Origin of the sequence: Rummeliibacillus sp. POC4 (genome assembly GCF_003576525.1) — a bacterium.
GTDB lineage: Bacteria > Bacillota > Bacilli > Bacillales_A > Planococcaceae > Rummeliibacillus.
The window spans coordinates 1-115,343 of the sequence record NZ_QWUA01000005.1 but is presented as its reverse complement, the minus strand read 5'-3'; the positions used below and the strand labels follow the sequence as shown (position 1 = coordinate 115,343).

Sequence of the window (115,343 nt, the reverse complement as noted above, 5' to 3'; positions counted from 1 at the left end):
AGGTGTGCCAGCAATCCATTCACGAATAACCTCTACAATTTGCATACATAATTCTTGAGATGGCGCTATGATTAAAGCTTGAGTTGCTTTTTTTGTTCCATCTACTTTTTGAAGTAACGGTAATAAGTAAGCTAATGTTTTACCTGTACCTGTTGGAGATTCAGCTACAACATCCTTACCTTCTATAAGTGCTGGAATCATTTGATCTTGTATTGGCATAGTGGATGGGAAGCTCCACTTTTTTTGTAAGTCTTCATTTAATAAATTTAGGAATGTCATTGTTTCCCACACCTTCTCTCAGTGTAATTTTATGATGATTTGTTTCATATATAATGAAATTGATTTATTTAAAAAGTATTTAAGTAAAAACCTGCCCTCCGAAAAGGACAGGTGTTTCAATTTAGTCTAATAGTTCATATCCACAACTAGTAATTGCAGTGTCTGCTAATACAATTAGTGCATCGATATATAAATTACTATCTAGAGATAAATCACGATTCACAACAGATAGTTCTGTGCATCCTAATATAATATAGTCACAACCTGCTTTTATCATAGCCGTCTCAATGGGTTGCCATTGTTCTTTTGAGATTTTCTTTCCTGCTTTTACATAGTCATAGATCACTGACATAAGGTCTTTTTGCATTTCTTTGTCTGGTACAATTGGTTCTATTCCTTCATCGAGTAAAGCCTCTTGATATAAGTTAGAAGTCAAAGTACCGATTGTTGCAAGAATCCCCACACGTTTTGCATTCAATAGGTGTGCTTTCTTTGCAGTTTCTCGAATCATATGCAGAACGGGAACAGGTGAACCTTCTTGTAAACCTTCATAAAATCTATGCGCTGTATTACAAGGAATACATATCATATCTGCTCCTGCGTTTGCAAGCTTATGAGCATCTTCTACCATCACTGGTAGTGGATTTGGTTTAGAGTGATCTAAGATGTAATCTGTTCTATCAGGAATACGTGTATCATTATCAATGATAAAGTGCATATGTTCTTGATCTCTAAACGCAAAAGTTCTTCGGACAATTGTTTCGCCTAGGAGCATTGTTGCTAAAGGTCCAACTCCGCCAATAATGCCAAGTACTTTCTTTTTCATAACTTAAGACAGACCTTTATTGTTAAAATATTTTTTGTATTTACGGTAATAATTTAAGCTATTTAATGTTAGCTTGTACCAACGTTTGAAATTCATATCTTCTTTATAGAATAATGAGTTTGTTGCTTTTCCTTCTTTAATAAGCTTACGTGCTTTTGCTTTTAACTCTTTATTTTGTGCATATTTAAATAATACGCCATTTGGAATGATACTCCACAAATGTTCGTTATTCGCATAGGTACATTCTTGTTGAATGTGCAACATACGGTCATCAGCAACATATTGCATTAAGTTATAGCCTGCAGCCGTTACATAATAGCTACTACGTCCATTACGTAGATTAATCTCGAATAATTTATACTTACCGTCACGGTAGTCATATTTCATATCGAAGTTTGCAATACCTGTAAAACCTATGTCTTCTAGGAAGAAACGAACTTGGTCCATCAAGTCTTTATCATAAGTAGTAATGATTGCAGCATAACTACCTATACCTTCTGGAGAGTGTTCTTCAAGAATTGGGTTACCTAGGCACATTAGCTTCACTTTACCATCTGTTGCAACATATGCATTCAATACACGCATATATGAGTCATCTCCAGGGATAAACTCTTGAATGATTAAGTGATCTTTATAAGAAGAACTATAGATTGCTTTTAATATAGCATCTTTTTCAGCTTCATCATGAGCAACGAATACTTTCTTCTTACCAGGGAATTTACATGCCCAATAAGCAACGGAGTTAGATGCCTTAATAATGATTGGGTAGTCAAATTTCACTTGGAAGTTTTCATATGTCTCAAACGTACAAGTGTCTGTTTTAGGATAACTGAAGTTATATTTTTCGCACATTTTATAGAAATTTTCTTTTAGTAAAATGCGATCCATCAAAGATTCATCAATGTATGGAACTGTGAAATATTGTTCTAGGGCTGGTTTGTTCTTAATAATGAGTTTGACATAATCATCGCCACAACCCATTAATAGTAAATCTTTATTTTCGTATTCTTTTGCTAATTTTTTCATTTCTTCTACAAAGTTTTCTTTTAAGTTTGGAACTTGTTTGAAGTGTAGAATACGACTATTTTGTGTTGCTGTTAAATGTGCTCGTCCAACTACGATTGCTTTAATGCCATAAGCTTCATAAAAAGCTCGTGCCATACCATATGCATTCATATCTGATCCGATTAATATTGGTAAAAATGGTTGTTCTGCCATTTCTGATCATCTCACTTATTTGTACTTATTTTAATGCCATTAGTTTATCATATTTTGCGTTTATAAACGAACAATGTCTTAAATTGTTATAGTTTATTTTTCTATCGAAATTGCTTGTGAACCCATTTCTTTGTAGCTTTTGAAAAATTTTGTCGTATCATGAGAAACGTAGCCATGAAGTGGATCCATAACGATAACTTTATCATCCTCATACCCAGTTAGCACTACTACATGTAAATTTCTATACATTTTAGGTTTACGGTCGGTCCCTTTAATATACCAGCCTTCTTTTTTCTTTGGCTTTGATAAATCCAATGTTACCCACATCATCACCGGTATACCTTGTTGAACAGTTTCTATTATTTTCTTTTTGCTAGCACCAGTAAGATTCGTCACTTGAAGATTTGATTTATAATCTCTTGCTACTTTTTTTGCAGTTTTTGTGATCGCTGGAGCAAAAATATATGTACCTGTTAACTTGTCTGCAGGATTTCCTGCGTATGCTTTGTTTGGATCTGGACCTATTCGTTTTCCATTTTTATCAACAATCTCTTCTGTCGGCAAATATTTCTTAGCCATCTTCATCTTAGAAAGATTTAAACCGTAATAGTTAAATGCAGCTGTCATTGCTGTTATTTCACAACCGTGTGGAAGTTGGGGATTTTGCAGTACAACAGGAACTTCAATACGCTGATTTTCCTTTTGATAGTAGGTTTCAAGAACGACATAGGAAGTATCTTTTTTTACTTTTACTATCTTTGCTACACTATTAGTTTTTTTTACAAGCCCTAAGTCATCATTAGAAGATGGTACAAATAAATAACGTCTACCGGCTTTTAAATGAGGGAGTTTCACTTGCCCCTCAGAATCACTAGTAGCAGTAGTAACTAATTCATCTGTCTCTATATCTCTTACGCTAACTTTCATATTAGGAATAGGTTCTCTGCTTCCAAATGCGACAATTAGTACTTTAATGCCTTCATCTATTTTCTCTTCTTTTGCTGGTAAAATACTTGAACATCCACTTGTCATAATTGCAAAAAGCATTATAAAGCAAAAGAGGAGCAAATGCCGAGGCATTATACTTCTCTTCACCATGGTCGACAATCTCCTTTTAAGCTAAAGGAATTATTAGCCGAAGTATTTTTTATACCATACTAAGAACATGTAAATTGTCCACACTTTACGTTGGTTTTTCGCTTTACCTTCGTAGTGATCTGTTAATAATTTAACAATTGCTCGTTGATCGAAGAATTGAGCAGCTTCAGGTGATTCAAATGTAGCTTTAATTTGGTTAAAGTATTTATCTTCTTTTAACCAAAGTCTGATAGGTACAGGGAAACCAATTTTTTTACGATGTGCCCATTCATCTGGTAGCGCTCTTTGTGACGCTTGACGGAATGCATATTTTGTATCTTTTTCGTTCACTCGATAATGTGATGGAACTTTAGAAGCTACTTTCATAATTTCGCGGTCAAGGAATGGAACACGTAACTCAATTGAATGAGCCATACTCATTTTATCTGCTTTTAATAGAATGTCATCTACTAACCAAAGATTTAAATCTAGAATTTGTTTTTTAGTTAAGTCATCTTCACCAGCTGCCTTTTTGTAAATTGGCATTACAATATCTGCAACAGATGGCGCATGATTGTACTTATCTGTTAAAATGTCAGTCGCTTCATGTTCTTCGAAAATATGAGCTTGTCCAATAAATGTTTGTTCTACAGGAAGACCACCGCGCATTAGGAAGTGTTTTCCGCGCATTTCTGGAAGAGCTTTAGCTACTTCTGCGATTGGACGACGGATAAATTGTGGGATTTTTTTGTATTTACGCATTGTAGGAAGTTCATCGTATTCTGCGTAACCTCCAAATAATTCATCTGCACCTTCACCTGAAAGTACAACTTTAACATGTTTGCGAGCAAGTTCTGCTAAGAAATATAAAGGAACAATAGATGGATTTGAGTGTGGTTCATCCATCATATATTGAATCTCATCTAATTTGTTGAAGCATACCTCTGGGTCTAGTACTTCATTTACATTTTCAATACCTAATTCTTTTGATAATTCTTTTGCATTATCAATTTCTGAGAATTTTTCTGCTGCGAAACCAACAGAGAATGTTTTGTCTGGTTTTAATACTGAAGCTACATAACTTGAGTCAACACCAGATGATAAGAATGAACCTACAAGAACGTCAGGATCTGAGAACTCATGAGCTTTAATAGATTCACGAACTGTTGAGTCAATTTCTTCTACGATTTCATCAAGAGGACGTTCTTCTGGGTTGAATTTAGGTTCCCAATATCGAGTGATTTCCAATTTACCATCTTCATATGTTAAGTAATGAGCTGCTGGTAATTTAAATACACCTTTAAAGAATGTTTCTTTTAAAACTGGGAATTGGAATGTTAAATAAGGTTTTAATGCTTTTTCATTTAAAACTTTTTCAAAATGTGGGTGTGGTAAGAAACTTTTAATTTCTGAACCAAATAGTAATGTTCCGTTCATTTTAGCATAATAGAATGGTTTAATACCGAACATATCACGAGCTGCAAATAAACGTTTTTTATTACGATCCCAAATAACGAATGCGAACATACCACGCAATTTTTGTACTAATTTAGTGCCATATTCTTCATATCCATGAAGTAAAACTTCACTGTCTGTATCTGTTTTAAAAATATGACCTGCTGCAAGTAGATCTTTTCTAATTTCCTTGAAATTATAAATTTCACCGTTGAAGATTAATACTAATGATTGATCTTCGTTATAGAGTGGTTGACTCCCATTTGCTAAGTCAATAATACTTAAACGACGGAAACCAAGTGCTGCTTGACCATCTGTAAATTTCCCTGCTGAGTCTGGTCCACGGTGAATGATTTGGTTCATCATATTCTCTAACACTACGTCAGAGTTTGAAACCTCACCAACAAATCCTGTAAATCCACACATATTTTTTATCTCCTATCTTATTTTCATCTATTTAATTGATACATAATATACATTTTACTGTATTTTTCCTTGATTCGACATCATTTCATTATACTCTTTTTTTCACTTGACATATACCGAAAAAGATTGCCACAATGTAGCAATCTGTTAATTTATATGCTTTTTGTATTCTTTCATCAATTCTTCCAAAGATACTTGATATAATTGCTTATCATTTACTTTAAATACACCAAGATTCATTAGATGATCGATGATATGATTTTTTTTTCGCTCTTCAGCTGTTATTTTCTTGTTGTTCAAAAAATCCCCTTCTTGCCTTACCGTTAGTGACTATTTTCTGATACTCCTCTAAACAAATACTTTAAATCTATTTCTTAAATTAGGTATTTGTTTTACTAAGTACTTATAGATGGCAAAACCGATTATGGCGCCTAATGTGTTCAACCATAAATCATCCACGTCTGTACTTCTATACTGAGGTAGTTGCATTATTTCTATAAACAATGACAATCCTAGTCCAGTAACTAATACAATGAAGAATCTCTCCATTTTACGCCAAAGTAAAGGAAGTAAAAAACCAATTGGCATAAAAATTGCTATGTTACCAAGAAAGTTAATGAAAAACGGTTGCCATAAGTCTAAATAATGAATGGCATTGTACACATCCGTAAAAACACGAAACAAATGAAAGTTTATTCCTAGTGAATCTAGATTTTGAAGTCTCATTTCTGCATATTGAAAACTAACGCCATTTTTCGGAACAATCGTTTCATAAAATAAACCGATTAAGTACACCCATAAAGTCATTATTCCAAATTCATGCCATCGATTGATTAGGACTTTGCTCTTTTTTTCTCTTGATTTAAAGCGTATATACACAACAAATGGAATTGCAATAATCATGACAATCATCATATCAAGTGTATATTGAAGTATATAAGACAACTTCGTCACTCATTTCTTCTTTCTATAATAACAGGACAAATTATATAACAATAAGTTGCAAAAAAACATTAAATTTCTTTTACAACTTCATTTTATCCTCTATAAACATATAAAAGCTTCTATTAAGTAAAGTTTAACTTAATATACTGTCCTATTTATTTTCTACGATACCACATTATTTGTAGCTTCGTACAAAGACTATTTTCCCTTTTCCTATAATTTTTATCGGGATACCTACACAGTATTCAAATAGGTCAGAATCATGTTGAATATCTTCTATATAAAAAGAACCATTACACGTTAGCGAATACTCACATGTAAGGGTCTTATAAATTCACTTTAAAGTTCTACTGTAGATAAGGCTCTTTAGACGAAATAATGATTTCTTTTAATCTTGTTAACTTTTCAATGACAATTTTAGAATACATTTCTACTTCAACTAAATACTTTTCAGCTAATTCTATATTTCCGTCGTTATATGCTTGTACCGCTTGTCTTGCTACTTCATGAACAAGTTGATGGGGTTCCTCGATTTCTTTAAAAACAGGTTCATCACCATATAACTTTTTTCCTTGGGTATAATACCATTTTCCAAGATGAGAATCTCTATAGGATGTAATATCAGCGACTGTCATCTTTTCAAAACCTAGTAAAAGATTATAAATACGCCATCTCCATAAAAGATGATCTGTAATAGTCAAAGATACGATATCTTCCTGACTTATAATAAAGTTCTTTGAAATAGTGTTAATACGGTAATTATTAATCATTTTACTTAGAGTGTATATTGCTTCACCTGTATCATTTGAAATTTTTCTACTTCTTTTTGCATTTTCGGCAATATTTTGGTTCCTTGTCGTGATATCATTTGCAGCAGCAGCCTGTTGCTGTGATGCGGCTGCAATTTGTTCAATACTTTCTCCTTGATGCTGTAAAGTCTCATTTACTAACGATAAGGTAGTCGTTACTTCCGCTGTTTTCTTAACACTTTTATGTAAGTCTTCTGAAGTTTCATTTGTAAGCGAACTAATATTTTTTGTAATGACCAGAAGACGTTGAATATCTTCGTGAATGGATTGTGCAGATGATTTTGCATTATCAGCTAATTTTCTTACTTCCTCTGCTACAACAGCAAAACCTTTTCCTGCTTCTCCAGCACGAGCAGCTTCAATTGAAGCATTTAATGCTAATAAGTTGGTTTGTTCTGCTATTTCTTTGATAAATTCGACTAATTGTTCAACGTTGTTTACTCTATTTACTAATTCATTAACATTTAACTTTACATTTTCGTGGCCTTGATTTGTTTCTTTTAAGATATCATTGATCGCTTGAAGGGATAATGTTCCATCGCTTAATTCCTCCAATGAATTTTGAGTATTCTTTGATAAATCTATTATTGAAGCTGAAACCTCTTCAATACTTGTTTCAAGCTGTTCCATTGAAACACCAGCCGATATAACATCAAGCTTTTGCTGCTCTTCAAACTGTATTAAATTTTTTATCTGATCTAGTTGTGTGTTATAGGCAATAATTTCTCCCAGTCCGTTTATAATTGAACCTGCTTGGATTTCAATATACGTTTCTACAATAATTTGTTGATCGATACTTACAAGAGTTTCATAAGCGAGAAGGACATCCAACATTTTCGAACGATCATGTTTATACTTTTCTGCGATTAACGGTATAAACACCTGATTTATAATTGTATAGGCTGAAATCATCCAGTCTGGCAATACTCCGATCTTTGCATGTGTATAAGCAATTTTCCGCCGATCAAATATATACTGTAAATCTAATTTACTATCAAATAAGCTCTTTAAATGTTGATCAAAGGTTATCTTCAATCGGTCTACATTAGAATATTGATTGATCACGCTACTAAATTTAGTAAATGCCATCAAACGATTGTAGAAGGTATCTAATATTTCTTTATTGTGTGTTTCATATAATTTTTTTAAATTCTGCACAGCTGCTCTTCTAATAGAAGATAACCCAAGAAAGTCTAATTTCAGTTGAAAACGTTCATTTGCGTCAATATCCGATTCTAACTTCTCTGAATAATATTGATAGTGTTTTTTTGCCTTTGTAAACATCTCTACTTCCTCCTATAACCTTCTCTATAGTTCACACATATCCGACTATATATATTATCCAACAATTGTAAAATTCAATACGATTTATTTATTATAATACACACAAAAACACTTTTATGCACCTTTTAATTTAATTCATTTTAACTATGTATATAGTACTTTATTCATATTATTACCAAAAAAAATCATTTAAATAATAAATGTTTTTGACTTAAAAATAAAAAAGAGCTTCATTAGGAGCGGTCAGATAGGGATTTATAATTCCTGAAAAATTTGGCATAGTCGTTGAAATTCGGCTATGCCGTTTTTCGTTTATTTTGGTAAGTCGATAGCGCCAATGCAGTTATAGAAAATTTGAATCCGCTGGGTTCTGCGGCCATCTACCTTTTCAGCCTTGAATACTATAATTTTGTCAATGAACTCTCGTATAATCTCTGCATCCAATTCTGTAATTTCTGTGTACTTTTTAACTAGTGCCAAAAAGCGGTCGGTATTGATGGACTGTTCATTTGCTGTATCAATGGTATGTTTTAATTCAGTTATCTTTTCTTCCAGGGCCTTCTGCTCGGCTTCATATTCAGCTGACATCTTGTAAAAACGCTCTTCGGGAATTTTGCCCATCACATTATCCTCATATAGCTTTCGAATGATTTTGTCTATGTCAGCAATGCGAGTCTGTGCTTGTTCATACTCCTTTTGACTTTGGCGGAGTTCTTTGGCAAGTTCCTTTTCTGAATTATTCATAACTATACGGATGAATTCCTGTTCATGGTCTTTGGCAAAGGAGGTTACACGTCTTAAGTCTTCTAGCAAAAGCTGTTCCACTACAACATTACGTATCTGATGTGAACTGCACATACCCTTTTTCTTGCGGTAAGTAGCACAAACGAAATATTCCTTATCGTGTGTCCATCCCTTGCCTCTAACCTGATACAGCTTTGCCCCACAGTCGGCACAAAACATCATGCCAGAAAGCATTCCCATTTCACCTAATCGTGATGGTCTTCGCTTGCCATCTCTGATTTTCTGCACTGTTTCCCAAGTGCCCTCATCGATAATTGCTTCATGGGTATTTTTGAAAACCAGCCATTCTTCTGGATTGTTCATTATCTTGACTTTGCTCTTGTAGGACTTTTTAGAAGTCTTGAAATTCACTGTGTGACCTAGATATTCCATTTTAGCCAGAATATCTGCTACGGTACGAGCCGACCAAGCATATGGGTTTTCAGGCGGTCTTGCTGGAGTGTTAATACCCATTTTGCGAAGATGAACCGTAGGTGTATCAATGCATCGCTTTTCAAGTTGCTTTGCTATCTGCGTAGGTCCAAAGCCAGCCATGCACAGTCGGAAAATATCTCTGACCACCTCGGCGGCTTTCTCATCTATAATCCAGTGCAACTTATCCTCAGGGTCTTTAATATAACCGTAAGGCGGATTGGTGCAGAGCGGCTTACCGGACTGTCCCTTGGATTTGAACACAGCACGGATTTTCTTGCTAGTATCCTTAGCATACCATTCATTAATAATGTTAAGAAACGGTGTAAAGTCACTGTCTGCTTGGTTTGCACTATCAATACCGTTGTTAATAGCAATGAATCGTACATCTGCTTCAGGAAACATAATCTCTGTGTAATAGCCTACTTTGAGGTAATCCCTGCCGAAGCGGGACATATCCTTGATAATAATCGTTCCGATTCTACCGGACTCTACATCTGCAATCATGCGGTTAAAGTCTGGTCTATCAAAAGTTGTACCGCTGACCCCATCATCCACATAAAATTCGATGTTGCGAAAACCGTTGTCCTCAGCATACTTTTTTAGAATTGCCTTCTGGTTTACTATACTATTACTGTCTCCTGCAAGCTCATCATCACGGGAAAGCCTGCAGTAAAGAGCAGTAATTTTCGCTTCTTCAAATGCTAATGTTGATTTACGTATAGTGCTAAATGTTGACTGTCTATTCATTTTTATCCTCCATTTCCGACAGTCTTCAAGCGGTTTAGCACTATGTATATTACCGTACTACCTTGAAGAGGTCGAGTTGATTTCCGTGGGTTTATATGAACTATCTGATAACTTTGAAAGGTTTTTTGCGTTGACCGTAATCAGCCGTTTCAACTTGGAATATGCACTTTCCTTTGCTGAATCACTTACTCGTGATTCCACCACATAGACCGTACCTCCGATATCGGATTTGGTTGTGCGGCTGTTACTTTGGTTTTCCATATCGTGACCTCCTGTCCGAAAGTTTTGAAGGAATGGCACTGAGCTGAATTGATGACTCAGTGCCTAATCCATCATTTAAGCTTTTATTTGTAATATTTTCAGAGCATCCGGTTGAATTAGCTTGCCATCCAATCTCTCGTAAGCAGAAAATCCAATTTGCCCCTGCAATGCATATAACTCATTTAATTTTTTTATTGTTATTGGCTGACGCTCAATCAGCCAGTAATAAGATAAATCTCCAATTACAATGCTTTTTGCTCCTGCTGATACTGTAGGCATATATGGAGAGGTAACTACAGGCTTTCCGAAGATGGTGTTATCTGAAGGATTCCACAGATAACTGCCGCTTGTATCCTTAAGGGTTCTAAGAAGCATAGCTGTATTATCGTGCATGATAAACACAGCGTTATTTCGGTATTCAGCTTTTAATGAAAAATACAGAGAGATAATCTCATCAAAAGAGATGGTAGCACTATCTGCTGTAGTTACATCTCCATCTGCTGTAAGGATACCTGTTGGCTGTGTTGTGCCATTTCCATTAAGTAATGCATTTTCCTCAGCCTTGCCAAAACGCTTCGCAAAATCACCCATCAGATATTTTTCAAGATTAAAGTTCATATCGGTGACGAATGAGCGGTTTAGCTTGACAAGAGATGCCAGCTTGTATGATTTCACCAGAAACTGTGTAAATGTATCGGCACTTTCGGGGATTGGATCTCCGTCTTCAACCCAATCTGCTGTCCCCGTTGAGGATACCGCTTGAATTTTACCTTCTGCAGAAGATAGATTGATAACAGTAGCAAATCTGCGGAATATATTCTCCTTTGCCAAAGCAGTGTTAAAGCCTTCTCGGAACTCGTCTGGTACGACATAGGCTCCTGCATTATCAAAGCCCTCGCTTAGATTTTGATTATTTTCTTCTTTTCCTTTCATAACATTCCAAAACGCTCTATTATAAGTTGTTGATGTTGCCATAAGCCTTTACCTCCTAAATTAAAATTGATTGTGGGGTATATATCCCGTTTGAAACCGCGTTTTTTTACGCGTTGCCCCACGCCCGTTGTCCAAATGAAAAGGTGTGGAGATTTGACCTCCCCTTAGGGGTTGTTATCAACACATTAAGTTGTATCCAGTGTTTTCAGTGGTATTAAGCTTTGTAGCAAGATGTAGCAGGTAAAAACTAAACTCTCTATACGAGAGCGATTTTTTATATAACCTGTTTTTCTTGCTACAAGCTGCTACACTGTGTTTAAATAAGAAAAAATTCTTCTTCTGTCAGCTTATATCCGATAAGCATTGTGGTCATTCCACCACCAGAACGTGGTCGTTTCCGTTCTACACGGGCGATAGCTGTTAAGGCTTGTTTGAAGTTTCTTGCATTCTCCGAATAACATCCATTGGCACTGCACCAACGCTGATACCGGGCATACACTTCGGATGTGCGCACCTCACTGTTGGGACTTTCCTCCAAGGCATCCTCGAAAAATAATGCTATTTTGTCGCTGTCACGTTTATAAGCCTCCGTTGCTGTCTTAACGGAATCAGGTAAAGTCAAGCCTTCCTTCTTTAACAACTGATAGCCTTCAATTAGCCAGTTGAGGATAGCACTCTGATTTTTCGCTTTGGCGAATTCACGTTTTAAGTTTTTATCCTGCTCGCTTTCATCGAAGTGTCGTTCAAAAGGGATAATTACCACTCTGCCACTGGAAAACAACGTCATATCCGTAATAACGGGCAGATAATTGGTGTTGATATACAGCTTAAACTTTGGTGAAAAGTCAAAAGAATTCTCATGTAGAAACCTTGCGTTGATGGTGTCACCACCCGTCATGCTTTTTACCTGTGCAGCATTTAGGACAAGTCCTCTGCTAGGTTCGGAGATATTCACAAAGCGTACTCCTGCAAGCCGGGCAATATCTTCACTTGGACTTGAACTGTTATTGTTCTTTTTCAGACTGATAGTCTCCGGCCTTGCGGTACAGCCATAACTGCCTAATACCTTAAGAACGCTCTCACATAGCGTACCTTTACCGTTTCGAGTTGTAGCACCATAGAGAACAAACAGGCATTCATACCGAGTGTCTCCGCTGATACTGTAGCCAAAGGCTTTTTGGAGGAATTTTGCCTTTTCCTCATCTCCGCTCATAATCTCATGAATAAATCTATCCCATCGCTCACTTTTTGCTTCCGGGTCATATTTAACACCAGATATCTTTGTGAGTCTGTCCTCGCTGTTGTGGGGACGAAAATCCATAGACATTAAAAACAATGTCCCATTGGCACAGTTGAGCATAAGCGGGTCTTGGTCAAATTCAGCCATTGATATGGGATATACGCTCTGTGCATCCTTAAGCACCGTTTCTCGGTATCTTCTTGACTGCCACTTTCGGCAATAGTCAATGTATGCCTTTCTTTGATGTTCATCCTGAATAGTCAAAGCATAGGTTAGCAGTTGATTAGCCAATGATTTACACATTTCCATTACTTTTAGATTACCGACATCAGGAATCCAAATGCCATTCGCATAGCAAAACCACATTTTCCTTTCAGGAACATAGCGGGCAAAAAATTTATAATAATCAGCAAACAGCCTGCTTGCCCCAATATCCGTCCAAGGGTAGCGATCGTTACTCTCAGGCTTAAAGTCAGTAAGAGAACATTCACTAAAATCTTCTGTAGCTGATGAATGCTTGCCACCTGGTTTGTATATTTCGGTAACATTTGCGATTGCTTTTTCTATGGTTATCATTCCATAAGTACTACCGGACTGTGGTCTATTCCATTTATCCCGCATTAGGCCGCTTTTTCGGAAAAGTCTGTCCATCTGCCCAATATCCCTGCCACACCAAAATGCCAGCATACCGCAAAGTGCCAAATCAGCTTCACTGGCAGAAGCATAACCAGATGTATCTCCCTGCCATAATGCTTTGAACCTTTCTCTGTTTGCCGATTTTAAAGCCTTCTCAATAACAGACTTGTCAGACAAATAGGATTGACTTTCTGCATCCAGAATTTGCTTCACAGGGGTAGGACGCAACATATACTTGTCTAGTATCATCTGTAATTCATACGATTTCTCCGCTATATCACCATCTGCAAACATATTTCCCGTTACGGTAACAAATCGGTTTGTTGCCCCTGATACATAGATCTCAACTCCTAGCTTTCTGTTGTTGACATAGTATTTTGCTTTGTCGAAGTCATAGCCTGTGGCCTTAAAGAAAATATGAAGCCCTTTTTCAGATGGACTGTGTTCCATATAGCAACCACTAAAAGCCTCTACAACATTTTGGGTAACAGGCTTAAGCTTACCACCACTATCAAAGCAATCATCTAAGTCGATAACACATATGTCATTACCCACCAAAAATCCGATACCATCATAATCACTTATAGCAGCTACCGCCGAACTAAAATCTTTAAATGTACCATGTTGATTTGGTTTTGCCCTTTTTCCTGTTACCGGGTTATAGGGAACTTTGGTTTTTCTACCACTTCGCTCTTCATATTTCCAACAGCAAAACTGTGGCTTACTTTTGAGTATCTGTGGCAAGTTATCATATTGTGGTTTCAGTTATTTCACCTCCTTGCCTGTTATAAATAACCCAAAACGCTACTGTTCCAGAAGATTTGCCTTGTTTGACACAACCTCGTTATCTTTCAAGGAATACGCTCGGAATTATCGTCATGGCATATTCTGCTTGAAGTATCTCTTGCGTTTCGGGGTATTCAGTTGTCAAGGAGCAGTGAGAGAAAAACTATGCTTTCGTTGGGGGATTATTTTTCCTCTCACCTTATAGCCACGGTAGGGCACATTAGTTGAGGATTTTCCAAAAATAATTTTCTTCCTCATCCATAAGCGAAGAATTCTATTGATTCGAACCCCTTAAAATAAAAAAACAGCCTGTCTTTTTTCTAAGGTAAAGACGGCTGTAATGCTTATGCTTTTGCTCAAATTTGAGCGGAAGTGATATTTAGTTTAAGAAGGATTAATGTTATAACTTTGCCTTTGGTTTTACAAATAGACTTACAGACTTTTTTGTCTAAAAGTATTTATTCGAATAAAAGCGAAAAAGAAAGGCATACACAACGGTCATTATTTTTGTTAATATTGTAAAATTCCTTCACAAACGCAGAATTATCATGTTATGTTTGAAGAAAATGTGCTATAATGGAAAAAAGATATAAAGAGGTGACCAAGATGACCGTTAGCTATAAAAAGCTTTGGAAATTATTGATTGACCGCGATATGAAGAAGAAAGATTTACAAGCTGTTGCGGGAATAAGTCCATCGTCAATTTCAAAGCTTTCTAAAAACGAATATGTCAGTATGGACGTTCTTGTAAAGGTTTGTACGGCGCTTGGCGTTGATTTTAAAGATATCATGGAATTAGTGCCTAATATGGTTGAAGAAAGGAAGTAGAGTTATGGAGAATAACAGAAAAGAACAGGAACGGGCGGAATTACACCGCACGATATGGAATATGGCAAATGATCTAAGAGGCAGTGTAGATGGATGGGACTTTAAGCAATATGTTCTAGGTATGCTGTTTTACCGCTACATATCTGAAAATATTACTGCCTATATTAACGCCGGAGAATGGGAAGCTGGCAATACGGAATTTGATTATGCCAAGCTATCCGACGAAGAAGCAGAACAGGCACGAGAGGATTTAGTTAAGACAAAAGGCTTCTTTATCTTACCCAGCGAGCTTTTTGAAAATGTCCGAGCTCGTGCAAAGGACGATGAAAACTTAAATGAAACACTAGAGCAGATTTTCAGTAATATAGAAGCATCTGCCCAAGGAACAGAGAGTGAAGACAATTTCAAAGGTCTGTTTGATGATATTGATGTTAACAGCAATAAGCTAGGTAACACTGTAGTAAAGCGTAATGAAAAGCTGGTTAAGCTAATGAATTCTGTTGGAGAAATGAAGCTGGGAGATTACAAAGACAATACCATAGATGCATTCGGTGATGCTTATGAATTTTTAATGGGTATGTATGCATCCAATGCAGGAAAAAGTGGTGGTGAATACTATACTCCGCAGGAGATTTCTGAACTCCTTACCCACTTAACATTAGTAGGAAAAACTGAAGTCAACAAGGTATATGACCCCGCTTGCGGTTCTGGCTCTCTACTGCTAAAGTTTGCAAAAATCTTAGGAAAAGAAAATGTACGTCAAGGTTTCTTCGGTCAAGAAATCAACATTACAACCTACAACCTGTGCAGAATTAATATGTTCCTGCACGATATTGATTATGACAAATTTGATATTGCCCTTGGTGACACGCTAACAGATCCGCAACATTGGGATGATGAGCCTTTTGAAGCCATTGTATCAAATCCACCTTACTCCATTAAATGGAAGGGCGACAATGATCCTATTTTGATTAACGATCCCCGTTTTTCTCCAGCGGGAGTATTGGCTCCTAAATCCAAGGCAGACCTTGCTTTTATTATGCATAGTCTCTCATGGCTTGCAACAAACGGAACAGCGGCTATTGTATGTTTCCCCGGTGTAATGTACCGCGGAGGCGCTGAAAAGAAAATCAGACAATACCTAATTGACAATAACTATATCGACTGTATCATTCAGTTACCAGATAACTTGTTCTATGGTACCAGCATTGCTACCTGCATTATGGTGCTGAAGAAGTCCAAATCAGAAAATAGTACATTATTTATCGATGCATCAAAGGAATTTGTCAAGGTTACGAATAACAACAAACTAACACAGGAAAATATTGAGACCATTCTTAACGCATTCAAAGATAGAAAAGATATTGAGCATTTTGCTAGGCTTGTGCCAAACAGCGAAATTGCTGAAGAGGATTATAACCTGTCTGTTTCAACATATGTGGAACAAGAGGATACGAGAGAAAAGATTGATATTGTTGCCCTCAATGCTGAGATAGAAAAGATTGTGGCGAGAGAGCAGATTTTGAGGGAAGAAATAGATAAGATTATTGCGGAAATTGAGGTGGGCAAATGAGTAGGTTAGATGAATTGATTGCTGAACTTTGTCCAGATGGAGTGGAGTTTGTAACAGTGGAAGAAATTTGTGACATTACACGTGGGAGAGTAATGTCCAAAAACTATCTAAGAGAAAATACTGGTGCTTATCCCGTTTATTCATCACAAACAGCAAATAACGGCATTTTTGGCTACATAAATACTTTTGACTATGACTGCGAATCGGTAACATGGACAACAGATGGAGCAAACGCTGGTTCTGTTTTTTATCATATTAACGAAAAATTTAGTATAACAAATATTTGTGGATTATTAAGGGTTAAAAATAATGAACTGGTAAGTACTAAGTTTCTATTTTATGTTTTGCAAGTATATGCAAAAAAATATGTTAATGATGGTATGGGTAACCCAAAATTGATGAGCAACGTCATGGCAAGGATTTCTGTTCCCCTTCCCCCTCTGCCTGTGCAGCAGGAAATTGTCCGTATTCTGGACAATTTCACAGAGCTTACAACAGAGCTTACAACAGAGCTTACAGCAAGAAGAAAACAGTATGAGTATTATAGGGATTTGCTGCTTACGTTTGGCGATGATGTGCCAAGACTTGCTATAAGTGATCTTTTAATACGTACAAAGGGAACAAATATAACAGCACAAAAAATGAGACAATTACATAAAGAGAATGGTGAAGTACGAATATTTGCTGGTGGTAAAACTTATGCGGATGTTGATTTTAAAGATATCCCAAAAAAAGATATTAATTTTAACCCTTCTATAATTGTTAAGTCACGTGGAATTATTGAATTTGAGTATTATGATAAGCCATTTAGCCATAAAAATGAATTCTGGTCATATTATAGTGAAAATAAAAATGTCAATATTAAATTTGTATACTATTATCTTTCAAGAAATGTGAACTATTTTCAACGTATAGCTAATAATATGCAAATGCCACAAATATCAATTCCTGTAACAGATAAATATAAAGTTCCCCTCCCTCCTATAAAAGAGCAGGAACGCATCGTTAGCATCCTTGATCGCTTTGACGCTCTCTGCAACGACTTAACCAGAGGCATTCCGGCCGAAATCGAAGCACGTCAAAAGCAATATGAATATTACAGGGATAAACTGTTATCTTTCAGGGAGGTGAAGGCATGAGTATATACAATATCGTTGCAAGTACTGACGAAGCAACGGTTGTTGCTGAATATGCAGCTGAATATAATGTCAGACCTGAAAAGTATCAGAGCGAGGCAGAACTTGAGCGGGAGTTTATCAGCCAGCTGACTTCCCAAGGATATGAATATATTTCAGTGCACAATGAAGCTTCATTGATAGAAAATCTCCGAAAACAACTTGAACTGCTTAATGACTTCACTTTTACTGATAGCGAATGGGATAGATTTTTCACAGAATGTATTGCCAATACAAATGAGGGTATTGTTGAAAAAACTAGAAAGATTCAAGATGACCATATACAGGTTCTAAAACGTGAAGATGGAACAACAAAGAACGTGTATCTTTTGGATAAAAAGAATATCCATAACAATCGCCTGCAGGTTATTAATCAATACGAAGAAGCAGGCGGCAAGCATGAAACTCGATATGATGTAACAATCCTTGTAAATGGACTTCCACTAGTTCATGTGGAGTTAAAGCGTCGTGGTGTTGCTATCCGTGAAGCCTTCAACCAGATAAAACGATACCAACGTGACAGTTTTTGGGCGGCTTCTGGTTTATTTGAGTATGTGCAAATATTTGTAATCTCCAATGGCACACATACAAAGTATTATAGTAACACCACAAGAAATGCTCATATCAAGGAGCAAAGCAGCAGTGAACGTCGAAGAAGCAAAAAAACAAGCAACAGCTTTGAGTTTACCAGCTTTTGGGCAGATGCAAATAACAAAATTATTCCTGACCTTGTGGACTTTACTAAAACATTTTTTGCCAAGCATACCCTCTTAAATATACTAACAAAATATTGTATTTTTACATCTGAAGACCTGCTTCTTGTAATGCGACCATATCAAATTGCTGCTGCAGAACGTATATTATCACGTATTGTAGTATCAACCAACTACAAGAAGATGGGCACAACTGCAGCTGGAGGATATATTTGGCATACAACAGGCTCTGGTAAGACATTGACCAGTTTTAAGACAGCCCAATTAGCTTCTGCCCTGCCTTACATAGATAAGGTACTGTTCGTTGTTGACCGTAAAGATCTGGATTATCAGACCATGAAAGAATATGACCGTTTTGAAAAGGGAGCTGCTAATGGTAATACGTCCACAAGAGTTCTTCAAAGACAATTGGAAGACAGGGATGAAAAAGGAAATCCTCATGAATACAAAATCATTGTAACCACTATTCAGAAGTTGGATATATTTATCCGTAAAAACAAACAGCATGATATTTATAAGAAACACGTGGTGCTGATTTTTGATGAGTGCCACCGTTCCCAATTTGGTGAAATGCATCAAGCTATTACGAAGAGCTTTAAGAACTACCATATCTTCGGCTTTACGGGAACTCCGATTTTTGCTGCTAATGCTAGTTCAGGAGGCAACCCACTGCTTCGTACAACCGAGCAGGCCTTTGGAGAAAAGCTACATACCTATACCATTGTGGATGCCATCAATGATGGGAATGTTCTGCCTTTTAGAATAGATTTTATTAATACCATCAAAATGCCTGATTACGTTAATGATAAAAAAGTCTATAGCATAGATAGAGAAAAAGCCTTAGCAGATCCACAGCGAATCAGTGAAATTGTTTCTTACGTTCTTGAACACTTTGATCAGAAGACGAAGCGCAATAGTTATTACACATTCTCTGCGAAATGGGAAGAAGCAGATAAGCACAACCCTAAAAAGATGATAGAAAAGCGTGAACCAAGGCGAGTTGCCGGTTTCAACTCCATATTTGCTGCTGCATCCATCCCGATGGCAATCAGATACTATAATGAGTTTAAGAAGCAGATAGCGGAAAAGAACCGTAACCTTACCATTGCAACTATTTTCAGTTTTAGTGCAAATGAGGAGGAGCCAGATGGATTGCTTCCTGAAGAGGATTTTAATATGGAAAACCTTGACCAGAGCTCTAGAGATTTTCTTGAGGCGGCTATCCGAGATTACAATTCCACATTTAGCACAAATTACGATACTTCCTCGGATAAGTTCCAGAATTATTATAAAGACCTCTCTCTTCGCGTAAAGAATCGGGAGATTGATATATTGATTGTTGTCAATATGTTCCTGACAGGCTTTGATGCAACAACCCTGAATACACTATGGGTAGACAAAAATCTGCGGCAGCATGGACTGATTCAGGCTTTTTCAAGAACTAACCGCATCTTAAACAGCGTTAAGACCTATGGTAATATCGTTTGCTTTAGAGATTTGAAAGAAGAAACAGACAAAGCTATTGCACTATTCGGCAATAAGGATGCTGGCGGTATTGTACTGTTAAAAACATACGAAGAATACTATAACGGCTATGATGATAAAGGTGAGTATAAGCCGGGCTATGCTGAACTGATTGCAACTCTTACAACACAGTATCCCCTTGGCCAACCTATTCTTGGAGAAGAAGCAGAAAAAGACTTTATCCGGTTATATGGAGCAATACTCAGGCTCAGAAATATTCTAACTTCCTTCGATGACTTTGAAGGAAACGAGATTTTATCTGAAAGGGATTTTCAGGACTATCAGAGCATTTATATTGACCTGTATCAGGAATATAGAAAAGGAGCTGATGGTGATAAGGAGACTATTAATGATGACATAGTTTTCGAGATTGAACTGGTCAAACAGATAGAGGTAAATATTGACTACATCCTTATGCTTGTAGCCAAATATCAACAATCCAACTGTAAGGATAAAACCATTCTTACGACCATTGATAAGGCTATCAATTCGAGTATTGAACTTCGAAGTAAGAAAGAACTTATCGAGCGTTTTATTGAGCAAGTCAATGTATCGACCAAAGTGGATGAGGATTGGCGTAAATTCCTCCATGAGCGTAAGGAAGCGGATATTACAGCAATTATAGAAGAAGAAAGATTAAAGCCTGAAGAAACCCGCCGATTCATCGACAATGCTTTCCGAGACGGAATGCTTAAAACAACCGGTACAGCTATAGATAAAATCATGCCACCTGTATCTCGCTTTGGCGGAGGCAGGGCTGCGAAAAAGCAAGGAATTATCGAAAAACTAATGATATTCTTTGAGAAGTATTTAGGGTTGGTGTAGTCTATACCGTATGATAAAGGAGCATTTTGAATGGGAAAGATTATTGAACATGATTTACTTCCGAAACAAAAACCAAGAAAAAGCAACTTAAAAGTAAAAGTTGATTTATACAATTATGCAACTGAGCTATATAATGAATTATCAAAAATTGGTATTATTCAGCGCCTAAAAGATACCCCTCAGCTTGGTGTTATTAGAGTTCCCAAAAATCTAAGGAAATCTCGATTTGACTATACTGTATTACAATTATATTTTCATCAGCTAATAAAGAAAAATTTACAGACCAAGCTCGAGCTAACATATAATAACCCTGTGAAGGGTAAGGAATTTGGGGATAATATGCAATATATATCAGAAAAAGAAAATCCAACTGTGGGGGATATGTTGCAAATCCTTACAATTGCTTATAATCTAGGACATTTTTATAATACCTTTACTGCTTCGCGAGCAGTTGTAATGCTTGCAGAGGAAAATGTGGATTTTAGAAATAAACTATTGAATAGTTCTAATAGCCATCGATTTAGAGTAGCTGCAGAGTCTTTATTGAGTGAGCAAAATTATCATAGGCTACATTTATTGAATTCATTACTTGTCCTTGAACGTTGTGATCAGAGCAAACAATCTGTCATATTGGCACAGGAACTTATATATGCATATCTTAATGAAAACTCAATTAGTGATAGTAGTAAACTGCATTTTATATTTAAAGTTTTTCGCTCTGTTCGCAATGTTTCCTATATCGCTTATGACTTACAAATTGCAAATATGCCCATTACAATTGACTTGTGCAATAAAGAAGCGGTTCTTATCCTATTTCATGAGTTATTATCAATTTATAATGATCAATTACCTGCAAATCGATTAATTACTTCTATTGGGAAAATGCTTGATGACACAGTTTATAATGAGAATTCAAACGCTATTTGCTACTATAGAATATCACGAAAAATCGTCAATACTTTATCTAAAGATGAGAGTATTAAGTATAAAGAATACTATTCTGATTTTTGGTTATGTTCAAAAAGCATTTTTAATAAACAACATCGCCAAACACGTGATTATTCACCAGATGCTATTCTGAAATTAACATTTACTGCTGAGGACAAAAAATTATCACAAGGATTGTTGTTGGAATTGGAACGTATAAATAACTCAAGAGTAGGATACTACGATCGAAATTCTGGAGAACGAACAATACTTGTTTCAATAAAAAAGAATTGCCAGAATAAAGCTCTTACATCGTTTAGAGTATTAAAATCTACAATTAAATATTTGCGCCGAGTTGCGCACCCATCAAATGCAGACATACGATATTTACTCGCCAGTAAATTTTTTCTCTATTATTTATTTGGCGAAAATCCAGTCGTAATTAAAGCAACAGTTGACCCTGAAATTTGTGTGTTATGCACACGAGGTAAGAGGCAACGCACTGCTGAAATTAAATCCCTTTTAGCAAAAGGGAATGGAAATACCGATGAACGTCATGAAGTGGAATTTATGCTTGACTGTCTAATACAAGATGACATTAATGATACGAGTATTACAATACCTTCAAGCATATTAATTTATCAAAAAGATTTGCCTGGAAAGAAATTAAGTGAATTTGATGGGATGGTTATTCATCCAATGAGAAAGTCAGAACAAATTATGTTACTAGAAGCAAAAAACACTGATAGCAATCCTTCGTATGCTAAAAAATGCTTATCAGATAAACTTGATAAACTGAATTTTGACTACAACAAAAATGCTATTAAAATTCATAACTATGATGCCTTGCTCAAGGTATCCATTTAGAAATGATAATCGATCAAAAAGACCAGCCGCTTCAAGCATTCATGCCTGATTGTGGCTGGTCTTTTACTTTTGCCCCGCTTGAAGCTGTTCACTTTAGTTTTTTCTTCAATCCCTAAGTGAACGCTTCTTTAAGAAGCCCTTTTTCATCTTAAAATATATAATTATTATTTCACTATAAAAATTACTGTAGGAACAAAAGATAAAGCGAAGAATAATGCATACCAGCATGAAACTCTTTTTAATGAGAAGGAGCGTCTTTTTTTCTCAGCATAAAAGGCATCAAAGAAAATAGCGCATACCATTGGAATGCTCATACATGCAATGGCTACTAAAAGTATATCAGTATAATTCATTTGGCATCCCCCTTTACATCTGCTTTTAAATGTGACAATTTTATGTCATTATCATACAGCACTTGGACACAAAATGTCAACATTTTATTCACATTTTGGACAAATTTGTTCAAATCATTCCCAATAGTGTAAAGGTTAAGCCATTATTTATAGCTAAGATGTAAAATCAATCAATTCCTTATTGAATTTCTTACGTTCCTCCCAAAAGAGTCCATGACCACTATACTCAAATGGGATAAGCTTTGACCCCTTAATCTTGTCATTTAAAATTTCCGCTTGTGAAAAGGGAATTACTTTATCATGGACTCCATGAACGATTAATGTAGGAACTGTTATCATAGAGAGTTCGGTATCAAATTTCTCATCTCTTAACGTTTTAATAATTGCAGCTGTAGACCAACTCGCCGCATCTAGACCCATTTGGAAAAACCAATCCGAAAAAGGCTTCGTGATATATTGGAAGAAGAATGTGTCTGTGATCTCTCTCATCATATTTGGTCGATCATTATAAGTTTCCGTTAGAAACTTTCTAGCTGTTTCTGATGTAAAACCAGTTGGAGCAGCCGCATCTATAAGAACAAGTTTTGACACTCCATATTCCTTATATCTTGTCATGTAACGAAGAGCTATTGCTCCACCAGTAGAATGCCCCACTAAAATAATATGATCTAGCTGAAGTGTAGATATAACCATAGCAATATCATCTGCTAATCTATTAAAATCATATCCTTCCAACGGCTTATCCGATTGACCAAAACCTCTCCAATCGATTCCTATACAACGAAATCCCATTGAAGGAAGAACATTAAATTGATACTCGAATTGTTTATAATTTAACGGCCATCCGTGCAAAAATACAATTGTCTTATCACCTGTTGGATTAATATCTTCTATATATAGTTTGATATCCGTTTCAACAGTTACAAAATACCCCAACCTATTCCACCGTCCTTCTTTTGTTTCTTCCATACTTTATTCATAAATGATGAACATGGTGAATAAGCATTTAACGCTTCAATCTTTTCAATAAAAAAAGCTATCCAGACGTTTCTGGATAACTTTTTTATAGTTAATTGGTTACTCTTTATAAAATTTATAAATTAGTTTCAACTAAACCTGTGAAATCTGGTTTTTCCTTTAGGAATTTTAAGTCATAAGAAGATTGACCAAATTTTTGAATTACATCTTCATCAACATCAGAAGTAAAAGTAATATTACTCATAGCCTTTTTAACAATCTCTTGATCCATATCTTGTTTTGTAAGATCCTTGATTGACTTAATGGCTATTTTTTGTGCTTCATCTGGATTATTGTTGATAAAATCTACTGCTTCTTTTTCAGCTTTAGCAATTCCTTGAGCAATTTCTTTATTATCTTTGATCAATTTATCACTTGTTACTAATACTGTATTAGGTAGTGTTTTACCATAAGCAATTTTATCTGTACTAATAATAACTTTTGCCCCGTTTTTAACAAGAATTGAGGCCCATGGTTCTGGAACCGCAGCTAAGTCTACTTTGCCTGTTTCAAACATTCCTTGATAATTTGCAGGATTTCCTGTGACATGTTTTAATGTTCCACCGATACGAGATGAAGTTAACTTTTTAATAGCTTGATCTTCTAAAGATGTTTCGAATTGTACATCATGCGTACAACCAATTCCTGGTGTGATAAATGTTTTACCAGCTACATCTGATAAATTATCTATGCCGCTTTTTTTACTTGCTACAACAACCGTTCCCCCTACAGATGCACCCCCGATAATTTTTACGTCAGCTCCGCTGAAATAATTATTAATAACAGGACCAGGTCCAACCAGACCCGCGTCAATATCTCCAGATTTTAAAGCAGTCATAAAAGTACCGCCATCAGGGAATGTACGATATTCAACATCCACTTTATCTCCAAGTGCTTTTTCGTAAAAACCTTTTTCACGCGCTACCATGGCTGGTGCATGATCGATATTTGGAAAATAGCCGATAACAACTTTTTCTTTTGTACTTTTCCCATCATTACTTGCCTTTTCATCAGAATTACTTCCACAAGCAGCAAGAACTCCAATCACCAATAGTAAAGTTAGAGACAATATCCATTTTTTCATTTCTTTCATTCCTTTCTTTTATGCTTGTTGCTCGAGTCCCCATTTATCCATGACCCGTTGCTCTATTTTTTGGAATATCAATACATCTACAATTACACCAATCACACCAATGACAACCATAATTGCTATAACCATATCCATTCTTCCAAAATCAGAAGCGTATTTTAATGTGTAACCAAGTCCGGGACCGGCACTTAACAATTCACCTGCCATCAATGCTCGCCATGCAAAAGCCCAAGCAAGTCGAGCGCCAGTTACAGCATAAGGAATAGATGCGGGTAAAATTACTCTAATAAATAAGCTCACCCCTCCTACTCCCATAGTCTGAGCAGCTTTTATATAGAGCGGTGTGACATTTTTAATACCTGTTCTCATATTCACTGTCATCACAATGGCTGCTCCAAGTACAATAATGAAAATAACTGATTTTTCATTTAATCCAAACCACATGATTGCTAAAGGAAGCCACACAATACTCGGAATACTTTGTAAAGCAATGATTAATGATCCTAAAGTTTCGTCAGCTGTTTTGACTTTTGCAAGAAATATCCCTAGTAAAACGCCTATAAGTAGAGCAACAATAAGGCCAATTACTAGTCTAGTAAAACTTGCACCTAAATCTTTTAAAAGAGATCCATCATTAATACTTTCTTTTAAACTCGATAATACATCCATTGGCGAAGGTAAAATAACTGCAGGAATCTCAAATAATTTAATCGCCAATTCCCAAATTACGAAAATCAATAGATAAAAAATAATTCTTTTAATGGCTAGCTTCATATTGTAATTCCTCTTCTACGACTTTATCAATCTCAGCTTTCAATAATTCCATAATCATTTGTTCATATTGAACCATCTCTTCCAGATGCCTATCTCGTGGTCTTTCAATATCAACATGAATATCTTTTAAAATAGTTCCAGGATGTGTCCCCATTACAATAATTCGATCAGACAACTTTACAGCCTCTTGAATGCTATGTGTCACAAATAAGACTGTTTTTTTCGTTTCTAACCAAATATTTTCTAACACATCATGTAATCGAGTTCTAGTTTGTTCATCAAGTGCCCCAAATGGTTCATCCATCAGTAATACTCTGGGGTTCATAGCAAGTGCCCTTGCAATAGAAACCCTTTGCTGCATACCACCAGAGAGTTCATGTGGAGAATGTTTTGCATATGGACTTAACTGAACGAGCTTTAAATACTTTTGTGCAACTACCTTTGCTTCTTTTTTGCTCATTTCCTTGCGAAAAGGAAACATAACATTCTCTTCGACTGACAACCACGGAAACAATGCTGCTTGCTGAAACACCATACCGCGATCCTTCCCAGGCTTCGTTATTCTTTTGCTATCTAGGAAGACATCTCCTGAGCTTGGGGAAAGTAATCCTGCAACAATATTAAGCAAAGTAGATTTTCCACATCCAGAAGGGCCTAAAAGTGAGATAAACTCCCCTTCCTCAACTTTCAAGTTAATATCTTGTAATACTTGTTCCTTGTTTCCACGGTTTTCAAAGCTCTTTTGAACATCTTGTATATTAAGAAACATGAGTATCTACACCTTCTCCTCATCATCCTTATAATTCATAGTTATATAATAGGAATTATAAATTTAATTATATATTCAGCTTTTAAAATGTCAATCAATTTTTCAGAATTATTTTATTATAAAATTTTTCCTGTTTGATTTATTCTTAGGGTCAGCTATAATAAAATCATTACAAACCAACTATTCTTATATAAATCATAGATTATATATGAATAATGCTCGTAGGCAGGAATATATCTTTGAAAAATAATTACCTATTGAAATGGATTTAAAAAATGGAAGGTGACAATAATGAAATACTACAATTCAATCATTGATCTAATCGGTAAAACACCGATTGTAAAATTAAACAAAATACCAGATTCAAACGGTGCGAATGTCTTTATAAAATTAGAATCTTTTAACCCTGGAGGAAGTGTAAAAGACCGTGCAGCTTTGAACATGATTGAACAAGCTGAAAAAGAGGGAAAACTAATTCCAGGTAAAAGTACGATTATCGAGCCAACGTCTGGAAATACAGGGATTGGCCTAGCTATGGTATGCGCAACTAGAGGATATCGTTGCATTATTACAATGCCAGATAATGCTACTAAAGAACGTATCAAAATTATGAAAGCATATGGAGCTGAAGTTCATCTAACACCATCTGCATTACGTATGCAAGGTTCAATCGATGAAGCAAAACGAATTGCAAAAGATATACCAAACCATTTTATCCCGATGCAATTTGAAAACCCTGCTAATGCTGATGCTCACCGCGGAACAACAGCGGTAGAAATTTTAGACACTTTTGATGGGCAATTAGATGCATTCGTATTAACTGCCGGTACTGGCGGTACTGTAACAGGTACTGGTGAAGAGTTAAAAAAACATATCCCAAATTTAAAAATCTATGTAGTTGAGCCAGCAGGATCTCCTGTACTATCTGGCGGTGAACCAGGACCACATAAAATTCCAGGTACAGGTCCTGGATTTATCCCTTCAATCTTAAATAGAAATATTTATGATGAGATTCTTCATATTGAAGATGATGATGCACAAGTAATGGCACGTCGACTTGCTGCTGAGGAAGGGATCTTTGTCGGAGCATCTGGTGCTGCTTCTGCACATATGGCAATCCAAGTAGCAAAGAACCTTCCTTCAACTGCAAATGTTTTATGTTTAGCTCCAGATACAGGTGAGCGTTACCTTTCATCTGATTTATTTGCAGAATAACAACAAAACTTACACTAAAAAGCCTAGTCCAACATAGACTAGGCTTTTTAATATTATTTAGCTATATAAAACATCTGATGGAGATAGAGTTCCCCCTTTCTTTTTACAATCATTTAGCCTTTCAGAGGCTCAAAACTTCCCTCCTTTTAGAGTTATACACTTCTTGACTCTACCAATTTGGTTAAGTAATATTGTTCCTCCCTTGCCATATGATCTGCCATCGACGCAGTGAACGTCCCTAACACTTCAGCACTTAACTCCAATTCTTCTAATTCGAGCAAGAAACTCTTAAACAACTTCATCTCTACATCGACATCATCATTAAATCTGTTTAATGCAGGAAATGTTTGAAGATTCGTACGCAAGTAACCAGTAAGTTCTAATGCTTTAAGGTAAAATTGATCAAAATGTTGTGTAAACGTATGACTCTTTTCTTTTAGCCTTTTTTCCACCCCATCCAAATTATCATTAATTGTACCCGCATGACCTGAGGCATCATTCAACCACAATAAATGGTGATGCAATTCATGAAAAATTGGTGGTACTTCGCCTTTTCTTAAATAATTTAATACATTCTGATACTCTTCCAATTCATTTACCATGTGATTGATAAATGTAGGAGGTAGATGAATACCTATTTTTCCTACAAGTTGCCTTCTAATAATGGATAATTTAAATTGCTTAAGTTCTTCTACCGTTTCAGTAACTTTTTCAGCAAAGGATATAGCGTTCGTTTCGTCCAATAAACTTACTTCTTTATGAAGTTTGTTAAAACTATCTGCAAACGACTGCGCCTTTTCAATATCCTCCTTTTCTGAAATTGGGTACAATGAATCTCGAATAAATTGGCCATGATTCATCAAGATTTCAAGCCAAAAAAGATGTTCAAATTTTGCACTTTTTAAGTAATCTTCTTGCAAACAGCTTACATCTCCTTTTTCGAGTCATCACTAAAATGTATTCAACTATGGATTGTCCTATTAGAAACTTTTAAAAAATAAAAATGTGCAGGACAATGTACAAAAATCGCGTACAAGTCTGTATATTATTTAAGATCAAAAAAAATCCAACGAAAAATGAGTTTCGTTGGATCTCTTTGTTATAAAAATGTCACTATAGAACTTCAGCCAATCTTCTGATACCCTCTTCAATTGTTTCTGGCTCTGAGTTTGTATAATTAAGTCGTAGTGTACTTGCACCTTTCACATTCGTATAGAATGGATCCCCTGGTACAAACGCAACTTTATTTTTAACAGCACGATTAAAGACTTCTACGGATGAAACACCTTCTCCAAGATCAACCCAAAGGAACATGCCACCCTCTGGTTTTGTAAAAGTAACATGAGCAGGTAAATATTTTTCCATAGCGGAGATCATTGCATTACATTGTTTCTTATAAAGCTCTGTAATTTGGCTAATATGTTTTTCGTAATCATTATTCGCTAAATAGTCATAAATCGCATATTGTGAAATGACATTTGTATGCAAATCTGAAGCTTGTTTTGCTGCGATTAAATGTCCCATTAGTTCTTTATTGGTTGTACATAGATACCCAACTCGCATACCAGGTGATAATGTTTTAGAGAAAGAGCCAAATAATACACTATTATCAGATTTACCACCAGCAATATATGGTAAGGATTCCCCTTCAAAACGAAGTTCGCCGTAAGGATCATCTTCGATTAAAATCGTATTTGTTCTTTTGATGATTTCATAGATTGCTTCTCGTTTCTCTTTTGAATATGTTAAGCCTGTAGGGTTTTGGAAATTAGGAACCATATATAATAATTTTACATCATCATTTTTTAACGTTTCCTCTAATTCTTCTAAATTTAAACCATCATCTTCAAGACTAATTGGCAAGAATTGTGGTTCGAAAAGCGAAAATGTTTGAATAGCAGCAAGATAACATGGACTTTCTACAGCCACTTTATCACCTTGGTTGATCAATACTTTCCCCATTAAATCTAAACCTTGTTGTGAACCTGTTGTGATTAAAATATCATCAGCCGTTACATCCATATCGAATCTTTTTTTATAACGGTCTGCAATCCATTGACGTAAAGGCAAATATCCTTGAGTACCAGAGTATTGGAATACTTTTTCACCAGATGTTTGCAGTACACGATTCATAGATTCCTGAAATTCTGCTATCGGGAAAGAAATTGGATTAGGTAACCCTCCTGCGAAAGATATAATATCTTTTGCTTCAGTTAATCTCATAACTTCTGCAATAAATGAGCTATCTGTTTTTAACATTCTATCAGAAAAAATTTGTACCATAATCCATTCTCCTTCTTTGCTACATTCATATATTTTATAATATATCAAATCACAAATTATTAGGAATTGTCAATATTATTAAGAAAATTTAGGTAAATTAAAATCTTATACGTAAATGAAAACGCTGAGAATTAGCATAGATCTCTCTATTTAAAATCATTTCTTATAAGTTTCTACTATATTATAGATAGAATTGCTATTTTGGTTTATTCGAATATCTTTCGCCTCATTTTCACATTATTTAACAAGATCAATATATCAAAAAAGCTATTGTATTTTACTATCAAATGATGTTATAGTTTTATTAACCTAGTAGTTTGCTAACACACTAGTGAACTAAAGCGGAAAATTTACAATAATATAAGGTGGTTTTATATATGAAACGTTTTGCGATCATAACTATGTTCGTAGTGTCTATATTAGGCATTTTAGCTGGATGCTCCTCTAACAACTCTGCATCAAAAGACGACAAAACTTTAGTTATTGGTGTTGATGATTCTTTTGCTCCAATGGGATTCCGCGATAAGGATAATAATATCGTTGGCTTTGACATTGACTATGCAAAAGCAGCAGCTAAAGAAATGGGTTACAAAGTAAAGATTCAACCTATTGAATGGAAAACAAAAGAATCCGAATTAAGTAGTGGTCGAATTGATTTAATTTGGAACGGATATACTATAACAGATGACCGTAAGAAAAAAGTTAACTTTACTAAACCTTACTTAAAAAATGCTCAAGTAGTTGTAACACTTGCAGATTCAAAACTTTCAAAGTTAAATGATTTAAATGGTAAAGTAGTTGGTTTACAAGCTCAATCTTCAGCAGCTGATGCACTAAACGCAAATGCTATTAAATCTAAATTAAAGAATATCAGTGAGTATTCTGATAATGTTATGGCACTAAATGATTTAAAAAATGGACGTACAGATGCTGTAGTAATTGATGAAGTTGTCATTGATTATTACATGTCAAAAGAAAAAGGCACTTTCAAAATTCTTGATGAATCTTTAGCACCTGAAGAATATGGCGTTGGTGTTAAAAAAGGTAATGAAGAATTACTAAACAAATTGCAAAAAGCACTTGATAAGATGAATGAAGACGGCAAAGCAGCTGAAATTTCTAAAAAATGGTTTGGCGAAAATAAAGTATTAAAGTAAAATAAGTAACAGACAAAATCGGGTTTCCTTTTTTGGAAACCTGTTTTGTTTTTAATATGTAGGATTGAAATTCCATTTTCTTTTAAATTATCGTGATTGATAAGTAAATGGTGAATTTCATTAGGAGGAACGCTTGTATGAGCTTTGACTATTTCATTTCGATTCTTAAGCCGATGCTCCAAGGATCTCAAATGACTATACTATTATTTATAATTGCCATTGTATTGTCTATACCTTTTGGTTTTTTATTGACATTGGCAGTAAAGAGTAGTTTTAAACCACTGTCCTGGTTAGCACAAGCCTATATTTATGTAATGCGTGGGACACCACTTTTACTACAATTATTGATCATCTGTTTTGGACTACCTATGATTCCTGGAATTGGTCAGTATCTAGTATTAGATCGTTTTACTGCAGCATGCATTGGATTCATCCTTAACTATGCTGCTTACTTTGCGGAAATTTTCCGTGGTGGTCTACTAGCGATTGATAAAGGACAATATGAAGCAGCACAAGTGCTTGGACTAAACAAATTCCAAACAACTACTCGTGTTATTCTTCCACAAATGTTCCGAATCGCTATTCCATCTTTGGCAAACGAATCAGTAACATTAGTAAAAGATACAGCATTATTATATGCCGTGGCTGTTCCTGAACTACTACACTATGCAGAAACTGCAGTAAACCGCGACTTCACGATTTTCCCATTCTTTGTTGCAGGTGCTATCTATTTAATCATGACACTTGTTCTTACACTAATCTTTAAATGGATTGAACGTCGTTTTACATTTGAATAGAGAGGAGTGATCGATTTGGCTATTATTGAAGTATCCAAACTAAAAAAATCATTTGGTAAACTAGATGTATTAAAACAAATTACTTTTGATGTAAACAAAAATGATGTTGTAGCAGTTATCGGTCCCTCTGGATCTGGTAAAAGTACGATGCTTAGAAGTCTTGTTCATCTTGAAGATATTAATGGCGGAAGTATTGCGGTTGCGGGCGACTATCTTGTGAAGGACGGTATTTATGGGAAACCACAAGAGATTAAACAAGTGACATCTAAAATGGGAATGGTTTTTCAACATTTTAATCTATTCCCCCATCTCACTGTCAAAGATAATCTCGAAATGGCTCCTCGTCTTTTAAAAAAGGAATCGTCCAAAGAAATTAGTAATCGTAGTATGGAACTATTAGAAAAAGTTGGACTTGCTAACAAAGCTTCAGCATACCCTGCTAATCTTTCAGGTGGTCAAAAACAACGTGTTGCGATAGCACGAGCACTTATGATGGATCCTGAAATTATGTTATTCGATGAACCAACTTCGGCACTTGACCCTGAGTTAACAGGAGAAGTACTACAAGTTATGAAGGATTTAGCAGAAGAACATATGACAATGATTGTTGTCACACATGAAATGGGATTTGCTAGAGAGGTTGCCAACCGTGTTCTATTTATGGACAATGGTGAAATTCTTGAATCTGGAACGCCTCAAGAATTGTTCGACAACCCTAAATTTGAACGTACAAAAGCTTTCTTAAATCGTAGCTTGAAATAATCTATTTTCAAGGACATGTCAAAAAGGGATAGCCCATAAGTTTTCGACTTATGCGGCTATCCCTTTTCCTATTTATCAAAAGAATTGAAGAAAAAATCTTATTTCTATGGTCTTACTACTAGAACATCACATTTTGCTGAACGAACAATCCCTGTAGTAACACTACCGATTAAAAATCTTTCCACTGCATTAAGACCAGTAGCACCACAAATTATTAAATCAGCTTCTACTTGTTTCGCAATATCTTTTGTTATTGCTGATTTTGGAGAACCATATTCTACGACAATATTGATATTTTCTAAACCTTCAGCTTTCGCATTCTTATAACTTTCTAATAAGTTTGTAGCAAATTCTTCGGCACGTTTCTTTTCTTCTGTAAAATTATATGCTTCAAGCGCTGAATATACACGGGAATCAATGACATTTACTAAATGTAGTGTTGCATTGTTTCGCTTTGCAATTTCAACCCCTCTTTTGAAAGCTGCTTCAGCTTCTTTAGAACCATCAATACCAACAATAATATTTTTATAATTTAATGTCATAACTTTATACCTCCCTTTAATAAGTAAATTATATCATTCCAACATTTACAGAAGTTGGTCCTAATTTGTGAACATTAGGTTTACAATTATTACAATTTAAATATATTTTTTCAATAATGTTAAGAATATTTCAATTTATATCTATCTTTTGAATCAGAAATAAACTATAATGGTATTTATTAACATAAAGAAACTCTAATAATATAGTAGTTTCTAATAGGAGGAATTTTGTGAAATCGATATCAAAAAAATTCGTAGCTGCTAGTTTGACCTGTGCACTAGCCATTACACCGATCAGTAGTATATCAGCTTCCGCTAAAACAGGTTCTGCTTCAACAATACTTCAAAAGCTTGGAGAGCAAGATCAAAGTTCAAACAAAAGAACAGCCAATTATAGTGAAGACACTCTTATTATCAAATATTCAAGCCCCTTGACTCAAACAGAACACCAAAAAGCTGGAGGTACTGTTTTAAAACAAATTTCCGGTTTAAAATATGTAGCTATTAAGGTTAAAAACAAGAAAAAACTTCAAAAAACTATCCAAAACTATCAAAAGAATAAGAAAGTTGTTTCTGTTGGTCTAAGTCCAAAATACAAACTAACCGGTACAGTAGATCCAAAAGTAAGTGAGCAATATATGCATAGCATACTAAAAACTTCAAATGCTCAAAAACTTGCTGGTAAACATCAAGTAAAAGTAGCTGTAATTGATACTGGACTTGATAAAAAACATCCTGAGATTAAAAGTTCTATTATTAAAAGTACAAATATTATCGATCCGATGAATCCTACTACCCCAGATACTCATGGAACTCATGTTGCTGGCATTATTGCAGGTAAAAAAGATAACGGCATTGGTGGTTACGGAGTAGATCCGGCAGCGAAAATTCTTTCATTAGACGTATTTGGCGGTGATGCTTGGACTTTTGATTATACAATTGCGAATGCTATCTTAGAAGCGGTCAATCAAGGTGCGGATGTCATTAACATGAGCTTAGGTGGATCATTCCCTTCAGAGGTTTTAAAAGAAGCTGTCGATAAAGCTATTAGCAAAGGTGTTATTATCGTGGCAGCAGCTGGTAATGACGCATCTGATATGGATTTCTACCCAGCTAAATATGAGGGAGTAATAAGTGTAGGTTCTATTAATAAGGATAAAAAACTAAGTTATTATTCAAATTATGGTCCTGCAACCGATGTAGTTGCACCTGGTGAAGATGTATATTCTTCTTATTACGATACGAAAAAAGGATCTACTTTTACAAAGTTAAGTGGAACATCTATGGCATCTCCTGTTGTGGCTGGTACTGTCGCTTTACTATTATCAAAGCATCCAAATTTAAAACCTGCAGAGGTCGAATATATTCTTGAAAAGACGGCAACTGATTTAGGTGAAAAGGGTTTTGATAATAAGTATGGTAATGGTTTAGTAAATCCTGTTGCCGCACTAAAATTTGATGTCAAAAAGATTCCTTCTTTAGTAACTTCAACTTGGGGTGAAAAAGAAATATTAAATAATGCAGAAACAGTTGGATCCCCTGCAGAAGTCACACATAACTTCACTAAACCATCGGAGCAAAAATGGGTGAAACTTCCTGTTGAAAAAGGCCAATATATTCAAGCTTCTTTATCTGGGTCTTCAAAATATGACTACAAAATGAGCATTCAGTTCTTTGGTGACAGTCAACAACAAAAAACAGATGTCAATGATGTTACTGAAGGAAAAACGGAAGGAAAACTAATTCAAGCTCCATTTAGTGGAACCGTTGCAATTGGCATAAAAGATGTCAATGGTAGCTATGATGATTCAAGTGCAAAACAGTCCCATGCTACGCTAAAAGTTCAAAAGCTCGATCAATTACCTGATGATGAATCGACAATTAGCGAACCTATCGCTATCGAAAGTTTACCTTTTAGTAAAGATGGTCTCTATTTGACTGATGAAAAAGGTGATGAAGATTACTTCCACTTTACATCAAAAGATGCACAATTTATGAAGTTTAGCACAACAGGCATCCCAGGAGTTGATATTGGACTAGCTGTTTATGAAAAAGAACAATTATTCCCTCCAGTTACTGATGATAACGGGAATCCGCTCCCTTCTGGCGAAACTGAAGAAGTAAATCCAGAAGATGTGTCACCACTAAGTTCAAGCAATACAGGTGGATATGGGGCAAGCGAGACGGTAACATTCCAAACAGAGCCTAACAAAGAATATTATTTAAAAGTTACTAGCAAATCTTCTTTCGCAGATATGGATATTTTCCAATTATTCAGCGGATTTTATGGAAGTGAACCAAGACAATCAGCACTACCATATGGCGTAAACTTAGTTGGCAAAACAATTCCAGAAGATGAAGATAATTTTAGTGGTTACGAATCATCAGATGATGATTTAGTATCCGTTATCAATACGAATACAGGTTCAAAGATATCAATAATTTCAGCTTTAGAAAGTTTGGATGATTCTGATCTAATTAGCCAATTAGAAACAGTTGCATTACCGTATCAATTGGGTGGTTCAGCACAAGGATATCTACAAAATACAGAGGACCAAGACTGGTTCAAAGTAAATCTAACTACAAATGGTGTCTACAAGTTTAATATACCAACGCCTACTAGTAACATTCCATATGTTACATTATTTGAAGTAGTCAAGGATAAAGACGAAAATGGTAAAGAATATCAATTTCTTTCAACAGTAGCAACTAATGAGGATTGGTATTCATGGGATGAGTGGATTACAAACAATTTTATGGCTAGCCTAGAAAAAGATAAAACTTATTACATGTCCATTAGCCCTAACCCAGAAACAGGGCAAATCCCATACGATGGCTATCAAATTACGTCAAAACTTTTAGCTGAAAATCCTGGAGATAAATATGAAAATAATAATGGTCCAGAAAACGCGAAAGACTTCCCGAAAAATGGTGTAACAGCAAACTTTGGAACAACAAATGATGTAGACAGCTATTATTTCACTGCACCGCAAAGCGCTGTATACGGAGTAAAATTCTCTAGAACTACATTAACTTCAGCACTAAAAGCGAAGTATCCAAAAGAACTTTTAGCTCCATTCTATGGATATATTGAAATTTCAGAGGATGTTAACAATAACCGTAAACTAGATGAACAAGATATGGATCGTACTTCGTACATTTTGAATATGACAGAAGATGGTACAACTACAGGTTCCTTTGAAGCTAAAAAAGGAAAATCATATTTCGTTACGACTTATGCTTCTATTGATTCAATGGCAGGATTAACACTATGGCCATATCAATTAAAAATCAATGCAGTCAACAAAGTAGATGAAGACGCTAAATCTAAAATCACTAAAAACAAACCATCTAAGCCATTAAAACTAAAGAAAAATAGTAGTAAGTCTTACTCAGCTACTGGTTATTTCAATGCAGGTTATGAAAATGGTGATTCAGACTGGTACGTTTATAAATCTACAAAAACTAATCAAGTAACACTTTCGCTTGATGCAGGAAAAGAAATAGATGGTGTCATTGAAGTTTATCGTAATGGTAAAAGAGTGGCAAAATCTGATATCTACGAACAAGGAGATAAAGAAATCCTTAACTTAAAGATGAAAAAAGGAACTTACTATGTGAAAGTTCGAGACTCAAAAGGAAGAGCTTCTATTGATTCTTACAAATTATCTTTAAAACTTAAATAATCATTTAGAGAAGCCCCAAAAGCTCTATACGCTTTTGGGGCTTTTTTTGTTCTCCTATTTGAAATTGCTTCAATTTTAATCCCCCTTCTAAATCGATCTTACTTCTTAGTGATTTAGACAATCGAATTACAATGTAGTTTTCGTATAGGAAAAAGAATAGCTAGCTATACTAAAAATGACAGACTATACGACAAAACTTTACTGATTTTCACATGGAATTACTGCTGAAAATACAATCGGATTGGTAGGAGGAATTACTATTGGATAAGACAAAAGATTTATTATCTATTTATGCCTTAGGCGGTATCAACGAAATTGGTAAAAATATGTACGCAATTCAATATGCTGATGATATTTTACTTGTTGACTGTGGTGGGAAATTTCCGGATGAGAGTCTATTAGGGATTGATCTAATCATACCTGATATCACTTACTTGCTCGAAAACAAAGAAAAAGTTCGTGCACTAATTGTTACTCATGGACATGAAGACCATATTGGAGGTATTCCTTATTTTCTAAAAAAATTAAATATCCCTATTTATGCGACTCGTTTCACATTAGGGTTGATTGAAATAAAATTAAAAGAGCATAAAATTCTAAGAGAGACGAACCTTATAAAAATCCATGCTGAATCTAAATTACATTTTGGCCCAATTTCAATCACATTTTTTAGAACAAGTCATAGTATTCCTGATTGTCTTGGTATTGTTTTTCATACGCCAGAAGGAGTCGTTGTACATACAGGCGATTTCAAATTTGACCTAACGCCTGTTAATGATCAGGTTTCTGATATTCATAAAATGGCTAAAATCGGGTCAGATGGTGTGTTAGCACTAATATCTGAAAGTACAAACGCAGAACGACCGGGCTCAACACCATCGGAAAAAGAAGTTAAAAAACATATAGAAGATGCCTTTTTAAGTGCTCATCGAAAAATCATCATTTCTACTTTTGCTTCTAATGTAAATCGTATTCAACAAATTGTTGAAGCAACAAAAGTAACTAATCGTAAGCTTGCGCTACTTGGAAGAAGTATGGTGAATGTTGTTTCTGTCGCAATCGAAAGAGGGTATTTGAACATTCCTCCTGATATGCTAATTGATGCACGTAAAGTCATGCAACTCCCTCCAGAGGAAGTGGTTGTTCTTTGTACAGGTAGCCAAGGTGAACCTCTTGCAGCACTTTCCCGCATGTCCAATTCTGATAATCGAGATGTTCAAATTCTGCCTGATGATACTGTTATTTTATCTGCTTCCCCTATTCCTGGAAATGAAAATGATGTATCTCGCGTTGTGGACAACTTATTCCAACTCGGAGCTAAGGTTATCTATGGCTCGTCAAGTGTGACCGGTATGCATGTTTCTGGTCATGGATACCAAGAAGATTTAAAATTGATGATTACGTTGATGAAACCAAAATACTTTATCCCCATTCATGGCGAATTTAGAATGCTATACCTGCATCGTGAATTAGCTGAATCTGTAGGTGTAGAAAGGGATCATACTTTCATTATCAAAAATGGCGATGTAGTTGATATTGAAAATGGTGAAGCTAGGCAAACTCGTAAAATCCCTGCTGGAGACACATATGTGGATAGTGTAGATATCGGAGAAGTTGGAGAAATTGTGTTACGTGACAGAAAGCAACTCTCAGAAGATGGTATGCTTGTCATTGTTCTAACCATTAGTAAAACAGATGGAACAATCATTTCTCAACCTGATACCATTTCTCGTGGATTTGTCTATGCCAAGGATTTTGAAAATTTACTGAGAAACGTAAATCGTCTAGTTGTAGCAACAGTACAAGACATTCAAGAGGAAGAAGCAAAACAGTGGAATGTTGTCAAAAGGAAAGTAAAAAAAGCTGTTGGACAATATCTATTTACACAAACAAGAAGAAAACCAATGATTTTACCTATTATTATTGAAATTTAAATTTTTGCCAATATAAAAGCAGCCGATAAAAGCATTTTTTGCTTTTTATCGACTGCTTTTCCTATGCAAAATCTAATTTTGAATCTTGAGCTTAATAAATCGAAGTTAACTAGTTAATACTTACTTACAATTATTTCTTCACAGTTACTTTTTTTGCTTTACTTGTATTACCAGCTTTATCTTTCGCTGTTACATATAATACCGTACCTGCTTTTTGTTTTTTGATTTTCACTGAAAAGCTGCCCTTACTATTGACTTTTGCTTTTCCGATTGTTTTACTTTTTACTTTTACTGTTACTGTAGAACCTTTTTCAGCTTTCCCTTTAACAGTTGTTGATTTACTTGTTACTGTATTGACCTTCGGTGTAGATGGCGCAATTTTATCTTTTACAGTAACTTTTACAATTTTACTTGAGCGCTTTGCAGAATCGACTGCAGTAATATATAGCTTAGCACCTGCTTTTTGTTTTTTAATCTTTATTTTAAATTGGCCTTTGCTATTTACTTTGTCTTGACCAATTACTTTTTTGGATGCATTTTTGACCACTACCGTTAACTTAGCCTTAGCTGTTCCAGTTACATATGTTGTCTTGTTACTGATTGAATTTACTTTTGGTGCTTTTGGAGATTTGTCTTTTTCAACATAAATGTTTAGTACTGATTTGATCGTACCTGTTGAGTCTTTTATCGTTACTTGAAGTTTTTGATCTTTTTTCTGTGCTGGGATTTTAATAGTAAATGTTCCTTTAGAAGAAGCCGTTGCTTTTCCAATCACACTTTTACCCTTTTTCACTTCAACTTTTGCACCTTTTACAGCTGAACCAGATAGAGTTGTCTTCTTTTCAATTACTGGATTGATCTTTACTTTTAAATCAACTGTGCTATATGCATTGTAAGCATTTAAACGACCGTAACCTGAAACAAGATCCTTACCTACAGGTAGATCAAAATCATCAAACTCACTCATAGCACTTCCGATGATATCCATAAGGCTTTCACTTGCATCTTCATTATCTTTTTCTTTAAATGTAACATTGTCAGCACTTTGGTGTAAAAGTGTTCGGATGTCAGATACCTTCAATTTTGAATTTCCGGATAATAGTAGTCCTGCTATAGCTGTTACGTGAGGAGTTGCCATTGACGTACCACTCATATAAGTAACATTTCCATTTGGTACAAGACTAGGAATATTCGTCCCTGGTGCAACTATATCTAGTTTTTCTCCATAATTAGAGTAATCTGAGACAATATCAAAGTTATTAGTAGCTCCTACTGAAATAACATATTGAGAACTTGCAGGATAAGATAAACCAAATTGTCCATCATTTCCACTTGCAGCAATTATCACAACATTTTTAGATGCTGCGTATTTTAATGCGTACTCTATTGTTCGGCTATATTCTCCACCAAGACTTAAGTTGATCACTTTTGCCCCATGGTTAGCAGCATATACAATACCATTGGCGATTTGTTCACTATCTCCTGAACCATCAGCATCTAAAACTTTTACTGGCATAATTTTAGTATGTTGATTGATACCTTCCATCGAATAGCCATTGTTAGATTCTGCTGCAATAATACCAGTAACATGTGTACCATGGCCATTATCATCTAACGGAAGTGAATCTTGACTTACATAGTTTTTCCCGATATCCATACGAACATGATGTTTCAAATCTGCAAGCGAGTTATCAACACCTGTATCAACGACCGCAATTGTTGTATCTTTTATAGTTCTTTTCCCTAGTAGCTGTTGCAGTTTTTCATTTCGAATATCAGCACCTTTTACACCTACATCTCCTCCAAGGTTTTTTAATGACCATTGGTAAGAAGTTTGAACATCATTTGATGTAGCACGATATGTTTTGACAGGTTCAACAAATTCAACTTCTGGGAGTTTTTCAACTTGTTCAACTGTTGCTTTAAGGTTTTTAGCTTGAGCTTTAGCACTCATACTAGAGTTCTTGTCACTATCTAAATTAACTACATATATGTTATCTACTATTTCATCGTTTGAATCTATAGATGATAATGTTGATAATGTATTGTTACCACTAATTTTGTCTTGTACTGATTTTAATGATTTGCCGTCTTTTAATTTAAGAATATATTTATTAGTATTATTTGTGTTAGGAAGTGTATTGACTACTCTTTTTGTAACATCTACTAGTCGTTCACCAGCAAGATTAGATGACATTCCTGCTTTCTTCGATAGAGTGTTCATTTGAGTTTGTAATTTAGTTGGTACTGCATTATTAACAATATTAAATAGTTCGTTGATTGCATTTGCTTCTGTTTTACTAATCACTCTTGAACTACTTCCACCGTTTTTGTTCAGTTCAGTTATAAGCGGTTGTATTACAACTAAATTTTCATATAGATCTTGCTTGATGTTTTTGTTAAAAGCCATTTTTGCTAAGATAAACGGTGTTGCTTTGTAATATAAAGATGATAATGCTTGTCCCTCTTTTGTCTTTGAAAGTATACCATCGCGGAAAAGGCGAATATCTTTTAGCATTTCTTTTGCACTTTTCTTACCTTCAACACTAGCCTCAATTGCACAATTAGAACCTGTTGCATCTAGTGTAGTTGGCGGTAATTTTACTGATTCTGACTTAAGAGTATAGCTTGCAGAACCTAAGTCTGAGTTTTCTACTGATTCTGTATTAAGACTCACATCTGGCATTGAGTAATCAGTCAAATCATCCACCATACCGTTGTATTCTACTTTTATGTAGTAGGGACCATCCCAGGCATATGGAAACTGAATAGTAGTAGCTTCTCCAGGTATTGTTCCGGTCGTATATTGTTCAAATGTATCATCTGCTAGTGCTTTTTCTTTACTAGAATAAACAGATAAATTGATCACTTGATCGCTATTTAACGTTAATTTTATATGTGAATATTTTGAAATTTGTTCTTTAGTTGGTGTGATTTTATACCAATGGATTCCAGGTGATTCAAAAACCCCATCAATCTGGTTACTATCTGTTACGGATGTTGCATCTTCAATTGAAGTTGTTGGAAGTGTATCTGCATAATATTTTTGTGGTAATGTAAAGCCAAATACTAATGCAAATATAAGCATCCAAATTGCTATTTTACTTGTATTTTTCATCTTCACTTAAATACCTCCTTTTCTTTTTTAAGGAAATTGCTTTCTACTCTATCATAACGAGAATTCTCTAATACTTCAAAGTAATATTATAGTTATAAAATAATCTGTACTATATTCTCAGAAAATATCATTATAATTTACTAAAAATTAACTGATTAGTTCTTTTCCTTATATAACATACTCCCTACGATAAAGTGAAATCCCTATCAATAGAGATATTACTACGTACGAATTTCCCATTTATGATAGATTTGATTCTTTAATAGATTTATGCTTGACTAGTCGGATATTATGCATTATTTTTCTCTTTATTTCACTTTTGCTCGTTATCTATAAAAATCTGAACTGATATGAAAATAATTTTTGCAAAATTAATTTTACAGCACACTAAAGCCCATGAAGCTAATTATTCATGGGCTTTTCATCATAAATACTTCTTAGTATTCTTTTTTCCATCATAAGAATAGAGTACAAATTTGTCCTCTACAACTGTTCTTATATGAACAGGACGTCCCCATAATTGATAAATGTATGGTAAGACATGATCTAAATAATGTGGATCAAGTTCCATACCTTCATATCCATGCACTAAATATAATTCACCGTTACGTAAATAATCGCCATTTTCGACAAAGATATATGGAAAACCACCATTTACTCGCATTGACACTAATTGATCTCTAATTTCCTCGTAGTCCTTAGTTGTAATTCGATAATCTGATCCTTGTTTACTAAACAAGTAGAGATCCTCTTGTTTAACTAAATCCTTTGTTAAATAGTTTCGTATAAATGACATATCTGACTCTACTTCTCGCACTTCAAAGATTTTTTCTCTACCTGAGTTTGGTTTGATACCTGCTCTTTTCATTTCCTCTGTTGGATTGTCGTATCGTTGTTCAATATCTTCGAATATTTTGATGCCTAAATAATATGGGTTAATAGATGTTTTAGAAGGCTGAACAACACCTGCATTTAATTTGGCATATTCTATTGTTTCTTCTGTTTTTAAATTAAGTTCTCTCATAATACGTTGATGCCAGTACGAAGCCCAGCCCTCATTCATGATTTTAGTTTCTAATTGTGGCCAGAAATAGAGCATCTCTTCTCTCATCATCGTTAATATATCTCTCTGCCAATCCTCTAATTCCGTGCTGTACATTTCGATAAAAAGTAGTAAATCCTTTTCTGGTTTTGGAGGGAACTTTTTCTTTTTATATCTGATTTTACTTTCCTTCTTAGGTTGATCTAAACTCCATAGTCCATCATATGGGGTCTTTGCAGTTGTTAGTTCATCATCTTCCTCTTCTTCATATTCGTTGTACATTAATTTTGGACGTAAAATTGAGGGGTCGATATGCTCTTGTATAGATAAGACTGCATCTAAAAATTGCTCTACTTCGTCTTTTCCATAAAGCATTTCATAATGAGCAATTCGCTCTGCAGTTGCTGTCATACTTTCAACCATATCTCTTCTTGTATTAGAGAAACGCACATTATTTTTGAAAAAGTCACAATGTGCTAAAACGTGGGCAATGATTAACTTATTTTGCGTAAGTGTGTTTGTATCAAGCAAAAATGCATAACACGGGTTTGAATTAATAACAAGTTCATAGATTTGGCTTAAACCTAAATCATATTGTAGCTTCATCTTATGAAATTGTTTTCCAAAGCTCCAATGTGAAAAACGAGTAGGCATACCATATGCCCCGAATGTATAGATAATATCGGCCGGGCATATTTCATAGCGCATTGGGTAGAAGTCTAATCCAAACCCCAACGCAACTTCTGTAATTTCATCTATTGCTTTATGAAGTTCCTTTTCCATTTATGGAATCCCTCCGCACCATTTTTTAAAATAGGCTCCGTTGAACAATACTGTTGAGTTTTGAAAGGCTAGTAATATCCTAGACTTTTCGTTAAAAAACGAAGATAGATTATTTTGCAGTAGCTTCAGGTTGTTCTTTTTGGAAAAAGCATTTTAATGCTTCATACACGTCGCTTTTACTTTTCAAAACATAATGTCTAAATTTCTTATTTTCAATTTTTTTATAGTTATACATAAGGGTTGAAAAACGATTATGTGGGTTTACTTCACCATAGCCAAACATACTTGAAACCTTCATCAATTCTTGAACTAAACGAACACAAATCTCATTGTCTGTTGACATATTTTCACCATCTGAAAAATGAACGGGATAAATATTATATCTTGCTGGATTATATTTTTCCTGTATCAATTCCAATGCTTTTGAATAAGCAGATGAACAAATCGTCCCTCCACTTTCTCCTTTTGTAAAAAACTCTTCTTCCGTTACCACTTTGGCCATTGTATGATGCGCTATAAATTCAATTTCAACCGTTTCATACTTCGAACGTAAAAATCTTGTCATCCAAAAGAAGAAACTTCTTGCACAATATTTTTCAAAACTTCCCATCGATCCACTTGTATCCATCATAGCCAATACTACTGCTCTAGATTCAGGCTTTACTACCTCATCCCATGTCTTGAAACGTAAATCATCATTATGAATAGGAGCAATGGACGCATTTCCTTTCATCGCATTACGTTTAATGGCGTTTAAAATTGTTCGCTTTTTATCGATATTTCCCATAAGCCCTTTTTTGCGAATATCATTGAATTCTATTTTTTCAGTTGTAATATCCGCTTTTTCTTTCTCTTGTAAGTTCGGTAACTCTAATTCTTTAAATAGCACATTTTGGACTTCTTCAATGCTCACTTCTGCTTCATAATAATCTTCGCCGGCAGCATCGCCTGCTTTTTTTCCTCTTCCTGGTCCTTGTTGTTTCTCTCCGCTGCCATCACGGGCTACAACATCACCAATCTTGCTATCCCCTTTTCCTTGGCCAACGTGCTTCGACTTACCGTAGTTATAGCGAATTTTATATTCATCTAAGGAACGAATTGGTATTTTGATAACATCGCGCCCGTTTGACATAATAATGTTTTCTTCACTAACTATGTCAGGTAAATTATTTTGAATGGCTTCTTTTACTTTTTCCATATGACGTTGTTGATCTTGGTGTCCTTTACGATGAAGAGACCAATTTTCCTGAGATATGACAAATTGCTTATTCGAATTTTCAGTCATTTTCATCCTCACCTATCTATTATTAAAAAATTTTTTACTCACATATTCATCATCTAGAAAGCTATCATTTTAATCCTAGTTGTAGAAAAAATCCTTTTCTTATACTATGCTAACTTTTATAATTATTTAACTTTTTAAGATAAAAAAATGGAGTGTCCTAAAAATTATGTGGACACTCCTATTCGGTGCTTAACGATTCAATAAGCTACCTACATATTGTAACAATTCGTTAGCTGAAGTTGAGTTATACCCATGTTCATCGATTAATGTAGCAACAACCTCATTGATCTTCTTAAGTTGTGTTTCATCTGGTGTTTTTGAAGAAGTTGTAATCTTCACAACATCTTTCAAATCGGCAAACAATTTCTTTTGTATAGCTTCTCTTAATCTTTCATGAGAATTATACTCAAAACGTTTTCCTTTTCTTGCATAAGCGGATATACGTATAAGGATTTCTTCGCGGAATCCTTTTTTCGCGTTCTCTGAAATGCCTATTTGCTCTTCAATCGAACGCATTAACTTTTCATCAGGATTCATCTCTTCACCAGTAAGAGGATCGCGCAATTTGTTTTTGTTACAGAAGGCTTCGACATTATCAAGATAATTATTCATCAGTGTTTTTGCAGATTCTTCATAGGAATAAACAAATGCTTTTTGTACCTCATTTTTCGCAATTTCATCATATTCTCTTCTTGCAACAGCAATGTAATTCATATATTTTTCTTTATCTTCTTGGCTAATAGATGCATGTTGGTCAAGCCCATCCTTAAGTGACAGTAATACATCTAATGCATTGATAGATGGAACTTTCTTACGAATAATTGCAGAAGAAATTCGATTAATAATATAACGTGGATCGATTCCATTCATACCTTCATTTGGATATTCCTTTTTTAAATCATCCACATCCACTGAGTTATATCCCTCAACACTTTCTCCATCGTATAGACGCATTTTCTTAACTAAATCGATACCTTGCTTTTTCGGAATTTCAAGTCGAGTTAATACTGAGAAAATTGCTGCAGCTTTTAGCGCATGAGGTGCGATATGAATATGCTTCATGTCACTTTCTCTAATCATTTTTTCATAAATTTTTTCTTCTTGACTGACTTTTAAGTTATAAGGTATAGGCATGACAATAATTCTCGAATGCAGTGCTTCGTTCTTTTTATTGGAGATAAACGAGCGATATTCTGTTTCGTTTGTATGAGCAACAATCAGTTCGTCTGCACTAATTAATGCAAATCTTCCTGCTTTAAAGTTACCTTCTTGGGTGAGAGATAAAAGGTTCCATAAGAATTTTTCGTCTAATTTCAGCATTTCTTGGAATTCCATCATACCTCGGTTAGCTTTGTTTAACTCCCCATCGAAACGGTAAGCGCGTGGATCTGATTCAGAGCCAAACTCTGCAATTGTAGAAAAATCGATACTACCTGTTAAGTCGGCTATGTCTTGCGATTTAGGATCAGATGGTGTGAATGTTCCAATACCAACACGTTTGTCTTCAGAGAAGAAAATCCTTTCAACCATCACATCTTCAATGCGTCCCCCATACTCTTGCTCAAGTCGCATTGTGTTCAATGGAGATAAATTCCCCTCTATACGAATACCAAATTCGTCAAAGAAATCATCTCGCAGGTGATGAGGAATAAGGTGCAGTGGATCTTCATGCATCGGACATCCCTTAATGGCATAAACGGCTCCCTCATCTGTTCGTGAATATTGCTCCAATCCTCTTTTTAGTAATGTCACAATTGTCGATTTACCACCACTTACTGGTCCCATTAATAATAAAATCCGTTTACGCACATCTAATCTTCTAGCTGCTGGATGAAAATATTCCTCAACCAGTCTTTCAATTGCTGATTCAAGCCCAAAAATTTCTTTTCCAAAAAATTGATATAACTTTTTCCCGTCTTTTTCCTCTAAACCAGAACTTTTAATCATATTGTACACGCGCGAATGTGCTGTTTGAGCTACTTCAGGTCTTTCTTTTACAATATTTAAATACTCAGCAAAAGTCCCTTCCCATCTAAGCCTGTTTTCTTCTTCACGATAACTCTTAAACTTGTTTAAGATGTCTATAGCTTTTCCCTCCATTCAGGCCTGTTTTATTTCATAGTATGAAATTGGAGGGTTAATGATAACCATTACTATTTTTTTGATGAATTTTATTTAGAGAAAAACTACTCTTTATGGTAAAAATCTTTTTTCTTTGTGATGAAAATTGTTTTGCTTTATTTAACTAGTCATCATTTGTTAATCAAAAAAGACTTGAACCTATATCAATAGGATAGACAAACTGATAAACAATATGTAATTTTTGCTCATGGAAAATGAATTTTCGGATATTCTAATTGATATGGAAAGGAGGATGTATAAATTTGCCCAGGAATTTACTTTCTGTAATAACTTGTATCATGATATTTAGCACATTATTCTCTTTGGATGCATACGCAAAAGGAACCACTCCTTCAAGAGAAGAGATTTTGAAGCAGCGGATGAACCATTACGTACAATATGAACGTTTACTTGTTCCTTGGTATTTTTTGGCTGCCGTTGATCAATATGAGCGGAATATACAATTAGTTCGAAAAGATATCCCCAAACGTAATAGCGTCATCGCTATTCAATTTTCGGACGAATTCTGGGCTGGTCCATTCAATCCTTTAATCCAAGATACTTCACCAGCAACGATTAATTATTTTGGCGGAATGGGGCTTGACGGAAATAAGGATGGTATTGCAAACTCTGATGATGATAAAGATGTCATGTTTACAATGGCAACATATCTAAGTCAATTTGGTCCTACCCTAAATGACTTCAAATTAGCATTATGGGATTATTACAAAGACGATAAAGTAGTAAACCAAATCTTAACTAATGCAAAATTATTTGAGCATTTTAATACCCTCAACTTGGACAAGCATTCATTTCCGATTACACTTGGCTACGATTACAGCTATAGAGGAACTTGGGGAGCCAACCGCGGATGGGGTGGAAGAAGAATTCACGAAGGAACAGATGTATTTGCTGGGTATGGAACTCCTGTACTCTCTGCTTCCTATGGTGTAGTTGAAACAAAAGGATGGAATCAGTTTGGCGGATGGCGAATTGGTATAAGGGATCAAAATAATTCTTATCATTACTATGCCCATTTATCTTCATACAGCAAAGACATTCAAGTAGGCGATATTGTAGAGCCTGGAAAAGTTATCGGATTTGTCGGTAGTTCTGGATATGGAAAAGAAGGTACATCAGGTAAATTCCCACCACATCTCCATTACGGCATTTATAAATTTAATGGTCGTACTGAATGGGCGTTTGATCCTTACCCATCCCTTTTACTATGGGAAAGACAAACAAAAGAAGCGAAACAAAAGCAAAATGGTTAATCTTATTCAAGAAAAAGCAGTTGGAGGATGATACCTCTTCCAACTGTTTTTTTATGATTATTATATGTAATTTAGCCCTTTTAAACAGACGTTTAACAATTTATTAAAATCTGTTGTTATTTTTAATTTAATAGAATAAATCTATAACTTTTTAGACATACTAATAGAAAACTAATAATGGAAGGATGATTTTGTTTGAATCATTTGGAGCAGCACATTACAAATAATAATAACCTTGTATATGAAGACGTTAGAAATAAAATAACATCTATTATTTATAGCCTCCATTTTGACTGTTGTTATCATGTTGAAGACTGTATTATCGATTTACATAAACTACTATTAACATTAGACGATTTGGAAGGCTCTCTATAGTAATAAAAGAAGCCAACAAATTTGTTGGCTTCTCCGTATTTCTATTATTAATCAATATATAATTCAGTCACTTGCACATGAGGTGGAAGTAAAGGGTGAGTTTTAATCATATTTACATTAGATTTCAACGTTTCTACTATATTATTAGTGTTTTGTAGCCATTCGCTAACACTATTTCCTGCAAATTCAGGCTTACAAGTTTTAAATAAATAATCTAGCTCTTGTATTTTATCTTTCATTTTTTTATTCTCATATATTCTACTTACTACTTCTTTTGTATTCCGTGCATATTTTTTTGAAGCAACTACAAAAATTTCTTCAATATTTTCTTTATAAACAACTATAATTATTTCTCTCATTATCTCATCAAAATATTGTGAAATTAATGCCCCATTATTTTCTACTACTACTAAATTTTCAGGGTCCATAATATTAGCCTGTTTCATCAAAAATTCCAATTTGTATTCGCCATCTATTATGAATAGAGTTTTCTTTTTTCCATTTCTACACATTAACTTCACCTCAATTTTTGTCTAGGATAATTTACTTTGCAAATCAGCTGAAAGTTTAAACAGCATTACACGTTCTCCAGTTTTAGTACTAAGGTCGGTGTGAAAACTTACTACTTCTTCACCTGTAATATCTAGAATGATTTGTTTTAATTCATCCAAACCTGATTCTACCAAGCTATTACGGTGTTCTTTTACTGATAGTAGTCCTTCCTTATTTTTGCACACGGAGTATTCAGCTTTTGTCAGGATCCCACGTAAATCTACAATAATCATATCGCGTAATATATCAGACTTAACTGAAACTGATCCCCGTCCTAGATAACTCTTTTCCCAATGAGTTAATGCTTTACTTATTTCTGATTCCATAGTTCCTTTTGTTTTATCCATTGTTCCTATCCCCTATAAATAATCATTTTGTGATAACAGTTATAATACCATAACATCAAAGTAAATGATTATGACCAGCTTATCCATGTGCCATCAGAATCAATTGATGATAATCGAATCCAACCATGGTGTATTTTTTGAAGAAATGCTGGATTACTTTCTAATAGCCTTTGGATATGTTTTTTGGGGGCTTGAATCACTACCAATAAGCGCAAAGGTTCATGATAGGCCTCATCATCCGATTTCATAACAGACTGCCATGGAAGACCAAATAATAGATCACTTGCATTCCCCTGCATAACTCCTGCACCTGCAGTTATAGTTTGAGTAGTCTTGTTGCCACTTCCGTAATAATGAGGTGCTACAGTAGATGCAAAATATTGCAGGTTAATCCATTGTGCAACTTTAGCTGGTCCTGCAATAATTTTGGCCAGTATTTCACCATTCTCATCATACTTCCAATTATAATTATGAAGGAAAGCCCTACCTTCCAAATCACATGCTTCAGTAAGTTTACGTTCCCCAATGATAAATGCTGCATTACGGGACAATCCCCATTCCGGGCGTACCTCACTCCAGTCCTCTGCAAAACGTTGAATCTCTTCACTCGGATTTTTGCAATTTGTTTCTAAAGTAGGTAATTGAACGATTCTTTCTGCATTAGCTTCTTTTCGAACTTCTGGCAATTTTGTTTGTACATACTCTAATGATTCTTGTGCTTCTTCAGTAAGTTCTGGAACATAAACAAAATGAAGCTCATCGAGTGATGTGATATGCTCAGCTGCTACAAAAATAGTATCTTGAGGAATAACTATATGATCTTGTTTTAACATTTCTCTTACTTTCGGGAGATTACATAAAGTTGCTAATACACGTGCATTAAATGCACTAGAAGCTCCCCCACATGCACCACAATCTAGAGAAGAAGAATACGGATTATTTGTACTATGACTAGCATGACCACAAATAACAACTAATGGTGCAAAGTGATCTGTCAGCCCCATCATTTTCAAAGCTTGTCGTGCATAAAATAGTTGCTCTTTTTCAGAAAATCCTACTGGTAACTCAGCGTCAATTGTATGCATATGGTCAAGTGAAAGTTTTGTAGCTGGCTTGTGTAACCATTTTTCTCTCATCTTACGTATTGCTTTGCCAGCTTTCTGTGGCACAAAACTTCTCGCTAAGGTTTGTAAGCTTAGCCAAGGGCCACTAATCTCTGGCAATAATAAGTTTGTAAACATGTTATGTTTCATCATATGGAATGTATAGTTCAGAGAATTAGCTGTATTTTCACGTTCCTTATATTGTTTTAAGTCGGTATCAGATGCTGCTTCAACTACTTTATACTGAGGTTTAAACATAATAGGTAAAGATTCATGACTATGCTTACTTCCGAGTTTTGTTGTTTCAATCGGTAAACCGAAAAAGCCAGCAGTTCCAAATGTTTCGAAAGGACCAACTTTTTCTAGTTGTCGACGGAAAGGTTCTGATCGCACATCAATACAAAAAGCAAATTGTGCCTTAATAGAATCTGTTTGTACTTTTACTTTTCTTTGCTGTGATGAGATCATTTCTTTTATTTGAGCTTCATATGTTTTCTCCCACGCCTCTAACCAAAGTCGACTGCAAACAAATTCATCAAAACGGTCAGCAAGTAACAAACGCGCTCTTGTTTCTGTAGCTGTTAATTTTGACCAATCAGAAATTTGCATATTGCCCCATCTAGTCCAATTGAGTAGCAATGACTCAATAGATACTTCCTCATCTTTTTGAGATTGTAGTGGGAGAAATGATTGAACCATTGCATACTCCATAGATACTCGAACTGCTAAATATTCTAATAATAGTTTTTCTTCTTGAGTAGATTGTTGAGAACGCCAAAGCATCATCCCAGCCCAACCTGGTAAAGCAAGTAAATGAGCTTCTAGATAATCTTGTCTTTGAGATTCAGGAACTTTTAAATCAATTAGCATATCCCTTAAAGCGTGTTCTGCATCTTCAGGTAAATGCTTCAATTGTTTACGCAAATGGTGATTTAGTGCTGGATCATATGGAACTATTTCCTTCCAAGCTTTATAAAACCCCTGTTCTCGATTAGGCATAGACCACACAGCTTGTGATTCATCCAAATACAATTTACACCATTTAATCATGTGTATATTTAGTTCCTCGGCTATTTTTTCTTTCCCCATCTTTTCGATACGTTGACTAATTGTAAGAACTGTATAATTTCGAGGGATTTGTGGTTTATAATGATTGAGTTCTAATGCTAATTTTTTTAATTCATCTTGTGAAAAATGATCATTTTGCTGATGAATCTTAAGTGCGTGAAGGCAGTATTGCTCAGCAACGCTTCTTGGTAATTCTAAACCTTGTCGATCAAGCCAAGCTGACACTCCTGCTTCTAAATATTTTGGATCAATCTTATCTTTTTCATATGCAGAAAATAGCATTTCTTTATTTGGGTAAATGTCTACATCACATGTATCTTTTAATCGACGCGCTACTTGTTCAAAGGTTTGGTGTTCTAATTCTGACCAAGGACTACGAGCTGCGAATTGGTTGATGTTTCCTAACGGTACGATTGTATCACTAGCGGCTTTCACTAAATCATTAATATCAAAACTAAGGTAATTATTTTCCTTTTCAAAGTTTAAATTTAATGCTGTACTCAATGTACGTTACCTCCTCGAGATAGTAATTGTGTCAGATATTTTGGGTGACTTTCTACTAAATTACCTTTCGGTTCACCTAAACGTATTAACCAAAGATAAATAGTAATTGATGTCTTGGAATTTTTACGAATTGACCATATTCCAATGACACTTGCAACGATTAAAATGCTTAAAAGTAAAATCCCCATAAAAATAGATTGTGTAGTTTCGCTCGGGATGACACCATACAAAAGACTATGGAATCCTGTATGCACTAATTGGAATATAATTGCCGCTCCAACAAATAAAATCGCTCCTACGATTCTTCCAATATGTCCAGCCCCAAAAGCAACAAGTTGTGTCCAAGCAAGAGCTACAGACCACCCTAAAATAATTGCACTTACGAATTGATACCCATCAGTAGGAGAAGTAAGCCAAAATGCAATGCCTAAACCTAATCCTAATACCCCACCGAATATCATCCAGATCACTGAAGAAAGTTGGCGTTTATGAACTATTGGTTCTCTTCGTTTAGCAGCTGAACCAGCTTGTAAGAATAACGTCGACTTAAACAGGCCATGTAATACTGCATGAGTAATTGCAGCTAAATATGCTCCTAAAGCACATTCGATTAACATGAATCCCATTTGTGCTATTGTAGAACCTACAAGTTGGCGTTTATAGTCAACTTGTACGAGCATAATCCCTGTTCCAACTAACACGGAAACACTAGATAGAATAAGTAAAACAACTTGTACTGAATCACCATTAAAAAGTGGTGCAAAACGTGTCAGCATGATACTTCCTGCATTTACAATACCTGCATGCATAACAGCTGAAATAGGTGTCGGAGCAACTACTGAGTCTAGCAACCACCGTTGGAAAGGCCATTGTGCTGCAGGAATAAAAATTGATAACAACAGTAAAAGATTAATCGATGTTTTCTCCCAAGTTTTGAATTGTTCGAGGCTTTCTTGACTTAGTATTTGCGACAAATGCCAATGCCCCGTAACTTGCTCAATCCATACAATTGCGATTAATAAGATCAACCAACTGATGGCAAAATATCTACTCGAAATCTTAGAAGCATGCCGAGCAACTTTCCATTCCTTCCTCATGCCGATTAGCAATACTAATCCAAGAAGTGTAACACCCCATCCAAGCATAAGTAATCGCAAATCATCACTTAACCATGCGAGAGAATCTGCAATTGTCATGACTGTTAATAATGCAAAATACTTTCGATAAGCCCGATTTCCAAATAAATAATGCACCGAATAACGTTGAACGATTAACCCAATGGTTAAAACAAATGTTGACCATAGCCATGATAAAGAATCAAAATGCCAAGGCCCTATTATCACGCTCTCATTATTAAAAACTAATGCCAATAAAGCAATAATTGGTGGTAATGCAATAATACCTATATGAACGCGTATATAACTTACAGGAATTCTTGGTACTAACAAGATTAATGCACTAACTACGGAAACAGCTAACAATATAAAAAATATTGTTATCCATGGAATCATCTCAAAAAAATTCAACATCCAACATCCTCCCCTTGAATGGATGAAAGGCAAATAAAATTCGCCAGTTATTCCTATTTTTAAAGAATAAAATATTTGATAAAACAAAAACCGATAATCTCTAAATTCAACGGATTACACCATTGAATTTTGGAAATTATCGGTTTACTTTTAACTAGCCCAAAAGGGTTTTTAATAGCCTACCTAATATTTATTAAGCTTCCTATTATTCTGGAAACTTTAAAATCTATTGTCGTATTGTTAGTATATAGATTAACTTTTTCAAATAGCCATATCAGATATAACTCTTTGCTAAAGCTCTATATATTTGAAGAAAACATCTTGTAAATGACTTCTTGAAAAAATGATACTATTAATGAAAGATTCTGTCAAGTTAAAGTATAAGACAGTTAGATGAAATACTTTTTGTTATACTACAGAAATGAGCTCATACATTTTTTCATATTTCCACACTATATTTATGTATGAAAATGATAATTATTATCAATACTATTTATAACAAAAGGGCATGTCTGAAAAAACCTTTTGAGACACGCCCTTTGCTATGAATGTTTGAAAGTAGGGCTGTCCTGTGGATTTCACTTAGACACCCAAGATATACCAAAATTACTTTCTTGGTTTAAATGTTTTACAATCTGTCTCCTCAGTAGTAGAGGCCTGTCCCCCTCTATTGCTGACTACATAAATTTCATGTGCAGTGCATTGATTTCCTTTTTGCCAAAAAGTACAGTTACTTACTTCACAAAGAACATCTTTTGCCATCGTACAACACCTCCTTCAAAGACTAGTATTGACAGGAATCACTATGATGATACTATATGCAATTGACGAAATTTCTCAATCTTCTTTCCTTCCATAAAAAAAACACAAAAAGACCTTTTGAGTCTTTTTGTGCTTTAAATACTTTTTCATTTCAAGTTATACTACTGCAACCCTCTTAATATTTCAAAGGAAAAAAGCTTAAACAAATATTATCCCATGCCTGGAATCCAACCAGGTCTATTTAACATTTTCCACATTGGATCTGGTATAACAAGTTCTTTCTGTTTTGTTTGATCCATTTCAGTTGAAATATTGTGATCACCAGCTTCGGCTTTTTTGACCCAATCTGGTTCGATCAAAAGTTCTCGCCCAAGTGCAAGTAAATCGATTCCTGATTCACTTGCCTTTTCAGCATCTTCCAACGAATAAATAGAGCCAACTCCTATAAATGGAGTACGTCCATTAATCGTTTCCAACAAAATTTCAACACGTGATTTATTTTTATCTCCACTAAAGCGATGAGGTTTTGTAAAGAATTCTGTTTGTGAAACATGTAAATACGTTAATCCCTTATCTGCTAATGCATCAACTAGTTTCACAGTTTGGTCCATCGTGATTCCCGTTTCTTCTTCCTCTTCTGGTGAGAATCTGTAACCAACGATAAACGGTTTTGTCGCGTATTTTTCAACAACACGTTTTACTTCATCCACAATCTCTAATGGGAATCGCATACGGTTTTCGATAGAACCACCGTATTCATCTGTCCGACGATTGGTATAACCTGAGAAAAATTGTTGAAGTAAATACGTATTTGCTCCATGAATTTCAACTCCATCATACCCAGCTTCAATTGCGCGACGAGTAGTTTCTCCATACGCATTAATAATTTCTTTAATCTCTTCTATTGTTAAGGGACGTGGTGTCACATTGCCAGGAAAAGCAACGTCACTCGCACTTACAAGTTCGCCATTCGGTACTTCTTCTGGAATAGAACGTCTACCACCATGATAAATTTGTAATACTGCCTTTGCTCCACCTTCATGAATAGCATCAGCCACGCGTTTTAAACTTGGTATAAATTGATCAGCATATCCTGCAAACTGACCAGGGAAACCTTTTCCATTTTCTGCGACATATGTACAAGCAGTCACTACCATGCCAACACCATTCGAACGTCGTGCATAGTATGCCACTTCTTCATCTGATACTGTACCATCGGCATTACTAGAATAATTGGTCATTGGTGCCATAACAATTCGATTTCTTAAAGAGATACCATTTGGAAATGTATAGTTTTCAAACAAATTCATCAATTATCAGCTCCTCAATATAATATCTATAGGGATTCTTCAACCCTTTTATCCTTTCACCTTAAAGGCAATTGTTTACTTATATAATTTCAACATGGATAATATTTACTTATATCGTATCCATATAGATTTTATGTGTCAAAGAATTGGATTGGTTGTATCTTTTATAATCCAATCAGCTGCACTAAGTAAGTCTGAAAATACGGCATCAGCAAGAGAGTCACTTTCCCCAAGGAATATCCCTTTAGTTCCAGCTTTTTTTCCTGCCATTATATCTGTATCAGTGTCACCGACCATATAGGATTTGGTCAAATCCACATCATATTTGTAAGCAAGATCTTCAATCAGCTTGCTGTTTGGTTTTCGACAAGCGCAACCTTCTTTTGGCTTATGAGGACAATATACAACTTCGTCTATGATTGCGCCTTTCTTCTTTAACTCCTTTATCATATAATCATGAATCTGGATCAGTTGCTTTTCTTTCATAAATCCCAATCCTACTCCACCTTGGTTCGTTACGACAAATATGTAGTCAAAATAACCATTCAAATTTTTTATAGCCTCCGGAACACCTGGTAGAAAATATAAATCCTTTGGTTTATTCACAAATTTTACTCTCTTCGTTAAAACTTCATTGATCACTCCATCTCTATCGAGAAATACTGCTTTTTTCATCTACATCACACCCTTAATATTCTCTGGAGCTTAGTATTACCAGTAATATTGTTTTTAATAAATATGTGTCGTTATTGTTATGGAATGCTTTTAGGACCCAAATCATATAAAGTTCTGCTGTATTCACTCAACTAGTAGAATTTGTTAAAATATACTTAAATCAAGTCTCTGAAGGAAGATATGGATGGATCAATTACAAACACCGTTATTTGATGCTTTAGAAAAATTTAATAAGCTTACTAAAGTTTCCTATCATGTTCCGGGCCATAAAAACGGACAAGTCTTTTTAAAAAGAGGAAGCGAATTATATAATTCTGTGCTTTCAGTAGATGCGACAGAGTTGACAGGATTAGACGATTTGCATGCTCCTGAGGGGCCTATATTTGAGGCTGAGGCGCTCCTTGCAGATTTATATCATGCGAAAAAAAGTTACTTTCTCGTCAACGGATCGACCGTTGGAAATCTTGCGATGATTTTAGCAACTTGCACTGATGGAGATACGGTTATTGTCCAACGAAACTGCCATAAGTCCATTCTCCATGGACTTATGCTAGCAAATGTGAAACCTGTCTTTATTACCCCTAGCTATGAGGAAAAATGGGGAATTGCTAGTGGAATTGATGCCAAAGTAGTAAGGGATGCCTTAACATTGTATCCCGAAACCAAGGCAATAATTTTGACTTATCCCAATTATTACGGGTTTGCTGGGGATTTATCCGAAATTGTCACATTGGCCCATGAAAGAGATATACCTTTATTAGTTGATGAAGCACACGGTGCACATTTCATACTAGGAGATTCTTTTCCTAATAGTGCACTGACTTTTGGGGCAGATTTAGTTGTTCAGTCTGCTCATAAAACTTTACCTGCCATGACAATGGGTTCTTATTTGCATGCCAATAGTTCATTGATAGATGTACAAAAAGTTGAATTCTATTTGCAAATGTTGCAATCGAGTAGCCCCTCTTATCCAATCATGGGATCACTTGATTTGGCACGGGCCTATTTAGCTTCCTATACGAAAATAGATCAACAATTATTAATTAAAAAGATTGCTTTATTTAAGGAAAGCCTAGCTACTATTCAGGAAATTGAACTATTAGCACCATCAGCACAATTTAATGCAGATCCTTTGAAAGTGACGATTCAGTCAAAAAAAGGCATCTCCGGATTTGAACTACAATCCTTACTTGAAGAAAAAGGAATCTATACAGAATTAGCAGATGCTCGAAATGTCTTATTTGTTTTGCCTTTGTTAAAAAAAGACGCAGATTACCCTTTTCGCCAAACTGTTGACTTAATCGAAAATGCAGTAAAAGGACAAGTTGGAAGTAATATAGAATTTCCGATTGATAAAAATTCAAATAAAATTACAGCACTATCTATGTCATATGCCAAGATGAAGCAGACTATAACAAAACAAGTGTCCTTTTATGAAGCCATTGGCAAGATTTCAAGTGAAATGGTCATACCCTATCCTCCTGGTATTCCACTAATTATGGCTGGTGAGCTTATCACTGAAGACAAAATAAATTCTTTAATGAATTTATTAGCACTTCATGGCCACTTTCATGGTGGAACGTTTTTAAAAGAGGGCAAACTGATTGTATATCATGAAAGCTAAAAAACTCCTTTGCAGCATTTGAACTGCAAGGAGTTTTTCATTTAATCATAGACCTAACCTATTTTAAGTTACCAGGTACTGATTTCATAATTCGTCCAGATTTCACTTTACTTACTGGAGAAGTTGCAGGGCGTAGAACGCGCATCCCCTTCACCTCCTTTCTATAAAGAGGACAATTTTTCTGGTTAATCATAAATTTAAAATCTACTTCTTAAAAATCTTATTGAATTGTTTGTAGACTATTTTTCCAAACAAGATTTAATACCTTTTTAATATTTTTCTTCTCTGAAGGACAAGGTCTTTCGCCAGATACTACACGATACCACGGGCAGTGATTACCTTGACACGCTGGGCGATAGAAGCACGATTGACATACAGAGTCCGTTTCTTCTCCAGACATTACCCAAGATGCGATCTTATCATAATCAAGATCCATCGTACCATCTGCATGAAGATGCCCAACTTTGTTGACTTCTTCATCTAAAACGGTAGTACATTTGTATAATTGACCATTTGAACCAATGACCATAGCATTCGGCTTCGCTGCATAACAAACGGAAGCTGTTGGCATAAGTGAGCCCGTAATCATATTACTCATGCTAAGTCCTTCACCCATAGCTGTTTCAGTGAATTCCCAGATTTTCTTATTAGCAGTAATATGAGTGCATGTAGGGATTTCATCATTATGTTCCCCACCCCATCTACCAACTGGACGGAAGAATAGCCCAAACCGTTTATCATCTGCGAAATATTCTTTTAAAAATTGAATGAGATCGCCAGTTTCTTGTAGATTATCTTCATCGAAGTTGACACGAATGGTCATATCAAATTGTCCATCTACTTCTCTTATTGTTTTTAGGTTTTCAATAATCCTTTCAAATGTACCTTGACCGCCAGCCATATGACGACGACGATCATGAACTGCTTGAACACCATCAATTGTCACCATGTATTGGCGTACTTCCCAAGAAAGTAACTTTTCAAACACGTCTTTTGTTAAAAAGAAACCATTTGTAACGATATCAGCCGAATAATCAATTTTATATTCTTTTGCTTCAGCCATGAACGTATTTGATAATTCTTCTATAATCCCTAATTCGAGGAGCGGTTCACCACCGAACCAGCTAATATGTAAATTATTTAATGTATTTGCTCGTTCCTTTACTAGAGCTTTTACGCCGTTTTTCGTTTCATCTGTCATTTTTCCACGTGCAAATGTTTCATAACAATACGTACAACGGAAGTTACATTGTTCTGTTGTCATCAGAATAAGGTGCAACATATCAGTACGGTGCATCGATTGGTGCAAATATTCAGCTCTTCTTTTTTCATCTACGTTTTCTGGAACGATAAATCCATTTTCGAATAAAGCATTCTTCACATCACTATCTAAAGAATCTGTACCAGACCTTTTTAAGGACTCCATAACCTCTGCTTTTTCTTTATCTGTAAAATCAACAATAGCACCCGTATAGCTATTGTATAAAATCACACCACCATCATCAGTTTTAGACAATGCATTAAACTTTGATGGTACATATTTGTTGTTATTCTCCAAAATTCACAACCCCCTTGTTCAATCATTTTTATTCTTTTTCTAACACTTCTATTCCCAAGATGTACTATTATTTTTTCTTTAAAAATAGCAAGATATTAGAATTATAAAAATGAACAGTAAATGTAAAAACTACTTCATCATTAAAATTAGGAGCAGTTAATAATATCTTACCATAAAACTAGATATCAGCAATTCCAAATTGTTTTAAATGTTAGTAATGCTTCATTTATTAGAAAGATTCAAACGATTCAAGCTAAAACTTTGCAAAATTCAGAAGCAAGATATTATTAATAAGGCCAATCTTATTTTATGATTCCCCTTGAAAAGTCCTTTCTCTTATGACTGCCCCAAATCTCTTTTAATTCAAAAATTTGGTGTAAAAAATAGTAAGGTACCATCTCTCCATCTTCAACCATTTGCATTAGTTCCTGCTGTTCTACCCATTTAACAGCCTGTACTTCTTCTTCCTGTAATTGTAGTTCTTCAATGTTTACATCTTGGGTAATCATATAATAATCATCAAATCCATTAGGGAAATTTATCGTAAATCGTGGTCTTTCATTTGATAGGTTAATAACTAGTCCTAATTCTTCCTTTACTTCCCTTTCTGCCGCATTTTGACTAGTATCTCCCGCTACTGCAGAACCAGCAGCTGATAAATCCCACATATTTGGCCACCCTTTTTTCCAAGGCTGTCTTTGCTGAATCAATAACTGATTTTCGCTATTAAAAATACAGACATGGACTACCAGATGATAGTCTCCTTCATCCATTTGATCCCCTCTTCTATGTAATCTTCCGGTTAGTCTACGATCTTGATCATAAACATCCCATAATTCATCTTCATTTTCATCTCTTGTCATAGTGCATCCTCCTTTAGAAATTAAATTCCTTATGCAAAAAATTTTATTAACCAAACAATACTATAAATTAGGATACTAACTAAAATAAATCCTGCCATAAAATATGAAAAACTTTTTAGCAAACATTTACCTACTTCGTAAATAGTTGTTGCTAATTCATCAACTATTCTTCTCATCCCCATATCCCTCCCTAGCTAAGTATATCGTAAGGTCTTATATATTTTATAATTACCTGTTATAACACAACTAATATTTATGACATTGCAATCCTGTAAAAAAAGTGGTATCATTCCATTAAATTAAATATTCACTTATTTCAATATTTTCTTTGAAGTAAGGATAGAGGAGCAAAAACCATTAGTACACAATTGGAGGATAATGAGATCCGTTGATGATTGTGAAAAGGGGGATTTGCCGAAGTGGAGAGAACCTCATTTTTCTCGAAGCTGGTTCTGTTGTTGAATAAATACAGAACTGTCATGTAGTTATCTATATGGAGGGCTATCATACGCACAGAAATGAAACTGTTTCTACTGCAACAACGTAGCCTCGTTGTTGCTTTTTTGCGTTAACTTACTAATTGCCCTTCTCCCTCTAGTTTATTTATATAAAATAATGAAGGATGTGGAGAAGTATGAATTTTGGACAAATTTTAACGGCTATGGTGACACCATTTGATCAGAAAGGTGAAATCGATTTTCCTGCTGCAGAAAACTTGATAAATCATTTAATCGCAAATGGCACAGATGGGATTGTAGTGGCTGGAACAACAGGTGAATCTCCTACACTATCTACAGAGGAAAAAGTAGAATTATTTAAATTTGTTGTGAGAATAGTGGACGGAAGAGTTCCTGTTGTAGCGGGTACAGGATCTAATAATACAAGTGCTTCAATTGAATTGACAAAACAAGCTGAAAATGCTGGTGTCGATGCAATTATGCTAGTCGTTCCTTACTATAACAAACCTTCTCAAGAAGGATTATATCAACACTTTAAAGCCATCGCTGAAGAAACAACACTGCCAATCATTTTATATAATATTCCTGGCCGCAGCGTGATTAATATGGCAGTCGATACAACTGTACGCCTAGCTCAAATTCCTAATATCGTTGCGATTAAAGATGCTAGTGGTAACTTAGATGCAATGGCTGAAACCATTAGCCGAACACCCGAAGATTTTGCAGTATATTCTGGTGATGACAGTTTAACATTACCTGCACTATCAATTGGTGCCACAGGTGTCATTTCCGTTGCATCACACATTATTGGCAACGAAATGCAAGCAATGATTTCAAAATTCAAAAATGGCAATACAACAGAAGCTGCTCAAGATCATCGTAAGCTTCTACCAATTTTCAAAGGATTATTTGCCGCTCCAAACCCATCACCGGTGAAAGCAGCATTGAATATTAAAGGAGTCCCAGTTGGTGGCGTTCGCTTACCTATTATTCCTTTAAATGATGAAGAGACATGCGCTTTACAAGAAGTATTGAAAGTAGTGGATGAAAAAGAAGAAATAACATTATAAGTAAATCTTCATTTACTATCAGTATTTATATTCAACAAAGCTCACGCATATCAAATAAGATAAGCGTGAGTTTTTTATTTGGAGTTTCAAAGTTCGAAAGCATCGATGAAACTTATTCTCTTGTATTTACATTCCTTTTATTGCTTGCCACTTACCACCTTCAGACATCTGTCACACTTTTCAAATTGACGAATATACTGATGATGGAAGCCTAAGAAAAGGATTGATAAAAATGCAAAATAACTATAATTGGTATCCATGTACACATTGCTATTCACAAACCCATGGTTATTATAATTGGTATCCATCACCTCATGGGTATCAACCTGTTGCTATGCCATACCCACAAACTTCTACGCCTCAACTAGTAAGTACACCTATGAATAATAATGAGTCAATGTTGTTGAGAGATTATGGAAAGAATCCTTTCGCTATCAATATAGCAAGCGCTACTAAACTAAACAATACGTATCGTACTGCCCTTTGGACAGGTAAACATTTACAACTAACACTTATGAGTATTGAGGTTGGTGATGATATAGGATTGGAAATCCATCCTCATATTGACCAATTTGTAAGAATCGAAGATGGGCAAGGTGTTATTGTAATGGGCGATAGTAAAGATCAACTAACTTTCCGTAGAGAAGTTCATGGTGATGATGCTTTTATCATACCTGCAGGAAAATGGCATAACCTCATTAACACAGGCAACAAACCTATTAAACTATATTCAATCTATGCTCCTGTTCAACATCCGTATGGCACAGTTCAACAAACTAAAGATATTGCGAAAGCTCAAGAGAAGCATTAAAAGGCAGTTGGAAGAGTTAAACATCTTCCAACTGTTTTTTTCGTATTCATTTTTCGATAAATCTATCCTTCAGCCTACGAATAGTGACATGTACAAAGTATTTCACTACAATGAACATATAGAGATTGCAGGAGGCAAATAATGCATTCATTAATAGATATTGGTTTAAATTTAACAGAAAAAAGTTTCGCAAAGGATTCAAACGAAGTAGTAGACCGTGCAATTCAAAGCGGGGTTGGACAGATGATTCTAACAGGTTCAAGCGTTGGCGGAAGTGAGAAGAGTCTTGCAATAGCAAGACAATATCCCAACATTCTCTTTTCTACTGCAGGAATTCACCCACATGAAGCTAGTGAATTTACACAAGATTCGATTCTAAGCTTAAAGCAATTAGCCCAACATCCTGAAGTGGTAGCAATCGGTGAATGCGGACTAGATTTCAATCGGATGTATTCTTCGCAACAAATCCAAGAAGAATGTTTTGAAGCCCAATTAGAATTAGCAAGAGAGTTGGACATGCCAATTTTCTTACACGTTCGCGATGCACACGAACGATTCGTAGAAATCATGGAGAACCATTCAGATCTTATCGAAAAAGCAGTAGTCCATTGTTTTACTGGAAATACAACTGAAGTCAAAAAATATGTATCGATGGGTTTCCATATTGGGGTAACAGGCTGGATATGTGATGAAAGACGTGGACTAGATCTACAAGAAGCAGTGAAATATATTCCTCTCAATCGTTTGATGGTCGAAACGGATGCCCCTTATCTAACACCAAGGACTCTTCGTCCAAAGCCAAAACACGGACGTAACGAACCTGCTTTCTTACCCTATATTGCTGGTGAAATCGCTAAATATATGGGTGTATCCGCTGAAGATATAGCAAAACATTCCGTTGAAAATACTAAACGATTCTTTCAACTGTAAATAAAAAAGCCTCCATTTGGGGGCTTTTTGTATCTTAATCTACATCTCGGTATCTTACAGTTAAACCTTTTAAAAACTTCCGTGCAAAATTATCGCCGCATTCTTTATAATTTCGATGTCCAGGTTTTCTTAAAATAGCACCTAATTCACCTTTTGATACTGCAATACCGCCATCATCAAGAATATCTAGCATATCTTCTGTCTTTAGTTGTAACGCCACTTTTAGTTTCTTTAATAGCATATTATTAACATGATCTTTCGCATTGTTCGTAGGAACTGTATTGGTTGATTGGCCTGGTTTTGATTGTTGAGGTCCTCTTTTAAAAGTGATAAACCCATTCAAAAATGATTCTAACATTCGATCATTGCATTTAAGATAATCTTCTGTTTCTTCAATTTCCTCTTCTGTCAATTTAGTAAGAATTTTTTTCACTTGTTCCTTTGTAAGTTGTACACCACCAAGTTTAAAAATTTCCACCATATCTACATCTTTAATATCAAGGGCATATCTTAGTCTAATTAAAATATCGTTATTTTCCATTTAAAAACCTCCTATAAAACATATCGCCATTTTTTCAGCAGAACATACTAGTATTTGTTCTAATAATCAAGTATTATAAAATAAAATGTTGGAAATAAAATCCAAAAGATGGTGAATAAATAATGTCCCAAATAGAAGTTTATCATTATGATGCCTTTACTACAAAGCCAGGTAAAGGAAATCCCGCTGGAATTATATTAAATTCCGAGACATTAACAACAGAAGAAATGCAATCAATTGCAAAATCAATAGGTTTTAATGAATGTGCCTTTACCTTATCATCTGATATTGCAGATGTTAGGATTCGATATTTTACACCTGGTCACGAAACACCTTTATGTGGACATGCCACAATGGCCAGTATCGTAGCTTTATTGGAACAGGAGAGACTTATAAAGAAAGATTCCTATACGATAGAAACTCTTGCTGGTATTTTATCGATTCATGTGTCGAAAAACACTTCATATTATCAAGTATATATGGAACATATAGCTCCGCAGTTCGCTGAATTTAGAGGTTCCAAAAAAGATTTGGCAAATGCATTAAATATTACGGAAAATGAGATAGATGCTCGTTACCCCGTTGTTTATGGAAACACTGGGCAATGGACACTTTGCATCCCAATTGCACATATCAAATCCTTTGAAAAGATGAAACCCAATACAGAAGCATTTCCTAACATTTTAAAAGAAATGCCAAAAGCATCTGTTCATCCTTTTAGTTTTTCTGCCTTTGCTTCAGATGCCGATATGCATGCAAGACACTTTTCATCTCCATTCTCTGGAACAATTGAAGATCCTGTAACAGGTACTGGCTCTGGGGTAATGGGTGCATATTATGCAACATTCGTAGAACCCGCACGAAAAGAAAATTATGATTTAATAGTAGAACAAGGGCAAGAATTAAAAAAAGATGGCCGTGTCATTGTTCATATTCAACATCAGGATGATTTAAAAATAGCTATTACAGGCACTGCTGTTTTTGTAAAAAAATTTATGATTGATGTTGAATAAGCTATTGATACTATGAAGCTTCAGATATATGTTTCACATATAAAAAATGTACACTACTAAATTTGGACTTTAGCTGTGTACATTTTTCTTTATTTGGATTGTAGGTTCTATGCTACATGTCAGATGGAAATCTACGTAAGCCACTTCAAAAGTATGCAATTTTGATTTTTGGAAAGCGGATGCAATTACTTTAAACAGCTGGTGCTTTGTTTAGCACAACTCGGGCTTCCTTTTGCACAACTCAGATTCATCCCATCAAGACAATCATTAGCTTCTTAACATAAAGGTTTTAACTGGCTCATATTTTGGCTCTTTGTCTAAATTTGTTTGATATAAAACAATTCGATCAGCTATAAATGATAAAGAGTTATCATGGAAAGGATTATTTTTTTCTAGAAGTGCGGAATTAAATTCTTGGTCCCCTCCCCATCTTTTTGCCAAAGTAATGTGAGGGTTATAGGGTCGACTATCTAAAATAAATCCTGCATCACAGCATGATTGCTGGATAATTGATTGAAGTTTAAATAATGCATCTTCATGCTGAACAGCGCCCCAAAAAATCCGTGGTGATTTTGGATTCCCGAAAATATTAATACCTTGAATAGTAAGATTAAAAGCTTTTTCTTCCTTAATCGAGTTACCTACTAGATTGATTATAGTATGTTGCTTTTGCTCGTCCATCGCTCCGAGAAAAGCAAGGGTAATATGATAATCACTCTTGTGTACCCACCTTTTAAAGGCGAAATTTTGTTTAAGACTTTGCAGCTTATCTTGAATACTCTGTTTAATATCATCAGGCAATTGAACCGCCCAAAAATAATGTTTACTATTTTCCACTTCATCACGCTTCTTTTTATAATATAGTGTGAGAACTTAAAAAGTAATTGTTATCAACTAGCATGTACTTGTAAAAATGGCTTCATTCAAATAATGACAAAACTTTTGTGCATCCATTCATCCCCAATATCAATTATGAACCTTGCTCTCTAATTTCTTTTCGTGTTTAAATGCTGGCTTTACTTCGGCAATAATTATTGCTATTAAGATGATGAAGCTACCGATAATCATTCGGCTTGTTAGGATTTCATGTAAGATAATCACTGAGAAAATTGTTCCAAAAAGTGCTTCCGTAGATAAAATAAGAGCTGATTTTGTTGGGTCCGCATATTGCATGCCGATATTTTGACATACGTACGCAATAGTAGTACAAACTATGCCTAAGTATAAAATAACAGAAACTTCCTCTGATGAAATTGTTGTTGGTACTTCTCCTAATACAATGACAGCAATTATACTCAATACCGCTGCGGTGAATAGTTGAACAATTGTTAATGCAAGGGCATCCTCAGTCTTCACAAACATATTTGTATAAAAAATATCAAAAGCAAATCCTATTGCACTTGCGAGGGATAGGAAATCTCCTATATTCATCTGCATCGAGCCTTGTAGGGAAAGGAAGCCAATTCCTATAATCGCTAACAAAGCTGCTAACATTTCAAAGCCATCAAACTTTCGCTTATATATAACAAAGGCGATCAAAGGAACAATCATTACATTTACTGCAGTTAGAAATGCGTTTTTGGATGGCGTTGTATAGTCAAGCCCTATCGTTTGCACAGTAAATGCTAAAAATAGAATTACACCAAGTATGATTCCCTTCCATAAGACTCGCTTCGTAATAAGTTTCACATTTTTATGGAAAATTATAGTTAAAAATATAGTTGCAAGGGCAAAACGACCGGCCATTATTTGAAAGACAGTTAAATGTGCTAACCCTACTTTCATACCAATATAGCCACTCCCCCAAATAATAGCTGTTAAAAGCAAAAGTATTTCTCCTATGTATTTCTTCATGTTAGTCCTTCTTTCTACAATCGTACTTAAACTGAGTCAGTTCTGATTTTATTTAATAGGTGTTTGCCCATTAGCATAGCACAGGAAAGCTATATAGGTTGGACAAAATCTAAAATGAAAACCACGAAATTTTACAATCAGTAAAATTTTCGTGGCTTTATTTTTAGCCTATGCTATGGACATTTACCGTCATCTAATAGAAGTGCGCTAACGGCTTTCAAATAAATCGTTCATTATTCTTGATTAAACCAAAGAGGATCTTTATCATCGACATCACCATTATAATTGATAAAAATTTCTTCTCCAGCTTTTATATCTGTGTGAGCATAGAAGTCAAATGTTTGATTTCTAAAATTAATCTCATAAGTTGCATTTGGTTCATAAGAATGGTTAAACAGCATTCCATATCCTAGAAGGATAGCGGAGCGACCAATTCCATACTCAAAAGCATAATCTGCTAATAAGGTTTGCTCAATATATTGATGTTGTTCGTTTGGATAAGCAATGACTGGAGCTTCGTGTAGAATCTCACCTTTTTTGATATCACGTGTAGCAAAGACGCCTCTATTAAATTCTCCATCACTTATTGGAGATGTTTTTACCTCGATCATATTTTTACCTACTCACTTTTATATTTTTTCTTTTAACTGTACCATTATTTTGCCCATTAAGCTCTTTTTATTTTGAAAAATTATTTTACATGTTATAAAAACAACCATGTTATGAACAGAAACATCTAGGTTGCATAAAATAGTTATACAATCTATTTCCAAAAAGGATGATATAAAATGTCATTGACTATTTTACTAGCAAGACCGGATACTCATCCTAATAACGAAGAGACATCTGAGATATTGGACGACTATGGATGGGATATTGATCGTTGGGAGAATGACGGTGGAAAGTGTTGATACAAGATAAATGCTAAAAAAGTGTGAAGAGGCTCACACTTTTTTAGTGATTATTTTTAGCAATGTTTAACTCAGTAGAAAGTGAGAAAGTAATATTACTTGTTTTTGGAGTATGACGAGACCAATAGATAGCCACAAAGAGACCTGATACAATGTGCCAAGTGCCCCAAATAGCGGCAACAATTGCCATACCACCAAGTCCATCAAAAAAGTTAAAGACTAATATAAGTCCAAGACCTGAGTTTTGAATACCGGTTTCTATGGCAATCGCTCGTCGATCCACTTCTTCTACGCGTAGCAAACGTGCAGCCATATAACCTATAAAAATAGCTGACGCATTATGAATCACCACGATTATTAACACACTTCCAATATATTCAATAAAGGCATGAAAGTTATTTGTTACCATGATAACGATGAAAATTAAAAATACTGTAATTGAAAACTTCTTCATAAAACCAATCATTTTTAAGGCCCAACTTTGGAAAAAGCGTCGAACAAGCATACCTAGTGCTAATGGAAATGCTAGCATAAATAAAATTGCCGAGAACATATCCCAAACCCCAATACTAAATGAATTAATTAAGTCTGCTGTCGGTTTATACATAGATGCCCATAGCATCGTATTAAATGGTGTCATAAAAATAGCTGCTACAGTAGAAATCGCTGACATACTAATTGACAAAGGCGTATTTCCTTTTGCTAAATATGTAAGGAAATTAGATAAATTCCCACCAGGACAAGCAGCCACTAAAAATAAACCAAGTGCAATACTAGGATGAGGTTGCACAATAGAGACAAGTACGAATGTCATTGCAGGCAACAATACGAATTGTGCTGTTAAACCAATAAGCACGGGTTTTGGGTTAGTTAGAGTACGTTTAAAATCAGAAACCTGTAAATCTAATGCTACACCGAACATAACAAATGCAATAACAATATTCATAATTATAAGAGAAGACTCACTAAAATTGATTTGAAGATGATCAATCCCCATGTAATACCTCCGTTTCATTTGATTTTCTAGATCAGATGCTCTTTTACCTTGTTACTTTGTCTTGGCTAGGTTGAACAGGCTTGGCAAGGCCTAAATGCTCACGTAATGTGCTACCCGTATAGTCTGTACGGAATAAGCCACGACGTTGTAGTTCTGGTATTACTTCATCGACAATTAAGTTTAAATCTTCTGGGAAAGTAGGCGGAATGACGTTAAATCCATCTGCTGCACCTTCTTTAAACCAAAGTTCTAGTTGATCTACAACTTGCTCCACTGTTCCTGTTACTTCCCAATGCCCACGTGCTGAAGAAATACGCTCATATACATCCCTTAAAGTCTTCAACCCCTCTCTTTTAGCGATAGTTGAAATGATTTTATAACGAATGCGTGGATTCGTTGAGTCATCTTCATATGAATCATAATCTGGAAACTCTGCGTCTGGATCTTGCCCCCTGAAATCGATTTGTGTAAATTCAGATAGTTGCTGTAAACCTGCACTTGGCATGATCAATGAATTTAGATAAGCACGTTTTTGATAAGCCTCTTCTTCCGTCTTACCAACTGTAATATAAACTCCAGGCATAATTTTGACATCATCGGGCTGGCGATTATATTTAGCTAGACGACTTTTTACATTTTGATAAAAAGCTTGCCCTTGCTGTAATGATAAACAAGCAGTAAATACAACATCAGCCGTTCTGGCAGCTAATTCAACGCCCGCTTCAGATGAGCCTGCTTGCACTATAACAGGATATATTTGAGGTGGAGCAGGTGAGTCTAAATAGCCTGAGACTTTAAAGTATTTTCCTTCATGTTGAAATGGATGTACTTTTTCCATATCTAAGAAATGGCCACTTTCTTTATTGGCGATTACAGCATCTGTTTCTATTGAGTCCCAAAATTTTTTAGTGACATCTAGAAACTCCTCTGCGCGTTCATAACGATCGGCATGAGATAAATGTTTTTCCTTTCCGTAAACTGTCGCCTCTAAATCATTCGCAGAGGTGACAACGTTCCAACCTGCACGACCTTTTGAAAGGTGATCTAAACTGCTAAACTTGCGAGCAATATGGAATGGCTCATTGTATGTTGTACTAGCCGTAACTGTTAAGCCAATCTTTTTTGTTACGGTACTTAAAGCTGCCATGATTAATAGAGGATCTAGTTTTAATTCTGAATATGAATGGGCATCTAATGGGCGCATTACTGAATCTGCGATAAATAATGTATCAAACTTACCCCTTTCCGCATTTTGAGCTATCTCTGTTAGCCACTCAATATCGTAGTTGCGTGAAGATTGTGAGGCAGGATGACGCCAGCTTGCTAAATGCTGCCCCGGTAACTGAATAAATAATCCTAGATTCATTTGTTTTGTCATGTTAATTCCCCCTATTTAAAGTAGCAAAATTAATTTATTAGGCAAAAAAAGACCTTTCATTGCAAAATGTGCAATGAAAGGTCTCTAGTATGTCTAGTCAACCTAATACCTAGTTAATTAATAAGTATTATATTGATTCGAGAGATAAGTGTCAACTTTATTCGATAAACAAATTTAAAGTTCATCCTAGGTTTATAATATAGAATGCATTAAGTTTAAAGTATTCGACTTTGCAGCTTTATAGAATTGCAAAATCTAGTTATTTCTATAGATTCCCAAAAATCAGCAAAAGTATTATTTGAACGCATATAGAAATTATTAAGTTTAATAAAAAAACGAATCCCACATTAAAGGGATTCGTTTTTTGCATTCAATATTAACGTTTTTCTTCTTCATCGTCCCAACATTCGACATCGCCAATATTCGGTACATCTTTTTTATAAAATACTGGGTCTTTACCTTGTTTACGTTGAGCCAAATAATTGTTGATAACAGGTTTTGCCACTTTCCATAGTAACAAAATAGCAAGCAAGTTTATAAGCGCCATAATAGCCATAAATAGATCTGCTAAATCCCATACAACTTGTACTTTTGATACTGAGCCAAACATTACAAAGGCTACCACCAAAATGCGGAATATCAATAGAGCCGTTTTCGATTCCTTGATAAACCCTATATTTATTTCACCATAATAGTAATTACCAATTACCGTACTAAATGCAAACATAAATATAGCAATTGCTAAGAATACGCCTGCCCAATCACCTAGAATTCCAACTAACGATGCTTGAGTTAAGTTTACCGAAGCTGCATTTGTTTGTAGATATGCATCACTAAGTAATACAATCGCTGCAGTTGAAGTACAAACTAATAAAGTATCAATAAACACTCCTAATGTTTGGATCAGACCTTGTTTTACTGGGTGAGTAACTGATGCTGTTGCAGCTGCATTCGGTGCAGAACCCATACCAGCTTCATTGGAGAATAAACCACGTTTAACTCCATTCATGATTGCTGCTCCTAACATTCCCGCGAATGCTTCTTGTAATCCAAATGCAGACTTAACAATAAGAATAATCACATTGGGAAGTTCTTTAAAATTGATCAATACAACTAAAAGTGCAATAACGATATATGCAATCGCCATAACGGGCACAATAATTTGAGTCACACTGACAATACGTTTCAATCCGCCAAATACAATAACTGCTGTTAAAACGGATAATATTATACCGACTAGTAATCGATTTGTACCAAAACTTTCTTTAAAAGCAATTGTAATCGTATTTGCTTGTACAGCGTTAAAAACAAAACCATAAGTTAATGTAATAACAATGGCAAAAAGTACACCCATCCATCTTTTATTTAAACCTTTTTCCATATAATAAGCAGGGCCACCACGGAACATTCCTGTACTATGGTCTTTAACTTTGTATACCTGTGCCAATGTACTTTCGACTAGTGCAGATGCGCCACCGATAAGTGCAACAATCCACATCCAAAATACAGCACCTGGTCCTCCAATTGCTATTGCTGTTGCAACACCTGCAATGTTCCCAGTACCAATACGAGAAGCAGCTGAAACCGTAAAAGCTTGGAAAGAAGATATACCTCTTTTTCCTGATTTGTCTTTTGGAGCTTTTTCAGTAAGAAGTTTAAACATATCAGGAATCAATCGAAATTGAATAAATTTTGTTTTAAAGGTAAAAAACAATCCAGCTCCAATTAACAATATTATTAATAAATACGAATATAAAAATGTATTTACTTCATTTAATACACTATCGAACCAATCCATAATTTTATAATTTCTCCTCCTACAGCTTGTTCTAGTCCCTTAAGACTAAAATCACATCTTTTAAAATATGAATCTTGAAAACTGATAACAAACCAAATATAAAGTAAAATAATAGTTATTTCTTTTTATTTCACTCTTTATTAATTATATCATTATAACTAAACTTCAATTATTGTTATATTACTTACTCAAAAGTCAATATTCTAAACTATCAGTCATTATATAAAGCTATCATCAGTTCGAATATCAATCTAAAGTTACCCGTCCAGAATTTATACTCCTTATTAATTTTACTGAAACCGTTGCTAATTTATCTTCTTCAAATAAGAATTGCCATAAAAATATACAGTTAACACTTCCTCTTTTTGAAAAGCCTAGTATGTAATTTTCAACAGTGTACAAAACCAATATTTTTAATTTTTACTTACCAATTAGTGTATTAATGTTATGAAATTGAGAAAACATAAGCATGAGGACAGTATCTGAACAGGAGTTATAAAATGAGCAATTCTTCATTTGAAAAAAGCTATCTTGAAAAAAGTTTGGAAGATAATATTCAAACCATAAAAAAGATCCTTGGAAGCCCAGCTGACTTAATTATCCGAAAAAGTAGCATTGGAATTATTGAACATAAATTTGCCATGATTTATATGAAAGGACTTGTAAACGAGGAGCAAGTAAATAATAACATCTTAAGAATTCTTGAGCTGAATAAAAAGGACATTCAAGGAAATTTGTTTGATACGGTTTACGAAGAAATGATCGCACTAACTGAAATAAAAAAATCCCAAAAACTCGAGCAAGTGATTAAAACCTTATTAAGCGGAGATACAGTTGTTCTCTTAGATAATTGTGACCTAGCTATTCAGTTAGGGACGAGTGGTGGTGAATTTCGTGCCATTGAGGAACCACAGTCTGAAGCTGTTATACGCGGTTCTAGGTCCGGTTTTGTGGAAAATTTAAAATTTAATCTCGCGCTTCTACGAAGGGAAATCAAAGACCCAAATCTTCGTATTAATATGATGGAAGTTGGAAAACATTCTAATCAAAAGGTTGCGATTTGTCATATTGAGGGACAAGTTAAACAAGAAATAGTAGATGAAGTCGTTCAGCGATTAAAAACAATTAATGTTGATTTTGCCCCAGATTCAGGATTTATTGAACAATGGATTGAGGACAGTAATTTATCGCCATTTCCACAAATACTTGATACAGAAAGGCCTGACAGAGTTGCCTATAATTTATTAAAGGGAAAAGTTAGCATTATCGTAGAAGGTTCCCCCTTCGCTCTTCTTATGCCAATAACGATTGGAGATTCCCTTAAAACTATTGAAGATTACAACCAAAGATGGCTGATAAGTACATTATTACGATTTTTGCGATTTGTTTCCTTCTATATGACACTTTTTTTACCGGCCCTTTATGTAGCACTCGTATCCTATCATCCTGAATTGATACCGACGCAGTTGTTATTTACCATTGCTGCCTCAAGAGAAGGTGTTCCTTTCCCTTCTTTAGTTGAAGCATTATTAATTGCATTATTTTACGAAATATTGCAAGAGGCTGGGACAAGATTACCTAGAAAAATTGGTCAAACCATTGGGATTGTAGGCGGTATTGTTATTGGTGAAATTGCTGTTCAAGCAGGTATTGTAACTCCCTTAATGGTCATTGCCATATCCCTTACGGCAATTTCGGCATTTACGCTTCCAAATTACAGTCTTTCTATAGGGCTTAGAGTAATACGTTTTGGAGCCATTTTTGCTGCTACTTTACTTGGATTATATGGAATCATCCTAGTCTTTATAATGATTCATATTCACTTGGCAAATTTAAAAAGCATTGGAATCCCTTATTCAGCACCTTTTGCTCCAAATCACTTATGGGATTTAAAAAATGTTGTCATCCGAGCGCCCATTACCACACTTACAAAGCGGCAACCTCAGCCATTTTTAGAACCTATGAAAAGCAAGCAAAAGACTAATGGAGGAAAAGGTAAATCATGACACTTTATAAAGAGCCAAAAGAATTCATCAATGATAAAGACATTATGTTTGCCGTAGCCTCAAATATTGCTAGTATTACCATTTTGTTTTTACCACGTCATATTGCTGAAAATACAGTTTCTGCGGATGGCTGGCTTACTATTTTATTAGGTGGCCTTATTGCAATTGTTTTAGCATGGTTCCTTGCAAAAATCGCAAGTTCCTTTCCAAATCAATCATTTCTTTCTTTTGCATCTTATTTAGTTTCGAAACCAGTTGCCACTATGTTGAGCATTGTTTTTATCATACAGTATATTGCCATTTCGTCTTTTCAAATTAGAGAAATTGCAACATTATCCCATGAATATTTATTTGATCGCACACCATTAGAAGTAGTGTGTTTAGCCTTTATTCTCGTAGTTATCTATGCTGCCAGCGGTTCGCGCGCAGCTATTTTCCGTCTGAACATTCTTTTTTTCCCTTTGTTATAGGTGGGCTCTTATTACTGATTTTCTTTCCTCTTGGAGCGATGAAACTTGAAAATTTACTTCCTATTTTTGAGACGGATTTAAAAGGAATCGTTCAAGGAACAACTTCTAGTTTACATGCCTTTTTAGGTTTTAGTATCGTGCTATTTTACATTTCTCTTGTCAAAAAGCCGCAACATACACCTAAGATGACTGTGTTAGGGATCTTATGGCCATTTTTCTTCTATATTGTTATTTTTATTGTGTGCATTGGTATTTTTGGAAATGCTACTACAAATAATCTTTACTATCCGGTATTTGAATTGTCAAAAATAGTATCAAGTCCAGGAAACTTCATTGAACGATTCGATTTTATTTATTATTTGGACGATTATCGTTTTTACAACAAGCTTAATGGCCTTTGATATTGCTGTATTGTTACTTAATTTGATTTTTAAAAATGCCAACAAACAGACTATTATTTTTATTTTATCTCCAATTATTTTCTTTTTAGCTATGCTGCCGAAAAATTATATCGAAGTCAATAAGATTGCAAATTATATGGTATATATAGAAATTGGCTTTTTAGTTTTTGTTACTTTTCTTCTTGGATTTATGTTACTGATCAAGGGTGTGAAGATGAATGATTAAAATAAGGAGCATTATTTTTTTATTATTTTGTCCGCTACTTCTTTCTGCTTGCTGGGATAAAAATGAGGTAGAAGAAAGAGGATTCGTATCCGGGATTGCCGTCGATCTTGCTAATAGTCCTAGCATGATAAATATTAATGAACACCCACAACCGCAAGAAAATGGGAAAATGCAATTACAGCAAGACGAAGAAATATTAAATCAAAACGTTGATGGAGATTTTACTCAAAATAACAATGATAAATTCAAATTAACACAGCAACTAATTGTACCTTCTGGGCTTGGACAGGCTCAAAACAGTGGAGGTAATACGATGCCGGCCTTTCGGAATTTAACTCAAACTGGCAATACTATTATTGAAATGAATCGAGATATGATTAAACAAGCAGGCCGAATTACAAATGTGACACATCTAAATGTTGTCCTATTTTCTGAGGCAGTTGCATCAGAAAAGGGAGTATTTGCAGATTTAATGGATATTTTCTTACGCGAGAAAGAAATGTTACGTAGCGTAAAAGTTGCCATTACAAAAGATCATGCTGGGGATTACCTATACATTCTCCCTGAAAATGAGAAGATACCAGGTATGTATATTTCGAAACTATTAGAGAATAAGTCCAATTTAGAAATTGCACAACCACTCACAGTTGGAGATGTACAATCTTTACTTCTATCGAAAAAGAGTTTCGCAATTCCAATATTAAATATTGTAAATACTTCAACGATCAATTATTCTGGGCTGTCAATCTACAACGGAAATAAGAAAAAAATTGTAGGTATGTTAACAGGTGATAATGCGAAGGGATTAAATTTCATCAATTCAAAAGATCAAACAGGCACTTTGGACATTAAATTTAATAATCATGATGTAACGCTTGAAATATTAAAAATAAATAGCAAACTTTCACTAAAAAATAATGATAAGAATCATTTAAAATTCAAGAATAAGATTGATGTTCAAGCAGGCATCGCAGAGCAATACGGTTCCCTTGATATCATGAACGAACACCAATATAAAAAGTTAAAAACAGAATTAGAAAAAAAGATTACAGAAATGACTACAGATACGGTTTCTCTTTTACAGGGAAATATGCAAACAGATTTACTCGGGCTAAATACACATCTTTATAAATACCATTATTCTTTATGGTCATCCATCAAAAATGATTGGGAAAGCGGTCAACATTATTTTTCAAAAAGCAATGTCAAAATTGATGTAAAAGTAATCGAAAAACCTGGAAATATTATTAAATCACATTAAGGAAGAGGATATTCACATGTGGAATGTTATTATAGACCGATTGACTAATATAACAACAATTATTTGTACAATTTTATCCTTTGCGATACCTTTTGCTATTTATAAGATTAATAAAATCTTCCACAATAATACCAATCCCCCATGGAAAAGAAATAGTTCGAATCAATAAATTCATTTTTACTATTAAACTCCAAAGCCGCAATGTAGTTAAAAACATAAGTAAAGCTGTGCCGGAAAATCAAAAATTGTTTTCGGTACAGCTTTTTAAATACTTGTTCTTGGTGTTAGTTTATTTTCTGTCTTCTCATCCATTGTGTAGCTATCCACTTTTCTCCCTTTACAACTGGAGCTCCTCCGTGCAACGTTAATTCGTTTAACATTGGATCGTTATAAAAATATTCAAAGTACACTGCCATTCCTTTTTGCGGATTAGCAGAAAAGTTTAGTTTTGGGAAACAGGTGTTTCCACCCTCTTCCACATCATTTAAATAAATTACAAGTGTTGCAATTCGATTGTTACTCGATGCTTTGCTTGTAGAAGCAAAATAATCAAAATGTTCTTTGTACTCTTGACCGGGTTGATAATTCAGGATATGGAGTCCTTCCCCGTGTTCTGAAGGAATCCCCATAATATCAGATACCCTTTTTTCTACCCTTACAAGAATGTCATTGCTGATGTCTGTTAAAAATGCCCCACTGCTTGTTCTTATATCACTGACTTCTCGATTCCCTCCTATTTTAGATCGCTGAAGTTTGTCTTTTGCCAACTGAATTAGTACATCGCATTCTTCATCATCTAATACTGAACCTAAAACTACGACAAGCGGTTCTTCTAATCTTGCAATAATATTAATCTCTCTGTCTTCTGTTATTATTTTATTTCCATTATGATTAAAAATAGTTGACTCTTTTAAATGTGTATCTTTAGAAACCATCGTCTTCATCAACTCCTGTTTTGTTGAAATATTTACTTATTTCGACAAACAAGCTTCAATTTCCTTTCGATTGTTTACTGAGCAAAAAATTTATTTTGTCTCTTTCAAACTTATAAAGGCCATCTATTCTCATAAACACGTAAAAAGTAAAAAAGAACGAATTCCCCCTAAATTAGAATTCGTTCTTTTTCTTTAGTTTTACATTTTCAATTACAATTTTACTGGAGCTGATATCGCTGACCCTAATATTGAACATTTGCCTACTATTATAACTATAATTTTCATCGGGATTTTTCAAAGGGTTGTTGCAAACTGGAAAATATCTAATCGTAAAATAGTAGATTATTAGCGCTTGAACCAACTGTTGTTATTCAAAATGGAAAATTTATCGATAAAAATCTAAAGAAAATTCGTTTTTCTATTGATAATATTCTTCGGATGCTTAGAGAAAAGAATGTATTCGATATAAATGAAGTAGAAACTGCAATTATTGAAGGAAGTGGGGCTTTAAGCGTATTGAAGAAGTCACAAAAAAATTCAGTGACGCGAGAAGATATGAACATTGTAAATACAACATCTTCAATTTTCTTTCCAGTTATCATAGAAGGAACCATTTACTTAAAGCTTTAAGAAGTTTTAATTTAAGTGAAGCATGGTTAATACAGCAATTAATTACATGTTTCTTTAAAAAACGAAAATAACCTAACCATTCAACCTATAAAACATTAATTTGAAAGGCAATTAGAAAACGACTAATCCATTTTTTGCAGATAAGTCGTTTTCTGTAAATCTATATTGAAGCAACTAAGATTTTGATTTGGCTTTTATCGTTTACTAATGTTTCGAAACCTTCCGTAACAATCTCGTCTAATGTGATACGTTTTGTGATTAATTTGTCGGCTGGGAAGTAGCCCTTTGTCATCAGGTGCATAACAGCTGGAAAAATATCGCGGTATGCAATAATTCCTTTAACACTTCGTTCTGATAACACTATGTTGTTTGGCTGAATTGAAGCTTCCTTCTCCAAGACTGACACGATGATTGTTTCGCCTTCTAATGAAGTAAGTTTGAATTTTCGACACAGCTATTTTTCATTTATTAAACTAATTCTAACCAAGCAACCGCTTCGCAATGCGCAGTATGCGGGAACATATCAACTGGTTGTACTTCCTGTGTTTTATAACCGCCATCTTCAAGAATGCGTAAATCACGAGCCAATGTGGATGGGTTACATGATACATATACAATACGTTTTGGACGTTGTTCTAAAATGGTACTTAGTAGAGCTTCATCGCAACCTTTTCTTGGAGGGTCTACCATTAAGACATCTGCTGTTTTACCTTCTTTATACCAACGTGGAATCACTTCTTCTGCTGGACCTGCCTCAAAGTAAGTGTTGTCTAAGCCGTTAAGTTTGGCATTACGTTTGGCATCTTTAATTGCTTGTGGAACGATTTCTACACCCATGACGTATTTTGCTTTTTTCGCCATAAATAATGAGATAGTACCAATCCCACAATAAGCATCGATAACCGTTTCTTTCCCTGTTAACTGAGCATAATCAAGCGCCTGTTTGTACAATACTTCTGTTTGAATAGGATTGACTTGATAGAATGATCGTGCAGAAATTTCAAATCGTACATCGCCGATATGATCTTCAATTGTATCTTGTCCCCAAAGGTTAATGGTTTCATTGCCAAAGATAACGTTTGTAGTTTCTGAGTTAATATTTTGCATGATGGATTTAACATTTGGTACTAGCTTACGTATAAGTGCAATCGCTTCATTCGCTTGTGGGAATTTACGCTTTTTCGTAACAAGTACGACCATCACTTCATCTGTCGCAAATGCCTTACGAACAACTACATGACGAAGCATCCCTTGTTTTGTCTCTTCGTTATATGGTTTGATACCAAGTTTCCAAAGTTGTGGTTTTAGTCCTTCTAAAATAGCATCTGCTTCAGGAGTTTGAATCAGGCAACGATCCGTATCAACAATCGCATGAGATTTTGTTTTATAAAATCCTGCAATTGGTACATCTCCATTTGACCCAAATGGAATTTGAGCTTTGTTACGGTAATTCAATGGATTGTCCATCCCTTTCACCGGATGAACAGGTACATCGATTTTCCCTATTCTCGTCATCACATTACGGACCATCTTTTCTTTCCATTTCAGTTGTCCTTCGTATGAAAGGTGTTGTAATTGGCAACCTCCGCATTGCGCATAGACACCGCATTCTGGTTCAACTCGATCAGGTGAAGGCACTTCAATCTTCACAATTTTGGCGAAACCATAATTTTTTAATGTTTTTAAGACATGAACTTCTGCCTGCTCGTCAGGAAGTCCCCCTTGTATAAAGAGCGGATATCCGTCTACTTTTGCGACACCCGCGCCGTCATGTGTTAAATCTTCTATATAAACCGATAATCGATCATTTTTCTTTACTGGTGCTGTCATTCGTGCATCCTCCGTTTCAGTCCTTCTATTGTATCATGACCTACGCAAAGAAAAAATCCAAGAGACATTAATTGCCCTTGGATTTTGGTTAAATGATTTATCTCCCACTACAACAGTAGTAATAGCACGATTAGTTCAACTAAACCTCACTGAAAGTTCTCTTTATTCGTCCCTAGTAACTGCCCCATCTTTGAAAGCAACGTAAAAGCCAATGACAATTGCGACGATAACAACGATAAAAGGTGCATAGAAAATTATAAAGGTTCCCATTTGGCTTTTCCTCCTTTAAGCATGGTGGTCTTCTTTCCCTCGAACATAATCTTTATCAAACAGAAACAGTTTAAATACTAAATATAGAGATGGTATTAACAATAATAATCCCAACACAAATGCAATTACCAAAGAGATAGCCATCGTTTCATTTGTGAATGAATCATAAATCGTTAGGTGCGGATACAAAAGGTATGGATAATGTGAAATGCCATAACCGAAGAATGCAAATGCAAATTGACCGATTAACAGCCATACTGCAACACCATAATGACGTCTCATCAAAAGAATAATAATGGTAATAACGAACATTACAGCTGAGATTCCAAATAAGTACCAAAAGTCAATCATTCTGTCGAAATGAATGACATTATGTTTCCGCAGCTCTACCATAATCCCGATAACAGAAATGGCTAATGGTATTGACCAAATAAGTGCATACTTTCGTAATAAGTTGGTTGCTTCTCGATCTCCTGCCTTATTTGCATACCATGTAAGAAACGTTGCTGAAATATAAAGAACTGCTGCCAACGCTAACAAAACGATACTCCATGTAAGAGAACTAGTGAATAATGCAGCATAATCGAGCACTGGATTATCGTCAATAATAGTGATAAATCCACCTTCAGAAATTGCTAATACAACGGACAATGCCGCTGGTATTAATAAACCTGCCAAACCGTACATAAATGAATATCCTTTATGTCCCCTTGATCCATACGATTCAAATGCATAGTAACTTCCCCGAATCGCAAGTAAACCAAGTGCGATACTGACTGGAACCAATAAAGTCGTACCATAGAAATAAGCAGTTCTCGGGAAGAATCCTACAATACCTACAAAGAAAAAGACTAAAAACACATTAGTGATTTCCCAAACAGGTGATAAATAACGCTGGATAATAACTGTTAAAATACGTTTTTTTCCAACTAACAAGCTATATGCGTTAAAAAACCCTGCTCCAAAATCTATAGAAGCAATTATCAAATAGCCAAATAAAAACAACCATAATACAGAAACGCCTAGCACTTCTAAACTCATGAAATACCACCGCCCTTTTCAGCATGACGATCAGCGATTTCTCGTTCAATTGGATTTCTTTTAAACATTCGCCGAAGTACTACAACACTACCGATTCCTAGTATTAAGTAAATCAAACAGAATAGAAGTAACATTAAATCTACGTGCTGACTTGATGTTGCTGCCTCTGCTACCTTCATATAGCGAACTAAAATCCATGGCTGACGTCCAACTTCAGCTAACCACCAGCCTGCTTCTATCGCAATCATGGATAATGGTCCACCAGCAACAATCACCCACCTGAACCACTTGCTGTGTATAAATCGCCATCTTCGCAACTTTCCAATAACATAAATAGCTGACACACCAACCATAAAAAAGCCAATTGTGACCATTAAATCAAATAAGAAATGAATATATAGTGGTGGGGTTTCATCCTCAGGGAATTCGTTTAATCCAGTTACTTCTGCAAACGGATTATTATGCGCTAAAAGGCTCAATGCATATGGAATGCGAATCGCATATTTAACATCTTCACCATCTCGAATACCGAAAACTAAAAGGGATGCGCCCTTTTCCGTTTCAAAATGCCACTCTGCAGCCGCTAATTTCTCTGGTTGATACGCTACTAAATACTTTGCAGAAAAATCACCAACAACTGCTGTACCGATTGAAAATACTAACCCAAGTTTCATAAATAAGTACAATGACTTTTTATAATATATATGTTTAGAGCCTTTTAACATTCTAAAAGCAGCAATGGCAGCTAGTACAAATGCCGATGTCATATAAGCCGTTAATAAAACATGCCCAACCTTTGTAGGCATTGCTGGGTTAAACATTGCAACAATCGGTTGAATATTGACGATCTGTCCATCAACTACTTCAAATCCTCGTGGCGCATTCATAAACGCATTCACCATTGTGATAAAAACAGCAGACATGGAAGCACCGACCGCAACAGGGATTAACAATAAAAAATGTTTCTTTTGGTTTTCAAAGCGATCCCATGTATATAAGTAAATCCCTAAAAAGATAGCTTCAAAAAAGAATGCAAATGTTTCCATAAACAGCGGCAATGCAATAACATTACCCGCAAGCTGCATAAAGTTTGGCCATAGAAGGGAAAGTTGCAAACCAATTGCTGTACCAGTTACTACGCCAACTGCTACAGTGATTACAAATCCTCTAGCTATTCGTCTAGCGAGTAAAATATAATGCTCATCATTCTTTTTTATACCGATCCATTGAGCAATCATTATCATAAGCGGAACACCAACACCAATGGTTGCGTAAATAATATGAAATGTTAGCGTCAATTCTGTTAATAGTCGGCTAAAAAATACCGCATTATCATTAACCATTTTTCAAACCTCCTTAATGTCCAATAACTCTTCCTAAAATGGATATCAACATGATGATTGCAACTATAAAACTAGTCCAAATCAACACTCTTTCTTGCTTTTTATACACACCATTCTCTCCTTTGTTAATTCACATAGTACATAGTCAGTTCATCTCCTACCCCGAAAAAATAAAAACCTACCTTTTTGTTCCATGACTAAATATCACTTCAAATGTTTAAACAAAAAATAACCTTAACGTGGTAGTATTCTTACTTATTTTTATATAGAATGCCGTAGCAAAATTACACATAGTAGTAATATGTGCAATGCTTTGATAGATAATGCATATAATCGTTAAATACATAATCATTTCATCTATGATGGTATAAAAAAATACTTCATAAAAAATTAATGCAATCACAAGTATCGTATTTAAACACAAAAAAAGACTAGAAAGTATTAACGTAAACACTTTCTAGCCTTTTCTTTTTATCATTCATCTTTTAAGCTTGTATACGATCAATTTCGCGTATATCATTTATTGGCACAAACAACTCAATATGGCGTTTTAAGTTTTTAAACTCAGCTGGCACATTGCCACCATATTCACCATCCAAGTTCAATTGTACTTTTTCATCTGATGTGACTTTTATCTGACTAGCTTTAGCATAAATTAAATGGGAATCTTTCATATGCTCGCCTCGAATTGCAAGGGATACAATTTTTACAAAATCAGCGATATTGCATTTTTTTAAGATAAAGATGGAGAATAGCCCATCATTTAAACTTGCATCTGGAGCAAGTTTTTCAAACCCTCCAACGGAATTCGTCAAGGCAATCAGAAACATCATAGCTTCATCATCAAAGACTTCTCCATCATACTCAATACGCATTTTAGTTGCTTTAATAGACGGTAACATTTCAATGCCTTTTAAATAATACGCTAACTGGCCTAAAACTGTTTTCAGCTTACTAGGCACTTCGTATGTTAGCTCGGTGATTCTTCCTCCACCTGCAATGTTGATAAAATAACGATCATTTACTCGACCAACGTCGACAGGGATGCTATCTCCAGCAATGATAATATCAACTGCACGATCAATATCACGAGGAATATGCACTGCACGTGCAAAGTCATTTGTAGTTCCCATAGGAATTAAACCAATCTTTGGTCGACGTTCAAACTCACTAACTCCCGCAACGACCTCATTTAAAGTACCGTCTCCACCAACAGCAATGATAATGTCAAATTCTCTTTTAACTGCTTCTTTGGCAGCAGTAGTTGCATCTCCCGCACATGTTGTCGCATGACAAGATGTTTCGTAACCTGCAACTTCTAGCTTAGCTAATACTTCAGGCAAGTGCTTTTTAAAAATCTCACGTCCTGAAGTAGGGTTATAAATGATACGTGCTCGCTTCATTTTTTTACCTTCCTACTTTAGTTATTCTAATATCTAATATATGATAACGAATTCCTCAGGTAATAGTTTCGGAGTGTTTTGCTTTTATTAGATACTTTCCTTTTATCTAACATCCTAAATTAAAACAAGAAGAAAACAAGCTGTCTCGTTTCATTATTACAGAGGCAGCCACTTAAAAGAATTCGTTCAATTTATGAACCTTTATATATTTTATACCGAAATAGACATGTTCTGCAAATCTTTCCATTACGCAAGTGCTAATATGAGTGCTCGACTAATATCTTCATAAACCCAACCCCAGAATTGGTCATTTGTCGCATTTTCCTTTGTAATCTTTGAGAATAAGTCCTTTTGCTTCTTTGCAAATGTTGGATCATCTTGTGCTGGCAATTTACTTTTTTCCTTCAACACATATTCTTGAAGTTGTGGTGCACGTGGTCCCCATTTACCAATTACCTTTTCTTGATCATTTAAAAACAGATAAATTGGAATTGAGCGACCGCCATTTGTCAAATACCGATCCATCAGTTCTAAATTCTGATCCCGGAATACTACTCTGACATCTATATTCGCTACTTCTGCAATACGGCGAAGAATTGCATTATTCATCATCGCATCGCCACACCAATCTTCCGTAACAACTAAAATATGGGGGTTTCTTTCACTTAATAACGAAATAAAATCTTCATCTTGAGGAAATTCAAAACTATTATAAACATTAAAACAATCATCTTTGTGTACTGTCATTTGTTCCATATAATCTTCAATTGGCATACCTTCACTAAAATATTGTTGTTCTGTTTTCATATTCTATCCCTCCTGCTAATAGTGTAATCGGTTCCAATTTTTTTCGCAAAAAAACAATGTTAGAGTGAGAAAATTCGTTCATTTGTCTATTATTCATAAATTCTGTAATATTATTCATTGGATAAAGAAAGGATGGAATTCATTGAATGTACAAATTCTTTTAAAGGGTCATAACTTTTTGTTTTTTGGCTTATTAGCTCTATTCATTCCCTTTTTACCTGTATTTTTAAAAGGACAGGGTCTGTCAACGAGCGATGTGGGGCTTATTATAGGTGCAGGTGGTTTTGTTACAATCATTGCTCAACCTTTATGGGGAATGATAAGTGATAAAACGAAAACATTGAGAAAGGTTATGCTTTTTTTAATCTTCACTACTGCTATAAGTGGCTTTATCTTATTCAATATGAGCAGCTTTTGGGGACTAGTTATTATTGCCATGCTCGTTTACTTTTTCTTAATGCCACTAGATCCGTTGACGGAAAGCTTAAATTATACAATGACAGAAGCAGCTGGAACTAGTTACGGATCTGTACGTACATATGGAGCACTCGGTTATGCAGTCTTATCGTTAGTTGTAGGCTATGTGATGAAATGGTTTGGTATGAATAGTATTTCAATACTATTTGTGATTTTAGGTATCATTTGCTTCATCATCATGTGGAAGCTTCCTGATGCCCCAACCTCCTCAACTCCAGTAACAATTGACGGCTTGAAGAAACTCTTAACCAATAAAGAAATGATATTGTTTTTACTATTGATTTTTACTAGTTCTATCCCAGCACGTATGAATGATACTTTTCTAGGAATTCATATTGATGCATTAGGTGGCGATACTTCTCTTGTTGGGATTGCATTTTTTATCTCTGCGGCTTCTGAGATTGTCGTCTTTGCCTTAAGCTATTTATGGTTGCGTCAAGGAAAAGAATTACTCATTATCACAATTGCAATCTTTTGCTATGCACTTCGCTTTTTCTTATCAGGTTTAGTTGATAGCCCCGTGTTGCTAGCAATTATTCAAACTCTACAAATGCTGACATTTCCAATCTATTACACAGCTGCAATTCAGTATTTGTATCAAATTGTCCCTCGTGAATGGCGAGCAACCGGACAAACTGTTTTAGCATTATTGTTCTTTGGAATTTCGGGAATTATTTCTTCATCAGTTGGAGGATTTCTTTACAATGTTTTTGGTGGACATGTTTTCTATTACACCATCTCTGCTATTTCCTTTTTCTCTGGAATATTCGGATTCATATTACTAATCCAACATAGTAAAAAGACTTCTATATCATAATGAAATACACTTATTAACATTAAAAAATAGAGTCAACAAATTCTAAAATTTGTCGGCTCTATTTTTTGTTATTTTAAATTATCTTTTTTGAATTTCTTCTAAAAGAAGTTTGTTGACCATTTGTGGGTTAGCTTGTCCACGAGTTGCTTTCATAATTTGACCAACTAGGAAGCCAATTGCACGGTCTTTACCATTTTTGAAGTCTTCGATTGATTGAGCGTTGTTATCAAGTACTTCTGTAACCATTTTAAGAAGTGCACCTTCGTCAGAGATTTGAACAAGACCTTTTTCTTTAACGATTTTTTCAGCATCTCCACCGTTTGTCACAAGTTCTTTAAATACTTTTTTCGCAATCTTAGAAGAAATTGTGCCAGCAGAGATCAATTTAATCATACCGCCAAGACCTTCAGGAGTAAGTGCTGTTTCTGAAAGCTCTTTTTGTTCAGCATTTAAGTAAGCTGAAACTTCACCCATTAACCAGTTAGATGATAGTTTTGCATCTGCACCTGTTGCTACAGTTGCTTCGAAGAAATCAGCAGTTTCTTTTGAAAGTGTTAATACATGAGCATCATAAGCTGGTAGACCGAACTCTGCTACATAACGTTCTTTACGAGCATCAGGAAGTTCTGGAATAAGCGCTTTTTCGCGTTCTAACCATTCATCATCGATAACAATATCAACTAAGTCTGGTTCTGGGAAGTAACGATAATCATCTGTTCCTTCTTTAACACGCATTAGGATTGTTTTACCTGTTTTTTCATCGAAACGACGAGTTTCTTGTTTAATTTCGCCACCAGCATTTAATACAGCTGCTTGACGTTGTTCTTCATATTCAAGACCTTTACGTACAAAACTGAAAGAGTTTAAGTTTTTAAGTTCTGTTTTAACACCAAATTCTTTTTGACCATAAGGACGAATAGAAATGTTGGCATCACAACGTAATGATCCTTCTTCCATACGTACGTCTGAAACGCCTGTATATTGAATAATTGCTTTTAGTTTTTCAAGGTATGCATATGCTTCTTCAGGAGTACGCATATCTGGTTCTGATACGATTTCAACTAAAGGCGTACCTTGACGGTTGTAATCGACTAATGAAGAGTTTTTACCATGGAATAGTTTACCTGCATCTTCTTCCATATGGATACGAGTAATACCGATACGTTTCTTTTCACCGTTAACTTCGATTTCAATCCAACCATTTTCTCCAATTGGTTTATCAAATTGTGAAATTTGATATGCTTTCGGATTATCAGGATAGAAATAGTTTTTACGGTCAAATTTAGTATGTTGGTTGATGTGCATATTTAGCGCTAATGCTGCACGCATACCATAGTTGACTACTTCTTTGTTTACTACAGGAAGAACCCCAGGGTAACCAAGGTCAATAACAGAAGTGTTTGTATTTGGTTCTGAACCAAATTGGTTTGGAGATGGAGAGAAAATTTTAGATTTTGTTTTCAACTCAACGTGTACTTCTAAACCAATGACTGTTTCGTAGTTCATATTATTTTACCTCCCAAGTTTGAGGTGTTTTTTCGTGGAAGTCTGTAGCACGTTCAAATGCATCTGCTACACGGTATACTGTGCCTTCCTCGAAGTATTTACCAATGATTTGTAAACCAACTGGTAGACCATTATCAAAACCACATGGAATTGAAATAGCCGGAACACCAGCAAGGTTGATAGGAACAGTTAAGATATCATTTGCATAAACCGTCATCGGATCATCAATGTTTTCACCAAGTTTAAATGCAGTAGTTGGAGTTGTTGGTCCAACGATGACATCATATTCTTCAAAGACTTTATCAAAGTCTTGTTTGATCAATGTACGAACTTGTTGTGCTTTTTTGTAGTAAGCATCGTAAGTACCTGCAGATAATGAATAAGTACCTAGCATGATACGACGTTTTACTTCATCGCCAAAACCTTCCGCACGTGTTTTTGTATAAAGTTCATCTAAGTTAGCTGCTTCTGCACGATAACCATAACGGATACCATCGAAACGAGATAGGTTAGATGATGCTTCAGATGAAGATAAGATATAGTAAGCAGCTAGAGCATATTTAGAGTGAGGAAGAGATACTTCATCAACTGTTGCACCTAGTTCTTTTAGTTTTTCGATAGAAGCTAGGATTACAGAACGAACGCCTTCATTTACACCTTCTGCTAAATATTCTTTTGGTACAGCAACTTTTAAACCTTTAATGTCGCCAGTTAATTGGTCTACATAGTGAGGTACTTCTACGTTTGCTGAAGTTGAATCGTGTTCATCAACGCCTGCAATTGCTTCAAGGATTAAAGCGTTATCGCGTACGTTACGAGTGATTGGTCCAATTTGGTCTAGAGATGATGCAAATGCAACTAAACCATAACGAGATACACGACCATATGTTGGTTTCATCCCAACTACGCCGCAATATGCAGCTGGTTGACGGATCGAACCACCTGTATCTGAACCTAATGAGAATGGTACTTCTCCTGCTGATACTGCTGCTGCTGAACCACCTGAAGAGCCACCAGGTACATGGGCAAAGTTCCAAGGATTGTGAACAGGTTTAATCGCAGAGTTTTCATTTGCTGAACCCATTGCAAATTCATCCATGTTCAATTTACCGATTGTAACCATACCAGCTTCTTTTAGTTTTTCTACAACTGTTGCATTGTAAATTGGATTGAAGCCTTCTAGAATTTTAGAAGCACATGTTGTTTCTAAGCCTTCTGTTACGATATTATCTTTGACCCCAATTGGTAAACCATAAAGTGGACCACGATTTTCAAAAGGTACTTCTTCCATTTCTTTTGCTTGTGCTAAAGCGTTTTCTTTGTTTAATGCTAAAAATGCACCTACTTCGTCATCAACTGCATCAATGCGATTGTAAGCTTCTTGAGTTAAGTCAGCGATTGTAATTTCTTTGCTATGTAGTAGCTCTTGTAATTCTGCCGCTGATTTTTTGAATAGTGACATGGTTGTCCCTCCTTACTATTATTCTGTAATGATTGGTGGTACTTTGACTAAGCCATCTTGTTGTTCTTTGACGTTTTTCATCATAACTTCGCGATCTAAACCTTTAACTGCTACATCTTCGCGTAAGACATTTACTAATGGTAATACGTGAGTTGTAGGTTCTACGTTTGTTGTATCTAGTTCGTTTAATTGTTCAGCGAAGTCAGTAATTGCACCTAGTTGAGCTGCAAATTTTTCAGCTTCTTCTTCTGTAATTGCAAGACGAGCAAGATTTGCTACGTGCTTAACTTCTTCTTTTGAAAGTTTTGCCATTTTTCACACCTCCGAAATCAATAACCATACCGATAATAATATCATTGTTCTAAAGAAATGCGCAAGATACTGTTACTAACTAAAGCGCGTTTGAACACTTGAAACCAAAGGGTTTGGTATACTTCACATTGAAAATGTTGCCTAATTTCCATTATATCTAAATTTTAATAAGAAAATTGGCACTTTAAAAAAAATACAATTTATCGACATAAACAAGTTCCTGCCACATATTAAAAATAAAAAGTTGACCACCAATCATAATTCTTTGGTAGCCAACTTTTTTATCTATTTATTATAAATATGGACATATGGTTCATTTGAATTTGCTTCTTTTACAACTAATGCTTCTGGGCCATTCACTGATGTAACGTTTACTTCTATTTGAAGACCTTTAGGGAATTGATCCATTACTTCACCAGACATATATTGTGTGAAACCGATAATTTCAGAAGTACCATAAAACTTAATAGGAATTTCGATTTTTAGTTTTTGAATCTTATTATTTTGATAGAATCCTGTTCCTACGATATTAGTATAATTAGAAAAATACTTATCAATATCGTGTTTAAAATTAGTGAAGTTTTCGTTTATATCACGGTATTGATTGTTCGTATCACTTGTTGGGAAAAGTACGTATTTTTCATTTATATTTTTCCAATCTTTTATCGTCGCACTACCCTGATCAACGTCAGTATAAGCAAAGTATGTACCTGGTACAATGGATGAACGACTTAGTTGTTTAAATAATCCAATTGTAATCGGTACTTCAGCTAATCCATCGATTTGACGTAATCGTTTCACGACTTGTTTAGCTATTTTCTTACCTTCAGTTTCTAATTTAGATTGCGGAATATCTTCCTCATAAGTGGCACCGTACTGTTCTTTTTGGTAATAGTAAACAGAATTCAAAGCTAGTCCGATTGAAATACCTGCTAGTTTGACTTTGTTTTTACCTGTTTCTTGTAAATAATTTTGTTCGACGATATGAGCCAAATAGATTGGTGCATTCTTTGCACGTTCTGTTGGTGTCATATTTTTTGTTGTTCTTGGGTTTAGCCCAGCAGGATCTTGGTTACTTCTCGATAACCACGAAGTGACTGTATCCTTATCTAAATATTGTCCTTCTTGGAAGTAATATTTGGATGGATCAAAAGCTTGTTGAGATAAACGTAATAGACCGCTTTCGGCCTCTTTTACATCATATTTTGTATTAATGTTTGAAACAATCAAACCTCTACTTGCACTTTCTTTATATGGTAAAAGTGTACGATAATATTGGTCATCAATTTGCATACTAGGAATAATTGTTGTTTCTTCTTTATTTTTGGATTGGTTTGTTTGTACGACTGTTGAATCTTTTGATAAAGAAGGTAAACTACAGCCCGCTAGCATAGCTGTTACAACCATTGCTGGTAATAAGCGACGGTTCATAGTCTTGAAAGCTCCTTTACTCAGTTAGTTCTGCAATAAGGCGGTCTTCATTCCACACTTCTATACCAAGTTGTTCGGCCTTTGTGAGTTTTGAGCCTGCCTCTGCTCCGGCAATGACAAGGTCAGTCTTTTTACTTACACTACCTGTCACCTTTCCACCTAGTTCTTCTATTTTCGCCTTTGCTTCTTCACGTGTCAATTGTTCTAATTTACCAGTTAACACAATTGTTTTGCCTACAAATGCACTTACGATTTCTTCTGCATTTACTTTTTTGCCTAAGTATTTCATATTTACGCCAACTTCACGTAAACGTGCTATTAATGCCTGCACATCTTCACTATCGAAATAGGAAACAATGGAGTCTGCCATTTTTTCACCAATTTCAAATACATTGATCAGTTCTTCTTCTGTTACTGACATTAAACGATCTATCGTTTCGAACTCTTCAGCAATAAGTTTTGCAGCCTTAGCTCCTACATGGCGAATTCCTAAACCGAATAATAATCTTTCCAAAGAGTTCTTTTTAGATTCCTCAATGGCACTTACTAAGTTTGTAGCTGATTTTTCACCCATGCGCTCCAATTGAACAAGTTCTTCTACCTTTAAGTGATATAAATCAGAAACGTCTTTGACAAGTTTTGATTTTAATAATTGTTCAACAACCTTTTCCCCACAGCCATCAATATTCATCGCATTGCGGGATACAAAATGCGCCATTCCTTCTGAGATTTGAGCGAAACATTGCGGATTAACACAACGTAATGCCACTTCGCCTTCTATACGAACTAATTCGCTTTCACATACAGGACAGTGCGTAGGCATGGAAAACGGTTCACTATCGTCACTACGTTGGTCGAATAATACAGACACAACTTCTGGAATAATATCTCCAGCCTTACGAATAATGACTTTGTCCCCTATACGGATATCTTTTTCACGGATAATATCTTCATTGTGCAGTGTGGCACGTTGTACAGTAGTTCCTGCAACTTGTACAGGTTCTAAAATAGCTGTTGGTGTAACAACACCCGTACGTCCTACTGTTAGATCAATATCTAATACCTTTGTCACAACTTCTTCAGCCGGGAATTTATAAGCAATTGACCATCGAGGGACTTTCACTGTATTTCCCAGTTCTGCTTGTTGAGCATATCGATCAACTTTAATGACAATACCATCGATTTCATACGGTAATGTTGGTCGCTTTTCAGTCCATTCATCGATATAAGCCATCACTTCTTTTATATTTGCGCACTTACGACGTTCATGATTGGTTTGGAAACCTAAATGATCCATATAATCTAAAGCTTCACTATGACTTGTTAAACCAAATGCTTCACCACTTCCACCTACCGCATAGATAAACGTCGCTAAGTTCCTGCTTGCAGCAATTTTAGGATCTAGTTGACGTAAAGATCCAGCTGCAGCATTTCGTGGATTTGCAAATAGCTCTTCTCCGTTTTCTGCACGAGCTTTATTTAAATTGGTGAAAGAACGTTTTGGCATATAACATTCCCCACGTGCTTCTATTGTGACAGGCTCCGTTAAACGTAATGGTACAGAGTGTACTGTTTTTAGATTTTCTGTAATATCTTCGCCAATCGTCCCATTTCCTCGTGTAGAGCCTTGAACAAATAATCCATTTTCATACCGTAGTGAAATAGCTAAGCCATCGATTTTTAACTCACACACATAAGAGAAGTGATCACCAATAACTGATCTAACTCGGCGATCAAAATCATTCAAATCGCCTTCATTGAAAGTATTTCCTAAACTCAACATAGGATATTGATGTGTCACCTTTTGGAAGCCAGAAAGGATTTCACCGCCCACTCGTTGTGTAGGGGAATCAGGGTAGATTAAATCCGGATTTTCCTTTTCAATAGCAATTAGTTCATGTAGAAGTTGATCGTATATTGCATCTGGTACAACCGGATTATCTAATACATAATAGGCATGTCCATATTCATGAAGAAGCTTATTTAACTCTGCTACACGCTTTTCCAATTGAATTCTATCCATTTGTTTTCCTCCATTATGCTTAGACTTTTTCGATTGGAGCGAATTTCGCTAATAATCGTTTAATACCAGTTGGACTTGGGAAAGCAATATCTAATTCGGTATTTTCTCCCTCTCCTCTGACAGCAACCACTGTGCCAGTCCCCCATTTTTTATGGGCAGCTTTGTCTCCTGCCTTCCAACCGATTTGATCGCCACCTGTTTGTTTATACGTTGACGTAATAACTGTTTTATGTGTTTGCGGCGCAACATATCCAGATGTACGACGGTTCGATGAACTAAAGTAATTATTCCTTGAAGAATGCTCATTTGTAGAAACTTCTTCTAAAATTTCTGTGCCTATTTCTTGTAAGAATCTTGATGGACGATTAAAACTACTACGTCCAAAAATCGTACGTGATTGAGCACATGTCAAATATAATCGTTGTTCTGCTCGCGTAATTCCTACATAACACAAACGTCTTTCTTCTTCCATTTCATCTTCATCTTGGAGTGAACGAGAGTGTGGAAAAATATTTTCTTCCATGCCGATGATAAAAACAACCGGGAACTCTAAGCCTTTTGCAGAGTGCATTGTCATTAAGACAATAGAACCTTTGGATTCATCTTCTTTATCCAGTGTATCAATATCTGCTATTAATGCTAAGTCTGTCAAAAATGCTATTAATGATTTGTCATCACTTTGTTCTTCAAATGCTTTTGTAACTGTTAGGAATTCATCGATATTTTCTAGTCGGCTTTCTGCTTCGATTGTTTTTTCATTTTTTAACATCGTACGATATCCGGTTTTATCCAGTACTTCTTCTACTAATTCTGTAACAGACATATACTCTTGCATTTTAGTAAAGTTAGAAATCATTGTATGGAAGGCTGCTGCGGCATTTGTTGCTCTTGCAGATAACCCCATAAAGTCTACTTCATTTAATGCATCGAAGATCGAGCGATCCTGATCAATTGCATACTGAGCCATACGTTCAAATGATGTTGCACCAATGCTTCGTTTTGGTTCATTGATAATACGTGCTAATGATAAATCATCATCATTATTGGCTATTAACCGTAGATATGCGAGTAAATCTTTAATCTCCTTACGGTCATAGAACTTTGTTCCACCAACAATGGTGTAACCCATATTCGATTTCACTAGCATTTCTTCCATCACACGTGACTGAGCATTCGTACGATATAAAATAGCAAAATCATCCAACTGTCGATGTTCTGTCTCCATCAATTCTTGAATAGTCTTCACCACATATTGTGCCTCTTGCTTTTCATCATATGAACGGTAAACAAAAATTTTATCGCCCTCTTCGTTATCTGTTCGAAGCTCTTTAGGGTAACGACTAGCGTTATTCTTTATGACGTCATTTGCTGCTTGTAAGATGCGAGAAGTTGAACGATAATTTTGTTCCAACATGATAACTTTTGCTTTCGGATAATCTTTTTCAAAAGATAATATATTTTGGATATCTGCACCACGCCAACGATAAATAGATTGGTCAGAATCCCCTACTACACAAATATTTTCAAATCTTTTCGCCAACATTTTCACAAGACGATATTGTGAATGGTTCGTATCTTGGTATTCATCAACATGAATATATTGGAATCGATTTTGATAGTATTCTAAAACATCAGGTACTTCTTCAAATAAGCGAATTGTTTGCATGATTAAATCATCAAAATCTAAGCTTTGGTTTTTCCGTAAACGCTTTTGGTAGTTTTCATATACTTGTGCCACCGTACGTTCATATGGATTTGCCTCATTTACTTGTTGTTGATAAGTTTTAACATCTACGCATTCGTTTTTTGCCGAACTAATTGCATTTAACATTGAACGTGGATCAAAACGTTTTGAATCAATATTCAACTCTTTCAAAGCGTTTTTAATGACTGTTAACTGATCAGATGTATCTAAAATCGAAAAGTTTTTGTTAAAACCAATTCGATCAATATCACGGCGTAATATTCTTACACACATAGAGTGGAATGTTGAAACCCACATGCGTTCTCCTGTACCATTACCTAGCAGTCCATCGATTCGTTCTCGCATTTCGCGTGCTGCTTTGTTCGTAAATGTAATAGCTAAAATTTTAGAAGGATATACTTGTTTTTCTATAACTAAATACGCGATTCGATGTGTTAAAACGCGCGTTTTACCAGAGCCTGCACCTGCCATTATAAGTAGTGGCCCTTCTGTCGTTTTGACAGCTTCTTCTTGTTCTTTGTTCATACCTTTTAATAAATTCTTCGTAAGCTGTTCCATAACGCACCACCTTATACAAACATTTGTTCTAATTATACTCTATTATAATTTTTCTTTCACTGATTTTACTGCTAATACTGTTTTTAAGGCTGTTTTAATATTGTCATAAATGACATTACCAATAACAACTGTATCTGCATGTTCTGCCATCTCTTCAGCTTGAGCTATTGAAGTAATGCCCCCACCATAAATGAGTTGTGTTTGTTCAAGTTCTTGACTAACCGTTTTAACTAATTCTGGGTCACCATATGTGCCGCTATATTCCATATAAAAAGCCGGTAGTCTAAAGAACTTTTCAGCCAATCTTGCATATGCAATCACATCATCAACATCTAAATCTGTTTTTGCATTCGACACTTTAGCTGCCTTACAATCACTGTTTAAAATGCAGTATCCTTCTGCAATTAGTTCATCCCAAACCATTACATCACCAAATGCCTTAATAGCTTCGTGATGTAAATCTTTTACCCAAGTTGTATCATCGCTATTTAATACTGTAGGGATTAAATAATAATCGTAACCTGGTATAACTGATTCTAAATTAGAAATTTCCAATGCCACAGGAACTGTAAAACGACGAATACGAGCTAATAAATCAAGAACTCCATCAATTGTTACATCGTCGGTTCCTCCTACTATAATGGCATCTGTTCCTGATTCACACAATGCTTCAAGGTCTTCATCTGATATTTCTTTTGCCGGATCTACTTTGAACACATGCTGCCAATTTTTTATCTCCATACATTCCCCACCTAACTATATTTCTGTCTCTTAACAGTATACACAAAACATCCCTTTAGCTACTATTAGCGAAGTAGTTTATCATCTTAAAACGGAAAAAACTGAACAGAATCTGTTCAGTTTCTTAATCCTTATGTTCGTACATTCAAAAGTTGGTCTTATTTAGGAGCTTGGAAAGGCTTTTCGTCTGGATAAAGACGTCCCAACATCTCATCATAAGTATCATTTCCATAATCAAAACATCTGCGTACACGAGAAATTGTTGCAGTAGATGCACCTGTTTCTTTTTTTATCGTTTCATAAGTTTTTTTCAAACGTAATAAATGCGCCACTTCAAAACGTTGCGCTAATGATTGAATTTCACTGATTGTACATAAATCGTCAAAGAACTTATAACATTCTTCTATATTATTTAATTCTAATACAGCTTTAAATAGTTGGTCTGTTTGATGGCCTTTTATTTTCTCAATTTGCATTTACCATTTCCTCCTTCCTATTTGGGTTCCTAGCGATTTAGTCCAGGATTGGAAGGTTTAAGTTGATCCCATGATGGACAAAACATACACAAATGTTGCATGTTTTTAAGTTCGCCGCTTCCCTTAAACATCGATATATCTTATCATAAACATTTTACCATCATGTAGATGTGAATTTCAATTTAACGCTTTAAAGCACTACTATCTCATTACAGACGGAAATAGGACCTTTTTCTTCATCACATCGAAAATGCCTCTTTGTGTAATTCGAATATATGGTAAATGTGTAGATTGCAAAAATAGTAACGTATAAATCGCATCTCCATGTGGATATCCTCGTTCTGCTAATGCAACTTTTAGTGCTTTTTCTTGCTCAATTAGCTTTTCTAGAGGTTCAGCTGAAAGTCCTCCACCAATTGGTAACGGCAAGCGTTCGACGACCTCTCCATTTTCAACAATGACAATTCCGCCATCCATCTCTTTCATCACGCGGAATGCCTGTAACATTGCCTGAATATCTTTCCCTATTAATATGATATCCCCAGTGCAAGAATACGAAGATGCAAAGCCTTGTAGTTTATTTGCGAAACCTTTAATCAATGTATTAACGCGCCATTTTCCTTGACGATCGATCAACATTAAATAACATTCATCATGCTCTTCACTTAAATGTCCATCATTAGTATGCACAGATACTTTGTACGGTTTTGTAATCACATCATTTACCATTTCTATTCCGAATGGCATTGAAAACTGACAGTCTTCTTCTGTAATATCAAAATCAATATCTAAAGAACCTAATGCAGAAAAATCAGTACCATCCAAAGATTGTACCTTTTTACCATCACGTTTTAGCCATACGCCTTTTGATAAAACACTTAAAGGTACTGGATGATATTCATCTTGTAATATATTCAATGTTGCATAGCGGCCTGTTGCTATAAAGCCATGAAGATCAGTCATATTGTAATAACGAGCGACATTATATGCTGCCATTTGATACGCATCAATCGGATTAACACCCGCATCTAGTGCGATTTGGATACATTGATCCATTAGCCCGTTTTCATAAAATGATGGAGTTGCTCCATCTGTTGTCATCATCAAATGATCAAAAATATCTAAATCTTTATCTAAAATTTCTTTTAGAAGATTTGGTAAATCAGGGCGTATTGAAGAATGTCTCAATGTAACAGCATAACCATGAAGTATTCTATTCTCTACTTCTTCTAGTGTCATAGATTCATGATCCCCATCTGTTCCAAACAATTTCATACGCGCTAAAGTACGAGAAGATGCTCCAGGTAAATGTCCTTCAATCTTCTTACCATATGACTTTGCCACTTGTAACCAATAAAGCATCTGATCATCACCAGCTATTAATCTTGGCCAGCCGGTTAACTCTCCTCCTAATAACACATCTCGACGTTCCAACCATTCATGGATAGATGTAGTTGTAAATAAGTCATGTTCATGAAGTAATTCTGTTTGTGAATCGAATCGAGCCCACCAATAAAATGAAAATGGTAATTGTTTTAGTTGGTCTAAAATTGAAAACGCTTTCTTGTTGCTGATTTTTAAAAAGAATGTCATGTTGTCTGAGAAGAATGTAGTTGTTCCTAGTTGAGCAGAATAATCCGCTAATGATTGGGGATTATAAAGTTGAAATGGATGTACATGTGGTTCGATATAGCCTGGAACAATTGTTTGTCCCTTCACATTTACGATTTCTGTTCCTTTTGTATTTGCTGGCATTTTAGGACCTGCATAGACTATGCGATCTTCTAAAATCCAAATATTCCCCTGCATCCATCGTTTATACATGCTATGTAAATAACGTGCATTCGTTAACACAATGCTGGGTGCAATTTTACCATCTATAACAGCAATTTGCTGTCTAATTTCTCCAATTTTCCACGCTGGATCAATCATTTCATCCATCTCCTTTCTTAAAAGTGTGCGCTTTTTTGGCACGATTATTTTATAAATGAAAATTTCTATTTAGATGTTTTTATTATATTTTATATCGTATCATAGCACTTTGAGAAAGCCAAGTAAACAAGTAAGTTTTAATATTATTTACAAACTGGAGGTTGAGTAGATGGCTTTAGAAGAAAACTTAAGTGCAAAAGGTGCTTTTACTCGATTTGCTTGTGGTGCTACTTGTACAGCTCTAGGTATTAGCAAGCTTGTACGTAAACCTGATTGTTTAAAGGGAAGAGCTCTAATCATTTTTGGAGCGATGAAAATGGCAGAAGGTATTTCAAAATATTGCCCTACAAAGGCTGTATTAAATAATTCTATTTCTTCACTTTTGAGCGAAATGCAGACAGGACTCTCTGGCATGGCTTCAGTAGCAGGTGCAGGTTCTGGATCAAGTTCTAAATCCGGTTCAAGCTCAAGCTCTAATTCTGGTTCAAGCTCTGGTTTTGGATCTAGCTCTAATTCTTCTAGTTCCGGTTCTGGATCAAATTCTAGTTCTGGTATGGATTCTACACTTAGTGCAGTAGCTTCTGCTGTAATGGGAGGAGCTGGAACATCCTCTGGGAATAATCCATTGTCTGGTGTTACGCAAATTGTAAAAGACATAACAAACTCTGCTATGTCAAACACTTCAGGTAATTCCCAACAACAAAACAAGCAGCAAGCTAATTCTCAAAACAACTCCCAACAGTCTTCTGCTTCTAGCCAGAAAACAAATTCTAGCCAACAAGCTAGCTCTGGTCAACAAAACAAGCAAAATCAACAGGCTAATTCCAGCCAAAACAAATCAAACCAAAACCAGCAGCCTAATTCTAACCAGCAATCCAAATCAAAAGGAACGACAGGACAATCGTAAAGTGAACTGCCCGAAGTTAATTCGGGCAGTTTTTTAAACTTTTCTTTTAAGTATGAGACGAGGAGTATCTATATTCCATCGGGATTTGGTTTAATGTTTTAAAATATCATTTTCCAATATCCCATTTTATATAAAATTCTTATCGAACACTTTCTTCTTTTAAGTTTCTCCATCCAATATCTTTGCGATAGAAAAATCCATTCCAATCTTCCTTCGCTAATCCCTGATAAACGATTTGTTGAGCTTCTTTTAATGATGATGCTTTTGCTGCTACTAGTAATACACGACCACCATTCCCTATATATTGGTCATCTTGTCCTTTAGTTCCTGCATGGAAGACTAAAAAGTTTTGTGACAATTCTGTTAAATCCGGAAGTTGTTTTCCCTTTATCACTTCACCAGGATAGCCTTCAGAAGCAATTACTACCCCCAACATTGCCTCTTGTGACCATGTTAGTTCAAATGGTTGTTCATGCATTAAAGCCATCATAAATTCGCCAAAATCTGAAGTCATTCTTGGTAACACAACTTGTGTTTCAGGATCCCCAAAACGTGCATTAAACTCGATGACTTTTGGGCCTTCCTCTGTTAAAATTAGCCCGGCATACAAGATTCCCGTAAATGGCGTTCCCTCTGCAGTCATTGCTTTTACCGTAGGTTCTACAATTTCACTATAAGCGCGTTGAATTACATCATCAGAAATTTGTGGAACTGGTGAATACGCACCCATTCCCCCGGTATTTGGACCTTTATCACCGTCATATGCACGTTTATGATCTTGTGCAATAACCATTGGATAAATTTGTCCATTGTGCACAAATGACATATATGAGAATTCTTCACCCTCTAAAAATTCTTCAATCACAACACGAGAAGACGATTCTCCAAACCGTTGGTTACCAATCATATCTTGGACAGCTTCAATTGCCTCTTGTTCAGTCATCGCTACAATTACGCCCTTACCAGCAGCAAGACCATCTGCTTTTACTACAATAGGTGCCCCTATTTTTTGAATATACAAAGTTGCCTGTTCTGCATCTGTAAATGTTGCATAAGCTGCTGTTGGAATATTATATTTTTGCATTATTTCTTTTGCAAATGATTTACTACCTTCAATTCGAGCAGCAGCTTTAGTCGGCCCAAAAATTAGTAATCCTTCGGCAGTAAACGCATCAACAATTCCTTCAGCTAAAGGTTGTTCAGGACCCACAAAAGTCAAATCAATGCTATTTTTCTTTGCAAAAGTAATCAATGCATCAAAATCGGTGGAAGCAATTTTGACACAAGTAGCATCATGTACCATCCCATCATTACCTGGTGCGACAAATACATTTTGAACAGATGGAGAATGAGCAAATTGTTTTGCAATCGCATGCTCTCGACCTCCACTGCCTATAACTAAAATATTCAACTAGAGTCCCCCTTATGTAAAAGAAACACGCTCAAATTTCTGGCGTGTTCTTTTTATGAAATATTTGTTAAAAATCTTAAAAAATAGTCATTCTTAATAGTTTAGTGTTTAAAATGACGTACTCCTGTTGTAACCATAGCGATGCCGTATTTATTTGCTACATCGATTGAATCTTGATCGCGCTTTGATCCTCCCGGATGAATAATTGCTGTAATACCAGCCTTTGCTGCTTCTTCTACTGTATCAGGCATTGGGAAGAAAGCATCTGATGCTAAAGCTGCTCCTTTTGCTTTTTCACCTGCTTGTTCCAATGCAATTTTAGCTGAGCCTACGCGGTTCATTTGTCCAGCGCCTACTCCTAAAGTCATTTTGTCATCTGTTACCACAATTGCGTTAGATTTTACATGTTTTACGACAGACCAACCTAATTTTAAAGCTTCCCATTCTTGTTCAGTTGGTTGACGTTCAGATGTTACTGTAATTTCTGCATCATCAAATCCTTTACGATCTGGTTCTTGAACAAGCAATCCACCTTCAACAGATACTGTATTGAATTGATCACGTTTTTGTTGATCAAATGAGATTTTTAGTAGGCGAACATTTTTCTTAACAGTTAATTTTTCAATTGCTGCTTCTGTGAACCCTGGTGCAATAATAATTTCTAAGAAGATACTAGCAAGTTTTTCAGCCGTTTCTGCATCTACTTCACGGTTAAGTGCTACGATTCCACCGAATATAGATGTTGAGTCTGCTTCATAAGCTTCGTTAAATGCTTGTGCAATGGTTTCACCACTACCAACACCACAAGGATTCATATGTTTTACTGCAACAGCAGCTGGTTGTTTGAACTCTTTAATAATTTGAAGTGCAGCATTTGCATCTTGAATATTGTTATAAGAAAGTTCTTTTCCATGCAGTTGTTCAGCATATGCAATGGAGAAATCTGAACCAAGACGTTTTTGATAAAATGCTGCTTTTTGGTGAGGATTTTCGCCATAGCGAAGTGGTTGTTTTAGCTCGTATGTTAATGTTAGTTGTTCAGGGAATTCTTCACCTAAATAATCTGTTAAGTAATTTGAAATGTATGAATCATATGCAGCTGTATGGCGGAATACTTTAGCTGCTAGATGACGGCGTGTTTCAAGTGTTGTTGCCCCATTTGCTTTCAACTCTTCAAGTACTTTAGGATAATCATTAGCATCTACAATTACAGTTACGTACTTTTGGTTTTTGGCAGCTGAACGTAGCATTGTAGGACCACCAATATCGATATTTTCAATTGCATCTGCAAATTCGACATTTGGTTTTGAAATGGTTTCAACAAATGGATATAGGTTTACACATACAATTTCGATTGGTTCGATACCATGCTCTTGCATTTGAGCTTGATGCTCTGGATCGTCATATTTTGCAAGAAGTCCACCATGAATCATAGGATTTAACGTTTTGACACGTCCACCTAAGATTTCTGGGAATTTTGTTACTTCATCTACAGATGTAACTTTTACTCCGTTTTCTTGTAAGTGTTTTTTAGTTCCACCAGTCGATAAGATTTCATAGTCTAAAGCCTCTAATTCTTTTGCAAATTCTAAGATACCTGATTTATCAGAGACACTAATTAACGCACGTTTTGACACAACAATTTCCTCCTTGAGTTTAGCCAACAATATGCTGGTATGTAGATTTCGACTATAATAGCCTTATTATTTTAATAACAATTGCAATGCAGCTGAGTAAATCTCGTGTTCTACTTCATGAATCGCTTTTTCTGTTTTTACTGGATCACAGTCGATGACATTAACGGCTCTTTGCATAATAATCTTACCTGTGTCCATACCTTCATCTACAAAGTGGACTGTAACGCCTGTTACTTTTACACCGTGATTTATCGCTTGTCCAATGGCGTCTTTTCCAGGAAAAGACGGTAACAGTGATGGATGTATATTAACTATTCTGGATGGAAAAGCGGATAACAATGTCTTTCCAACCAAACGCATATACCCTGCAAGAACCAACCATTCTACTTTTAACTCTTGTAACACCTTTAAGATTTTCTTTTCATAATCTTCTTTTGTTTCGAAATTTTTTGGATTTAGTGCTAATACCGGAATACCTTTTTCTTTTGCGCGTGTTGTAACATAAGCATCTGGATGATCCGTTACTACTAATTCGATCGTAGCTTGTAATTGTCCATTTTCAATATTTTCCTGAATTGCTTGAAAATTAGAACCACTACCTGAAGCAAATACTGCAATAGATGCCTTTTTTTCCATTATACTAAACTCCCATCATGTTCACCGTTGAAAATAACCCCTTTTCCTTCAACGACACGACCGATTGTATAAGCTTTTTCACCATGCTCTTGTGCAATTGCAATGACACGATTGGATTCTGCTGCAGGTACTGCCAATACGAAGCCAATCCCCATATTGAAAACATTATATAAATCACGTTGTTGTAAATTGCCTTGTAGTTTTAAATATTCAAAGATTGGCAATACAGGCCATGAACCTAAGTCAATAGCAGTTGCAAGTCCTTCTGGCATCATACGTGGAAGATTCTCATAGAAACCTCCTCCAGTTATATGAGCCATACCATGAATATCGCACTCTTTTAACATTTGAAGAACAGGCTTAGCATAGATTTTGGTTGGTGTAAGTAACGCTTCACCAATTGGGCCAAGTTCCTCAAAACCTTCAACAACAGTATCTGGTGTTAAACCAGCATCATTGAACACAAGCTTACGTACTAGTGAATACCCATTAGAATGGACTCCACTTGAAGCAAGTCCTACTAAAACGTCACCTTCTGTAATACGCTCCCCTGTTACAATATTCTCTTTTTCAGCAGCCCCTACTGCAAAACCTGCTAAATCATATTCATGAATATCATAAAGCCCTGGCATCTCTGCTGTTTCTCCACCGATTAATGCCGCACCAGATTGTACACACCCATCAGCTACACCTTTTACTATGCTCTCAATTTTTGCAGGATCAGCTTTACCAACAGCAACGTAGTCTAAGAAATACAGTGGTTCTGCCCCTTGCGCTACGATATCATTAACGCACATGGCTACACAGTCAATACCTATCGTGTCGTGTTGATCCAACATAAAAGCAAGTTTTAGTTTTGTTCCCACACCATCTGTTCCAGAAATAAGAACTGGTTCTTTCAAGTTCAATTCAGACAAATCGAACATGCCACCGAAGCCACCAAATGTACCTAATATCCCTTTACGTGCTGTACGTTCTACATGTGATTTCATACGTTGCACAGCTTCGTAACCTGCTTCGATATTCACACCTGCTTGTTCATATGCTTTTGACATGATGTCTTCCTCCTTTGATTAATGTACCAATTCTTTTTCGTGTGGCAAGATTGTATCTGGGAAAATCTCTGTCGGATATTTTCCTGTAAAACAAGCTAGACAATGCCCGCAATTTTGACCTTCATCCGTTCTGCCAATCGCTTCGACCATTCCTTCTACTGATAAATAAGTCAATGAATCCGCTCCGATTGCTTCACGAATCTCTTCAACACTATGGTTTGATGCAATCAGCTCTTCATGTGTAGAAGTATCAATCCCGTAATAACATGGATTCGTCATAGGTGGTGAACTAATAACAACATGTACTTCTTTTGCACCGGCATCCTTTAACATATTCACAATACGTCTTGAAGTCGTACCACGTACAATCGAGTCGTCTACCATCACTACCCTCTTACCTTGGACCACTTGACGAACTGGTGAGAGTTTCATCTTAACGCCTTTTTCACGCATTTCTTGAGAAGGTTGGATAAACGTACGACCAACATAGCGGTTTTTGATCAATCCCAATTCATACGGAATGCCCGTTTCCTCTGAGAAACCGATAGCTGCTGAAATACTAGAGTCAGGAACTCCTGTTACAACGTCCGCTTCAATATTGGCCTCTTTTGCAAGTTGTTTTCCTAAACGTTTACGTGCCATATGGATGTTAATACCGTCGATATCTGAATCTGGTCGAGAGAAGTAAACGTATTCCATTGTGCAAATAGCACGTTCTGCAGGGTACGCAAACTTTTCTGACTTCAATCCTTCATCATTGATTGTTATTAGCTCACCCGGTTCAACAGAACGAATAAATTCCGCTCCAATAATGTCAAACGCACATGTTTCAGAAGCGACTACCCATGCATCATCTAGCTTTCCAAGTGATAAAGGACGCAATCCATGAGGATCTGAAGCAACTAGCATCTCATCTTCTGTCATGATTAAAAATGCATAAGCACCTTTTAGTAACGTTAGAGCATTTTTCGCCCGCTCATTCATAGAACCAAACCCACTTCGCTTCAATAAATGAGCTAATACTTCCGTATCAGAAGTTGTTTGGAATATACTTCCTTGTCTTTCTAAATGTTTTTTTAAATGATTCGCATTCACCAAATTACCATTGTGAGCAATAGAAAGACTTCCTGTAGATGACCGGAAAAGCAATGGTTGAACGTTTTCAATTCCACCACCACCAGCAGTTGCATAACGTACATGAGCAATTGCAGCTTTCCCTTCAAGCTGATCTATTTTATCTCCTGTAAACACTTCGTTAACTAAGCCTTCACCTTTTACAGCTTGCAGCTTTTCGCCATCTGTTACGACAATACCAGCACCCTCTTGACCACGGTGTTGAAGAGCGTGTAAGCCATAATAACTTATTTGAGCAGGATTTGGATGCCCCCAAATACCGAATACTCCACATTCTTCGTTTAAGCCTCTGATTTCACCAAGCATGGGATAGCTCCTTTCCAAGCATCTTGGAATTCTGATACAGAACCTTCGATTAAGATTTCGCCAACTTCATCACGAATGATTAATTGTTGTTCATTCAGTACATGACCAATTTTTACAGCATCTTGAATCGTCGCTTCAAACGCTTCTACATTTTCTTCTTTTACAGAAACTAAGAAACGAGATTGAGTTTCACTAAACAATGCTGTCACTGCAGAGCCATTTACATTTACTTCTGCACCAAGTTCTGTTCCAAATGTTGTTTCTGCTAATGCGACAGCAAGGCCACCTTCTGCTAAGTCATGAGCAGATTCAACAAGTCCTTGTTGGATAGCACTTAATAATTGTTCTTGTCTTTTTGCTTCTACGTCCAAATCAATTTCTGGTGCTAGACCGAAAATCTGTCCCTCATTAAGTAGCTTTTGAAGTTCAGAGCCACCAAATTCAGTTTTAGTTTCACCAATCAGGTAAATAAAGTCTCCGGCTGCTTTTACTTTTTGTGTAGTTGTATGTGCTAAATCTTCTACTAAACCAACCATACCGATTGTAGGAGTAGGATAAATAGCAACACCACTACGTTCGTTATAAAGGGACACGTTGCCACCTATAACTGGTGATTCTAATGCTTCACATGCTGCAGAAATACCGTCTGCTGATTTTTCAATTTGCCAGAAGATTTCAGGCTTTTCAGGATTACCGAAATTTAAGCAATCTGTAATGGCTAATGGTTTTCCTCCTGAACATACAATATTACGAGCTGCTTCAGCTACTGCAATTTTGCCTCCTACTTCAGGATCTAAATAGATATAACGAGAGTTACAATCCGTTGTCATTGCAAGGCCTTTGTTTGTACCTCTTACACGTAGTACAGCTGCATCCGATCCAGGAGCAACAACAGTCGATGTACGTACTTGGTAATCATATTGATCGTAAACCCATTCTTTCGATGCAATAGTTGTTTGTTTCAGAAGAGCTAATAATGTTTCTTTATAATTTTCAACAGTCGGTTCTTCATTTTTCATTTTCTTAAATTCTGCAAAATAAGCTGGTTCTGCAGATGGTTTATGGTAAACTGGTGCATCCTCTGCCAATGCATCTGCAGGGACATTCGCTACAACTTCACCTTTATGTATTAAGCGAAGCATTTTGTCTTCTGTGACATGACCAATTGCAACAGCATCTAAACCGTATTTAACAAATAGGTCGATAACTTCTTGTTCATGTCCTTTTTTCACGACGATTAACATACGCTCTTGTGATTCAGAAAGCATCATTTCATAAGGAGTCATGTTTGTTTCACGTTGTGGTACTAAGTCTAGATTCATCTCAATACCAAACCCTGCCTTAGAAGCCATCTCTGCTGAAGAAGATGTAAGCCCTGCAGCACCCATATCTTGAATTCCTACAAGACATTCATAGTTTACAAGTTCTAGGCATGCTTCTAATAACAATTTTTCCATAAATGGATCTCCTACCTGTACAGCTGGGCGTTTTTCTTCAGAAGATTCACTTAATTCTTCCGATGCAAATGTTGCACCATGAATGCCATCTCTACCTGTTTTAGCCCCGACATACATCACCGTATTTCCTACTCCGGAAGCAATCCCTTTTTGAATGTCCTTATGGTCGATTAAGCCAACACACATAGCATTTACTAATGGGTTTCCTTCATAACAAGGATCGAATTGAATTTCACCGCCAACTGTTGGAATCCCGATACAGTTTCCGTACCCAGCAATCCCTGCCACAACTTCTTCAAATAAATATTTTACTCGTTTAGAGGCATCTAGCTCTCCAAAACGTAAGGAGTTTAACATCGCAATAGGTCTTGCACCCATTGAAAATACATCACGAATAATACCGCCAACACCTGTAGCAGCACCTTGATAAGGCTCTATTGCAGAAGGATGATTGTGTGATTCCATTTTGAAAACAACCGCTTGTTCATCACCAATATCAACAATTCCTGCACCTTCCCCAGGTCCTTGTAATACTCGAGGCCCTTTTGTTGGAAACTTACGAAGAACAGGTTTGGAATTTTTATAAGAGCAATGTTCAGACCACATAACAGAGAATAGACCCGTTTCTGTCCAGTTTGGTGTGCGTCCTAGAATGTTTTCTACTAAGGCAAATTCTTCGTCAGATAACCCCATTTGTGCGTATAACTTTTGCTCTTTAATTTGCTCTGCTGTAGGTTCAAGCTTGGACATATGATTCCCTCCACTGTTTGACAATCGATTTGAATAAGGCAAGCCCGTCTGCGCCGCCTATTAATTCATTCACTGCTCGTTCTGGATGAGGCATCATACCTAGAACATTTCCTTTTTCATTGATAACACCAGCGATGTTTTCAATACTGCCATTAGGATTTTCACCTTCATACGTAAAGACGATTTGGTTATTGTCTTTTAGTTTTTGTAAGGTTTCACCATCACAATAGTAATTACCTTCACCGTGAGCGATTGGTATTTGAATAACTTCGTCTTGATCATATTGGTTTGTAAATAATGTGTTGTTGTTCGCTACCTTTAAATTTACTTTCCGACACATAAATTTAAGGTTTTTGTTTCGTAAAAGTGCTCCTGGCAATAACCCTACTTCAGTTAAAATCTGAAATCCGTTGCATACCCCAAGTACTGGTTTACCTGCTTCAGCTGCTTTTACTACTTCTGCCATTACATTTGAAAAACGAGCAATTGCACCACAGCGGAGATAATCTCCATAAGAGAACCCTCCTGGCAATAAAATACCGTCATACCCGCTTAAATCTGTTGCATCGTGCCATACGTATTCTACTTCTTCACCGAGTTCATCTTTAATCGCGTGATACATATCTAAATCACAGTTGGACCCCGGAAATACGAGTACTGCGAATTTCATCGTTAGTTAGCCTCCTCGATTTCATAACGGTAATCTTCTATTACTGTATTTGCTAGTAGCTTTTCACTCATTTCTTTTACAATGCCATCGATATCGCGTTCTGAAGGATCGATTTGCAATTCTAAATATTTACCAATGCGAACATCTGCCACTTCGCTATAGCCCATAGTATGTAATGAACCTTTTACTGCTGATCCTTGTGGGTCTAATACACTTTCGCGAAGCGTTACATAGATTTTCACTTTTTTCATTTAGTTACTCCTCCTAGACGAGATAATATGATTTCATACACTTCAGTTAAATCACCAAGATTACGACGGAACACATCCTTATCAAGATGTTGCTTTGTTTTTGCATCCCAAAGGCGACATGTATCAGGTGAAATTTCATCTGCTAATAATACATGACCATTTTCATCACGACCAAATTCTAATTTGAAATCTACTAAAATTACATTAATATCGTAGAAAAATGGACGTAAGATATCATTTACCATTAAGCCATTGTCGTAAAGGGCCCTCACTTCTTCTTTAGAAGCAATGCCCATTACGTCAATGTGTTCTTCCGAGATCATTGGGTCTCCAAGGTCATCATTTTTGTAATAAAATTCTACGATTGGTCGTTTTAGAGGTGTTCCTTCTTCAATCCCCAATCGTTTTGCAAGGCTACCAGCTGCGATATTACGTACTACCAATTCAATTGGAATAATATCGACTTTCTTCACAAGTTGTTCGTTATCTGAAATTTTTTCAACGAAGTGTGAATCAATACCAGCATTTTTGAGTTTTTCAAAGATCAATGATGTAATGCTGTTATTTAAAACACCTTTACCTGCTATTTCTGCTTTCTTTTCACCGTTGAATGCTGTAGCACTATCTTTGTATTCAACAAACAAAATGTTTTCATCTTCTGTTGCATACAATTTTTTTGCTTTTCCTTCATACAAAAGTTGACCTTTTTCCACTTTAAATTCCCCCGGTTAGGTTAGTTATTTAGTTTAAGCCTAGACGTTCGAAAATCATGTCTACATTTTTCAAATGGTAGTGATAATCGAAACAATCGTCTATCTCTTCTTTAGATAGATAAGATGTAATTTTCTCATCTGCTTCGACAAGTTCGCGGAATTGAATTTGTTCATCCCATGCTTTTGCAGTTAATGGTTGAACAGTATCATAAGCTTCCTCACGTACAAGACCCTTGTCGATCAACGCAAGTAACACACGTTGTGAATAAATCAAACCAAAAGTACGTCCCATATTACGTTTCATATTCTCTGGGAAGACAGTTAAATTTTTCACGATATTACCAAAACGGTTTAACATATAATTCAAACCAATTGTTGTATCAGGTAGGATGATACGTTCTGCAGATGAATGAGAAATATCACGTTCATGCCATAAAGAAACATTTTCATATGCAGTTAGCATGTGGCCACGGATTACACGTGCCATACCAACCATATTTTCAGAACCAATTGGATTACGTTTATGTGGCATTGCAGAAGATCCCTTTTGACCTTTTGCGAAGAACTCTTCAACTTCACGTGTTTCTGACTTTTGAAGTCCACGAACTTCAGTTGCAAATTTTTCAATTGATGTAGCAATTAATGCAAGAGCTGCAATATATTCAGCGTGACGATCACGTTGTAATGTTTGCGTTGAAATTGGTGCAGCTTGAAGGCCTAATTTTTCACAAACATATTGTTCTACAAATGGATTAATATTGGCGTAAGTACCAACAGCACCTGAAATTTTACCTGTTTCAATTGTTTTAGCTGCTGCTTCAAAACGTTGTAAGTTACGTTTCATTTCTTCATACCACAGAGCAAGTTTTAAACCAAAAGTAGTTGGTTCAGCATGTACACCATGAGTACGGCCCATCATGACAGTATATTTATGTTCTTTTGCCTTTTCAGCAATAATGTCGATAAAATTATGAATATCTTTTCTTAAGATTTCGTTTGCTTGTTTTAATTGATATGAAAGAGCTGTATCTACAACGTCTGTAGAAGTTAAACCGTAGTGAACCCATTTACGTTCTTCACCAAGTGATTCTGAAACGGCACGTGTAAATGCTACAACATCATGACGAGTTTGTTTTTCAATTTCTAAAATACGGTCAATATTAAATGTTGCATTTTCTCGAATTTTTGCAACATCTTCTTTTGGAATTTCACCTAATTCTGACCAAGCTTCACAAGCTAGAATCTCTACTTCTAACCATGCTTGATATCTGTTTTCATCTGTCCAAATTGCGCCCATCTCTGGACGAGTATAACGTGCTATCATGTTTGTCTCCTTCTATTCTGCCCAAATAGCAGAATCGTTAATTTCTCTAATAGTATGATCAAGATCATCCGTCATAATTGTAACATGACCCATCTTTCTATTCTTCTTTGCTTGTTTTTTTCCGTAAAGGTGAATAGACCAATTCGGATATTTTGATAATGAATTCGTTACTGGAATCACATGTTGTCCTAGAATATTGACCATAACGGAAGGACTCCATAATTTCGGCTTACGTAATGGCCAACCACATACTGCACGAACATGTTGATGGAATTGTGAAATATTACAAGCTTCAATTGAATAATGTCCAGAATTATGTGGACGTGGAGCCAATTCGTTAATCACAACCGTTCCATCTTCTAGTACGAACATTTCGACAGCTAATGTACCAACTAGTTGTAAGTTGTCTGCGATCTTTTCTGCAGCTTCAATTGCTAGTTTTGCGGTCTTTTTTTCAATTCTAGCCGGTACAATTGTTTCATGAAGTATATGGTTAACATGAATGTTCTCACCGATTGGCAAACAATAGGTTTCACCTTGACCATTTCGTTGAACAATGACCGAAATCTCTTTTAAAAACGGTACAAAGGCTTCAGCTACGCAAGCGGAATGATCAAATAATGGGGCTACAAGTTCTAAATCATCATAAGAGTAAACGGTTTGTTGCCCTTTTCCGTCATATCCGCCTCGTGCTGTTTTGACGATACAAGGATAACCTATACTTTCTATATTCTGTACTAACTCATTAAAATTCTGACATGCTATGTAATTCGCAACAGGGCACCCTGATTGAGTAATTGCTTTCTTTTCTAGGATTCTATCCTGTGTAATTTTGATAAGCTCAGCACCTTGTGGTACATAAGCAACTTCTGTTAGTCTTTTCAAACCTTCATAATCGATATTTTCAAATTCAAACGTAATAACATCACTAACTTCAGCCAATTCTTCAAGAGCTGTTTTATCGTTATAAGGTGCTACAATTCGAATATCAGCTACTTGACCACATGGTGAGTCCATTGTTGGCTCTAAGACCGCAATTTTAAAACCGGCTTCTTTTGCAGCTAGTGCCATCATACGTCCAAGCTGGCCACCACCGATAATACCGATTGTTTGACCAGGAAAAATCGTTTTTATCACTGTAATTCACCTGTGCTTTCTAAAGCCTTCATTTTCATCATTTGTCGTCTTGCTTCGATTTTTTCAGTAATATTAGAATCAGTTGTTGATAATATTTGAGCTGCTAATAATCCTGCGTTTGTTGCCCCTGCTTTCCCAATTGCCACCGTTGCTACTGGTACGCCTCCTGGCATTTGTACTATTGACAGCAAAGAATCAAGGCCATTCAAAGCCCTAGACTGTACTGGCACACCGATAACAGGTAACGTAGTTTTTGCAGCAACCATACCAGGTAGATGAGCTGCTCCCCCAGCACCAGCAATAATTACTTGTAAGCCTCTTCCTCTTGCTTCAACAGCATATTCAAACATTAAATCAGGTGTGCGATGAGCAGAAACTACCTTTTTTTCATACGAGATTTTTAATTCGTCCAAAATATCACATGTATACTTCATCGTTTCCCAATCACTTGAACTTCCCATGATGACGCCAACTCTCGGATTCATATATGTACGCCTCCTAATAAATTACGCCTCTATAAATTGATATCGAAAATTTGTTTTGTTACATCTCATTGAAGCCTTTAGCTTCTCTTACATCATGTATTAAAATAAAATTAAAAAACCCTTAGATACCCGATTCACCATAGTATTACTATGCATGAAAAGCAGATATCTAAGGATTTATAAGTCACACAGCTATGAAAGTATTAAACTAAACACTTTTAGCCTACTTATCAATTCCTATAGTCGCTTTCCCGCATAGTCCAGCATTTACGGTGCCGGGTAGAGACACTAGAGCCAATCCTCTAGCATATATGGGGATTCAATGTTTTTCTTCTCACATTTTATCAAGAGAAGGAATTTAAGTCAATAGCAAATACGAACATTGAAATTTTAGTATATAACATTGTTCGTATTTTATTGATTTTTTGATTTATTTTTCGATTAAAATGCCTTTAAATTTAATAATTTGGCGAATAGGAACAGGTTTTCCGTTCACCATTTGAAAAAGAGGCTCCTCTTTTCTTCCTACTGGCATATACCCTTGTTTCTTCATTCTTTCCAAACAGGCGTCAATTGTTTCTGTTTCGTCTACTTCAAACCATACTTGTTTTTTTGACACTTTCTCACTTCCTCATCTGAATCTGTTTATATTATAACGGTTAGCCCATTTGAGTTCTATCTAACAAGATTCCTGTATCCTAACATACAGCACAACAAAGATTCTAGTCCGATTCCATAACAAAAAGCAAAAAGTATTTTTAATAAGTATACATAAAATTTTCTGAATGTCTTTAAGTAATTGTTGAAACTTCAAAAAAGGCAATAAAAAAAGCGTAGTTTTCATACTACGCTAGATGGCATTTATACTTAAATTTCAATTTCTTTTTCTTGCTTCAATCGCGCCACTCCTGTTGAAATAGCCGCTAATTTAACTGCCTCTGCAACCGTTTCTGTAACTCTCATATCGAAGATCTCTGGGACGATGCGCCCTTCAATTAAATCCTTTTCAGTAATGATGGATGCAATTGCATTGACTGCTGCAAGCTTCATCTCCTCATTGATATCAGATGCACGAACATCTAATGCACCTCTAAAGATACCTGGAAATGCCAGCATATTGTTAATCTGATTTGGATAATCTGATCTCCCAGTAGCAATTATTCGTACTCCCCACTTAATTGCATTTTCATATGAAATTTCAGGATTTGGATTTGCTAATGCAAACACTATTGGGTTTTCTTTCATAGATTGTATCATTTCTTCAGTCAAAACATTTGCTGCTGATACACCGATAAAAATATCTGCACCTTTTAATGCATCTTCCAGTTTACCTTCAAGTCCATCTAAATTACTGAACTTTGCAATACGCTCTTTCATCGAATTCATCCCATGCTCGCGATTCCTGTGAATAATTCCATTAGAATCACAAACAATCAAATGTTCAAACCCTAAATCACGTAACAAACGTAAAACGGATATTCCTGCAGCGCCCGCTCCATTAATAACAATTCGTACATCTTTTATGTTCTTGTTAACAATTTTCAATGCGTTCAATATCCCCGCACCAACTACAATTGCCGTACCATGTTGATCGTCATGGAAAACAGGGATATTACATTCTTCTCTTAATCTTTCTTCAATAATAAAACAGCGTGGTGCTGAAATGTCCTCAAGGTTAATCGCTCCAAATGTTGGACTGATTGCTTTTACTACTTGAACAATTTCTTCTGGATCCTTTGTATCCAAACAAATAGGAAAGGCATCTACATTGGCAAAACGTTTTAAAAGAAGTGCTTTTCCCTCCATAACAGGTAATGCAGCTTCCGGCCCGATATCCCCCAAACCAAGCACCGCTGTACCATCTGTTACTACGCCTACTAGATTTCCTTTCATTGTATAATCGTAAACAGAGTTAGCATCATTCTTAATTTCAATGCAAGGCTCTGCTACACCAGGTGAATATGCTAAACTTAAATCTTCTATCGTTTCCACCTGTATTTTCGTTTGCACATCTAATTTCCCCTTCAATTCTTTGTGCAAATCTAACGCCTGTTCTCTTAAACTTTTCAATGCTCATACAACCCCTTTTAAAATAAAGTACCTTTCAGCCATCTCCTTAAAGCTTAAAATTGTTGTTCTACGTTGCATTTTAACTCGTAATAACATAATAATTATTACCGTTATAAAGATATATAATAGTAGACGATTGAAGTATTGTCAATATATTTCGAAAATTCGATATATTTTATTGATTTATCCCGATGAATTTCTTGATTTATAAAATCACTATTTATTGCACGATAAGATACCAAGAAAAAACGGAATTCTATAGAGGTTTTTCTAATCTTTATTTTAGCGTTTTATAATATTTTGTCACTTAATCGAACAAGCTGTCGAAAATCAAATTAAGAAAAAATGAAGATTGAATTTGGAAGAAGGGAGTTTTAGTTGGGATAGCGGAAAGAGTGATGATAGTCAAAGCTAGCGGTACAAGTGCTTAAATAAAAAAAGGTACTACCGATTATATCAGCAGTACCTTAATCGCCTAGCAACGTCCTACTCTCGCAGGGGGACAGCCCCCAACTACCATTGGCGCTAAAGAGCTTAACTTCTGTGTTCGGCATGGGAACAGGTGTGACCTCTTTGCCATCATTACTAGACTGTTCGGCTTCCAATATACATCGCACTACTGCGTCAATTTCGCTCATTCACATCCTCATGTACTTAAGTACATTGCGGTGTTCATTCACTCATTTCCTTGTATTGCTCGTATCTTGAAACCCTCAAATACCAAGAAAGAAT

General features: G+C 35.6%; 95 protein-coding genes, 1 rRNA gene, 2 pseudogenes and 2 riboswitches (1 of these 100 running past the window's edge). Of the genes and pseudogenes, 24 read left to right on the top strand and 74 right to left on the bottom strand.

Features of this window, described 5'->3' with window-relative positions; all coding sequences use genetic code 11:
- From D1606_RS02605 to D1606_RS02550, 12 genes are all read right to left on the bottom strand, one after another.
- Nucleotides 1-279, bottom strand: the beginning of a protein-coding gene (locus tag D1606_RS02605) for a DEAD/DEAH box helicase (protein ID WP_119414465.1). Its footprint begins 1,002 nt before the window's first position; the window shows 279 of its 1,281 coding nt (coding positions 1-279); it begins with the start codon at nucleotides 277-279; its stop codon lies off the left edge, out of view.
- Nucleotides 280-400: 121 nt separating this feature from the next.
- Nucleotides 401-1,105 carry a cysteate racemase gene (cuyB, locus tag D1606_RS02600; protein ID WP_119414464.1) on the bottom strand — a complete coding sequence of 235 codons (705 nt, stop codon included), beginning with the start codon at nucleotides 1,103-1,105 and terminating at the stop codon, nucleotides 401-403.
- Between the two features lie 3 nt (nucleotides 1,106-1,108).
- A complete protein-coding gene (locus tag D1606_RS02595; protein ID WP_119414463.1) occupies nucleotides 1,109-2,323 on the bottom strand; it encodes a carboxylate--amine ligase in 1,215 nt (404 codons plus the stop codon).
- Nucleotides 2,324-2,416: 93 nt separating this feature from the next.
- Nucleotides 2,417-3,421, bottom strand: coding sequence for a C39 family peptidase (locus D1606_RS02590; protein ID WP_119414462.1), 1,005 nt, complete (start codon nucleotides 3,419-3,421; stop codon nucleotides 2,417-2,419).
- A gap of 33 nt (nucleotides 3,422-3,454) precedes the next feature.
- Complete coding sequence (gene asnB / locus D1606_RS02585) at nucleotides 3,455-5,281, bottom strand: asparagine synthase (glutamine-hydrolyzing) (protein WP_119414461.1); 1,827 nt, start codon at nucleotides 5,279-5,281, stop codon at nucleotides 3,455-3,457.
- Between the two features lie 147 nt (nucleotides 5,282-5,428).
- Nucleotides 5,429-5,581, bottom strand: a complete 153-nt coding sequence (locus D1606_RS02580; RefSeq protein ID WP_119414460.1) for a Fur-regulated basic protein FbpA — start codon at nucleotides 5,579-5,581, stop codon at nucleotides 5,429-5,431.
- A gap of 48 nt (nucleotides 5,582-5,629) precedes the next feature.
- Entirely contained in the window at nucleotides 5,630-6,235 is a 606-nt protein-coding gene (locus D1606_RS02575; RefSeq protein WP_233548004.1) for a VanZ family protein, read from the bottom strand.
- A gap of 338 nt (nucleotides 6,236-6,573) precedes the next feature.
- Complete coding sequence (locus D1606_RS02570) at nucleotides 6,574-8,319, bottom strand: methyl-accepting chemotaxis protein (protein ID WP_119414459.1); 1,746 nt, start codon at nucleotides 8,317-8,319, stop codon at nucleotides 6,574-6,576.
- Nucleotides 8,320-8,631: 312 nt separating this feature from the next.
- Nucleotides 8,632-10,284: a recombinase family protein gene (locus tag D1606_RS02565; RefSeq protein ID WP_119414458.1), complete on the bottom strand. Its 1,653-nt coding sequence runs from the start codon at nucleotides 10,282-10,284 to the stop codon at nucleotides 8,632-8,634.
- Nucleotides 10,285-10,341: 57 nt separating this feature from the next.
- Nucleotides 10,342-10,545 (bottom strand): transposon-encoded TnpW family protein, encoded by a 204-nt coding sequence (locus tag D1606_RS02560; protein ID WP_071441617.1) that lies wholly within the window; start codon nucleotides 10,543-10,545, stop codon nucleotides 10,342-10,344.
- Nucleotides 10,546-10,620: 75 nt separating this feature from the next.
- A complete protein-coding gene (locus tag D1606_RS02555) occupies nucleotides 10,621-11,520 on the bottom strand; it encodes a phage major capsid protein (protein ID WP_119414457.1) in 900 nt (299 codons plus the stop codon).
- A 274-nt stretch (nucleotides 11,521-11,794) separates the two neighbouring features.
- Complete coding sequence (locus D1606_RS02550; protein WP_119414456.1) at nucleotides 11,795-14,098, bottom strand: phage/plasmid primase, P4 family; 2,304 nt, start codon at nucleotides 14,096-14,098, stop codon at nucleotides 11,795-11,797.
- A 648-nt stretch (nucleotides 14,099-14,746) separates the two neighbouring features.
- On the opposite strand from D1606_RS02550, the gene D1606_RS02545 reads away from it, so the two are divergent.
- Genes D1606_RS02545 through D1606_RS02525 form a run of 5 tightly spaced genes read left to right on the top strand, consistent with a single transcriptional unit; the run spans nucleotide 14,747 to nucleotide 22,572 of the window.
- On the top strand, nucleotides 14,747-14,968 hold the full coding sequence (locus D1606_RS02545) for a helix-turn-helix domain-containing protein (protein ID WP_119414455.1): 222 nt from the start codon (nucleotides 14,747-14,749) through the stop codon (nucleotides 14,966-14,968).
- 4 nt (nucleotides 14,969-14,972) lie between these two features.
- Nucleotides 14,973-16,541: a type I restriction-modification system subunit M gene (locus tag D1606_RS02540; protein ID WP_119414454.1), complete on the top strand. Its 1,569-nt coding sequence runs from the start codon at nucleotides 14,973-14,975 to the stop codon at nucleotides 16,539-16,541.
- Complete coding sequence (locus D1606_RS02535; protein ID WP_119414453.1) at nucleotides 16,538-17,680, top strand: restriction endonuclease subunit S; 1,143 nt, start codon at nucleotides 16,538-16,540, stop codon at nucleotides 17,678-17,680. The genes D1606_RS02540 and D1606_RS02535 overlap by 4 nt, the downstream gene beginning before the upstream one ends.
- Nucleotides 17,677-20,778, top strand: a complete 3,102-nt coding sequence (locus D1606_RS02530; protein ID WP_119414452.1) for a type I restriction endonuclease subunit R — start codon at nucleotides 17,677-17,679, stop codon at nucleotides 20,776-20,778. The genes D1606_RS02535 and D1606_RS02530 overlap by 4 nt, the downstream gene beginning before the upstream one ends.
- Nucleotides 20,779-20,808: 30 nt before the next feature.
- On the top strand, nucleotides 20,809-22,572 hold the full coding sequence (locus D1606_RS02525; RefSeq protein WP_119414451.1) for a hypothetical protein: 1,764 nt from the start codon (nucleotides 20,809-20,811) through the stop codon (nucleotides 22,570-22,572).
- 164 nt (nucleotides 22,573-22,736) lie between these two features.
- Here the strand turns inward: D1606_RS02525 and D1606_RS02520 are convergent, their stop codons facing one another.
- From D1606_RS02520 to D1606_RS02500, 5 genes are all read right to left on the bottom strand, one after another.
- Nucleotides 22,737-22,925, bottom strand: a complete 189-nt coding sequence (locus D1606_RS02520) for a hypothetical protein (RefSeq protein WP_119414450.1) — start codon at nucleotides 22,923-22,925, stop codon at nucleotides 22,737-22,739.
- 153 nt (nucleotides 22,926-23,078) lie between these two features.
- Nucleotides 23,079-23,861, bottom strand: a complete 783-nt coding sequence (locus D1606_RS02515) for an alpha/beta fold hydrolase (protein ID WP_119414449.1) — start codon at nucleotides 23,859-23,861, stop codon at nucleotides 23,079-23,081.
- Nucleotides 23,862-24,018: 157 nt separating this feature from the next.
- On the bottom strand, nucleotides 24,019-25,026 hold the full coding sequence (locus D1606_RS02510; RefSeq protein WP_119414448.1) for an ABC transporter substrate-binding protein: 1,008 nt from the start codon (nucleotides 25,024-25,026) through the stop codon (nucleotides 24,019-24,021).
- 18 nt (nucleotides 25,027-25,044) lie between these two features.
- Nucleotides 25,045-25,806: an ABC transporter permease gene (locus D1606_RS02505; RefSeq protein ID WP_119414447.1), complete on the bottom strand. Its 762-nt coding sequence runs from the start codon at nucleotides 25,804-25,806 to the stop codon at nucleotides 25,045-25,047.
- Entirely contained in the window at nucleotides 25,790-26,575 is a 786-nt protein-coding gene (locus tag D1606_RS02500) for an ABC transporter ATP-binding protein (protein WP_119414446.1), read from the bottom strand. Before D1606_RS02500 ends, D1606_RS02505 begins: the two co-directional genes overlap by 17 nt.
- Before the next feature lie 291 nt (nucleotides 26,576-26,866).
- On the opposite strand from D1606_RS02500, the gene cysK reads away from it, so the two are divergent.
- Complete coding sequence (gene cysK / locus D1606_RS02495; protein ID WP_119414445.1) at nucleotides 26,867-27,790, top strand: cysteine synthase A; 924 nt, start codon at nucleotides 26,867-26,869, stop codon at nucleotides 27,788-27,790.
- Between the two features lie 152 nt (nucleotides 27,791-27,942).
- Here the strand turns inward: cysK and D1606_RS02490 are convergent, their stop codons facing one another.
- Nucleotides 27,943-28,650 (bottom strand): DUF2935 domain-containing protein, encoded by a 708-nt coding sequence (locus D1606_RS02490; protein ID WP_369973732.1) that lies wholly within the window; start codon nucleotides 28,648-28,650, stop codon nucleotides 27,943-27,945.
- Between the two features lie 253 nt (nucleotides 28,651-28,903).
- Nucleotides 28,904-30,073: an aminotransferase-like domain-containing protein gene (locus D1606_RS02485; protein ID WP_119414443.1), complete on the bottom strand. Its 1,170-nt coding sequence runs from the start codon at nucleotides 30,071-30,073 to the stop codon at nucleotides 28,904-28,906.
- A gap of 377 nt (nucleotides 30,074-30,450) precedes the next feature.
- On the opposite strand from D1606_RS02485, the gene D1606_RS02480 reads away from it, so the two are divergent.
- From D1606_RS02480 to D1606_RS02470, 3 genes are all read left to right on the top strand, one after another.
- On the top strand, nucleotides 30,451-31,230 hold the full coding sequence (locus D1606_RS02480) for an amino acid ABC transporter substrate-binding protein (RefSeq protein ID WP_119414442.1): 780 nt from the start codon (nucleotides 30,451-30,453) through the stop codon (nucleotides 31,228-31,230).
- 137 nt (nucleotides 31,231-31,367) lie between these two features.
- Nucleotides 31,368-32,027: an amino acid ABC transporter permease gene (locus tag D1606_RS02475; RefSeq protein WP_119414441.1), complete on the top strand. Its 660-nt coding sequence runs from the start codon at nucleotides 31,368-31,370 to the stop codon at nucleotides 32,025-32,027.
- A 15-nt stretch (nucleotides 32,028-32,042) separates the two neighbouring features.
- A complete protein-coding gene (locus D1606_RS02470; RefSeq protein ID WP_119414440.1) occupies nucleotides 32,043-32,789 on the top strand; it encodes an amino acid ABC transporter ATP-binding protein in 747 nt (248 codons plus the stop codon).
- A gap of 104 nt (nucleotides 32,790-32,893) precedes the next feature.
- Here D1606_RS02470 and D1606_RS02465 read toward each other — a convergent pair whose 3' ends face one another.
- Nucleotides 32,894-33,331: a universal stress protein gene (locus tag D1606_RS02465; protein ID WP_119414439.1), complete on the bottom strand. Its 438-nt coding sequence runs from the start codon at nucleotides 33,329-33,331 to the stop codon at nucleotides 32,894-32,896.
- Between the two features lie 230 nt (nucleotides 33,332-33,561).
- Here D1606_RS02465 and D1606_RS02460 point away from each other — a divergent pair, with 230 nt between their 5' ends.
- Both D1606_RS02460 and D1606_RS02455 read left to right on the top strand, forming a co-directional pair.
- Nucleotides 33,562-37,017, top strand: a complete 3,456-nt coding sequence (locus D1606_RS02460; RefSeq protein ID WP_119414438.1) for a S8 family peptidase — start codon at nucleotides 33,562-33,564, stop codon at nucleotides 37,015-37,017.
- A gap of 260 nt (nucleotides 37,018-37,277) precedes the next feature.
- Entirely contained in the window at nucleotides 37,278-38,951 is a 1,674-nt protein-coding gene (locus D1606_RS02455) for a ribonuclease J (RefSeq protein ID WP_119414437.1), read from the top strand.
- 130 nt (nucleotides 38,952-39,081) lie between these two features.
- Here the strand turns inward: D1606_RS02455 and D1606_RS02450 are convergent, their stop codons facing one another.
- From D1606_RS02450 to D1606_RS02435, 4 genes are all read right to left on the bottom strand, one after another.
- A complete protein-coding gene (locus D1606_RS02450; protein ID WP_233548010.1) occupies nucleotides 39,082-42,069 on the bottom strand; it encodes a S8 family serine peptidase in 2,988 nt (995 codons plus the stop codon).
- Nucleotides 42,070-42,493: 424 nt separating this feature from the next.
- On the bottom strand, nucleotides 42,494-43,894 hold the full coding sequence (locus D1606_RS02445; RefSeq protein ID WP_119414435.1) for a SpoVR family protein: 1,401 nt from the start codon (nucleotides 43,892-43,894) through the stop codon (nucleotides 42,494-42,496).
- Between the two features lie 109 nt (nucleotides 43,895-44,003).
- Nucleotides 44,004-45,179, bottom strand: coding sequence for a sporulation protein YhbH (gene yhbH, locus D1606_RS02440; protein ID WP_119414434.1), 1,176 nt, complete (start codon nucleotides 45,177-45,179; stop codon nucleotides 44,004-44,006).
- Between the two features lie 189 nt (nucleotides 45,180-45,368).
- Nucleotides 45,369-47,264, bottom strand: a complete 1,896-nt coding sequence (locus tag D1606_RS02435; protein WP_119414502.1) for a PrkA family serine protein kinase — start codon at nucleotides 47,262-47,264, stop codon at nucleotides 45,369-45,371.
- A 299-nt stretch (nucleotides 47,265-47,563) separates the two neighbouring features.
- Here D1606_RS02435 and D1606_RS02430 point away from each other — a divergent pair, with 299 nt between their 5' ends.
- A complete protein-coding gene (locus D1606_RS02430) occupies nucleotides 47,564-48,574 on the top strand; it encodes a M23 family metallopeptidase (protein WP_369973729.1) in 1,011 nt (336 codons plus the stop codon).
- Nucleotides 48,575-48,996: 422 nt separating this feature from the next.
- Here the strand turns inward: D1606_RS02430 and D1606_RS02425 are convergent, their stop codons facing one another.
- The 7 genes from D1606_RS02425 to D1606_RS02395 form a co-directional block, all read right to left on the bottom strand.
- Nucleotides 48,997-49,461 carry a carbonic anhydrase gene (locus tag D1606_RS02425; RefSeq protein ID WP_119414433.1) on the bottom strand — a complete coding sequence of 155 codons (465 nt, stop codon included), beginning with the start codon at nucleotides 49,459-49,461 and terminating at the stop codon, nucleotides 48,997-48,999.
- A gap of 21 nt (nucleotides 49,462-49,482) precedes the next feature.
- Nucleotides 49,483-49,848, bottom strand: a complete 366-nt coding sequence (locus D1606_RS02420) for a Na-translocating system protein MpsC family protein (RefSeq protein WP_119414432.1) — start codon at nucleotides 49,846-49,848, stop codon at nucleotides 49,483-49,485.
- A 68-nt stretch (nucleotides 49,849-49,916) separates the two neighbouring features.
- Complete coding sequence (locus D1606_RS02415) at nucleotides 49,917-52,523, bottom strand: DUF2309 domain-containing protein (RefSeq protein WP_119414431.1); 2,607 nt, start codon at nucleotides 52,521-52,523, stop codon at nucleotides 49,917-49,919.
- Nucleotides 52,520-54,052 carry an NADH dehydrogenase subunit 5 gene (locus D1606_RS02410; RefSeq protein WP_119414430.1) on the bottom strand — a complete coding sequence of 511 codons (1,533 nt, stop codon included), beginning with the start codon at nucleotides 54,050-54,052 and terminating at the stop codon, nucleotides 52,520-52,522. Before D1606_RS02410 ends, D1606_RS02415 begins: the two co-directional genes overlap by 4 nt.
- A gap of 606 nt (nucleotides 54,053-54,658) precedes the next feature.
- Nucleotides 54,659-54,814 (bottom strand): DUF1540 domain-containing protein, encoded by a 156-nt coding sequence (locus D1606_RS02405; protein WP_119414429.1) that lies wholly within the window; start codon nucleotides 54,812-54,814, stop codon nucleotides 54,659-54,661.
- 209 nt (nucleotides 54,815-55,023) lie between these two features.
- The gene (locus D1606_RS02400) at nucleotides 55,024-56,124 is read right to left on the bottom strand and encodes an NADH-dependent flavin oxidoreductase (RefSeq protein ID WP_119414428.1); all 1,101 of its coding nucleotides are present in this window, start codon (nucleotides 56,122-56,124) and stop codon (nucleotides 55,024-55,026) included.
- Between the two features lie 138 nt (nucleotides 56,125-56,262).
- Nucleotides 56,263-56,799 carry a D-glycero-alpha-D-manno-heptose-1,7-bisphosphate 7-phosphatase gene (locus tag D1606_RS02395; protein ID WP_119414427.1) on the bottom strand — a complete coding sequence of 179 codons (537 nt, stop codon included), beginning with the start codon at nucleotides 56,797-56,799 and terminating at the stop codon, nucleotides 56,263-56,265.
- Between the two features lie 184 nt (nucleotides 56,800-56,983).
- Here D1606_RS02395 and D1606_RS02390 point away from each other — a divergent pair, with 184 nt between their 5' ends.
- Complete coding sequence (locus tag D1606_RS02390) at nucleotides 56,984-58,423, top strand: aminotransferase class I/II-fold pyridoxal phosphate-dependent enzyme (RefSeq protein WP_119414426.1); 1,440 nt, start codon at nucleotides 56,984-56,986, stop codon at nucleotides 58,421-58,423.
- A 58-nt stretch (nucleotides 58,424-58,481) separates the two neighbouring features.
- On the opposite strand, the gene D1606_RS19185 is transcribed toward D1606_RS02390, so the two are convergent.
- The 4 genes from D1606_RS19185 to D1606_RS18655 form a co-directional block, all read right to left on the bottom strand.
- Entirely contained in the window at nucleotides 58,482-58,616 is a 135-nt protein-coding gene (locus D1606_RS19185; RefSeq protein WP_255416287.1) for a hypothetical protein, read from the bottom strand.
- A gap of 27 nt (nucleotides 58,617-58,643) precedes the next feature.
- Nucleotides 58,644-59,981: a radical SAM/SPASM domain-containing protein gene (locus D1606_RS02385; protein ID WP_233548003.1), complete on the bottom strand. Its 1,338-nt coding sequence runs from the start codon at nucleotides 59,979-59,981 to the stop codon at nucleotides 58,644-58,646.
- Nucleotides 59,982-60,283: 302 nt separating this feature from the next.
- The gene (locus D1606_RS02380) at nucleotides 60,284-60,844 is read right to left on the bottom strand and encodes an NUDIX hydrolase (protein ID WP_119414425.1); all 561 of its coding nucleotides are present in this window, start codon (nucleotides 60,842-60,844) and stop codon (nucleotides 60,284-60,286) included.
- A 29-nt stretch (nucleotides 60,845-60,873) separates the two neighbouring features.
- Nucleotides 60,874-61,020, bottom strand: coding sequence for a hypothetical protein (locus tag D1606_RS18655; RefSeq protein WP_158582305.1), 147 nt, complete (start codon nucleotides 61,018-61,020; stop codon nucleotides 60,874-60,876).
- A 156-nt stretch (nucleotides 61,021-61,176) separates the two neighbouring features.
- Nucleotides 61,177-61,356, top strand: a riboswitch (Lysine riboswitch).
- Nucleotides 61,357-61,478: 122 nt separating this feature from the next.
- On the opposite strand from D1606_RS18655, the gene dapA reads away from it, so the two are divergent.
- The 3 genes from dapA (at nucleotide 61,479) to D1606_RS02365 (ending at nucleotide 64,113) form a co-directional block, all read left to right on the top strand.
- On the top strand, nucleotides 61,479-62,372 hold the full coding sequence (gene dapA / locus D1606_RS02375; protein ID WP_119414424.1) for a 4-hydroxy-tetrahydrodipicolinate synthase: 894 nt from the start codon (nucleotides 61,479-61,481) through the stop codon (nucleotides 62,370-62,372).
- 232 nt (nucleotides 62,373-62,604) lie between these two features.
- Nucleotides 62,605-63,183: a cupin domain-containing protein gene (locus tag D1606_RS02370; protein WP_119414423.1), complete on the top strand. Its 579-nt coding sequence runs from the start codon at nucleotides 62,605-62,607 to the stop codon at nucleotides 63,181-63,183.
- 141 nt (nucleotides 63,184-63,324) lie between these two features.
- Nucleotides 63,325-64,113, top strand: coding sequence for a TatD family hydrolase (locus D1606_RS02365; protein ID WP_119414422.1), 789 nt, complete (start codon nucleotides 63,325-63,327; stop codon nucleotides 64,111-64,113).
- A gap of 34 nt (nucleotides 64,114-64,147) precedes the next feature.
- Here the strand turns inward: D1606_RS02365 and D1606_RS02360 are convergent, their stop codons facing one another.
- Nucleotides 64,148-64,654 (bottom strand): YehS family protein, encoded by a 507-nt coding sequence (locus D1606_RS02360; protein WP_119414421.1) that lies wholly within the window; start codon nucleotides 64,652-64,654, stop codon nucleotides 64,148-64,150.
- A 122-nt stretch (nucleotides 64,655-64,776) separates the two neighbouring features.
- Here D1606_RS02360 and D1606_RS02355 point away from each other — a divergent pair, with 122 nt between their 5' ends.
- Nucleotides 64,777-65,667: a PhzF family phenazine biosynthesis isomerase gene (locus D1606_RS02355; protein WP_119414420.1), complete on the top strand. Its 891-nt coding sequence runs from the start codon at nucleotides 64,777-64,779 to the stop codon at nucleotides 65,665-65,667.
- A gap of 267 nt (nucleotides 65,668-65,934) precedes the next feature.
- Here D1606_RS02355 and thpR read toward each other — a convergent pair whose 3' ends face one another.
- The 3 genes from thpR to D1606_RS02340 form a co-directional block, all read right to left on the bottom strand.
- On the bottom strand, nucleotides 65,935-66,504 hold the full coding sequence (gene thpR, locus D1606_RS02350) for an RNA 2',3'-cyclic phosphodiesterase (RefSeq protein ID WP_119414419.1): 570 nt from the start codon (nucleotides 66,502-66,504) through the stop codon (nucleotides 65,935-65,937).
- A 129-nt stretch (nucleotides 66,505-66,633) separates the two neighbouring features.
- Nucleotides 66,634-67,521, bottom strand: a complete 888-nt coding sequence (locus tag D1606_RS02345) for a DMT family transporter (protein WP_119414418.1) — start codon at nucleotides 67,519-67,521, stop codon at nucleotides 66,634-66,636.
- Nucleotides 67,522-67,754: 233 nt separating this feature from the next.
- Complete coding sequence (locus D1606_RS02340) at nucleotides 67,755-68,132, bottom strand: SET domain-containing protein (protein ID WP_119414417.1); 378 nt, start codon at nucleotides 68,130-68,132, stop codon at nucleotides 67,755-67,757.
- 177 nt (nucleotides 68,133-68,309) lie between these two features.
- Here D1606_RS02340 and D1606_RS19180 point away from each other — a divergent pair, with 177 nt between their 5' ends.
- Nucleotides 68,310-68,432 (top strand): hypothetical protein, encoded by a 123-nt coding sequence (locus tag D1606_RS19180; RefSeq protein ID WP_255416286.1) that lies wholly within the window; start codon nucleotides 68,310-68,312, stop codon nucleotides 68,430-68,432.
- Nucleotides 68,433-68,475: 43 nt separating this feature from the next.
- On the opposite strand, the gene D1606_RS02335 is transcribed toward D1606_RS19180, so the two are convergent.
- From D1606_RS02335 to D1606_RS02325, 3 genes are all read right to left on the bottom strand, one after another.
- Entirely contained in the window at nucleotides 68,476-69,429 is a 954-nt protein-coding gene (locus D1606_RS02335; protein ID WP_119414416.1) for a bile acid:sodium symporter family protein, read from the bottom strand.
- A gap of 43 nt (nucleotides 69,430-69,472) precedes the next feature.
- Nucleotides 69,473-70,807, bottom strand: a complete 1,335-nt coding sequence (locus tag D1606_RS02330; RefSeq protein WP_119414415.1) for an LLM class flavin-dependent oxidoreductase — start codon at nucleotides 70,805-70,807, stop codon at nucleotides 69,473-69,475.
- Nucleotides 70,808-71,183: 376 nt separating this feature from the next.
- Nucleotides 71,184-72,605, bottom strand: coding sequence for an alanine/glycine:cation symporter family protein (locus D1606_RS02325; protein WP_119414414.1), 1,422 nt, complete (start codon nucleotides 72,603-72,605; stop codon nucleotides 71,184-71,186).
- Nucleotides 72,606-73,105: 500 nt separating this feature from the next.
- On the opposite strand from D1606_RS02325, the gene D1606_RS02320 reads away from it, so the two are divergent.
- From D1606_RS02320 to D1606_RS02300, 3 genes and pseudogenes are all read left to right on the top strand, one after another.
- Nucleotides 73,106-74,611, top strand: a complete 1,506-nt coding sequence (locus D1606_RS02320; protein ID WP_119414413.1) for a spore germination protein — start codon at nucleotides 73,106-73,108, stop codon at nucleotides 74,609-74,611.
- Nucleotides 74,608-75,482, top strand: a pseudogene (locus tag D1606_RS19275) (GerAB/ArcD/ProY family transporter). Before D1606_RS02320 ends, D1606_RS19275 begins: the two are co-directional and overlap by 4 nt.
- Nucleotides 75,483-75,700: 218 nt before the next feature.
- Nucleotides 75,701-76,969 (top strand): Ger(x)C family spore germination protein, encoded by a 1,269-nt coding sequence (locus tag D1606_RS02300; protein WP_119414409.1) that lies wholly within the window; start codon nucleotides 75,701-75,703, stop codon nucleotides 76,967-76,969.
- Nucleotides 76,970-77,253: 284 nt separating this feature from the next.
- Here the strand turns inward: D1606_RS02300 and D1606_RS02295 are convergent, their stop codons facing one another.
- Nucleotides 77,254-77,904 (bottom strand): 2OG-Fe(II) oxygenase, encoded by a 651-nt coding sequence (locus tag D1606_RS02295; protein ID WP_369973728.1) that lies wholly within the window; start codon nucleotides 77,902-77,904, stop codon nucleotides 77,254-77,256.
- Nucleotides 77,905-78,273: 369 nt separating this feature from the next.
- Here D1606_RS02295 and D1606_RS19020 point away from each other — a divergent pair, with 369 nt between their 5' ends.
- Nucleotides 78,274-78,534 carry a DUF421 domain-containing protein gene (locus D1606_RS19020; RefSeq protein ID WP_369973731.1) on the top strand — a complete coding sequence of 87 codons (261 nt, stop codon included), beginning with the start codon at nucleotides 78,274-78,276 and terminating at the stop codon, nucleotides 78,532-78,534.
- A 160-nt stretch (nucleotides 78,535-78,694) separates the two neighbouring features.
- Here D1606_RS19020 and D1606_RS02285 read toward each other — a convergent pair.
- The 7 genes and pseudogenes from D1606_RS02285 to D1606_RS02260 form a co-directional block, all read right to left on the bottom strand.
- A pseudogene (locus D1606_RS02285) lies at nucleotides 78,695-78,967 on the bottom strand (butanediol dehydrogenase); the annotation flags it as partial.
- Between the two features lie 35 nt (nucleotides 78,968-79,002).
- Nucleotides 79,003-80,364: a 23S rRNA (uracil(1939)-C(5))-methyltransferase RlmD gene (rlmD, locus tag D1606_RS02280; protein ID WP_119414407.1), complete on the bottom strand. Its 1,362-nt coding sequence runs from the start codon at nucleotides 80,362-80,364 to the stop codon at nucleotides 79,003-79,005.
- A gap of 162 nt (nucleotides 80,365-80,526) precedes the next feature.
- Nucleotides 80,527-80,634: a cytochrome bd oxidase small subunit CydS family protein gene (gene cydS, locus D1606_RS19385; protein ID WP_483314011.1), complete on the bottom strand. Its 108-nt coding sequence runs from the start codon at nucleotides 80,632-80,634 to the stop codon at nucleotides 80,527-80,529.
- 15 nt (nucleotides 80,635-80,649) lie between these two features.
- Nucleotides 80,650-81,675, bottom strand: coding sequence for a cytochrome d ubiquinol oxidase subunit II (locus D1606_RS02275; protein WP_119414406.1), 1,026 nt, complete (start codon nucleotides 81,673-81,675; stop codon nucleotides 80,650-80,652).
- Entirely contained in the window at nucleotides 81,672-83,018 is a 1,347-nt protein-coding gene (locus D1606_RS02270; RefSeq protein WP_119414405.1) for a cytochrome ubiquinol oxidase subunit I, read from the bottom strand. The genes D1606_RS02275 and D1606_RS02270 overlap by 4 nt, the downstream gene beginning before the upstream one ends.
- A 485-nt stretch (nucleotides 83,019-83,503) precedes the next feature.
- Nucleotides 83,504-84,421, bottom strand: coding sequence for a diacylglycerol kinase (locus D1606_RS02265; RefSeq protein ID WP_119414404.1), 918 nt, complete (start codon nucleotides 84,419-84,421; stop codon nucleotides 83,504-83,506).
- Between the two features lie 246 nt (nucleotides 84,422-84,667).
- Entirely contained in the window at nucleotides 84,668-85,228 is a 561-nt protein-coding gene (locus D1606_RS02260; protein WP_119414403.1) for a thioredoxin family protein, read from the bottom strand.
- A gap of 142 nt (nucleotides 85,229-85,370) precedes the next feature.
- Here D1606_RS02260 and D1606_RS02255 point away from each other — a divergent pair, with 142 nt between their 5' ends.
- On the top strand, nucleotides 85,371-86,522 hold the full coding sequence (locus D1606_RS02255) for an MFS transporter (protein WP_119414402.1): 1,152 nt from the start codon (nucleotides 85,371-85,373) through the stop codon (nucleotides 86,520-86,522).
- A 78-nt stretch (nucleotides 86,523-86,600) separates the two neighbouring features.
- On the opposite strand, the gene gatB is transcribed toward D1606_RS02255, so the two are convergent.
- From gatB to D1606_RS02210, 9 genes are all read right to left on the bottom strand, one after another.
- Entirely contained in the window at nucleotides 86,601-88,028 is a 1,428-nt protein-coding gene (gene gatB / locus D1606_RS02250; protein WP_119414401.1) for an Asp-tRNA(Asn)/Glu-tRNA(Gln) amidotransferase subunit GatB, read from the bottom strand.
- A 1-nt stretch (nucleotide 88,029) separates the two neighbouring features.
- Complete coding sequence (gene gatA / locus D1606_RS02245; RefSeq protein ID WP_119414400.1) at nucleotides 88,030-89,490, bottom strand: Asp-tRNA(Asn)/Glu-tRNA(Gln) amidotransferase subunit GatA; 1,461 nt, start codon at nucleotides 89,488-89,490, stop codon at nucleotides 88,030-88,032.
- A gap of 18 nt (nucleotides 89,491-89,508) precedes the next feature.
- Nucleotides 89,509-89,802, bottom strand: coding sequence for an Asp-tRNA(Asn)/Glu-tRNA(Gln) amidotransferase subunit GatC (gatC, locus tag D1606_RS02240; RefSeq protein WP_102693857.1), 294 nt, complete (start codon nucleotides 89,800-89,802; stop codon nucleotides 89,509-89,511).
- Between the two features lie 285 nt (nucleotides 89,803-90,087).
- Entirely contained in the window at nucleotides 90,088-91,233 is a 1,146-nt protein-coding gene (locus D1606_RS02235; protein ID WP_119414399.1) for a CamS family sex pheromone protein, read from the bottom strand.
- Between the two features lie 16 nt (nucleotides 91,234-91,249).
- Nucleotides 91,250-93,256, bottom strand: a complete 2,007-nt coding sequence (ligA, locus tag D1606_RS02230; protein WP_119414398.1) for an NAD-dependent DNA ligase LigA — start codon at nucleotides 93,254-93,256, stop codon at nucleotides 91,250-91,252.
- Between the two features lie 19 nt (nucleotides 93,257-93,275).
- Complete coding sequence (pcrA, locus tag D1606_RS02225) at nucleotides 93,276-95,519, bottom strand: DNA helicase PcrA (RefSeq protein ID WP_119414397.1); 2,244 nt, start codon at nucleotides 95,517-95,519, stop codon at nucleotides 93,276-93,278.
- A gap of 42 nt (nucleotides 95,520-95,561) precedes the next feature.
- Entirely contained in the window at nucleotides 95,562-96,260 is a 699-nt protein-coding gene (gene pcrB, locus D1606_RS02220) for a heptaprenylglyceryl phosphate synthase (protein WP_119414396.1), read from the bottom strand.
- Nucleotides 96,261-96,418: 158 nt separating this feature from the next.
- Nucleotides 96,419-96,736: a YerC/YecD family TrpR-related protein gene (locus D1606_RS02215; protein ID WP_119414395.1), complete on the bottom strand. Its 318-nt coding sequence runs from the start codon at nucleotides 96,734-96,736 to the stop codon at nucleotides 96,419-96,421.
- Between the two features lie 201 nt (nucleotides 96,737-96,937).
- Nucleotides 96,938-98,668, bottom strand: coding sequence for an adenine deaminase C-terminal domain-containing protein (locus tag D1606_RS02210; RefSeq protein WP_119414394.1), 1,731 nt, complete (start codon nucleotides 98,666-98,668; stop codon nucleotides 96,938-96,940).
- A 169-nt stretch (nucleotides 98,669-98,837) separates the two neighbouring features.
- Here D1606_RS02210 and D1606_RS02205 point away from each other — a divergent pair, with 169 nt between their 5' ends.
- Nucleotides 98,838-99,575: a hypothetical protein gene (locus tag D1606_RS02205; RefSeq protein ID WP_119414393.1), complete on the top strand. Its 738-nt coding sequence runs from the start codon at nucleotides 98,838-98,840 to the stop codon at nucleotides 99,573-99,575.
- 139 nt (nucleotides 99,576-99,714) lie between these two features.
- On the opposite strand, the gene purD is transcribed toward D1606_RS02205, so the two are convergent.
- From purD to rrf, 15 genes are all read right to left on the bottom strand, one after another.
- Complete coding sequence (gene purD, locus D1606_RS02200; protein ID WP_119414392.1) at nucleotides 99,715-100,986, bottom strand: phosphoribosylamine--glycine ligase; 1,272 nt, start codon at nucleotides 100,984-100,986, stop codon at nucleotides 99,715-99,717.
- A 101-nt stretch (nucleotides 100,987-101,087) separates the two neighbouring features.
- Entirely contained in the window at nucleotides 101,088-102,623 is a 1,536-nt protein-coding gene (gene purH, locus D1606_RS02195; RefSeq protein ID WP_119414391.1) for a bifunctional phosphoribosylaminoimidazolecarboxamide formyltransferase/IMP cyclohydrolase, read from the bottom strand.
- Between the two features lie 66 nt (nucleotides 102,624-102,689).
- A complete protein-coding gene (purN, locus tag D1606_RS02190) occupies nucleotides 102,690-103,259 on the bottom strand; it encodes a phosphoribosylglycinamide formyltransferase (RefSeq protein WP_119414390.1) in 570 nt (189 codons plus the stop codon).
- A complete protein-coding gene (gene purM / locus D1606_RS02185) occupies nucleotides 103,259-104,314 on the bottom strand; it encodes a phosphoribosylformylglycinamidine cyclo-ligase (protein WP_119414389.1) in 1,056 nt (351 codons plus the stop codon). The genes purN and purM overlap by 1 nt, the downstream gene beginning before the upstream one ends.
- 18 nt (nucleotides 104,315-104,332) lie before the next feature.
- On the bottom strand, nucleotides 104,333-105,754 hold the full coding sequence (purF, locus tag D1606_RS02180) for an amidophosphoribosyltransferase (protein ID WP_119414388.1): 1,422 nt from the start codon (nucleotides 105,752-105,754) through the stop codon (nucleotides 104,333-104,335).
- Nucleotides 105,730-107,961 (bottom strand): phosphoribosylformylglycinamidine synthase subunit PurL, encoded by a 2,232-nt coding sequence (gene purL / locus D1606_RS02175; protein ID WP_119414387.1) that lies wholly within the window; start codon nucleotides 107,959-107,961, stop codon nucleotides 105,730-105,732. The genes purF and purL overlap by 25 nt, the downstream gene beginning before the upstream one ends.
- The gene (purQ, locus tag D1606_RS02170; protein ID WP_119414386.1) at nucleotides 107,948-108,631 is read right to left on the bottom strand and encodes a phosphoribosylformylglycinamidine synthase subunit PurQ; all 684 of its coding nucleotides are present in this window, start codon (nucleotides 108,629-108,631) and stop codon (nucleotides 107,948-107,950) included. The genes purL and purQ overlap by 14 nt, the downstream gene beginning before the upstream one ends.
- A gap of 2 nt (nucleotides 108,632-108,633) precedes the next feature.
- Complete coding sequence (gene purS / locus D1606_RS02165; protein ID WP_119414385.1) at nucleotides 108,634-108,882, bottom strand: phosphoribosylformylglycinamidine synthase subunit PurS; 249 nt, start codon at nucleotides 108,880-108,882, stop codon at nucleotides 108,634-108,636.
- Nucleotides 108,879-109,595 carry a phosphoribosylaminoimidazolesuccinocarboxamide synthase gene (purC, locus tag D1606_RS02160; RefSeq protein ID WP_119414384.1) on the bottom strand — a complete coding sequence of 239 codons (717 nt, stop codon included), beginning with the start codon at nucleotides 109,593-109,595 and terminating at the stop codon, nucleotides 108,879-108,881. The genes purS and purC overlap by 4 nt, the downstream gene beginning before the upstream one ends.
- 28 nt (nucleotides 109,596-109,623) lie before the next feature.
- Nucleotides 109,624-110,919, bottom strand: a complete 1,296-nt coding sequence (gene purB, locus D1606_RS02155; RefSeq protein WP_119414383.1) for an adenylosuccinate lyase — start codon at nucleotides 110,917-110,919, stop codon at nucleotides 109,624-109,626.
- Between the two features lie 12 nt (nucleotides 110,920-110,931).
- Nucleotides 110,932-112,056, bottom strand: coding sequence for a 5-(carboxyamino)imidazole ribonucleotide synthase (purK, locus tag D1606_RS02150; RefSeq protein ID WP_119414382.1), 1,125 nt, complete (start codon nucleotides 112,054-112,056; stop codon nucleotides 110,932-110,934).
- Nucleotides 112,053-112,541 carry a 5-(carboxyamino)imidazole ribonucleotide mutase gene (purE, locus tag D1606_RS02145; protein ID WP_119414381.1) on the bottom strand — a complete coding sequence of 163 codons (489 nt, stop codon included), beginning with the start codon at nucleotides 112,539-112,541 and terminating at the stop codon, nucleotides 112,053-112,055. Before purE ends, purK begins: the two co-directional genes overlap by 4 nt.
- Before the next feature lie 236 nt (nucleotides 112,542-112,777).
- Nucleotides 112,778-112,876: riboswitch (purine riboswitch) on the bottom strand.
- A 95-nt stretch (nucleotides 112,877-112,971) separates the two neighbouring features.
- On the bottom strand, nucleotides 112,972-113,160 hold the full coding sequence (locus tag D1606_RS02140; protein ID WP_119414380.1) for an NETI motif-containing protein: 189 nt from the start codon (nucleotides 113,158-113,160) through the stop codon (nucleotides 112,972-112,974).
- 248 nt (nucleotides 113,161-113,408) lie between these two features.
- A complete protein-coding gene (locus D1606_RS02135; protein WP_119414379.1) occupies nucleotides 113,409-114,611 on the bottom strand; it encodes an NAD(P)-dependent malic enzyme in 1,203 nt (400 codons plus the stop codon).
- Nucleotides 114,612-115,084: 473 nt separating this feature from the next.
- Nucleotides 115,085-115,201: ribosomal RNA gene (gene rrf, locus D1606_RS02130) — 5S ribosomal RNA — on the bottom strand.
- Between the last annotated feature and the right edge of the window lie 142 nt (nucleotides 115,202-115,343).

What these genes read in the sequence shown, in the direction of transcription:
- D1606_RS02525 (WP_119414451.1), top strand. Translation starts at nt 20,809, where the DNA reads ATGGGAAAGATTATTGAACATGATTTACTTCCGAAACAAAAACCAAGA.
- D1606_RS02405 (WP_119414429.1), bottom strand. Translation starts at nt 54,814, where the DNA reads ATGGCAAAAGATGTTCTTTGTGAAGTAAGTAACTGTACTTTTTGGCAA.
- D1606_RS02530 (WP_119414452.1), top strand. Translation starts at nt 17,677, where the DNA reads ATGAGTATATACAATATCGTTGCAAGTACTGACGAAGCAACGGTTGTT.
- D1606_RS02425 (WP_119414433.1), bottom strand. Translation starts at nt 49,461, where the DNA reads ATGTGTAGAAATGGAAAAAAGAAAACTCTATTCATAATAGATGGCGAA.
- D1606_RS02465 (WP_119414439.1), bottom strand. Translation starts at nt 33,331, where the DNA reads ATGACATTAAATTATAAAAATATTATTGTTGGTATTGATGGTTCTAAA.
- purM (WP_119414389.1), bottom strand. Translation starts at nt 104,314, where the DNA reads ATGTCAAAAGCATATGAACAAGCAGGTGTGAATATCGAAGCAGGTTAC.
- D1606_RS02335 (WP_119414416.1), bottom strand. Translation starts at nt 69,429, where the DNA reads ATGGGGATTGATCATCTTCAAATCAATTTTAGTGAGTCTTCTCTTATA.
- D1606_RS02500 (WP_119414446.1), bottom strand. Translation starts at nt 26,575, where the DNA reads ATGTTTCTTAATATACAAGATGTTCAAAAGAGCTTTGAAAACCGTGGA.
- D1606_RS02410 (WP_119414430.1), bottom strand. Translation starts at nt 54,052, where the DNA reads ATGTTGAATTTTTTTGAGATGATTCCATGGATAACAATATTTTTTATA.
- D1606_RS02210 (WP_119414394.1), bottom strand. Translation starts at nt 98,668, where the DNA reads ATGATTGATCCAGCGTGGAAAATTGGAGAAATTAGACAGCAAATTGCT.
- D1606_RS02420 (WP_119414432.1), bottom strand. Translation starts at nt 49,848, where the DNA reads ATGGATAAAACAAAAGGAACTATGGAATCAGAAATAAGTAAAGCATTA.
- D1606_RS02360 (WP_119414421.1), bottom strand. Translation starts at nt 64,654, where the DNA reads ATGGAAAATAACGATATTTTAATTAGACTAAGATATGCCCTTGATATT.
- D1606_RS02355 (WP_119414420.1), top strand. Translation starts at nt 64,777, where the DNA reads ATGTCCCAAATAGAAGTTTATCATTATGATGCCTTTACTACAAAGCCA.
- D1606_RS02480 (WP_119414442.1), top strand. Translation starts at nt 30,451, where the DNA reads ATGAAACGTTTTGCGATCATAACTATGTTCGTAGTGTCTATATTAGGC.
- D1606_RS02365 (WP_119414422.1), top strand. Translation starts at nt 63,325, where the DNA reads ATGCATTCATTAATAGATATTGGTTTAAATTTAACAGAAAAAAGTTTC.
- rlmD (WP_119414407.1), bottom strand. Translation starts at nt 80,364, where the DNA reads ATGACAGCACCAGTAAAGAAAAATGATCGATTATCGGTTTATATAGAA.
- cydS (WP_483314011.1), bottom strand. Translation starts at nt 80,634, where the DNA reads ATGGGAACCTTTATAATTTTCTATGCACCTTTTATCGTTGTTATCGTC.
- D1606_RS02590 (WP_119414462.1), bottom strand. Translation starts at nt 3,421, where the DNA reads ATGGTGAAGAGAAGTATAATGCCTCGGCATTTGCTCCTCTTTTGCTTT.
- D1606_RS02320 (WP_119414413.1), top strand. Translation starts at nt 73,106, where the DNA reads ATGAGCAATTCTTCATTTGAAAAAAGCTATCTTGAAAAAAGTTTGGAA.
- purB (WP_119414383.1), bottom strand. Translation starts at nt 110,919, where the DNA reads ATGATAGCACGTTATACTCGTCCAGAGATGGGCGCAATTTGGACAGAT.
- D1606_RS02340 (WP_119414417.1), bottom strand. Translation starts at nt 68,132, where the DNA reads ATGATCGAGGTAAAAACATCTCCAATAAGTGATGGAGAATTTAATAGA.
- D1606_RS02555 (WP_119414457.1), bottom strand. Translation starts at nt 11,520, where the DNA reads ATGGCAACATCAACAACTTATAATAGAGCGTTTTGGAATGTTATGAAA.
- D1606_RS02520 (WP_119414450.1), bottom strand. Translation starts at nt 22,925, where the DNA reads ATGAATTATACTGATATACTTTTAGTAGCCATTGCATGTATGAGCATT.
- purN (WP_119414390.1), bottom strand. Translation starts at nt 103,259, where the DNA reads ATGGAAAAAAAGGCATCTATTGCAGTATTTGCTTCAGGTAGTGGTTCT.
- D1606_RS02370 (WP_119414423.1), top strand. Translation starts at nt 62,605, where the DNA reads ATGCAAAATAACTATAATTGGTATCCATGTACACATTGCTATTCACAA.
- gatB (WP_119414401.1), bottom strand. Translation starts at nt 88,028, where the DNA reads ATGAACTACGAAACAGTCATTGGTTTAGAAGTACACGTTGAGTTGAAA.
- purL (WP_119414387.1), bottom strand. Translation starts at nt 107,961, where the DNA reads ATGTCCAAGCTTGAACCTACAGCAGAGCAAATTAAAGAGCAAAAGTTA.
- D1606_RS02595 (WP_119414463.1), bottom strand. Translation starts at nt 2,323, where the DNA reads ATGGCAGAACAACCATTTTTACCAATATTAATCGGATCAGATATGAAT.
- pcrB (WP_119414396.1), bottom strand. Translation starts at nt 96,260, where the DNA reads ATGGAGATAAAAAATTGGCAGCATGTGTTCAAAGTAGATCCGGCAAAA.
- gatC (WP_102693857.1), bottom strand. Translation starts at nt 89,802, where the DNA reads ATGGCAAAACTTTCAAAAGAAGAAGTTAAGCACGTAGCAAATCTTGCT.
- D1606_RS02325 (WP_119414414.1), bottom strand. Translation starts at nt 72,605, where the DNA reads ATGGATTGGTTCGATAGTGTATTAAATGAAGTAAATACATTTTTATAT.
- cysK (WP_119414445.1), top strand. Translation starts at nt 26,867, where the DNA reads ATGAAATACTACAATTCAATCATTGATCTAATCGGTAAAACACCGATT.
- D1606_RS02570 (WP_119414459.1), bottom strand. Translation starts at nt 8,319, where the DNA reads ATGTTTACAAAGGCAAAAAAACACTATCAATATTATTCAGAGAAGTTA.
- D1606_RS02345 (WP_119414418.1), bottom strand. Translation starts at nt 67,521, where the DNA reads ATGAAGAAATACATAGGAGAAATACTTTTGCTTTTAACAGCTATTATT.
- D1606_RS02485 (WP_119414443.1), bottom strand. Translation starts at nt 30,073, where the DNA reads ATGGTACAAATTTTTTCTGATAGAATGTTAAAAACAGATAGCTCATTT.
- D1606_RS19180 (WP_255416286.1), top strand. Translation starts at nt 68,310, where the DNA reads ATGTCATTGACTATTTTACTAGCAAGACCGGATACTCATCCTAATAAC.
- purS (WP_119414385.1), bottom strand. Translation starts at nt 108,882, where the DNA reads ATGAAAAAAGTGAAAATCTATGTAACGCTTCGCGAAAGTGTATTAGAC.
- pcrA (WP_119414397.1), bottom strand. Translation starts at nt 95,519, where the DNA reads ATGGAACAGCTTACGAAGAATTTATTAAAAGGTATGAACAAAGAACAA.
- gatA (WP_119414400.1), bottom strand. Translation starts at nt 89,490, where the DNA reads ATGTCACTATTCAAAAAATCAGCGGCAGAATTACAAGAGCTACTACAT.
- D1606_RS02265 (WP_119414404.1), bottom strand. Translation starts at nt 84,421, where the DNA reads ATGAAGCGAGCACGTATCATTTATAACCCTACTTCAGGACGTGAGATT.
- D1606_RS02565 (WP_119414458.1), bottom strand. Translation starts at nt 10,284, where the DNA reads ATGAATAGACAGTCAACATTTAGCACTATACGTAAATCAACATTAGCA.
- D1606_RS02300 (WP_119414409.1), top strand. Translation starts at nt 75,701, where the DNA reads ATGATTAAAATAAGGAGCATTATTTTTTTATTATTTTGTCCGCTACTT.
- ligA (WP_119414398.1), bottom strand. Translation starts at nt 93,256, where the DNA reads ATGGATAGAATTCAATTGGAAAAGCGTGTAGCAGAGTTAAATAAGCTT.
- cuyB (WP_119414464.1), bottom strand. Translation starts at nt 1,105, where the DNA reads ATGAAAAAGAAAGTACTTGGCATTATTGGCGGAGTTGGACCTTTAGCA.
- D1606_RS02390 (WP_119414426.1), top strand. Translation starts at nt 56,984, where the DNA reads ATGGATCAATTACAAACACCGTTATTTGATGCTTTAGAAAAATTTAAT.
- D1606_RS02275 (WP_119414406.1), bottom strand. Translation starts at nt 81,675, where the DNA reads ATGAGTTTAGAAGTGCTAGGCGTTTCTGTATTATGGTTGTTTTTATTT.
- asnB (WP_119414461.1), bottom strand. Translation starts at nt 5,281, where the DNA reads ATGTGTGGATTTACAGGATTTGTTGGTGAGGTTTCAAACTCTGACGTA.
- purE (WP_119414381.1), bottom strand. Translation starts at nt 112,541, where the DNA reads ATGAATCCGAGAGTTGGCGTCATCATGGGAAGTTCAAGTGATTGGGAA.
- purF (WP_119414388.1), bottom strand. Translation starts at nt 105,754, where the DNA reads ATGCTTGGTGAAATCAGAGGCTTAAACGAAGAATGTGGAGTATTCGGT.
- D1606_RS02560 (WP_071441617.1), bottom strand. Translation starts at nt 10,545, where the DNA reads ATGGAAAACCAAAGTAACAGCCGCACAACCAAATCCGATATCGGAGGT.
- D1606_RS02545 (WP_119414455.1), top strand. Translation starts at nt 14,747, where the DNA reads ATGACCGTTAGCTATAAAAAGCTTTGGAAATTATTGATTGACCGCGAT.
- D1606_RS02215 (WP_119414395.1), bottom strand. Translation starts at nt 96,736, where the DNA reads ATGCAAATTGAGAAAATAAAAGGCCATCAAACAGACCAACTATTTAAA.
- D1606_RS02450 (WP_233548010.1), bottom strand. Translation starts at nt 42,069, where the DNA reads ATGAAAAATACAAGTAAAATAGCAATTTGGATGCTTATATTTGCATTA.
- D1606_RS02270 (WP_119414405.1), bottom strand. Translation starts at nt 83,018, where the DNA reads ATGGTTAATGATAATGCGGTATTTTTTAGCCGACTATTAACAGAATTG.
- D1606_RS02475 (WP_119414441.1), top strand. Translation starts at nt 31,368, where the DNA reads ATGAGCTTTGACTATTTCATTTCGATTCTTAAGCCGATGCTCCAAGGA.
- D1606_RS02295 (WP_369973728.1), bottom strand. Translation starts at nt 77,904, where the DNA reads ATGGTTTCTAAAGATACACATTTAAAAGAGTCAACTATTTTTAATCAT.
- D1606_RS02400 (WP_119414428.1), bottom strand. Translation starts at nt 56,124, where the DNA reads ATGAATTTGTTTGAAAACTATACATTTCCAAATGGTATCTCTTTAAGA.
- D1606_RS02535 (WP_119414453.1), top strand. Translation starts at nt 16,538, where the DNA reads ATGAGTAGGTTAGATGAATTGATTGCTGAACTTTGTCCAGATGGAGTG.
- D1606_RS02505 (WP_119414447.1), bottom strand. Translation starts at nt 25,806, where the DNA reads ATGAAGCTAGCCATTAAAAGAATTATTTTTTATCTATTGATTTTCGTA.
- D1606_RS18655 (WP_158582305.1), bottom strand. Translation starts at nt 61,020, where the DNA reads ATGAGAAGAATAGTTGATGAATTAGCAACAACTATTTACGAAGTAGGT.
- D1606_RS02380 (WP_119414425.1), bottom strand. Translation starts at nt 60,844, where the DNA reads ATGACAAGAGATGAAAATGAAGATGAATTATGGGATGTTTATGATCAA.
- D1606_RS02235 (WP_119414399.1), bottom strand. Translation starts at nt 91,233, where the DNA reads ATGAACCGTCGCTTATTACCAGCAATGGTTGTAACAGCTATGCTAGCG.
- D1606_RS02490 (WP_369973732.1), bottom strand. Translation starts at nt 28,650, where the DNA reads ATGAATCATGGCCAATTTATTCGAGATTCATTGTACCCAATTTCAGAA.
- D1606_RS02445 (WP_119414435.1), bottom strand. Translation starts at nt 43,894, where the DNA reads ATGGAAAAGGAACTTCATAAAGCAATAGATGAAATTACAGAAGTTGCG.
- D1606_RS02205 (WP_119414393.1), top strand. Translation starts at nt 98,838, where the DNA reads ATGGCTTTAGAAGAAAACTTAAGTGCAAAAGGTGCTTTTACTCGATTT.
- purQ (WP_119414386.1), bottom strand. Translation starts at nt 108,631, where the DNA reads ATGAAATTCGCAGTACTCGTATTTCCGGGGTCCAACTGTGATTTAGAT.
- dapA (WP_119414424.1), top strand. Translation starts at nt 61,479, where the DNA reads ATGAATTTTGGACAAATTTTAACGGCTATGGTGACACCATTTGATCAG.
- D1606_RS02260 (WP_119414403.1), bottom strand. Translation starts at nt 85,228, where the DNA reads ATGAAAACAGAACAACAATATTTTAGTGAAGGTATGCCAATTGAAGAT.
- D1606_RS02540 (WP_119414454.1), top strand. Translation starts at nt 14,973, where the DNA reads ATGGAGAATAACAGAAAAGAACAGGAACGGGCGGAATTACACCGCACG.
- D1606_RS19185 (WP_255416287.1), bottom strand. Translation starts at nt 58,616, where the DNA reads ATGATTAACCAGAAAAATTGTCCTCTTTATAGAAAGGAGGTGAAGGGG.
- D1606_RS02510 (WP_119414448.1), bottom strand. Translation starts at nt 25,026, where the DNA reads ATGAAAAAATGGATATTGTCTCTAACTTTACTATTGGTGATTGGAGTT.
- yhbH (WP_119414434.1), bottom strand. Translation starts at nt 45,179, where the DNA reads ATGACTGAAAATTCGAATAAGCAATTTGTCATATCTCAGGAAAATTGG.
- D1606_RS02395 (WP_119414427.1), bottom strand. Translation starts at nt 56,799, where the DNA reads ATGAAAAAAGCAGTATTTCTCGATAGAGATGGAGTGATCAATGAAGTT.
- D1606_RS02330 (WP_119414415.1), bottom strand. Translation starts at nt 70,807, where the DNA reads ATGACAAAACAAATGAATCTAGGATTATTTATTCAGTTACCGGGGCAG.